A 105,838-nucleotide genomic window follows, 5' to 3' on the forward strand; every position below is an offset into this window, starting at 1 on the left:
GATTGGGTCGATTGCGATAACCGAACCACCGGTGAACACCTGTGGCATTACGGTGCCTTCTGGGGCAGGAAGACGGCCATTCCATTCACGCTGAGCGGTCACAACGTTGTATTCGCCGCCAGTGATCGTTGGATTTGGTGCTTCTTCCGGAACGTAAGCCGAGCAGCCTTCTGCCGAGGTGACATAGAGCAGCTTGGTGCCTGGGTTGTAGGCAGCTGGCTGCCAGTTCTTGCCGCCGCCGAGTGTCGGGCAGTAGATGCCGACGTCGCCAGCGCGCGAACCAACGGTGCCGGCGATGTACTTCTGCAGACGGGCTGCTGGATCGTACTCGTTTGGCTTGCCGGTTTCGAGGTTGATGCCGGTGGTCCAGGACACGTCTTCAACATACTGCTCGGCATAGGCCAGCTTGCCGTCGATGCGGTCGAAGCCGTACATGAAGCCGTTACGGGCAGCACGGACGACCATCTTGCTGGTTTCGCCGTTTGCGCCGGGCACGTCGATCAGCTGGTTGTCGCCGACTTCGTCATAGTCATAGGGGTCGTTTGGCGTGAACTGGTAGTGCCAGTCGATCGCGCCGTCCTTGGCACTGATGGCCACGATGCTCGATGCATAGAGGTTGTCGCCAGGACGATATTCGGCGTCGATCTGCGGAGCAGGGTTACCCGTGCCCCAATACATCATGCCGGTTTCTGGATCGTAGCTGCCGGTCTGCCAGATGGAAGCACCACCTGTTTCCCAATCGCGGCCGTCCCAGGTTTCAAAGCCTGGTTCGCCGGGGCCGGGGATGAGATGCGTGCGCCATACGGGCTCACCGGTCTTGAGGTCGAGAGCTTCGAGCCAGCCGCGGATACCATACTCACCGCCAGCAGGGCCATAAACGGCCGTGTCGCCAACGATCAGTGGTGCGCCGGTGAAGCTTTCAGCACGGTCCTGGTCAGCGCGCTGGACTTCCCAGTTCACTTCGCCAGTGTCCTTGCTCAGCGAGAAGACGCGACCGTCCATGGTCAGGCCAATAACGTCGCCATTCCAGAGGCCGATACCGCGGTTTTCAGCGCCGCAGCAGGTGGCGTCCGAGATCCATTCACGATCGACTTCAGGATCGTACTTCCAGATGATCTTGCCGACATTGCCGTCGCGAACGTCGACCTTGTAGACGACTGACCAACCGGACTGGACGTACATGAAGCCGTCTTCGACCAGTGGCGTGCCTTCGTTACGAGCACTTGCATAACGACCACCGCGCGATGCGTTGTCGAATGTGGTGACGAAAGCCAGCGACAGGTCCTTGACGTTGTCGTTGTTGATTTCCGTCAGTGGGCTGAAGCGATGGCTGTCATAGGTCCGGTGGACCATGAGCCAGTTCGCGTCTTCGGCCTCGGCACCAGCACCGAGCAGACGCTCGGCGGTGGTATCGGCGGCCATTGGCGCGCCAATCGCCAATGCCATCATCAATGCAACCAGACTTGATTGCAGTATTGCAGTTTTCTTCACAGTATTACCTCCCGCTATGAAATGCGATTACATGGTTTCGTCGCCGCCGATCCGCGAGTCGAACACGGAGGCGACAATAATTTTACCGTCTTTGATTTCGAGGCCGAGCTGAGGAAGCTTGCGCCCCGCTGGTCCGAACAAAACGGCGCCGTTATTCTTGGGATCGAAATGCGAGCCGTGGCATGGGCACTCGAGGGTCTTTTCTTCGCGTAGCCAGCCGGTCACTTCGCAACCGGCATGGGTGCAGATGGCCGAGTAAACCAGTACGCCTTCAACAGCGCGGGTCTTTGCTTCGTCGGTCAGATCGGCATCATTGAACTTGATCGCGAGGAGCGTGTTCATGAACTCGCCGTTGCGGATCAGGCCGTCGGGCGAAACGGCATAGGCCGTCTTGGGGCTAACGCCGGGGCGAAGATCTTTGACTTCGAGCGGGCGGCCATCTTCACGAATGGTGATGAAGTCGCCTACCTGAGGCGGCAGTTCGTCGGCGGGCAAATCGTCCGCGGCCTGCGCAAACGCCTGGCCAGCCATGGCAATGCCACCAGCTGCAGCCATACCCTGAAGAACGGCACGTCGTCCGAAGTTCGCAGCCAGACGGCAGATGGGCTGCCCTTCACCAAATTCTTTGTCGTTAGTCTTCTCGCTGCTCAAAACTGGTGCTCCTCAACAACACACGTTTACGGAATGAAATAGATGCCCTGATCTCAGGGGCAGAGGTTCAGCTTCCCTTTTGGGCCAGCGCCCTCAAGAACCTTGATGTCGACCGACTTGAGATCCTGCTGCAGCGAGATGCGGAGCGTTCCGTTCTCGGCTGCTTCGTGACCGGCCTCGCACACGACATTTGCTTCCCAAACGGTCTTGCCATCTTCGACGGTTGGATCGCTCAGCTCGATAAAGGTGCAGGTCGCCTCATCATTGATGGCCTTGTCGGCACCGAGTGCCCTGACTTTGCCGTCAGGGATCGAGCGCTCGCCGTTGATGATGGCGCAGCCGGCGTCGGTGCCATAGGTACCGGCTATATCAAGCTGGTTGGCAAGCAGTGCTGGCGTGAAAGCCAAAAACAGGGACGTGGCAAGCAGAGATCGAACTTTGGATTGGGGCATTGTCGCAATACCGTCCTTTCAAAAGCGTCTCAATAACAGCAGGCGAAGTACGCAAATGAGCGGGGCTGCAAGTAATGAGGCGTGCAATAAGAGTTTTGAGAATAATTGGTTGGTCGGAGCGCCTTGCTGATTGGGGCGGTTATATGGGTCTTCGATAGTTGCTGAGTTGTGCGCGACAAGACCTAACGACTACCTCAAAGCCCTCCTCGAATAAGGACTACTTGATGCTGAGCGCGTAAGCCGCTCTTGCGCATGTTGTGTCCGAAACAAATTCAGACCCGTCCAAGCGCTATCCGCTTGCACCGCGATCTTGCCAATTGGCCATGGCATGTTGTTGGAGGCTAAGCATTTTGTCGCAGCGATGCTCCAATTGGTAATATTGCTATTCCCAATGAGGTGCGTGTTTGAGCTTGCTGGCGATGTGAGGCTGGGAAGGGGCCCGGGCCGGCCATTGGGCTGCTTGGCAACCGGAAGGCTTGGCGGCGTCAGAGCCAGAAAAGTCCACTGAAATCGCTTACGGCGCGGTGTGGGCTATTGGTCGGCGGTCTAAGTCGGGGCGCCTGGTAGAGCACCCCGCTGGAAGGCTTTTTTTACTGGTATTCGAGTTCGGGTTCGCGCAGCGTTACGAGGAGATTTTCCATGCGCTCGGCTTCGTCGCCGCGATACTGGCCGCGCCGGAAATTGCTGACGATTTCAACAATACGCATGCGGCGCTGGTTGTAGCGGTCGAGGCTTTCCCCATCGAAGCGGGGGCAGCGGATTTGAGGCCATTCGTCCAATTTGCGCACTCTACAGTCGCAGGGAATCCTGCCGGTAACTGCTTGGATAATAGAGAACGTCGGTGAGGTGAAATTGAGCGCTTGGTTAGAATTTGGATAGAATCGGTCACTGCCTCGTCATCATGTAGCCCACTCCACGAATAGTCTGGATCAGTGAAGGAGCGTCGGCCGAGTCGATCTTTTTGCGCAGATAGCGGATGTAGACGTCGACGATCTTGGTGCCCGGATCATAGCCATAGTCCCAGACGCTGCTGAGCAGGCGCTGGCGACTGACCACCTTGTCGGCATTGACCATGAGATAGGCGAGGAGTTCGAACTCTTTCAGCGTCAACTGGAGGGGAGTGCCTGCTTTACTCACGCGATGGGCCGCCGCATCGAGCACAATGTCGCCAGCGCGCAGCAGTTTGGGCTGTTCGGTGCCACCGCGGCGGCGCAGGGCAACAATGCGAGCCAGCAGTTCGTCGAAGGCGAAGGGTTTGCTGATATAGTCATCGGCGCCGCCCTTGAGCCCTTCGATCTTGTCCTGCAGGCTATCCTTGGCGGTGAGCATGAGGATCAGGGTTGGCAGGTTTTCTTCGCGAATGACGCGGCAAACCTCCATGCCGTCGATATAGGGCAGCATGCGGTCGAGAATCACCAGATCGAAACTGTCAGCCCGGATGCGCTCCAGCCCGTCGCGCCCATCGCGCTCGACGCTGACGTGGTAGCCCTCTGCAGCAAGGCCACGCTCAAGGAAGGAGGCGATGCGGCGGTCATCTTCGACCACAAGAATATTCATTGGGTCGCTCCGTCCCACTTCGGCAATACGATGGTCAATACAGCGCCACCTCCGGCGTGGTTGGTGAGTGTGATCGTGCCTAAGTGTTGATCCACAATGCTCTTTGCAATGGCTAGCCCGATGCCGAGGCCAAATGACGACGCCCGCCCGTCGCGCCCGCGATAGAAGCGATCAAATACGTGAGGCTGGTCCTGTTCGGTGATGCCGGGGCCCTGATCCTGGATTTGCACTTCCGCCCCGGCCTGCGTCACGGCCAGCGAGCCGGTTATCGTAGTGCCCGGCGGGGAGTGATTGATGGCATTGTCCAAACCAATGAGCAGGGCCTGCTTGAGGCGGCGCATGTCGGCGTTCACCCAGACCGTGCCTTCGGGCAACTTGAGATCGAGCGCCACTTCTCGTGGCTCGGCGAGGGCTTCTGCCTCCTGCATGCTGGCAGCGAGCAGGTCATCGAGCATGATGGGTGCGAGTTGTAGCGGCTGCTCTTCGCCAGAGCGGGCGAAGGAAATCAGATCGTCGAGCAGTTGGCCCATGTCTGCGGCCTGTTCCTGGATGCGTTCCAGTGATTGGCGTTGTTCGCCAGCTGCCGCATTGGGCAAAAGGGCAACATCGGCTTCGCCGCGAAGAATGGTGAGGGGAGTGCGCAGTTCGTGGCTGACATCGGCCAGAAATTGGGAGCGCTTGGCGTCGGTCTCGCGCAGGCGGCGGTTGGTTTCGCGCAGCTCTTCGGCGCTTTTTTCGAGCGCCTGGGTCAGTGGATGGGAGGCGCGATCGGTTGGGCGTAGGAGGGTTCTCGTGGTCAGCAGCCACATGACGATGGAGGCCAGCGCCGCGATGCCCCAGACGATCAGGATCTGTTCGCGTTTGGAGTGGTTTTCGGCGCGGGCGGCGTCGATCCTCGCATAGATGTCGCTTTCGGCATCATCGAGCAGGGCTTCAAACTCTCGCGACAATCGGAAGTCGACTTCGCGCTCATAGACCTGGTGTGCTTCGACGGTGCGCTGGTCGCGGTTGAGTACGATGGCGCGCGAGGCCGACAGATCGATGGAGTGATAGAGCTCAAGCATTCGGCGGGCGTTTTCGATGTCCTTGATGGAGTCGCGGGTCTGGCTGTTGCTCGATGCGGCGACAGCCTGCGCCCGGGCGGTGGCCGATAGGCGGATGAAGGCGCGTTCTACGGCGAGCCGTGCGGCGCGCAGATCGTTTTGCTGCTCGCGACCGAGCATGAGGACTTGCGCGAGTTCTGAGCCATATTGGCCAGTGGCCTGACCGAGCACCAAGGTGCTTTCAAGCTGCGCCTGTAGCCGTAGAATCTGCGCCTGATTTTGATCGTCGGAATAGAGCACCCAGACCGAGGCTCCCATCAGGGCGAAGAGGCAAATCAGGTTCGCCAGAATAAGCGAAATCTTACTCCAGCTCACGAACTCGGGCCCCCGCAGTTTTGGTCATGTGGCTTCTTTGTCTCCAATGTGGAGACAAACTTCATAGCGGGAGGATGCGGGACCAGACCGGGTTCATGCAAGCGAAGTCTGGGCGTTAGTCACGTTTTACCCGACGAATGGCGCCGGCCAGCGGATTGTAGCCGTGGGTGGCTAGAACGAAGGCGACGACGGTGACGCCGACCACGACGGCGAGGCTGGTCCAGTTCACCTGCCCGTAGGCCGCAAACCGCATCAACTCGACGGCGTGGGTGAAGGGATTGGCCAAAGAGGCGTAGTAGATGATCTCGGCGCCAGCCTCGCGGAGCTTCCAGAGCGGATAAAGCGCCGAGGACAGGAAAAACATCGGAAAGACCACGAAGTTCATCATGCCGGCGAAGTTTTCGATCTTGGGCGTATATACCGATACCAGCAGGCCGATGGCGCCCAGCATTAAACCCGAGAGGATGATGGCGGGCAGCACGTAGAGTTCGCCCCATGGCGGGAAGTGGTAGCCAAACAGGCGGGCGAGCAGCAGGAAGGCATAAACCTGCAGGACCGACAGGATCGTGGCGCCCATGATCTTGGCAAAGAGCAGATAGCCGCGGGGCAGGGGCGACACCAGCATCACGCGCATGACGCCAGCCTCACGATCATAGACCATCGAGAGTGCCGATTGCATGCACTGGAACAGCACGACGATGCCGGCGAGGCCCGGCAGGATGTATTCCTGATATGGGGTGTATGTGCGATAGGGCGCAATGATCGACACACCCAGCAGGTCGTGCAGGCCAGTGGCGAAAACCAGTAGCCATAGAGCCGGGCGCACGAGCGCTGAGAGCAGGCGCTCGGTTTGCCGAAGGAACTTCGCCACCTCTCGCCATGCAATCGCAGTCAGGCCCAGCCAGAGGTGGTGTAGCGTTATTGGCATTGATGCTCGGGTTGGTCAGTGCCCAGAGTGTCAAGTGTCGTCGACTGGTGCAGGAAGCCCGGGAGCGGCGCTTCGGCGATGACGGCGTTGTGCGTGGCGAGCACAATCGGCATGCGCATCTGGCCATCCCACTCGCGGAAATTGAGCTGAACCCCCTTGGAGCCGTCGATCTTGAGGCGGCTGCCACGGAGATATTCGGCGATCTTGGCCGGGTCTTCCGAACGGGCCTTGGCATAGGCGGTGACGATGGATTTTGCGGCAATCCAAGTCGCCCAGTCCTGACCGGTCATGCGGCGGCCGTCGGTCAGGTCTTCAAAGCGAACTGTGACCTGCGTCGATCCGTCCCGATCCCATGCCCACTGCCATTCGCTGGCGACGAGACCTGTGGAACCGACGATGGGGCGCGCCAGCTGGGTGTCGTATGGCAGGTAGCGGCTGTACTCGCCCTCGCTGTCGGCGACATAGATGATATCGTAATCGACGCCACCGGTGATGAGCTGGGTATTGTTGGCCTCGCGGTTCGCCGGGTCGGTCGAGAGCGTGAACTGGCGTTCATCGACGATGTTCAGTCGGAGGCGTTCTGCGGAGGCGCGGAAGGACGTGGCAAGTGCGCTGTCGCGCTCGTGCGGGCCGACTAGCATGAGGACTTTGGTCCAGTTGCGGGTGCGCAGGAGCTGGACCAGAGCGTCGGAGTTCATGCGGTCTGACGCTGCGGTGTGGAGCAGGTTGGGATAGCAGCGCGTGCGCAGATAATCCTCGGGTGCCGTGGCATTGACCAGCGTGACCGGGAGCGCCGTCGTGGCGGCGGCCACCTGATCGACGAGGTCGGCCGGGAGGTCGAGAATGATGAAGTTCTCGCCAGCGCCGACCATTGCCTCGATCTTGGCGATGAGGGCCGGCGCGTCGGCTGCTTCCTGATGGTGGAGCGAGACTTCTTGCCCGACGGCATCGGACACGACGCGCAAATCCTCAACGCCCATGGTGGCGCCGTCGATCGGATTGCCGCCGGGGGCGATCTCGATGCGGGTGTAGACGACATCGGGGTGGTAGCGGACGTCATTGGTCAGGCCGAGATAGCCGACCGTCACCGGAGCGGCGGCAACGCTGCTGGTGAGCAGCGTTACCGTCAAAGTTGCAAGAGCCCAGCGGCTAGTCATCGATCACCACCGAATGGGGCACGCGGCCAACCGGAATGGACTGAAGGGCTGACATGCTGGCCATATCGACGACCGTAATATCGTCCGATAGTCCGTTGGCTACGAAGGCAAGGCTTTCGTCGCTGGACAGTGCAACGGACCAAGCGCGCCGACCGACCAGCACATATTTGAGCACTTCGCGGCTCGCGGCGTCGATGATGGCGATGTGGTTTGCCCGGCCCAGGCTCAGCAGCACCTTGCTGCCATCCTTGGTGATGGCCATGCCAACGGGGGTGACGTCTTCTTCGCGGAAACCGGGTGGCACGAAGATTAGGCTGTCGCCCTTGATCTCGTTGGTGGCGGTGTCGATGACGTAGATTTCGCTGGAGAGTTCGCAGCTGACCCAGAGTTCGGAGCCATCTGGGGTGAGGATGAACCGGCGCGGACGGGTGCCGACCAGAATGTTTTTGGTGACGGTGCCGGTGGCCACGTCAACCACGTGAACCATGTCGGCGACTTCCGATGTGACATAGGCGGTCTTGCCGTCTGGCATGACCAAAACGCCTTCCGGCTCGGCACCGGTCGGGATGTCTGCAATTGAGGTGCGGGTCGCAGCATCGATAATTTCGAGGCGCGAGTCTTCTTCGTTGGACACGAAGATCTGCGATTCATCGGGCGAGAAGGCAAAGACTTCCGGGCTCGGGCCCGTCGGAATGCTGTCCACCACTTCGAGCGTATCGACGTCGATGATGTCGATGACGTCATCGTCGCCGCAAGCGACGTAGAGCAGGGTTCGGTCAGCGTTGAAATGCATATCGCGCGGGCGGCGCGACGTCTCGATGCGCTTGACGATCTGGTAGTCCTTATCGAGCACCACCACCTCGTGGCTTTTCTCGTTGGACACGAAGATCAGGCCCGTCCCCGCAGCCATAGCTGCTGCTGCGGATACACCGAGCATAACGGTTGCCAGGGCTGTGCGAAGAAGGGCCTTCATCATCTTCAGTTCACCACAAACTTGCCGGCCAGGCCGCGGTCTTCATAGCCTGCTGCCCAGAACTTGTATTCGCCCGGACGGATCGGCACGAACCAGATGTCGATGGTGCCTTCATCGTCGAACTCGACGCTGTAGAGGCCGAAAGGCTTTACTTCGAGATCGTTGATTACGACCTGATTGATCCACGAATTGCGGAACAGCTCTGGTGCCATGATCGCTAGTTCTTCGCCGCCGTCATGGACGATGCGGAAGCGGTAGTACTTGCCGGTCTCGAGTTCGAAGCTGGTTTCCGAAAAGGTGAGGTCTGCACTATTGATCATCAGATCGGGGAGGCGCGTCCCGTTGGAGGCAAGGTTACCTGCTGCCTGCACTGGCGCCGCAACGGCACCGATCAAAAGCACCGAGGCCAGAATGGCCTTCAATCCACGCATTAGAATTCTCCCCAAAAGTCCGGTTAAGTCCGGTTTAAAATTAAATGCAGACCCACCCTGGGGGTTTCGATTGTCTCCCGCAATCGTTCAGCCTCAATACGTTACATTGCCTTCCCCGATATCAAGGGGTGTTAGACGGCCCTGTTATTGAAACCAGTGCGCCACACATTCGTGCATGCGCTGCAGCCCCACTCAAGCATATAGTGCCGGGATTGGTATAGGCGTCATCGGGGGCACGAGAACAGCGTTGGAGCAGTCTGAAAACACCATTGCCCTCGAGAAGGTCAGTAAATTTTACGGCGACCAGCTGGCGCTTGATGGGGTGAACTTCTCCATAGGGCGCGGCGAGATCGTTGGCCTGCTCGGACCCAATGGCGCCGGGAAGTCCACTTTGTTCCAGATTGCGGCGGGGCTGTTTGCGCCAGACGATGGTTCGGTGCGGGTATTCGACATGGACTATCGCCGCAACAGCAGCGCTATCTTGCGTCAGCTGGGCGTGGTGTTCCAGGCGCGCTCGCTCGACCTGGACATGTCCGCGAGCGCCAATCTGCGGTTTCACGGGCAGCTTTTTGGTCTCTCGGGCAAACGGCTGAAGGAGCGGATCGAGGCTGTCGCGGGTTTTCTCGATATCGTCGACTTACTGGATCAGTTGGTGCGGACGCTGTCGGGAGGCAATCAGCGGCGGGTGGACATTGCGCGGGCTTTGCTCAATCAGCCGCGGTTGTTGTTGATGGATGAGCCCTCCGTGGGGCTGGATACAACGGCACGGAACGCGCTCGTACAGCACATGCAGCGCGAACGCGACGAACGTGGCACGGCCATTTTGTGGGCGACGCATCTTGTCGAGGAAGTGGCACAAGCGGATCGGATTATCCTGATCGCCAAGGGACGCGTCGTGATCGAGGGAACGCCCGCCGAAGTCGTCGCCGCTGCAGGTGTCACCACCTTGGCCGAGGCCTATGTGAGCCTGACGGGCGGAAGCCGCAGCGCGCCAAGTCCGGACGAGGCGGTGGTAGACAGTTAAGCGACCTGAACCAGCCACTTGTCGTTGACGGTCATTTCCGAGGCGTATTCGGTGCGGCAGAAATCGGCGATCTGGTTGTAGGTCTGGGCGTATGAACGCAAGGACATCAGGTGTTTCGGCATAGCCAGCACCATCTCATTGGTCATGCCATCGATCTGCACGAAGCGGACGATCTTGTGGATTGAGTCCGAGAGGTTTGGCAGTAGCGACATCGGGCAATGCGCGGTGGCGAGGCCAGCAGCGACCATGTCCAACGCCAAAGGGTAGGTGCTGGCAGAATAGGTCGGCGCGGCCTTTGGCAATTTGTGGCGATACCATTCAAGCGAGGCATTGCGCATCGGCATTTGCGGTTCGAGATCGACAAAATGCTGCATGGGAGCCGATACGTCGACCTGCCCACGGCCCGCCAGCGCCCGACGAACTTCGTCGCACGGTACCGACATTGGCACAGCCCAGGCGACGGGGTCATGGAACAGGCTGGTGATGGCGAAGGCGTTGCGGTGATCGACCAGCGAGTCGTTGCTGACGATGGCGCAATTGAGTTGGTGCAGCCGCAACATCTTGACGAGCTCGGTGCAAGTCTCGGCGTACTTGATTTCGAACTTGATGAAGCCAGGCTGGGTCGAGGTAATTCGCGCCGCTTCCGAGACGAGGCGGCCGCGCAGTGTGGGCGTGATTCCCATGCGTAGTGTCAGGCTGTTCTTAACGAACCGCTGGTCATGCTCGGCAAACACGGTTTTGAGCCGGTCGAGCAGTTCATTGCTGATCGCAAACCAATAATCGCCCGCAGGGGTGAGCAGCATGGCTTCACTCCGGTTGCGGACGATGAGTTGGCAGCCGAGTTTTTCTTCCAGTCTGGCGAGTTGTTGCGAAATCGAAGGCTGCGACAAGTCGATTCTTCTGGATGCCTTGGTGATCGATCCTGCCACGACCACGGCGTTGAAAATTTCCAGCTGTTTAAGCGTGATATCCTGCACTGCACTGCTCCCTGAGGGGCAGCATAGGACATATCAACGGAAAATCTACTGGTCGCAGTGGTTTGGGTCCAAAGTTTAATATTTCTCGGTTTGAGAATGTTTTGGCCGCCGACTGCGGAAAGCGGCCTGCACCATTTGACGGCCATTTAGGGTTGCGTTTGAGCCGATGATGGCCGAGTGAAACGCACAGATCAAAATCAGAAGACCGCTGCGTCGAACTACTCGCAGCTATTGCCGATTTCGACTTCGTAGGTGGTCTTGCCGACGCCCTGCGGTGGGACGGATTTTAGGTAGACGATGAGGTCGCATTCCTGGGTGCGGATTTCCCATTCCATGGCGCCGTCTGAGCGGGTGCCGGAATTGGTGATGGCGCCGATGGGCGCCTGCCGCAGGGCGTCGGCGACGTTGGCGTCGGCGAGAATGGTGCCGATCTGTTCGCCGCTGTCATAAAAGCCGGACAAAGCTGCGTGGGCAGGGGACGTGAGTATGATGAGGGCGATTGGCAGGTAAGCGAGCTTCATCTGGACTGACCTTGATGAGGGAGGGGAGGCGGTTCGCTTGCGGGCAGAACTAGCCCCAGACGTTATAGTCCTCGCCGGCATGGCCTTGTTCCCAGGCCTGGTCCCAATTGGCTTCGTCGTCGTTCTTCTTGCCGCGATGGGGATTGGTGCTCTTGTCCTGCTCGGAGGCGCCGGCGGTCCACCCGGCCAAGCGTACCTTTTCGTCGTGCTGTTTGTCGTTTGGCATTGGTCTCTCCTGGTTTTGGCGCGGCAGCATGGGGGATACAATTTGTTGCCAGAAGGCATGCCCAAGCGGCCAAGCGCAAGGGAAAATGGTGGGCGCGGAGGGACTTGAACCCCCAACCAGACCGTTATGAGCAAAGCGCTCTATGCGGAAACGCCCGCAACACCGTCAATCAAGCACTCCGCAATATGGCTTTGCGCCACTATGTTCATTTTGCGTTCCGCTGTACAGGTTCAACGAACCTGAGAGCACACCGTTTTGTCTCATCCTTCGCCCTTTGTTCCGACAAGGCGAGGTTTGCTGGTGAAATCTAGTATGTTGGCTTCCTCGCGCAAGTGCTCCGGTGCGAACCTGGCATAAACCCGCTCAGTCACCGCGGTAGATGTGTGACCAAGGTATTGGGCGATTCGGCTCATTGGCGTGCCCGCGACCGCGAGATGCACCGCCGCCGTGTGGCGCAATACGTGAGGCGAAACGCCGGTCAGTCCCGCGTCCTTCACCGCGGCATTGAACCCGGTCTTGATCGAGGCGACCTGTTCGCCAGCCCACTCCACAACATAGTCGGTCAGTGCGGCTTCCTTGGCGGCTGATAGCGCGGCCTTAAGCCCCGCGTTCATGGGCACGACCGCCCGACCTTTGCGCGGCCCCGTTGTGGATGCCCGAAGGTTGATGACGCCACTTTCAAAGTCCACCCGATCCCATGTCAGGTCGAGAACGGCACCAACGCGCGCCGCGGTCGAAAGCATCAGCAGGATTGCGAGCCGAATGTGTGGCGCCGCCTTGGCTTCCAAAAGCTTCCCTATCTCAGCGTCTGTCAGCCATCGGTCTTTCGCCGCGGGCTTTTGAGGCCGCTCGATGTCCGGCGCCTTCGCAATGAGGTGCTTTCGATTGGCCGCCCATACCATCACAGTTCGCAAATGGCCCAGCTCGGTCCAGATCGTGCCGTCGTGTACAGGCCGCGGCGGCGCATCCTTGCCCCTCGGCAACATGGTCGCTCGGCGCTTGGCGGTATAGGCCCTACAGATGTCGGTCGTGATTTGGTCGGGTCGCAGATGGCCAAAGTGGGGCCCGATGGCCTTCCACTCGAACTTCATCGCGGTCGCAACCCGGCGTTCCTTCTTTTCCTCGCGATACATGTCCCAGAGAATTTTCACCGTGACGGGCTCGGCGCTGACAACCTCCTGTCGGATTACGTCGATTGCTTCTCTCTCCGCATCCTTGGCCGTGAGTGCGTCAAGACGATAACGCTTTCGCTTGCCATCGACCCACCAGGAGACGACGAAACGTCCGTTGAGCCTTCCGATGCGATAGTCTGACATTGTTCAAATTCCTCCACCGCGGCGGCGGGTATCCTAATAAGGCGGGGGCCAAGTCGGAAGGCCTTCAATTCTCCGCGGCGAACGAGGTTGCGGATGTGATTCGGGGAGCATCCCCAAACATCTGCCAGCGTCTCCGGCGTATGTGGTCTGGCTACCATCCCCAAACCTCCCAAGCCCAATACCCAATGCCATAGATAGCCCCTACTGCTAGGACGATCCCAAACCCCTTGTGCTTCCAGTTCGTTCTCATGGGGTGGGCTCCTTGGCGGCTAGCTCGTCGGCCTCAGTAGGCGTGTGACCAGCCAGTCGGTAAGACTGGTTCCAGCCCCGCTGATAGAGCCAAGGCTTCTCGCGGCGCTTCGCTTCGTCATAGCAAAGGTCAACCTGGCAATGGTATTTTGAGGTCGGGTTGTTGCCGGCGAATGCCGAGAGCCAGCACATGTCAGAGCACTCGGCGACAAAGGCTTCGTCGGTAAGATTGACCAGCTTCGTTGCGTAGTCTGAACGTTCGACTGCGGTGAGCTTACCCATCCTGCTTCTCCTTGGTGAGGGCAGTGCGACCGGCAGGGGTGGAGCGAACGTGCATCTGGTAGTCGCCATCCTCCCATTCGTAGATATACCGTGCCGCCAGCAGCGCGGCATAATCTCGCTTTGATCCCGGCATCCGCCCCTCGTCTTCGTGGTCGATGAAGCGCAGCAACTCGCGTTGGTCTGGTGTCAGCTTCGCCATTTATTCAGCCTCCGGGGGTGAGGGGAGAGGGGTATAGACCGGCTGAGAGAAAACCGACTTCTGCCAATCCTCGGTACGGGCGGCAGCGTCGATAAAGAACGGCTCCACTGCTGCGGGATGCGCAGGCTTCAGGTATCCGACCAGTTTCCACCCTCCCGTTGGTGGGGAGAGCGAGGAGAGGGCTTGGACCTGCGCAATTGCACCGGGCCACATACTGGTGATGTCGAGCCAGTGCGACACGCCGAGAGCAAAGCCCGCGTCATAGTCATCCCAACCCGCTTCCATGAAAGATATGTCCCACGTCCCGACCTTGTCGCAGTACGTGAGTATGGTCTGCTCGCCGCGAAACTCGTCGCGTACCGGCAGGCCATCCGTGATCGGTGTCATCTTCAGTTCGATCACTGTTGGACGGGAGAAAGAGAGGGCGCGGGTGTTCCATGCGGTTATGGCCTCGGCATGGCCCGGCTGATCGTACTGGCTGACGCCACAACCGTTGCACATGAACTGTGTGTAGCAAGGGCCAGCCGTGTTGATGTCAGTGCCCCCACAGAACGGGCACGGCTTCAGCGCATCTAGCTTGGCTGTTTCAGTCATGGGTCCGGTCATTTTGGGTCACTCCCAGCAAGGGCGGCGACAGGTGGGTAGTGTTTGAGAACATCGAGGCGTTCTGCGTCTGAGGTGCCGTTGCCTTCCTTCACCCACGTCCAGCGGTGAACAAACTCCGCAAGCGCGGCAAGACTGGCTTCGGCGGTTTCGGCGCGGGTGGTGAGGGCCGACCAGCCTTCGGCCATGCGGCTGTTGCTGTCCTGCATTTGCTTGATGCGCGCCAGAGCGGCGTCACGCTGGCCCTTGAGCTTGGCGTTCTCGTTGCGCGCGGCCCATGCCTCATCCCTTTCCCGTTCCACAGCCTGGAGCTGGGACAGGGGGACGAGCGGGCTAGAGGTGAACCCCATAAGCTTGGGCACATCGCCCTTTGAGAAAATCGTCTCTGTGGCGCTCTCGTGCATTGTGGCCACGACCCGGTTATCCCCGCCTGGGGTGGGGGCTACCGGCTCAGCAACCGAATAGCCTTCGCCATTGTAGCGGAACTCCACGCTGGCCTGTTCAGCATGAACGAGGGCGGCGGTGAGGATCGACGTAACGGTTTTGATTGTCTCATCGATCGTTCGTCGCGTCGCGGGGCCGTCGCCGGGGAGGGGCGTGAAGCCCCGGCTGAAAAGCGCTGGATAAATTATCAGGCACCCGGCCAGAACCATCTCATCGCTTACCGTCACAGATCGGCGCTGCTGGAGCTCGGTGAGGGCTTTTTCGTAGTCAGCGGTGTAGATGGTGGCAAGCTTCGCGCTGCCGTGGTTCCGAACACCCGCCAGCATCTCCGCCAGCCGTTCGTCAGATACTCGATCAGAGGTCATGACCGTGCATCCCGTTGCTGCTCGGCCCATCCGGCAAGCAATGAGGCGAAATAGCTGTAGTCCAGGTCGGCCAGTTCGCCGCCGCCTTCCACCCAGCTTTTCGCGCAATCTGCCAGGTACTCGCTGATATCAACCCGTTCCTCGTAGGTCTGGGTCAGGATGAGGTCTGCGATCTGGTCGTTTGTGGGACGTGGGTCGGTCATGAGCGCTCGCTCCAATGTATGATTTCGCGTGTGGCAGATCGTTGCTTGGGACGGGCAGGGAATCCCGCAGATTGGAAGCTGGGGCGCCGGTTGTTTGTGGCTTGGTCTAGTCCCAGATGCTTGGCGCGAATGCGGCGTGACTTGGCTCGGCTCGTCGCCTCGGCGCTGGTCTTTTCGACGTGGCACCAGTTGCAGAGCATCTGGAGATTGCTCTCCCGGTTCTCGCCTTCATCTGCCAGCGGCACTATGTGGTCGCAGTTCGCACGAACGCCGGGGCCGAACTTGCGGCCGCACTTGCAGGCATCACCTTGTTGGGCGCTTATACGGTCGCGGACCAATTGGCCGGGCATGCTGTCGTCGGTCTTGCCGATCCATTCGGGAACTGAGCGTGCCATCAGCTCGGCTCCCAGCCGATGACGACGCCGACGAAATACGCCGTCTCGTAGCGCTCGGTGAACCAAGCATGCATGTCAGCATAGTCCTTGAAGCCGTCCTGACGCGCGAACTCGTCGGCGCTTGGGAACAAGCTGGCGTTTCCGAAGGTGATGCCATCCGGGCGAAGGGCGATGTAGTGCGCCATCGTGCAAATGGGGTCTGGGTCCACGAGCTTCCGGCAAGCCTTCGTCCGCTGGCCCGTATAGAGCTGCAAGCGGTCGCCTACCTTGGCGCGCGCGGATCGGCGTATAGTCTGGCGCTTGGCCCCGCTCTCGATTGCGGCTGCGAACTGCGGCTGGAAATTGAACGCGACCATTATGCCGCCACCCGATCATCTTGGAACTGAACGCCATGCTCGGCGCCGAACTTGAACATCAGCTCGATCAGACCCGTCATTTCGTCCTTGGTCAGATCGGATGACGACTGGCCCCATGGCACGAAGGTGCGGCCATCTAGGCTTGGGAGAAGCTGGATTTCCTGCCCGAGTGCATGAAGGAAGATGACCTTCCACTGATCGGGCGCGAACTGTTTGCCGCCAAGGGTTGCCTGCTGGGAAAGATCGGTGAGCATGGCCCACATGCGATCATTCTGGGGCAGGGTGCGCTTGACCTCTTTGAACTCGACGCGAGTGCCGGCCGGAACGCCCATGGCCCAGCGGCAGACCTTTTCGCGGTCGCTCTTACCGTTGAGGATCACTGTTGCGCGGCTCATGCTCCGAACCCCGTCACAGCCTGCGCCGCTTCGGCATAGGCAAAGTGCAAGTCCTGCTGAGCCTCGTCGGGCAGCAACCCAAAGCGGGCGCTATCCATCAGGCGAGCAGCTGCCGACAGGTCGCGGGTGAGCTTGCTGTCCTTTGCCACACGGCAGGCGCGTTGGACTTCAGTCATGAAGTCGGCGCTTTCAGCTATGGTGGTCATCGAAAAAATCGGCGGTTGCCTTGTCAGCACTTGCACCTCTCGGCACAAGCCCGCCGTCCCTTGGGGGTGGAGTTACGCTGGCTCGCTCTCGCGGGCCATCTGATCGAATTGGGCATTTGGATCGACGCGAGATGTGCCAAGCGCAGCTTTGCGGGCGTCGTATTCCGCCTTGAGCTGCCTACGGCCCTCGTCATCCGTGAACTGCTTCCAGGCCTCGCCAAAGGCGGACTGGCATTCGTCGGTGTTTTGGGCGTCCCTGATCTTGTGGCGGGCAGAGACAAGCGCTGCCTGTTCTTCGGCTTCGACCGCTTCGGCAGCGGCCAAGTTCACATCGCCCATGTCGCTTGGTGGGAGCCCGAACTTGGCTTCCATCATCTTGGCCAGCTTCGCGAACTCCGTCTTTTTGATGCGCACGGATTTGCCCGCCGCCTCCAGATCGACCCACGTGTTGCCAAGGCTGTAGAGATATCGGCCAACGCCCCATTTGACGGCAGCGCGCTTTAAGGCATCAGAGATTGCGCCTTTCTCGGCCTCAACATCGCTGTCGCCAGCGCCATCGGCTTTCGTCACCCATTCTTCACCGATACGGATCGAGAGGTAGCAAACCGTGCGCTTGCCGTGGAACTCGTAGCGGTCCTGCCAATTGCCGACGCCGCACACTTCGTCCAGCCGCTCCATGACGTGACGGGCGGTGAGGTACGCGAGGGCGAGCCCACTGGACTTGTCGGCCTTGGTGCTGCCAACGCGCCATTCGATTTCATTAGGCGGGAACGGGGCGTGAAGGTTCTGGAGGTTCATTTCGTCCTCACTGTCAGGCCGGGTTCGCTGGTCTTGAGCGTGGCGCCGGGAACATCATCGCCCGCCTCAAGCTGGGCTTTGATCGCGGCCTTGTCGGGCTGGCGAACAATGGAGAAGGTGCCTTGGGGCAGGGCGTCCACATCGATCACCTCTACGCTCGAGCGGGGCTTCGTGACGCTGATGGTCGCCTCGGGCAGCACGAGCTTGGGAAGGTCGGCGACGCTCATGAGCGATAGCATCAAAGCCTTCACCCCGTCCGCGCCGCGCACCTGCCGCGCCTTCCGTTCGGAAAGGTCGCCAATGTAGGAGCCGAGCCCCTCGGCGTCAGCCAGCTTCTCGTTCCGAACTCGGACCAGCCGGGACATGATGCGGTTGAAGTCGGTTTCGCCCTCGAGCGTATCGAGGCGCAATTCTTCATCGTCTGCCAGCTCGGGAAAGACCACCAACATGTGGCGGATTTCGCTCTCGAGTTTCGCCGCGTCGAGTGTCAGGTAGTCAGCCATTATGCTGCGCTCCTGATCTGCTCGGCCACATCGGGGCACTGCAGCAACTCGGCCACGCGGGCTGTTGCGTTCCTCGCCTTTTCGATGTTGGCGGAATGGGCTTCGCTGCCCTCGGTCTGCTGTGATGCTGCATAGACGGCATCGATGAGGTCGCGGGCGTATCCGGTTGCCAGGATCATTTGCCCTTTGGTTGCAGTTGCGGACATTCACAGTCCTCCAATCAGAAATGAAAGGTCAGGCCAGCTTTCAAAGCGGGCGAAATAGGCGAGGGTGATTGAGGCGGGGAGGCTCAAGGCGATGACGCCCCAGAGCAGCGCGGCTTCGTGGAATTGCTCGCGGAAGGTGCGGGCAACGGGCTCTTGTGCTAGGCTGTCATTGCCGTGGAGGAAGCGATGACAGACATTGTGGACCGACTGCTTGAGGCTGCTGACGAGCCTGCCGAAATGACCCGAAGCGAGCTGCAGGTGCTTTTGCGCCAAGCCGCCATCGACATTCGAACGCTCAGGGAACTCGTGGGCATTCGAGACGAGGTTTGGCTTGAGGACGTGGAGCCGGAAGGGAACGGGTAGGGTCACAGCGTTCCCCCGGCGTTAGCGACGGCGGTGCGCTCGATCTCGCGCAGCGCCTTCTCCAGTTCCTCTATTCGGGAGGCTTGGGCATAGACCTCGGGGAACAAAGCCTGCTGTAGCGCACTACGCGTCTGGGCGTTCTCGGGCTTCTCAAGCTCGATTGCGATGTGGTCCCACTGCGTCTGGTGCGGGCGCATGTGCTCGGCCATAGCCGCCAGCACGGCAGATTGCTCGTCAGACGCCATCGAAGCGAATATCTGCCCGAAAGCATCGGCGTCGGCTTCGATGAAAACCGGGAAGCGGCTTTCGATGCGAACGGTGATTTGGTTCTTCTCAGCCATGAATGCCTCCTACCGAGCGATTTGGCTTCGGTGTTTGCGAGAGACAGCTTAGGAGCGCCGTTAGAGGCCCAATCTCGAAAGCTGACGGGGATGATGAACTGGGGGCGGCCTGAGCCGATGAGGGTGGTCATGGATCATGACGCCCTTCGCCGCGGCACTTCGAACACTCGGAGTTGCTGGTCCATGGACCGGCTTGCATCGTGATCCGACCGTGGCCGTTGCACTCTCGGCAAGTCACTTTTGCCTTCTCGCGACGAACGGCCTTGAGCAGATCTTCCTTTTCGCGGTCGCGATAGGCAGAGAGGTTTGACGATGCCACGTCATCACCGCTGGCCATGCCGTAGTTTTCGTGACCGCCGCGAACCGAAGACGCTAGGCAATCAAGCTGCGCAGTGGTCAGAAGAAGCCCGCAGTCATCAGCAGCGATTGAGATGCACTCCTGCCAATATTCGTCCTGCCAGTTAGCCATTGCCCTTACTCCGCTGCGACCTGATAGCCAGCAGCCGTGATAGCCGCCTCGCACCAGTCCCGAATTGCAACGAGGTCGGCCAGTTCCAGGCCGCGAGAAGCCGACAGACCATGAGCCTCAAGGCTGATTTCGTACTTGTCGCGCGGGCCAAAGCTCAGCGAGCGATACTTGACTTCGCGGAGGTCCATCGACGGCATCTGGCCATCGTTGATGGTGAGCGTTTCAATGCGGGCCATTATGCTGCCTCGTGCTGTTTGGTTGCGGCAGCGGCGCGCTCGGCCAGTTCTGCCAGTGAATAGGTTTTGATGGCGGCGTACTGCGCGTTGAGCATCGGCTTGATCGAACGGTTGATCCGGTTCATCTCGACGCGAATACGTTCAGCCTCGGCGGAGCGACCCATGCGCATTTCTGCGTTCATGCGAGCCTCAACAGCGCCGTAAGCTGGCCAATAGGTCTTGTGGTCGGTGATCGCCGCAAAGGCAGTCAGCAGGGCGTCGGTTTCAGCAACGCGCTCAGCAGATGGCTCGCCGTATCCCGGTGGCGTCACTGTCTCTGTCAGGTCGTAAACTGGCACATTAGCCTCCTATGCGGGCATGGCTTTCTCTGCTGCCGACCGGGTGAGGGATCGGCAGGGGGCAAAGTCAGGCGGCTTGGGAAAGGATCTTGATCACGAGCGCGGGTTGCCAATGGCACTGCGAGCGGAGGTAGTCGCGGACGGCGGCTGGCGTCTGGTTGGCTCGCTCTGCCAGTTGGGCCAGACGATCAAGTGTCACGGCGCCGAACAGAGCGAGAGCCTCGGCTTTCAGAGCTGCGCGCTCGACTGCCGCTTGCTTCCGGCGCGCCTTGGCATCCTTGGCAACCTGCGCCTTGTAGCTGTCGATCTGGGCGTCGATGTTGCCGCGCTTGTTGAGTGGGACATTCAGCGCGCCGTGATCCAGTGCCATTCCCCGTCATCCTTCATCTGGGCCGTAGCCGTTTCGATGAGGATGAATGTAACCAATGCCTACGGTATCGTCAATAACAAAAGTAGGCAGTAGTTACGTCCGGTGGTCGAGGGTAATTTCCCGCTCGACTCTCTCTGTTTTCTGAGTCGTTAATGCGGGTCAGAACATAAGGAGAACAAAATGCGTGACGTGACACGCTTCACCGTTGTCTTTCCGACAAGGCTCATGGCTGCAAGCTATGACGAGAAGAAAGCGATCATGGACGCGCTAAGGCGCGAGTATCCGCACTATGAATTCGACGCCTTGGAGGCGTTCGAAGGCGGAATGGCGGATGACGACGACTTCAGCATCATCCCGGTAATTGGTACGGCAGAGGAGGGGGATGATATCGATGCAGTTACAATGCATCGGCTGCTGGATCCGCTAATTGTGCCTGACTTGCTTCAAGCAGTGGGCAGAGCCGAGCAAGAGATGGAACAGCTTTACTGAAATGAAAGTTCCATCCGATCCGTCTAGCAGGCGTTGGCTGTCTGGCCTGGCGATAATCCTTACAACGTTGGTCTCGCTCTTTGGCTTTTGGCGGCTGTCGCCGTTGGTGACATTCCTGGTCGCTTGCCTTGCGCTCTTTGGCCTTCTTTCCGTGCTTTGGCTGTCTCGTCGGCGTTAGTCGATTGATGGAGAAAGCACCTCGATCACAGACCGTCCACCCTTCTTGGGCGTCCAGATGCCGCCGACCTTCTTTTCGTCCACTCTCAGCTTAATTTTCATCTGGATGCCGAACCTCAAGCGTTCACGCACATGGTCTTGCTCGAGTGCTTCAAGAAACCGAGGGTCTTTCATCGTGGCTGAGAATTCCGGCAATCCAGGGGCCTGAAAGCGCCATGCTCCAGCTCGTTTGGCCAGTGTGGGGCTGATGAGCGTGACATCGAGTACGGGCCAAACAGTCCGCTCCTCTTCCTCCTCTTCCAGAATTGCCCACACCCCGCCGAGTTCTGCGAAATCCGACTTCGGAATTATATGCAGTGGCTCGCTCTCGTGGTTCTCAGCAATGCCGACGCCTTCAATGGACGGGTCTCGTTCAACGGTTTGGAAAAACCGTTTGCGTTTTTCGCGCACTGGAGGTTTGTCGCTCGTCTCTCTGATCAGTGCATCCAGGCGAGACCGGTCTTCTTCGCTAAGTTCTAGCGTTGGAGGAAGGATATATGGCAACGCGGTTGGGACAACGACTGAGGGAACAAACACAGCGAGTGCAATGGCCAGGTTCTTGACGCGCCAATGAGCACCCTCTTTGCCTTCCAGCTTCTTAAGCTGATCTTCTGCCCAGTCGAGGATGGCATTGAGGCGCAAGCTCCCCTCAACGGCATCGACAATCTCAACACGGAATTTCGCCGTGGGCTCTATCTCGAGAGCGGCAGCCCGTAGTGCAGCAACCCAATCCAGCGCCGCTTGGGCGACGACTTCAAGGTCAGCTTTCTCCCCGGGGACCAGCTTAAAATAAAGGCTCAGCTCCCCGCTATAAGTCGTGTCTGCCAAAAAATGCCCCCCAGCATGCCCTCGTTAGCGTCGCCCGACGTATGCGGCCACCTTCCCTAGTATTCTCAGAGCGTCGACATCGACTTCTTGGGCCTCATAGGTCGGATTGTCGCTGATGATTTTGCACCGCGGCGGCACTGCAAACATGATCCGCTGCAGTCGCTTGATCTGCGGTTCTGAATATCCGTCGCTGATCAGGTAGACGCCATCAGCGCGCAGCTCGTGTTCGCTCAGGTCGATGATGACCTTATCGCCGGGCGCATAATTCGGGACCATGCTGTCGCCTTGGACGCCGAGAACGATCGCCTTGTCGGGGTTTGAAACTGCCTCTCGCAGATAGGCTGGAGGGATGCGCCACTCGTCCACGATCTTGTGCGCAGAGATGGTGCCATTCCCCACCGGAATAACCATGACCTCGCCAACTGCGCCTTCACCTGCGCCAGCCTTGGCGTCGAGTTCGGGTATGGCTCCTGGTATGGCCGGGACAAAATGATCCCTTTCGTAGCCTTCGCCGTCAGCGTCGGGCGAGGGCGCCCAAGGCGCCTCGTCATCAAGAGGCTGTACGCTAAGTTCTTTGATGTCGTCATCCGCTGGGGGCTTGCCGATGCCCTTGATCAGCCAGTCGCTGGTCGTTGAAAGCATGCGTGCCAGCTCGGGGATTTTGTCAGGCTCGGGTGAGTTCCCTCGCCCCTCCCACTGAGCCACGGAAACGCGATTGATACCAAAGTGCTTGGCCACGTCCTCTTGGGTGAGGCCGCGTAGCTTCCGCGCAAACTTAATCCGTGTGCCGATGGTGTCCATTTCACAAACGTAGCCAGAGCTTACGCCGTAATCACCTACGTAGGCAGTTGACATATTACGTAACTACTGCCTACTATTGTGCATGATCAAAATCGTTGAAGTTGCTGCTGAGAAATCTGGGGGGCTAGTCGCCCTCGCCACTGCGCTCGGGATCAAGCACCAAGCTTTGTACAGCTGGACGCGCGTTCCGGCCGAGCGCGTTTTGGACATGGAACGCATCACGGGCATCCCCCGTGAGCAGATCCGCCCCGACTTGGCGGCGATCTTCATCAACCCCTCTGACATTCCCCAGCCAGAGATGATGATCCAATGAGCAAGCCAGAGACGGTGCGCATCGTCACCTATCACAGCACCAATGCCGAAGCCCGCAAGTCCTGGCTGGCGTTCATTGTCGAAGCCAACGGCGCCTATCTGCCCGTTCGCTTCCAGAGCGACACCGAGGAAGCCGCGAAGGCCCTCGCGCAGGAAGAATGGGACCGGCACTCCGCCGAACGCGAGGCGAACCAAGCTCGCCGCGAAGAAGGGCGCCGCAAGGCTGCAGAAACGCTGGCGCGAAAAGCCAGTGTGAGCACTGCTCACAAAATTAATTCGGAGGAATAGATGGCCGTCGAGGACTCGGTAGCACAGGACCAATTGCGGGCGTTCATCGAACGCATTGAGCGCATGGAAGAGGAAAAGGCGGCCATCGGCGCCGACATCAAGGAGATTTACGCAGAGGCCAAGGGCAATGGCTTTGACTGCAAGGTGCTCAAGCGCATCGTCAACATTCGCAAGGACAAGCAGACCTACGACGAGCAAGAGGCGATCCTCGAACTCTATATGTCCGCGCTGGATATGGTCTGACCATGACCCGCGCCCGCCGTCTCTCAGTCGATACAGCGCCGGTTCTGTGGGCATTGGTTGTCGGGCTCGTCCTGGTGCTGATCGCTGGCGGCTTGCTGCACGTCCTCGGCGGGGTGCGGTAATGGCTTCTGCGCTTTCGCCCATCTATGGCCGCGCTTGGTCAGCCGCTTCCAGGGCATCCGCTGTTCAATCGGCGGCGGGGTCAAACCTTGCCGCCAATGATCATGCTCAAACGTGGACCGACACCGAGCGGGGGCATTCGCTCGCTTTGGGGACGTGTCGGCCCGCGCTTGGGCATGTCGCTCAAGTTGGGGTTCGAGTGAACCTCAAGGACAGGGCTGCGGCCTTGTCCAAATCTGTACTGACGTTCCTGTTGACTGGCCGGGGCTTTGGTCCCGGCACCCATTCCCATTCCCATCGGCTGTCCCTCCCAGCCGTAAGCGAGCGTTCCGAGGTTCGTATCCTCCTCCTCCCCGAGTTTCGGGGCGCTCGCTGCCTTTTCCGCGCGACCGGCGCCAACCGGACCCGCGCTCATATCCTGCCGCGCCAGCCACTCCTTAAGTGCATCGCTGACGTGGATCATTCTCTCAATCGCCTTTCGTCGTCTCACTCGTCTCGTTGGGTTCACCCTAACGAGAACGGATTGACGCATGCGCAAGGATTCTTTGCTCGCGGAGCAAAAGCCAATGACTGACATCTCTGTTGTTGATGAGGCCGCCACTTGGGCCGATCTGCTGGTTAGGCGCGAACATCGCGGCCCCGGCGATACGATTGATGCTGCCCGCTCACGCGCAGCCCGCAAGCACAAGCTTCCCGAGCAAGCCCTATGGGCACTCCGATATCGCAAACCCAAAGACATCGCAGGCAGCATCTACCGCAGCTTGTACCGCGCCTATCTCGCGGAAACCCAAACCATGGAGGCCAAGATTGCCGAGAACCTCAAACTTATTGAGGCGCTTCCGGCCGGTCCGGCTCGTGACCGGATGGTGGCTCAACTGGCGCGCTTCCAGGCTGATCGCACGAACGAAACGCAAGCAGCGGAAGCGAACCCGCGCAGGCGTTCAACAGACCGAACAGGAGGACTAAATGACCACTCGTAGCACAACTGCAGTTCCAGGCACCGAGGCGCAGCCGGCAAGGGACGCCAAAGTCGCCTCATACGTCAAAGGCTCCCACGCCGCCCGCGTCCGCGCAGAGCAGGATGAGCGCCGCGTCGATCTGCTGGCGCTGCATGACGTTCTGAGCGCCCAGCGCGACGGGCTCAATGACCAGCTCTCCGATATCGGGGAAGCGCTGGCCATGTTGTCAGCGCCGAACGTCGTTTCCCTCAAGGCAGCGGAGTAGGGGCGATGCGCTCGGAAGATGTTCTCGCTCGGCTATCGGCTCACAAGCCTGCCCGCAAGGGCGCATCCGAAGCCGAGATGGCCGCTGAAATCTCCAAGCGGCAGATGATCGCCAAGCTGGCGGCTGGCGTCAAGAAAACCGAAGAAGCGAAAGGACTGCGGGCATGACCCTTCACCAATGGGCCATAGCCGAGCTCGAAACCCGTCGCTGGGAACTCTCGACCCCTGACATGCACGTTGCGCGCCGCAAGCGCCGCCAAGCCATGGGTTTGAGCAAGCGGGAAGCTGACCAGCTTGTTGCCGACGCTGAAATTGACCGGAGGATAGCCGCGTGACCCCATCCCCCCACACAGAAGCAGGGAAGGGCGGATACATGCCCGAAGAACATTTCCTGCCGCACTTTCGAGCCGTCAACATGCTCGCCCCGGCTTCATGGCGGTTTATCCTGTCCCTGGTCGCGCTCAAGCATGGCGTCATGCAGCGCGACATTCTCGGGACGCACAGAGACAGAGCCCTCGTCGCTGCCAGGCATGAGGCGATGGCGGCCACCTATCGCCACACCCAGATGAGTATGCCCAATGTTGGCCGCCACTTTAACCGCGACCACACGACTGTCCTTCACGCGCTCAAGAAACTCGGCGCGCGAACAAAGCTTGTTGAGCGGCCGATCACAGTAAAACCGCAGGCTGCAGTCAGCCCATTCTCCCGGCCGAACGCCTACAGACGGCACGGTGCGAATGGTCGCTTCATGCCGAAGCCGAAGGCGACCACAGCGCTCCAACGGGCTGTGACGCGTGCTTATCAGCACAACATTCCGCCTTCGATCGTCGCCGAGGAATACGGCTGCAATCCGCTGTCAGTGAAGGTCATCGCCCATCATCTAGGCCTCAAGCGCTCAGATTATCGGCAAAAGTCAAAATACGGTCGAGAGGCGGCAGTGTTATGAGCCGTCCCTGGTATCGCCGGTTCCCGGATAACTTCATCGCTGGCACAGTAGGCCTCACGCTCGAAGAGAAGGGCGCCTACAGCCTTGTTCTCGATCTGATGTATGTGCGCGGCGGCCCAGTCCCAGACGAGCCACGGTACATCGCTGGCGTCTGCAATTGCTCTGTTCGGAAGTGGAATGCGATCCGGGAAAAGCTGATCGGCCTCGGCAAAATCCATGTCGTTGACGGATACCTCACGAACGAACGCGCCGAAAAAGAGATCGAAAACGCCGCGAAAGACGCTCAAGAACGCGCTGAAAACGGCTCGAAAGGCGGAAATAAAACCGCTGAAAATCGGACAAACACCAATAAATTCAATGGTACGCGTCCAGCGTCGGTGCAGCCTACGCGCGCCACTCAAAATCAACATCAAATAAAGAAAGAGGGAAATTTGGTTTTGGTAGGGGGTGAAGAAGCCCCGACCATTTTGCTCGACCGAATTCGAGACGAAGACCTCTTCAAAGCCTGCGAGGCCATCAACGGTAACGTGAAGGTTTACCTCCAGCGCTTCCCGTTCCCTCGCGAAGTCGTGGCACAGGCCAAGGCCGGTCTTGGGGAGCATGCGGCATGAGCCCGATCTGCAACGAGCATGGCGTCTATCAGGCCCAAGAGCGACTTGAGCTTCCACGCCCGGTCAAGGGCTGGAAGGGCGGCCCGATTGCCGAAATCGATCTGGCCTTCATCGGCCCGCACTGGATCTGGGCGACGGGCTTTCAGCTCTGGGGCGCTGACTGCTGGGGCGCGTGCTCGCCGCTTTGCGACCGTGACAGCTATCGGGCCAGCAGCCGCGAAGCTGCCATCGACGCTGCGTCGGCCTATCTGCGCCGGAAGGTCGGCCCACGCGCCGGGGAGTGTCGGGATGCAGCCGCCATCATTGGCTGGCTCGATACGCTTGTTCCTGACCAGCTCGACCTATTCGGGGCCGCCGCATGATCGTCCCTCTCTCCTCCCAGATTTCCTACATGGAGCGCCACCGGGACAAGGGCAGGGAACTCCTCAAGACCAAGCCAGAGACACAAGCCGCCGTCGATATAGCCGAGGGGATCATTCTGACCCTCACAGCGTACGCAGCATTTGAAACCGAGATCCGCCAGCAGGCGCAGGAAAGGAACACGAGATGAGCCATTGGATCACTGACAAGCTGCCATGGCGGGCCATTGTCCCTCAGCGTGGCTACTTTCGTGTTCGGCGCATTGCTGCTGCCTGCCCGGAAATTCGGGGAGAGCTTAATCGTGCTTCGTTCTGGCGTGGCGCAAGAGCATCACTGGCGGTCCCTGTTCTCATCCCGCTCGTGCCGGTTGCCATTCTGCACTTGGCTTTCGCTTGGCTGGCCCGCTGGACAGAGGACGGCATTGATTGGGCTCGGGACAAGTTGCCCGACTTCAGTGGTCGCATCGATGATGCTGTCTGCGCCGCCCACGCGAAGTTGTCCATCGAAGAAATTCGAGAGCGGATTGGCGAGCCAGTGGCGCGCATCCTCAGCAAGAAACCCTCCGTTCCCCACTCCCCAGCCAAGAAGGATAGGGCAGGAAGATGAGCAAGACATTCGCAATAGCCGATCTGCACGGTCGATTTGACCTGATGGAGAAGGCGCTCACTCGCATTGAGGAAAGCTATCACAGCGGCGGGAAGGTCGTGTTCCTCGGTGACTATGTGGATCGCGGCCCCGCCAGCAAGCAGGTTGTTGACCGCCTCATTGCAGGCCCTCCGCAGGGCTGGGAATGGGTGACGCTCAAGGGCAACCACGAAGACATGATGGTCGCCTGCCATAGCGGCCCTGACCGTGGTTGGTGGCTTAACAATGGCGGCGACGCGACACTGGAAAGCTACGGTGGGACAGTGCCAGCGGCGCACCTCGAATGGGCGCAGCGTCTTCCCATGATCCATGCTGACAAGCATCGGGTGTTTGTCCACGCGGCCATCGATCCAACCAAGCCGCTCGACGGCCAAAGCGAGACGATGTTGCTTTGGACCAGATACCCGGAGAACGCGGATATCACCTATCCCGGCTTGCATATCGTCCACGGCCACACGCCGCACAGGGGCGGGCCGGAACTCTACGCGGGGCGAACCAATCTCGATACCGGCGCCGTTTTCACAGGCCGCCTCGTCGTGGCTGTTTTCGATGATGACAGGGCAGGCGGCCCGGTCAGCTTCATCGATGTCACGGCCTAACCACCACCACCGACTAATACAGATAGACCAGAAGGGGCAGATAGATGGGCAAACGGGTTTACGAGGATGACGAGTATCACTGGTACGCGCTCGATGTGGTTCGCCAGAAGGAATACGTCGCCGGCCACATTCTCAACCGCATGGGCTGCGTGACCTTCATCCCGACCGAAAGCCGCTTCCGCAAGAAGACGCGCTACAGCAAGGGCAAGATGGAAGTGGCGCATGCCTCCATACCAGGAACGATCTTCGTGGGCTTTCCGGAGGCTCCAAACTGGTTCCGCGTCATGGCGCTGCATGTGGTCAACGGCGTCCTATCTGTCGACCATCGTCCGCGCCGCATCGACACGGCCAGCCGGGAATGGATCAAGTATCGAGGCTATCAGACAGACGGGCACCTGACGGTTGAGCGCCACAAGGTCATGGTGAAGGTCAATGGCGAGCAGGTCGAGGTGGAACGCTCCGTGCCGCTGATCTCAATGCAGGGCAGGGGCGTTATCCGGTCGAGCATGCTGCTCAAGAGCGAGGCATCTTCAAACCGCCCCATGGTCATCACTGTGTCGGGTGAGCGTGCCAAGAAATTGCAGGGTTTGCTCGATTGGTCGAATAAAGTGGGCATGAACCATGTGGAAGCCGCCTAATCTTCTTGCATTTCGACGCAAATCACGGCACGTTCATTGCAGGATGACCATGCGATCCGTCGCCAGCCATTGAGCCGAGGCGCGGCAGGCCCAGATACCAACTAGGTATCGTATGGTTTTTGCACCCAAAATTCAGAGGTCGCTATCGGGAACTCTCGATGGCAACGTGCGAGGCGCCTATCCTCGAAGTCGTCGGTTGCAAACGGCGCATGCCGGGAGGGTGACATCTATCCTGTCCCGGCCCAATTCCCCCAATAGGGGCATACAGTTTGAGGCGGCGGCTTCGGGCCGACACAAGCACCGGACGTGTGCGGTAAGTGGGGAATTCGTCGCCCGCCGGAAACCAGACCGGCCCGCCTCAATCTCTCCCAGCAGGTAAGTGCATTGGAGCGCAGCGTGTTCCGGGTCACAGAAGATTTCGCAGATCTTGACGACGTGTGGATAGAGGAAGGGACGCTGGCAGATCAGCTCCTGGATCGCGGCGGCAATGAGGACAGCGGGTTCTACAACCTGATCCGCGACGGCGCGGTCATTGCTGTCACTGACTATCCGCCGCCTGTTGAGCGATACGGCTCCCCCGGCCTGCTGTGACCATACCCAGTTTGAGGCTTCCAGCCACGCGCCCCTACACAGGATGTTGGCGGGTCGCCTCAATCCCCATCGAGCGCGGCGGTACACCATTCCCGGTCCCGTAGCAAATGATCGCCCGCTCGAAGCCATCCGCGAGGGTATGAATCGTTATGCCGAAAACGGGCAGGGAATCACCCGCAAAGCCCCGGAAATGCTGGGGTTTCAGGGTGTGAATCGTCTTAGAGGAAATCACCTGATGCAGGGTGCCAGTTTGGCCGTTTGAGCACCGCCTCAAGGTGTTGATTGCACAGCGAAAATTGGGCCTGAGTCAGCATTTCGGCACCACCCTTTCAGCCCCTCCCTAACCGTTGGGGCTTTTGCATTGGAGAGACAGCATGAAGCTCTGGCTATTGCTCGTTGCGTTCGGTGACATCGGCGCAACATGGGGGCCGCTACCTTACGACATGGCCGCTTGCCATAGCCGCGCCGCTGAGATGATCGCCGAGATCCATGCAGGAATGGCAGCAAATCCACATGTCCGGCTCGATGGCGCGGTCATCATGCCCGCAGACATCAACGCCTACTGCGTCGAAGCCGAAGATCGCCCCGAACTAGGCTCTGCATTCCAACCCTAACCCCATTCCCCAGCCCTTGGCATAACAGCCAGGGATAGGAGTTGTATGGCCGACAAGCGCAAGCCCCTCCGCACACTCAAGCCCCGTCTCTCAGCTATCGCGCCGAGACTGAAAAGCCCCCGAGAGATCAGGGACAAGCGCTACAGCCCAGATGCCACAGTACGAGGCTGGTACAAGTCAGCCAGGTGGCAGGCCCTACGCCAAGAGGTGTTGGCCCGCGATCTCTACACATGCCAGCAGACAGGCGTGATCCTGTTGGGCAGTACCAATACACCTGACAGCCCGGTGGTTGATCACATCAAGCAGCACCATGGCGATCCCGAGTTGTTTTGGGACGTCAACAATCTGCAGGCAGTCACCAAGGCTTGGCATGACAGCGAGAAGCAGAGGCAGGAGCGCCGGCAGCGGTAGCCACCAGCGCCAACTGTTGTTAGCGAACACCCCGGTAGGCGACAAAGCCTAATGAGGCACACAGTTCGCATGCATGGGTCGCCGCCGTATCCCAGCTAGGCAGGTAGGCGACAATGCGACCATCCTCGGCCACGTAATAGCGGGGCGCTTTACCTTCCGCCCGTATGCTTCCTATTTCGATCAGTTTCATCGTTTTGCCTTTCATCATTGACGAACGGGATAAACCTGCGCGCCGAATGGTTGGGACACCAAACGAGGGTCCGGGGGGGGTATCGGAAAGTCTGGAAAGGCCTCGCCGCCCGGACCCACGACGCCCCCACGTAGAGATTTTTTTGCTGGCTGCAAAATCGCCAGTGCGTACCAAGGCTAAAACCCCTCATGACCGACGCTAACAAGACCGTCGACTGGGCGGGGATTGAACGCGACTATTGCACCACAACCCGCAGTATCCGGGAGATTGCCGGCTGGTTCTCCATCTCAGAAGGCGCCATCCGCAAGCGGGCCAAGGCAAAGGGATGGGTACGCAGTAAATCGGTCAAAGGTACGCAGCAGAACGCGGGTGCGTACCACGGCGAAGTATTGCCGCCTGCGCGCACTGAAATCACGAAAGTCGAAGAGGTCATCGGGCGCGGTCGAAACCTCGCTGATCGGTTGCTCGATGAACTGGCCGCTGAGACGCTCCATCACGGCGAACTCGAAACGATCATCGAGATGTCCGAAGAGGACCCCGCACGCCAGCAGGCGCTGAAACAAGCTGTGAGCTTGCCGACCCGCGCCAAGACGCTGCAGACGATCGCGTTGGCGCTCAAGACGATGGGCGAGACGGCAAGCGAAGCGCCGAAGGGCAAAAAGGCGGCACAGAAGAGCGCGGCCGAGGCGTCGACGTCGCCGGGCGGCAAGTTTGCGCCGCGTCCGGGCCCGCCTCAACTATCGGTTGTAGGTAAATGACGCCGGAGTGGACGACAGCTTGTCCTGACTGGGAGAAACGGATTGTCGCCCAGCGGTCGCTGATCCCGTTTCGCCCTTTGTTTCAGTCCGAAGCCGACTATGCCCTAGGCGTGTTCAAGGCGCTCAAGGTGGTGGATCTGCCTGGGCAGCCGACATTCGGCGAAGTCAGCGACCAGTGGGTGTTCGATTTCGTCGCCGCGATCTTCGGCTCATACGACGCGGAGACCGGCAAGCAGCTTGTGACTGAGTTTTTCCTGCTGATCAGCAAGAAGAACACGAAGTCGACCATTGCGGCGGCCATCATGCTTACGGCGCTGATCGTCAACTGGCGACACAACGAAGAATTGCTGATCCTGGCGCCGACGATCGAGGTTGCGCAGAACAGTTACAAGCCAGCCGCCGCGATGGTGCGTGCCGATCCAGAGTTGGACGCGAACGCGGGTGAGGGCGGGTTCCTCACGGTGCAGGACCATATTCGGACCATCAAGCACCTGGGCAATGACGCCGTGCTCAAGGTCGTAGCGGCTGACACCGACACCGTGTCGGGCAAGAAGTCAGGTCGCATCCTGATTGACGAGCTTTGGGTGTTTGGGAAACGAGCCGGTGCCGATGCCATGCTGCGTGAAGCGACTGGCGGGCTGGTGTCGCGGCCGGAAGGCTTCATCATCTCGCTCTCGACGCAGAGCGATGAGCCGCCAGCTGGGGTGTTCAAGGCGAAACTGGACTATGCACGCCAGGTGCGGGACGGCCAGATCGTCAATCGCAAGTTTTTGCCGGTGCTCTACGAGTTCCCGGACAAGATGGTCGAGGCCAAGGCCTATGAGGAACCGGCCAACTTCTATGTGACCAACCCGAACATGGGGCGGTCCGTCAGCCAAGAGTGGCTGGAAGAGGAGATGATCAAGGAGCTTTCGGGCGACAAGACCACGCTCGCGACCTTCCTGGCCAAGCACCTCAATGTCGAAATCGGCATGAACCTGCGGTCAAACCGTTGGGCGGGTGCCGACCACTGGACAGAAGCCGAAGATACCGAGCTTGCCGGTCTACCTCACTACGAGGCCCTTGATCGACTGATCGAGCGCAGTGAAGTGGTTGTCGTGGGAATCGACGGCGGCGGCTTGGACGATTTGTTTGGCCTCAATATCCTCGGCCGAGAGCCGGGCGAAATCGAGGTTCGGGTCGAGATCGATGGCGTGCCCGTTACTCGAAAGATGAAGCGCTGGCTCTCGTGGTCCCATGCATGGTGCCACAAGGGTGTGCTGACACGTCGAGCGAAGATCGCCACGACCCTGCAGCGCATCCAGGTGGCGGGAGAACTGACCATCTTGGATGATCCGCTCGGCGACGTCGCAACGATCATCGAGCACATCAGCCGCATCCAGACCATGGGCTTGCTGGGCGGCGTGGCCGTCGACGCCTCCGGTCTCGGCGAAATGGAAGATGCACTCGATGAAATCGGGGTCACGCAAGAGGCCGGGCTTCTCGTCGCGGCACCGCAAGGCGGCTGGATGATGAGCAGCATCAAGGGTGCCGAGCGTCGGCTAGCCTCCGGTCTGCTGAAGCATTCCGGCGGCCCGCTGATGAACTGGTGCGTACCGAACTTGAAGATTGAGCCGACGGCGACCGGCATCCGGGCGACGAAACAAACTGCCGGCGATGCAAAGATTGATCCGGCAATGGCGATGTTTAATGCCGTGGCGCTGATGTCACGGAACCCGGCAGCGCAAGGCGCAGGCCTGAATGACTACCTGAAGAGCCTGACGGGGGCAGCATGAACCGATTTAAGGCTGCGCTGCTCACACTGATTAAGGGGCCGATCTCAATCCGAGATCCTGCGCACTGGCGCAACAGCGACAGCGACACGATTACCGGCGTGGCGATGACGGAGAGCGCTGTCCTTGGCCTCTCGACGGCCTGGGCTTGCGTAAATCTTCTCGTTGGCACGCAGGCATCCCTGCCGGTGATGGTCTATCGCACAGCAAACGATGGTTCCCGCGAGGTCGCCAAGGATCATCCGCTCTATCGGGTGCTGCATGACAGCCCGAACAGCCAGCAAACGGCCCTCGATTTCTGGGAGTTCGTCTGTGCCAGCCTTGAGCTGCGCGGCAATGGCTTTGCCCGCAAGGTCAAAAGCCAAGGCAAAGTGGTTGGGTTGGTGCCGATTTATCCCGACACCATGTCGGTTCGGCAGCTGTCCGGTGGCCGCATCGGCTATCGCTGGACGGTCGACGGCAAGTCTTGGGATGAAACCGACGAAACGGTGCTGCACATTCGCGGCTTCGGCGGCAACCCGCTCGGCGGACTGTCGACGCTGGAATATGGCCGCAAGACCTTTGACCTAGCCACTGGCATCAACGCGGCGGCCACCAAGACATTCAAAAATGGCATGCTCCCAAGCATTGTCATATCGTTCAAGGAATTCCTGACCGGCACGCAGCGCGCCGACGTCGAGCGAGCCCTTGAGGAGAAGTTCCTCGGTGCCATGAACGCCGGTCGACCCTTCATCGCCGAGGGCGGGCAGACCGTTTCGACGCTATCGCTCAACCCTGAAGACGCCCAAATGCTGGAATCTCGGGCGTTTTCGGTCGAGGAAATCTGCCGGCTGTTCGGCGTCCCGCCCCATATGGTTGGGCATACCGAAAAGTCGACCAGCTGGGGCACCGGCATCGAGCAGCAGACGCTCGGTTTCGTGAAATTCTCGCTCCGCCGCCGGCTGAAGCGCATCGAACAGGCGCTGATGAAGCAGTTGCTGACGCCTGACGATCTGGCGCGCGGTATCACCATTGAATTCAATCTGGAAGGCCTGTTGCGAGGTGACAGCGCGGGCTGGTCCAAGTTTTACGAATCCGGCCTTCGAAACGGCTGGATGACCATCAACGAAGTTCGTTCTCTCGAGAACATGCCGCCGGTTGATGGCGGCGAGGTGCCGCGTATGCAGATGCAGAACGTCCCGATCACCGAGGCTGGGCAACTGGAGGCAGAAAATGCTGTTTAAAGACGCTGGTTTCAGCAATCCTCACTCGGCGCCGGTCTTGGAGATCAAGGCGCTCAAGGACAACGGCGAGTTTGAGGGTTACGGTTCGACATTCGGCGGGGAGCCCGACAGTTATGGCGACGTCATTGCAGCTGGCGCCTTCGCCGAGAGCCTGACGGCCCACAAGGCGGCCGGCACGATGCCCAAGATGTTCTGGCAGCACAACCGGGACGAGCCGATTGGCAAGTGGACCGAGGCCGACGAGGACGCCAAGGGACTATTCCTGCGCGGGCGGCTCAACATGGACGTGCAGCGCGCCCGTGAAGCGCACGCGCTGCTCAAAAATGGCGATATCGACGGCCTCTCGATCGGCTATCGCATCAAGGAATACAAGGTCGACACTGACACCGGCGTCTGGACGCTGGAAAAGCTAGACCTGAAGGAAGTTTCGGTGGTCAGCATCGGCGCGAACGAAAACGCGACGATCACGAGCGTCAAGGCGCTCAAAGCTGCCCACCAGTTGACCGATAAGCTCAAGGCCGGGGACCGGCTGACTGAGCGCGAATTCGAGACCTGGCTCAAGGGTTTGGGCTTCTCGAATTCGGAGGCAGAGCGTGCCGCGCGCGTCTGTCTTAAGGGGCAGGGGGAACCTGCCGTGGCGGCTGACAACGGGACCGCATTCCTACGGGCTCTTTTGAGCGCCTAGCGCGGGCCAAATTCCCAACATAGCCAAACGGAGAACCCCTATGGCCGACGAAAAGACCGCCGAGCAACTTGCCGGCGAAGTGAAGAACGCATTCCAGCAGTCGCTGGACAAGGTGAAGGAAATCGCGGAGACCGCGCTTGGCGAAGCCAAGAAATCCGGCGAGATCAGCACCGCCATCAAGGATCAGGCCGACGAGGCGCTGATCAAGATGAACGGCCTGAACGAGCAGCTTTCTCAGCTCGAACAGCGTGTTGCTGAAGGTGCTGGTGGCGGCGTCGAACGTGCCAAGTCCTTCGGTGAGCAGTTCGCCGAAGACGAGAAGGTGAAGGCCTTCATGGCGCAGGCAAACCCGCGTGGTCGCATCGACTTCCAGGCCAAGGCAACGCTGACCAGCCTAACCACTGACGCGGCCGGCTCTGTTGGCGACGCCGTTCGTCCTACCCGTCTCGCTGGCATTCTGGAAATTCCCCAGCGCCGTATGACCGTGCGTGACCTCATCTCGCCCGGCCAGATGGACGGTAGCGCGCTGGAATACGTGCAGGAAACAGGCTTCACGAACAACGCGGGTATGGTTGCTGAAGGCGCCGCCAAGGCCGGTTCCGATATCAAGCTGGATCTGAAGTCGACCTCGGCCAAGGTTATCGCCCACTGGATGAAGGCTTCCCGCCAGGTCCTGAGCGATATTCCGCAGCTGCGCTCGATCATCGACCAGCGCCTTCTGTTCGGCCTCGCGTTCAAGGAAGAAGGCCAATTGCTCAACGGCGACGGCACCGGCCAGAACCTGCTGGGCATCATCCCGCAGGCAACCGCCTTCGCCGCTCCGATCACCTTGACCAGTCCGACCAGCATCGACCTGATGCGCTTGGCCATGCTGCAAGCCGCCCTGGCAGAATACCCCGCTACTGGCCACGTGATGAACCCAATCGATTGGGCATGGATCGAAACTCTGAAGGATGCCGGCGGCAACTACATCATCGGCAATCCGCAGGGTTCGATTGCACCGACGCTCTGGGGGCTGCCGGTGGTGACCACGCAGGCGATCGCAGTCGACAAGTTCCTGACCGGGGCGTTCAAGCTCGGCGCGCAGGTATTCGACCGCTGGCAGGCTCGCGTGGAAGTCGCCACCGAGAACGAGGACGACTTCATCAAGAACCTCGTCACCGTCCTCGCCGAAGAACGCCTCGCCCTGGCCGTGTACCGCCCGGAAGCGTTCATCTACGGCGATTTTGGCCGCGTAGCTTAATCGTTCGGTTGATCACGAAAGGCGGGGTTTTGGCTCCGCCTTTTCTATGAACCGAAGGAGGCCATCATGGCAGAGAAAGTCACTTTTAACGTGCTGCGCCGCCATGAAGGCGACCGGCTCTATGACGAGGGCGACACGCGCGAGGCGGTTCCCGCCGACGTTTCCCACCTCGTTACTGGTGGCGTCCTGAAGAAGGCCGAGGCCAAGACGGCCAACAAGGCTGAACCAGCCGTCGCCACCAAGTCGAAGAAGGGCTGAACCATGCGCAGCAAAGCAAGTCACCAGCGCAGTTATGCGGGCTTCCTCGGGGCTCAGGGCGGCCCGCCAGCGGCCCCGGCCAACACCGTAGCGCCGACGATTACCGGCACGGCAACGGTTGGCCAGACACTGACGGCGAACAACGGGACTTGGACCGGGCGTGAAGCTCCCGAGTTCAAATACCAATGGAAGGCCGGCGGGCTTGATATCGCCGGGGCGACCGCAAAGACCTGTCTGCTCAAGGCCGCCGAGGCGACTAAGACGATCACCGTCACTGTGACCGGCAAGAATTGGAAGGGCGAGGCTTCTGCCACCAGTGCCCCGACCGCAGCCGTGGCGGCAGCATAGCCATGGCAGATATTGTCATCCTCACGCTCGGCCCGCTCTGGACGCTGGCCGAAGTCAAAGCCGCCATCCATGTCGATCATGATGACGACGACGCGCTGATCGGGGCTTACATGGCCGCCGCCGAGCGCGCCATGCTTCGCTTTTGCAACATCAACCTGGTGCCGATGGGCCAAGAGGCCGTTTTCAAGGTCGCCGGTTTCCTAACTGTCGGCGCTTTCTATGACGGGCGCAGCGGCGAAAATGCCGATGGACTGCCCGTAGATGCCCGCAAACTCATCTGGCCCTATCGCTGGGTCGCAATCTAGGAGCCTGACCATGACCGAACGCACCGTTCCCCGCCTGAAGTTCAAGAAGGACTTCGATTTCAAGCCGTCCAGCCAGTCGACAGTTGCCTATAGGGCTGGCTGGGAAGGCCCTGTTACTCAGGCCTGCGCCGATGCTGCTGTTAAGGCTGGCGCTGCTGATCTGATCAACGTTGAGAAGTCGAAAGGGCGTAAGGATGGCGACGACGCTGCGGCTTAGCGCCGACGCCTCAGTTATCGAGCAATGGTTAGCGGCGCTTACCGAAGCTCTTGAGGCCTTTCCTGAATTTGGCCATTGCGGCGTCGGCCTTCTTGAAGCCGGAGATCCACTCTTTATTGTCGATATCGACAGTGCTGCCGCATCCGCCGCAGACCATTTTGTCGTGAGTTTTAAGCCAAGCGATGGTCTTGTCGGTCTTGTGACTGCATTTCGGGCAAGTCACCCCGACTTCGGTTTTTTCGAACATGCTCTTTCCTCCCTGAGCGAAGCGAGCATTGCTGAGCGCACGGATGGAGTCGAGTCGGATGGCTGAGAACTTCCGCCGGGCAGGGGCGCTGCGCGAGCGGCTGCATTGCCAGAAGCGCGGCCCTGGCGATGATGGCTGGGGCGGCGTGGTCGACAACGGCAAGGGGCCTTTCGAGAACGCGTTCGCATCGCCCATTTCAGCAGGAATGCGCCCTCGGACTGGTGGCGAGGAAGTAACTGCTGCCCGATTGAGCGGGCAGCAACCCTATATCGTGACAGTCCGGAATACCTCGCGGACGCGCCAGATCACGACCGGCTGGCAACTGGTCGATGCTCGTAACGCTGATCGCGTATTCGCCATCACCTCACCGCCAGCAGACCCTGATGGAAAGAACCAGTGGCTGGAATTCATCGCGGTTGAGGGCAAGGTGTCGTAGTGGCGAAAGTGATCGGGCTCGACCGCCTCAAGCGCAAGCTTGCAGCGCTGCCCAAGCTGGCTGAAGAAGAAATCTCCAAGGCCATGATCCAGAGCGCCGAGGAGATCGTCGCCATGGCGAAGTCTCTGGCGCCGCAGGATAGCGGCGATTTGATCAATTCGATCGGATGGACGTGGGGCGATGCGCCAAAGGGCGCAATGGTTCTCGGCAAGGTGAAATCGAGTGGTCGCGGCGCGGGCAATCTCCAGATCACTGTCTATGCCGGCGGCGGGGACGCGTTCTACGCGCGCTTTGTGGAATTTGGCACTTCGCCCCGCGTGAATGGCGGCCAGTTTGCAGGGTCAAGCCATCCGGGCACTTCCGCGCAGCCGTTCTTTTATCCCTCGTATCGAGCCACCCGGAAGCGGGCAAAAGGCCGCGTCACGCGCGCCATCACAAGATCTGCAAAGCGCGCAGCAGCCGGGGGCTGAAATGGACGCCAGTTTTGAACTGATCCTCGCGGCTATCAACCGGCTGCGGGCGACACCGGCTGTCACGAGCTTGGTTGGAACGCGCATTTACGACCGGGTGCCGGAGAAGACCGATGGCACGCCGAACGTGGCGTTCCCCTACATTTCCATGGGGCCGAGCACATCGATCCCCGATGACTTCGATTGTATGGACGGCGAGGAAATCACCATCCAGTTCGACGTCTGGTCGAGCGGTTCGGGCGAGGCCTTCGGGTCGGTGGAGTGCCGCAAGATCACCGGCGCGATGAAGCGCGCCCTGCACGATGTCGACCTGACGCTCACCACAAACGCTTTGGTCAGCCTGACCCATGAAATGACCCGCACGCTGCGCGATCCAAATCCCGCCATCACCCATGGCGTCATCCAGTTCACCGCCACGGTGGAAACACCCTGATTAACCCGGCCGGGATCGGCCAACCACAGGAGGGCCGCATGGCCAAGCCAATCACCACCAAGGGCGGTCTTATGCGCGTCCTTCTCGGCAATACCGCCGAGCCAGTCGTCTACACCGCGCCGTGCGGCCTCACCTCCAAGTCGCTGACCCTCAGCAAGGGCCTGGAAGAAGTGATGATCCCAGACTGCGACGATCCCACGGCAATCGACTGGGTCGGCCGCGATGCTGTCTCGCTCAGCATGTCGGTGTCTGGTGAGGGCGTTCTCGCCCAGTCCAGCGTCGAAGCATGGCTCGATGCTGTGGAAAGCCCGGACAGCGTTCCGGTCAAGGTCGAGCTTCAGTTCCCGACCACGACCTGGAGCTGGACCGGCTTCATGCACATCGAATCTGCCGAGCTTGGCGCCCCAAGCAACACCGGTCGTGTCACGGGCAACTTCTCGCTGCAGTCCGATGGCGAAATGGTCCGTACGTCTGCGGCCACCACGCCATAATGAGCAGGTCGGGAAAAACGCCGCCCCTTGATTGGGCGGATGGCACCTATGAGTTCGCCCTACGATGGGGCGAGCTGGCCGAACTGCAGGACGTCTGCAACGCAGGCCCATTCGTCATCGTGGCCCGTCTGGCATCCAGCCAGTGGCGCGTCGAAGACGTTTCCACGACAATCCGTCTTGGCTTGATCGGCAGCGGCGTCGAGCCTGCGAAGGCCCTGCAATTGGTCAAGACCTACGTAGAAGGCCGGCCGCAAGACTTGGTGCTGAACGCGTCGTTCGCCCGCGGCATCCTCGAAACGTCGATCATGGGGGCGCCCGATGAGCCCGCGGGGGAGCATCAAGCGGCCCCGGGGACGGTGAGCGGCTAGACGATCTGCCGAATGGCAGATTTCGCATGTCGCGCATCTACGCCGCCGGAGCCGCTATGGGCTGGACCGCTGAGCAGGTCGACCGAACGTCTATGTGGAAGTTCTGGGCGTCGTGGCATGGCTACGTCAAGGCCAACACCCCAGCCCAGCCGGGCAAGCTCAGCGAAGCCGATAAAGACCGTATCTGGGAACAGATGCAGGAAATGGACGGGCCTGAAGGCGAAGCGCACACTCAGACTTATCTCTGGGATGGAACCTTTGTCCCGCAGAACGAGGCGCTCGCTTAGTCGTCTTGCCCTTCGAAGTGTTTGCGCATCAGATAGATCTCACGCGCCACGGCTAGGAGGCCAGCCAAAATAAACGCACTGGCGCCAAAAACGGCGGCGGTGGTTTCTGTCATGGCTGATTTTCCCACAAGTGCGAAAAATAGCGCTGCAGCGACGAGCACACAGATGCCAAGAACGCCGCCGGCGAATGGTTTGTAGTAGGTGGCGAGGGGCAGCGCGACAACCAACACAAGCGCAATGATAGCCAGAATGCTCAACGCGACATCTCCTGTTCATTCCGCTTTGAGCGGACATTTTTGCGGGTCTCCATGGCTACCGATATCGAACGATTGATCGTCTCGCTAGAGGCGAGCACGAGCAAATATGAGCGTGCCCTAGCGAAAGCCAACGGTGAAACCGATAAGCGCGTTCGTGCGATGCAGTCGCGCTTCGACGGGCTCGGCTCAGGCATTGCCCGCACCGAGTCCAGACTAGCCGGGTCGCTCGGCAACGTCGGTCGTGCCTTCGGCGTGCTCGGCATTGCCCTCACGACGACGTCGATCATCGCCATGACCTCGGCCTGGACCGACCTGAATTCTCGAGTGAACAATGCGGCGGGCGGCGTAGAGCGGGGCGCTGCGGTGCTGGACCAGCTTTCGGTTATGGCTCGCCGCACCTATTCGTCGTTGCAGCAGACGGCCGAGGGATACTTGCAAAACAGCCAGGCGCTGACCGCGCTGGGCTACAGCACGCAGCAGCAACTCGATCTGGTCGAGGCGCTGAACAACTCTTTGGTGATTTCCGCCACGCGCGGGCAGGCCGTTCAGTCGGTGATGTCGGCATGGTCCAAGGCTATGGCCGAAGGAAAACTGTCGGGCGACAACCTAAACACCATCATCCAGTCGGGCGGCCGTCTCTCGAAGGCGCTAGCTGACAGCATGGGCGTCTCGGTCAACGAGCTTCGCCGCCTCGGCTCCGAAGGAAAGATCACCACCGACATCATGTATGGCGTTACCAGCCAGTTGGCGACGCTGCGCGAAGAAGCCGAACGGATGCCGGCGACGGTTTCGGACGGCTTCGTGCTTCTGAACAACGCCGTGTTCAAATTCATTGGTCAGGCTGATGAGGCGATCGGTTCGAGCAACGAGCTGGCCACAGCGCTCATTGGCATTGCTGACGCAATTGACCGGGCGCCAGACGAGCCATGGTTCGACAGGATATTCGGCGATCTTGGCGACGAAGTTGCTAGCACCGTCAACGCCACATATCGCGAGCTTGTGGCCATCGGTACGGCCCTCGACTACATCGCAAACACCAGCCCCGGCAAAGCGCTGGACGATATCGCGGCATTTGGCGAAGGCGATTCCACCAAAGGCATCCGTGACTTCGAACTCGCTTTGGGCGACGCCGAACAGGCTGTGGCGAGCCTAGCATTGAACACAAAGGGCAGCTTCGAAACAGTCATAGCCGAAACCGAAAACGGCGTTGTGACCTTGGGCGACGCCGTACAAGACCTGTTCCAGCAGGCACTTGAAGGTAAGGGTTCTGCGGAGGCCGCCCAAGCAGCCATTGAGGCCTTGGGATCGGTCGGTGATCCGGAGTTCGCGGCGCTGCAAGGTGTGATCTCCTCTGTCATCGCCAATCTTTACGCCATGCGTGATGCAGCAAATGCTGCGAACGCGGCTGCTGCGAACACAACGAACGATCTGGGCAACTTCCCGAGTCGGCGCCAGTTCAACAAGGACTTTGGTCCAGACCTATCCAACGACGGGGTGCCGGGCGGGCCGATCAGGCCGCCCAGTGCGGGTGGTGGGCGCGGAGGTGGCAAGTCACCCAGCGCCAAGTTTCAGGACGATCTCGACGGCTACGCCCGCAAGATCGAAATGCTGAAGCAGGAAACAGCGCTGACGGCGGCTTTGAACCCGCTGCTCAATGATTACGGGTTCGCCAAGGCACAGCTTACTGCCCAGCAGGAGCTTGAAAACGCTGCCACCAAGGCCGGCATAGAGCTTGGCCCGCAACAGCGAGAGAAAATCGCTGAGCTGGCCGCCGGGTATGCGACCGCAACTGCGGAAGCAGCGCGGCTGGCGGAGACGCAAGGTCTTCTCAAGATGTCGGCTGATGAACTGTCGCAGGCTAGCAGGCAGATGCTGGACACGATCATTGACGGGTTCCTCGAAGGAAAAGACGCCGGCGAGATTTTCAACTCGATGTTGAAGGATCTGGGAAAGAACCTTCTCAACATCGGGCTGAACTTGATCGGTGGCGGTATGCAGACTGGCGGCTTCAATTTCATGAAGCTGTTCGGGTTCGCCAAGGGCGGCATTGCCGCCAATGGCCGCCCGCAGCCGCTGCGGCAGTTCGCCAAGGGCGGCGTGTCCCGCACTGCGGCAATCTTTGGTGAGGCAGGGCCAGAGGCAGCAGTGCCGTTGCCAGATGGTCGACGTATCCCGGTGGACTTGCGTATGCCAGCCATCCCGCAAGCGCGCGGCGGAGAGCAGAAGATGGCCGTTCATATCGTGCTCGACAACGAACTCCTCACCGCTGTTGTGCGGGATGAGGCTGGTCGCGTTGTTGCGACGGCTGCCCCAACCATTGTTGGAGCTTCGGTGAACCAGGCCAACAAATCCGCCCCCAGTGCTCTGGCCAGGTACCAGCAGCAGCGTGGTGGTGGGGAATACAGGACGTGACAATGCCGGACATTATCCACTGGCCGGCTGGTCTTCTGACTCCGCAATCCTCGCCCTTTGATCCTCGGCCGTTCTCGCGCTCCGGCGGGCGTTCTCTTGGTGGCATCAGCCGATCTGCTCGGAGCGATCGCGGTTTTTGGCAAGGCTCCCTGAAGAACATTGTGTTCCGCAGGGCCACGCAGTTCGATCAAGCAAGGACGTGGAATGCGATCCGAACCGCTCTGGCTGGAACAAGTGGGCTGGTTGCTGTGCCGGTCTGCGCATCGCGAGTTTGGGCTGCCGATGGGTTTAAGGACTTCGCTCCGCGGATGACGACCCACGACGACGGTACGCCGTTCGATGATGGCACGCACTACTCGCAAGGCAACATCGATATCGAGATGGCGAGTTTCGCGGCGCTGGGCTCCACGGTGATCAACCTGCGGCTTAATCATGCGCCAACAGCATCGGGTATTCGCTTCAGCTACCAGCACGCAATGTATGAAACTGGTCGGATACTTGGTCAGTTGGCTGAGAGTGTTTTCCAGGTCGAAATCTCGACCGCCATTCGCGCGCCGATCCCCGCAAGCGCACAGCTTGAGGCCGACCGACCGACCATTCTTTGCCACCTAGCGAGCGATACGGAGATGGATATCGAATTTCCAGGCGCAGGCATGCCACGCCCTTCGGTCGCTTTCGTCGAAGCCGTCGACTATTGGAATGATCTGGCAATGGGGCTGGTGGACTAAAAGCCCGCACATACCTTGCTAATCGAGCGAAGGGCAAGAATGTGGAATAGGCGGCTTAGCATGGCCGCGAAAAAGGCCGCGCACGCCTGTACAAACAGCTTTAGCCAATCGAGATTGATAGGGTCGGAAATATCCCCGCCTGTTGCGCCGACCACAAACGGCAAAGCGCCAAGCGCCATCGTCGCAATGGCGAGGCCATTCCAATAGTTCGCAGCAAGTTTGGCGCGTTCCTGGTCGTAGTCCAGTTTCTGGCTCACTCTGCATCCCCTCTAAGCTTTGGATCATCACCCATGGACATTGGCTTCATCGCTATCGCGATTCTTATTGGCGTGGCACTTCTTCTGACGGGACATGTCCTGCCTAGCGCGCTGATGCTTGCCGCGGTTCCTGTGATTGTCTTCACGATCGTAGTCCGGCGCGCCCTTCCATGACCATCAAGTCCATTCGCGTGCTGGTGCGCTTCGACTTCCCGACCAAGACCATGAGGCTATGGGACGGCTCTGGCCCGTATATGGACGCCGACGGCGAGATCTGGTCCGGTGCCACGCTCAATGATGGGCTTGACCAGATAGAGAGCGCCCTGAATGCAGAAGCATCGACGCTCACACTGTCGTTGTCGGGCATCGCGCCCGAGATTGCCGACCTCGCCTACTTCGACCTGCAGGCGGGTAATGTCATCGACAGCCCGGTGCAAATCCTGATCCAGCCGTGTGACCAATGGGATCAGCCGATTGGACCTGCAGAGGTGCGCTTTACCGGCGCGATCGACAACATGCCGATGGACGACACCGTGTCTGGCGATCAGATCGTCTCGACGGTGATGCTGGAAGTCCGCAACCGCTTCGACCTCCGCACACTGACCAGTGGTTCGGTTCTGTCCGACGTCGACCAGAGAGCCCGCTCGGCCGTGCTCAATCCTGGCGCGCCATCCGACCGCTTCGCTGAACGCATCCCCGGCCTGGCCGACAAGTCCATCGTCTGGCCCCGATACTCCTGAGGTAACCGTGAACCGCGAAACTCTGAACTGGGCCGTGTTCGTCGCGGTCCTCGCGCCCCTGTTTCTGCGCATGCCCGCCGATCCGATGTGGATGTCGACCTTGCACGTAACCCTTTGCCTGGCGCTGGTGTCCATTGCCGATCGCATTGAGCGGCGCGGCTAGTCCATGAACTGGACAAGACACGACACCCGCGACTTGATCGAGGCGGCGGAAGAGCGCCCCGTCATGTCGATGTGGACGGTACGGGCGATCCGGCGACACCACGGCGAAGAAGGTCTGATCGAGCGACTGTCCCGCTTGGAAGATTTTGTTCTGACCCGCCGACCGTACGTCTGGGGGCAGTCAGACTGCTCGATGTCGATTGCCGATTGGGTCGCGCTCAATGGTCATCCTGATCCTGGCGCCGACTGGCGTGGCACCTATGACGATGAAGATAGCTGCGCGGCCCTTCTGGAGCGCCGTGGCGGGCTCGCTGCACATATCGCTGACTGTGCCGCCAGTGTCGGACTACAACCGATCCACGAGCCCGAGCTTGGCTGCATCGCGGTCATTGGCTCGGCACACGACCAGAAGCGGCAATGGTCGGCCATCTGGAACGGCTTCCGTTGGCTGGTGAAGTGGGGCGGCGGCGACGGCTGGGTGCCCTTCGCGGCCAAGCCAATAGCGATGTGGCGCGTCTAGCGCATCTAGGAAACCGACATGCCACAACTGCTTGCGACGGCCTTGGTGCCGTGGATTTCCAACGCGCTGATCGGACTCGGACTGTCGGGGCTGGCGTTCGGCGCTACGGTGGGCGCGATCGCTCTCGGCGCGTCTTACCTGCTGCTGGCTGGTGGCGCATACCTGCTGTCGGCCGCCTTCGCCCCGAGTACGTCCGCGCCAAAGCCCGAGGATGGAAAATACAACCTCAAGCAGTCCGTCCCCTCTCTGGCCTATGTCTTGGGTCGGAACAAGAAGGCCGGAGATTATGCGTTTCTAGAGGAGAAGAAAGGAACTGCTCACCACGTCATTGTCTGGGCGGCGCATCACGTTCGGGGCTTCACCACGCACTATCTGCACGATGAGAAGGTGACGCTGACCGGCACCTCGGTGACCGCCCCAAAGCACTTTGTGCTGAACGAAAATAGCAAGGTCCGCATTGATACGCGTCTCGGCAACAATGCCAGCACAGCCTATGCGGCACTTGTCTCAGCCTTTCCTTCGATCTGGACGGCGAACCATAGAGGGGATGGCCTTGCGTCCATCTATTTGCGTGTGGCGAGCGTCAAGGCCGAAGACCTGCAGAAGGTGTTTCCCAATCACATGCCTCTCCATTCGGTCATTGGGGAGGGACACGACCGGCTGATTGACCCGCGCACAGGCGTAGCAGGCTACAGTGAAAACCTCGCGGTGTTTCGATACTGGCATATGACGCACCCGGTTGGCGCGAAGCTCAAGCGCAGCGACATGCATGATCCCGACTGGGCTCGCGCGGCCGCAGTCGCCGATCAGATCGTGCTCAATCGCGAAGACAAGCCCGAACCCCGCTATCATGGTGGTTTCTGGTTCCGGGCGAATAACGATCCAGTGCAGGTTGGCCGACTGATGGATCAGGCGGCCGAGTTGGTGGTTTACGAGCGGGCCGATGGCAAAGTCGGCGTGCATGCTGGCGAATATGTCGAGCCCGATATTCGCTTGACCGCGAACGATCTGATCTCTGTCGGCTTCGATCCGAACCGTCGTCGCAACTCGAATGTGCTGGCAGTGCGTGGGCATTACACCGACCCCGACAAAGGCTTTAACACTACCGATGCGGCGATCTACGGCGTGCCGTATCCTACCGATGACGAGCGCACGAAGACTGTCGAGAACCAGGCCGTGCAGCGGCACAACCACATCTCCCGCATGCAGAAGCTCGCCTACATCCGAGCCAATGCGCCAAGGGTTAGAATCCTTGCCCACTATGAACCAGCCAGAAATGTCCCGTATCGCCGGTTTGTGCGTATCCACTATCCACCTCGGCTGACGGAGACCGTCATCGAGATCATTGGTCGGCCGACGCTTTCCTTGCGTAATCTGACTTACGAGTTCGAAGGTATCGTCGTGCCTGCGAACCTCTACGCGTTCAATGCGGCGACCGAAGAAGGCGCACCTGGTGCCAACGTGCTGCCGGTGGAACGTGAAGACGTTCCGGCGCCAGATGGGTTTGATGTCACCATTCGCCAAGAGGATGTCGGCGGCGGATCAACGGCGGCCTTTGCCGAGGCGTCGTTCGCCTTTCAGGATGAAACCTTCCAGTACGAACTGGAGTGGCAGAAGGTGTCCGGCGGTGAGGTGCAAACACGTCTCGGCGTTGGTGGGGAACTCACCGTCCGAAGCATGTATCTGGCCGATGGCGTGGCCTATCGGTTTAGCGCACGCACATGGTCAAGCGGCACCGCCTCGGAAAGAACCCCGGACATCATTCGGACCGCTACCGCTGATCCCGTGCCGCCCGGTGTCGTAACCGGCGTATCTGCGATTGGCGCGGCGGGGCAGGTGACGTTCCACTGGACCGCGCCGAATAGCGCCAATTATGTCGGCGCCCGCCTATACCTGAACGTTACCGATAGCATGGCTGGCGCAACTCTCGTCGCTGTCGAGTATGGTCCACCAAACGTGGTGGACGACCGCACTGTGTCTGCAGGCGCCGGCACTCTCTACGGCTTTGTCGTCGCTATCAATGGCTCGGGTACTGCCGCAGCTCCCGTGCCGACAGGCGCGATCACCGTCACATAGCGAAGCCGCACCCTAAAAATCAACACTCAACGGCTGCCCATCGGGCGGCCTTTTTCTTTTATGAAAGGGTTCTGTCGTGCCCCAAACGATCGATCAGGTATGGCGAGATTACGATGTGGATGGCGTCCCTGCCTCCGGCAATCATAATCCAAAAAAGTCCGAAATTCGCACGCTGCTGAAAGGGATTCAGGGCGGCACTGATTCCGTTGCGGTTGCCGTGACCGCCGAGCGCGACCGCGCCCATGCGGCCGAAACGGCGATCGGCATCCGCATTAACGATGTCGAAGCTCTGGCGGCGACGGGTGTCAGGTCACCCAAGGCCTCAGTCCGGTTGCTGGTCACCGTCAATGTCAATATCGCCAATGCGCTCGAAGCTGGCGATACGGTCGACGGCATCGTTCTGGTGGTCGGAGACCGGGTGGCACTGACCGGGCAGACTGTGGCGTCGCAAAACGGTGTCTATATCGTGCAGGCATCGGGGGCGGCTGTTCGGGCTACTGATATGGATACAGCGGCCGAGCTGGTGGGCGCCTTCTTCTCCATCGACGCTGGCACCCATGCCGGCGAGACTTGGGCCCTGACCAACACCGGGACCATCACGGTCGGCACCACGGCGCTGACATTCATCAAGTCGGCCTCGACGCAGCCGGTTGTGTCCGAAGTGGCGACAGCGCGCGGCGGGCAGGCATCGCTCTCGGCCAAGCTGGGTACGATGGAAGCGAGCACTGCTGTGGCAAAGGCGCTGACACAGACAGATGAATATGCTTGGAAGGATTACCCGCCTTTCATCAAGCGCGTGTTGACCGCTGCGGGTAAGTCGGCGGTTGTCGAGGCCACGACCGCTTATGGCGCCTACATCACCAGCGACAGTTCGGCGGTTTCACCCATACCCACATCCTGGATGCTGGTCTGGGTGGTGCTTTCGCAGTCCAACGGGCAGGGCTTTGCGGTCGGGGCGCCCACGACTATCCCGCCCACCGGAACGGCCTATATGTGGAACGGCTCGGCATTGGTGGCGATAGCTGACCCAACCGCGTTCCAAGGTCAGGCAACCAGCAACAACGGCGGCGCATGGCAGGCCCTGGCAAACCACTTGCTGCGCGAGCACGGCATTGGCACCATTCTGGTCAATGCAGCAGTCGGGGCGACTGCGACGGCCGACGAATGGTCCGAGACTGGTGACTTAAGAGCACCATCCGCAGCTGCATATGCAGCTGCGAAAGGAGCTGCACATGTTCTTGGGCTGCACATTATTGGGGAAGTAGCGATCTCGGCTATCGGCGAAAGCGATGCCGGCCGGATCGATTCAGGAACATTTGTGATCGCTGATGTGAAGGCAGCATCTTTGGATGCATATGAGTGGATCGGCACGACTATGGGCCTGGGCGACAAAGCGCCGATCCTGCTTTGGGAATTGGGCGTGCGCGCCAATGGCGACTCTGCCGGCCGCGAGCAGGTCAGGCAGATGCAGCATGAGCTTGTTGCAGAGTTGCCTAATGTCTTCTTCGGTTGGACTGGCGGCCGCTACGCGCCAGAGCAGGGCGGCCTGCGGCAAGTCGGTAACGCAAGCGAGACGCACTACAATCGCAAGTTTCAGGACCAGGCGGGCGAAAGCTGCGCCCGGATCGCCATCGTTCGTGGCCTCGGCCAGGTCGGAGTTCTCGTCCCATGATCATCACTACGCTTCCCGGTTCGGCAAAACTCACCGACGCGCTGCTCTTTGCAGATGCCTTCCCTGAGCTTATCGATCCCGCAATCGTGACGGCCCGCGACGACTTCACCCAGGCGGCCGGCGTACTCAACGGCAAGCGTTCGCTGGCGGTCAACGGCAACGCGGCGAAGGTTTGGAGCAGCGGCACCACGCCATCCAATGTCAGCGTTCAGGCAGACGGCGACATCATGTCCAATTCTACCTCGACCCGGGTGAGCCTAGTCGACGTGGGCTACAACAATGCCCGCGCCATGGTGCATGTGAGGATCGGTGACTTGCTCGGGCTCGCCGGTCCAGCCATCGCTGGGGATGCGCCGACCTCCAACACCAATATCCTGAATGCCTATATCAGCGGTGATGGCACGCTCCAGATCAGGCGCCGCGTTGCCACCTCAATTGTCACCATGGCGACCACCGACCCGATGGACCTGGCCGTCAACGACATCGTGGCAGTCTGCATCGAGAAGGTGGGCAGCGCTCTCACCGCCTGGGCGCGGAACTATCGCACTGGCGTGCTGCTGCGAGCGACGGCAGCCACGACGCTGCAAGCCACCAGCACCTATGCCGGTATCGTTCTGGCTTCCGATGCCCATCGCATTCGCAGCTTCTATTGCGGGCCGGCCAGTTGAGACAGGCCCCTTGCCTCATCTCAAATATCAGCGGCGCACAGGGCCGTATCGCCTTCCGCGCCGCGGGAAGGCTGAAAAAGCCCGAATAAGCGACGGGCGGCCGAGGCGGGGCGCTAAAACAGCCGCCACACAGCCCAGGCCACTAGCCCGATGACCGCCCACAAGGCCGCCACCATGGCCCCGACCGCGACTATCCAGGGTATCGCGATGCGATTGTCCTCACGGATCACCGCACCGATCCGCTCGCGCTGTACCGGAGAGACCAGAGCCCGCAATTCGACCAGGGTTACTTGGATGCTGTCGATAGCCGCCAGGGCCGTCTCGGCGGTGTCGGATCGCGGCTGCGGCTGTCGCGGCGATGGCTGGAAATGGCACGGCTACAGCGGTTGATGAAGCCGTCGATTTGCTTGGAGGATAGATTAGCCCAGGGCAACGGGCGGGAAGGCATGGCTAGACCTTCGCCTTGCGCCAGCCTGCGGCGCGAGCCTCTTCCTCCGAACAGAACCAGCGTTCGCTGTGCGAGGCGCTGATGCGGATCTCGTCGTAATATTTCTGTCCGGGCACATGATAGATGCGCTTGCCCAGCGCGGCGACGGTAATGAGAATCGCATGTCTTAAATCCCTCCTGGGCAAAATTTGCGCATACCTCCCCCGGGCAGCAAGAGCGTCGATCACCCACGACATTCTTCAGGCCCCCGCTTCGGCGGGTTTTTCTTTGCCCACATCATAGGAGGACATCATGGCCATAAGGATTACCGGACACTAAAAGACTGGAAGAGCTGCTGTCCTACTCGCCGGTCGTTAGCGCGAGCAAAGCGTAGCCATTCAAATCGATTTCCGCTGCGATGATTGGCCTTGAAGGGTAGAGCAGTTTGTCATCGAGGCTGCTCGATACCAGCGGACGCCAAGTCTTGTCTTGCAGTGCGATTGGCACGAGTGGATCTTCGGTAAATGGCAGGATGAGCAACTCTCTGGTCGGTTGAGAGAATAGAACCGAAATTTTCATTTTCCCCTCGCTGCTCTGTTGTTGATCGCGCGTCCCCGTCCAGCAAGAACTATACAGCCTCCATTGAACACCATTTCTATTTCAATTTAAACTCAGGGGTCACCATGGCCAAACTCAACGAGGAGCAAGCGTCCGCCAAAACAGGACGCACGAAAAAGCCCCACTCCTAAGAGTGGGGCTCAACGCTGTAACGAGAGTGCAATTCGTTAGAAGCGGAAGTTCACGCCAGCCTTGACGGTGTGGAAGCTAAGCGCCTGGTTTAGGTTGCCGCCGCCGATTGCCAAAATGCTTTCGTCACGGAAGCCGGTGTAAGAATACTCAGTCTGCAGAGAAATGTTTTCAGAGACCTGATATTCGAAGCCGGCGCCAACGACATAGCCAACGCGGTCGGGATTGGTAAGGCCGAGAGCCGCATCGACACCGTTCACCGTTGCCGTCGTTTCGGTATGGCCATAAGCCAAACCGCCGTGGACATAAGCGAGGACGTCGTCAAAGGCATAACCGGCACGAGCGCGGACCGTGCCAAGGTAAGTAAGGCGAGTCTCAATGTCGGCTGTGTTGGGGCCGCTGGTCAACGAAGCCCCAGCCCTATGGTTGCTGACTGCGATATCAGCGACCAAGCCAAGGACAAACTGGTTCAACTGAACGTCATAGCCGATCTGCGCGCCGCCAACTGCGCCACCACCCTGAACCGTAACGTCCAGAACGGATGGGCCTGCAGGCGGAACTAGGCTGAAGTCAAATGGGCCGCTCGTAACGCCGCCGAAGATACCAGCATAGAAGCCGGTCCAATCAGTGGCGGGGGCGATGTATCCCGCAGGAGCAGGTTGCAACACTACTCCAAAATCTGCCGCAAATGCGGTGCTTGAAAGAGCAGACGCAGCAATAACGGTGATCAATAGTTTTTTCATGTCAGTCCTCCAGATGAAGGAATTATTGTGTCTGCAATGTGGTTAAGTAAATAGGATTCCGCAGGAATTGGGCAGGGCGTCTCTACTTGTCGGGTGAGTGTTACCGACGAGCAACATCATTCAAATGAATGATAGAGTTATTTAATGCGAACCTGACTGCGCGGGGTTTCCCGAATTTCGCTGTAAAAACAATGTTCCACGTTAAAGGGGAGGCCATCATGGCCAAGACCAACTTCGCCCAGGCTCTGGGTGAGGTGCTCAAGCACGAGGGTGGATGGGCAGATCATCCCAAAGATCCGGGCGGCGCCACGATGAAGGGCGTCACGCTGGCCACCTATCGGCGGTATCGGCCCGGCGCGACAAAAGCCCAGCTTCGGGCAATCACTGACGCTGAACTGCAGCGCATTTATCGCGAGGGCTATTGGGACGCGGTGCGCGGTGACGATCTGCCCGCCGGTCTCGATCTGGCGGTGTTCGACTTCGCCGTGAATAGCGGGCCGGGCAGGGCAGCGATTTATCTGCAGAACATCATTGGCGTAGCGCCAGATGGCAAGATTGGCCCCATCACCCTCAAGGCCGTTGAGAAGCACTCGGTGGCCTCGCTGATCAATGAGCTTTGCTCGCACCGTCTGGCGTTCCTTGAGCGGCTTTCGACGTGGCCAACCTTCGGCAAGGGCTGGTCGCGCCGCGTGGCAGACGTGCGCGCCAAGTCGCTCTCGATGGCCTCAGCAATGCCGCCCCTTATCCCCGGCAGTCCGTCGCTGCCCGAGCCCGCTAAGGGCAAATCCCCGCCGTGGGGCATCATCATCGCCGTTCTCGTCATCGCCGCCATCTTGGGCGGCTTTTTTGTGAGGTTCTGACCATGCTGACTTCGATCATTCAATCCGCTGCCGCTGGCTGGCTCTGGCGCCGCGCCCAAGAGTTTGGCTCACTCGCGGCCATCCTGATCCCGATCTACCTGGCAATGCCGCCAGCAATGCAGAGCGACGTTCAGGCGATCTTCACCGGGCAGGGTGGCGGACTGACCGTCTCTGCCGCAGCTGGTCTCGTCTGGTATCTCTGGGCACAGCTGCAGTCCTACCGCGCCACGACCAAAGCCCAGGTGGTGACCACCGATGGCACCAAGATCGCGCTGCCGAAGTCAGGCACAGGCGTTTCCACCACCCGCAAGGTCGAGGCACTGGCGGAAGCTGCAAAGCCACCTCGCACCCTCTGGGAACGCCTAACCGGCAAATAACCACCGGGCGCGCTCCGGTGCGCCTGCAATTCTCTCAGGCTCGGGGTAAGCCGTGGCAGATAACACCGATATCCTGCTCAAGATGGTGGAGCAGATCAGGGATGACTTTCGCGATGAGCGCGAGGCGTCCCGACAAAGCCGCGCCACTCTGCACGAGCGCATGGACGCGGTTGCGGATGACGTCGGCACAATCAAGGGCGATATCCGTATCCTCGGGGAAGTCGACGGGCAGGTAAGGGGCGAGCTACAAACGCTCAGCGCCACAGTCGCCGCGAACCAAGCCGCCATTCAGCCAACCATGGATGATTGGAAGCGCATCCGCAGCGTTGGGCTGGGGGTTGTGGGTCTGCTGGCCATTGGTGGCATATCGCTCGGCGCTGCCGCTGCATGGGCCGGGGAGGGGCTTATCGGGGCGATAAGAGGGTGGCTTCGCATTCCGTGAATTGACTCCCGGTCGCCATGTTCTCTAAATGTTCCACTTCTGATCGAGGTGGAAATGCCGTCGCCGAAAACACTCATGGAAGCCCTTAATGGCGGGCACACACTCATCGCAACGTGCCGACACTCTGCCTGCCGGTTTCGACGTGAGGCGGATATTGAGCGTTTAAGCACAAGATTGAGCGGCAGAACCAACCTTCTTGCAAGACCCGGCGAAGTTCACTTCACCGACCTGATGCGCTGCCCTTCGTGCAGGCGGATGGGCATGGATTTGTGGCTGGAGTTCAGAGAAGCGCCGGTCGAGAGAAACGCCAATCCCAACTACACGATCATGGATTGCGGATCGACCTATCCCTACAGCCTGAAAACCACAGTCGCGACCGCTAATAATCTGTTCATTGGGCGGGCCGCCTACATTGCCACGGCTCTGTTTTACAAAGAGCGGCGCATCACCCTTCAGCAAGGCACTTTCGTGCTGCAGGACAGCAAGCGCGAACCGATACCGTCGCAGATGACGCCGGAGGACTTCCAGAGCATGCGCGATGGGGAGATGGCATTGGCCGGGATGCCGGTGAAAAAGGACAAGCCTAAAGCGAGTTGATCAGCGGCTTCTTGGTGTCTGTCCCCTCGTACCGGCTGCTGTTCACTTCGCGGCTGACCCGGTGAAACTCTAGTTGGCTGTCGATCTGGCTACCGAGCAAGAGGGCCTTGGCATCCGAGCCCTGAATGCCCGTATCGAGCCACGCGCCATACGTCTCGGGGCTTAGGATCACCGGCATACGGGTGTGAATGTGCTCGATCTCAGGAACGGCCGGCGCGGTGATGATCGTGCAGCTCGTTACGCCGAGGTTGTCGTTGTGCGCCCAGATACCGGCGAAGCTGAAACCGGCGCCGCCTGGCATCTGTAGCAGCCACGGGTCTTTCTTGCCGTCCACCTCGCTGGTGGTCCATTCGAAATAGCCATCGGCAGGGATGAGGCAGCGGCGCGACTTGAAGCCCTCGCGGAACGCGCCTGACGTATCGATCGTTTCGATGCGGGCGTTGAACATTGCCGCCTTGGGCAGTTCTTTGGCGAAGAAGGGCACCAGCCACCAGCGTCCTTGGTTCAGCTCAAGGTTCCCGGCCTTGTCGAGATGGGCGAACTGGACCGTTTGTGTCGGCGCGATGTTAAAGCGCGGCTGCATGTTGGAGGACGGAGGAGGCGCGTCGTGGATCGAATAGAGCGCGTGGATCTCCGCCCAGGTCATCTCATTGGTAAAACGTCCGCACATCAGTCAAAGCCCTCTGTCTCGCGCAAATCGCCCCATTCCCGCTGCCATAACCCGCGATCCTGAATGGCGATAACAATGCGATTGAACGCCCAAAGGTCGCGAAGGGTTTCGGCGCGCGCAAGCGCCTCGGGAACGGTATACGGCCCTTCAAGGGCGGCTTTGATCATATCGCCTTGGGTGATCCAGTCAGGCCAGTAAATCGAGGCTGTTACCGGCCCGTAGTAGATGCCAGCGGCGGTGAATGCCTTCTCGTCACTGGCAATGCCAATGATGATCGCGTCTAGGGCGACTTCATCATCATCGGTGGACCAAGCATAGGGTGACATCAATATGGCTGGCGTTCCGTTGGGCCATGCAAGAAACGATCGTTCAAATCCAGGCGGTCTTCAATTGTGATGATGTGGTCGCCAACGACAGCGATTGTGCCCCGGTCTTCAATGCGGGTTTTGTCGTGCGAGAACGAGCCTCGCCACAGGATGACGGAACCTTCGGCCTTCAGCTGCTCAAGGATTTTCCCCTTTGGGCGCTCGTCCCAAACGATAAGTATCCTGCCGCCTCGGGCATAGTCGGCTTTACGCTCGGGAGTGATTTTGACTTCGTACCAGCTCATGCACCGAACCTATCCCGACTCGTCGGGGATATGGAATAGGCAGGCCTGTCATCTGTCTCTTCCTATCGTGAAGGGGATGGGGAAAGGGTGACATGGCAGCCCGCTCGCTTAAGGAGTTCCTTTGCCTCCGCCATATAGCCTTCAAAGTGCCCGGTGTAGCCGGGATCGTCGTAGTCTGGTGCAACGCCGCGCTCGCTGTCGAACGCCTCGACCTTCCCGTCGATCGACGCCCACGCGCGCGCAAAGCGCTCAACGATCACTTCGCTGAATTCAATCTCTGCCATCTTGCTTCCTTACCCATGAGGAACAGGGCGAACCTGTTCGAGCCGTGAATCGGGCGCGCTTAGGTTCAATGAACCCGAACACTGTCCGGTGAATTGGCGGTAAGTGATTGAAAAGATTGGTGGGCGCGGAGGGACTTGAACCCCCAACCAGACCGTTATGAGCGGTCGGCTCTAACCATTGAGCTACACGCCCCCCGACACGCCTCATAGCAGGGTGGATTGCGGTGTCAAAGGGGGGCGGGGAATTTTGGGTGGGTTGTTTGCCCGCTGCCCTAATGCTGCCAGACGACGAAGCCGGCGGCGGTGGCCATCATGACGCCAGCGGTCTTGTTGAGACGGCCCAGAGCCTTTGCGCTCTTGAACATCTCGCGGGCAGCAGAGGCCAGCCAAGCATAGCCGCAGCCGATGATCAGCAGCACGACGACCACGATGAAAGTCAGCTCGGTGAAGGCCAGCAGGTTCATCTGATCGAGCGGAATGACCGTCGGCAGGATGGCCAGATAGAAGACGATAGTCTTTGGATTGCCCATGGTGAGCGAGAAGCCGGCAAGGAAGGTGCGCCACGCGTCTTCGTTCTTGGGCTTCATCTGCTCGGAGCCGGGGCGGGCGGTCCAGAACTTGTAGGCGATATAGAGCAGGTAGGCCGCGCCGGCCCAGCGGACGACGACAAAGACCGGGCCGAAATAGGTGGCGATGGCTGCAAGGCCGAACACGGCGAAGACGAAATACATCAGATCGCCGGCCAGAATGCCCAGAACCATCGGGAACGCACCCTTGAAGCCACCGCCGAGAGCGCGGGCAACCACAGCCGCAACGCCGGGTCCGGGGACCAGAACGGCGATCGCATAGGCAATGGTGAAGGTGAGAAGGGTGAACGGTTCCATGGGGGCGGTCTCGGGTGGGGTGGGCGGACAATATGTCGGGGCGTGTGCGTTGCCAAGATGGATAGGGCGGCTTGGTGCCACGCCCTCGTGGTTCGAGGTTCGCGAAGGGCTGCTTGCGGCAGTGCGTTGTCGCAGACTTTATGGAATCAGGAGAGCGGCTGAAGATTCTTGGCGGATACCCCCACCTAGCCTCCCCCTGATAGGGGGAGGAATCTGGCCGGTGGGTTTGGCTTGATGGTGCCTCCCACTTTTCAGCGGGAGGTCAGGTGGGGGTATTGTTTCTTATGGCAGCCTGGCCAGGCGTTCGGTGAGGAGGGCGTAGAAGCCGTCGGCGTTGCCGTTGCGGAGGTAGTTGACGTTTTTCGGCTTGTCTGTGACGTGCCAGTAGTCGGTGACCGTCATGCCGACGGTGAGTTCACTGGCGGTTTCGATCGTGACGTTGCACTGGCGGCCTTCGAACAGGTCGGGGCGCAGCAGGTAGGCGATAACGGTGGGGTCGTGCAGGGGGGCGCCGGTCCAGCCGTATTTCTTGAGATCGAAGGTCTCGGAGAATGTCAGCATGTCGTGGACAGCTTTGCTCGAAGCATTGCCGATGCCGAGGATTTTGGCGAGGCGGTCCGGGGTCGACTGGATCTGGTGGGTGACGTCGAGCGGCAGCATGGTGATTGGCGCGCCGGAGCGCAGCACGATGTCGGCGGCTTCGGGGTCGACATAGACATTGAATTCGGCGGCAGGCGTGATGTTGCCGACCTCGAAATAGGCGCCGCCCATCATGACGATCTCGGCGATGCGCTCGACAATGGCGGGCTGCTTGATGATGGCCATGGCGATGTTGGTCAGCGGCCCGAGCGTGCAGAGCGTGATGGTGCGCGGTTCGGCTTCCATCAGGGTGTCGATGATGTAGTCGACGCCGTGCTGGGCCTGCAGCGGAATGGTGGGATCGGGCAGATCGGGGCCATCGAGGCCGGTTTCGCCGTGGACATATTCCGCCGTCACCAGGGCGCGACGAATGGGACGGGCGCAGCCGGCATAGACCGGCACTTCGCGGCGACCGGAGAGTTCGACCACCTTGCGGGCATTATTGGCGTTGTGATGGAGGCCCACATTGCCCGCGACTGCCACGACGCCAAGAACGTCGAATTCTTCCGGCGATGCGAGCGCCAGCAGAATGGCGACGGCATCGTCCTGGCCGGGATCGGTATCAATGATGATCTTGCGGGGCATTGGGCAACCTTGAGAAGTGTTCGAATCCGGCGGTTACACTAGCGATTGGCGTTGGCGTGGTCGACTGGTCGGCGCGCGTTTGGGCAAAGGAACGTTTACCTAGAGGGGGCGTTGTTGGTTCGCGAGGATCCAACCACGGAAAACACATGGCACGCGCTGTCCGCAGCCCTGCGGCACCCCAAGACCTGAACCAGAGTCAGTTTGAACGCGTCATAGGCAATGCCTCAAAAATTGCCATGGTGTTCATTGGCTTTTTTGCTCTGCTGGTGGCGCTCAAGGTGGGGCAGGTGTTTCTGGCGCCGGTGACACTGGCGATCGTCATCGGGCTGATGTTTGGCCCGGTGGCCGACCGTGTCGAGCGATTTGGCGTGCCGCCAGCATTGTCGGCCGGCATTGTGGTGCTGATGCTGATCGCCGTGATTGCCGGTGGGGTGACGCTTTTTGCGGTGCCGCTATCAGAATGGGTGGCGCGGGCGCCGTTGATCTGGGCCAAGCTGCAGCAGCAATTGGCAACGCTGCAGGGGCCGATGGAAGCGGTGACGGCGTTTCAGGCGCAGATTTCGTCGATCTTTGGCTCCAACAACGCCATGGCCGTGACCGTCGAAGATGGCGGGCAGGTGATCGGGGTGGCGCTTTTAGCGCCGGCAATTCTGGCGCAGGTGCTGATTTTCCTCGCCAGTCTCTATTTCTTTGTGGCGACGCGGGACCACATCCGGATTTCGGTGCTGTCGCTGTGTGTCAGCCGGCGGGTGCGGTGGCGGACGGCGCATATTTTCCGTGACGTCGAGGCCAAGGTCAGCCGGTTCCTGTTGTCGATCACCTTCATCAATGTCTGCGTTGGCTGCGCCGTGTCGCTGGCCATGTGGGCCATCGGCATGCCGTCGCCCATTCTGTGGGGCGCGATGGCGGCAGTGCTCAACTACATCCCCTATGTCGGGCAGGGCGTGATGGTGCTGGTGTTGCTGGCCATTGGGCTGGGCACGCAGACGGGGCTGGAAAACATCCTGCTCCCGGTCGGTTGCTATGTGGCGATCAACTTTGTCGAAGGGCAGATCGTAACGCCGCATTTCATCGGGCGGACGATGACGCTCAACCCGTTCATTATTTTCCTGTCGATCACCTTCTGGCTCTGGGCCTGGGGACCGGTGGGCGGGCTGGTGGCGGTGCCGACGCTGTTGATCGCGACGTCCATCCTGTCCCATGCGCTGCCCAGCAAACCGATGGTGCCGAGCCGTCCGGTGCGGCGGACGCGCAATATGAGTGCGCGCGAGGAACTGCTGGCCAACACGGCCAAGGCCATTCGCGAGCAGGCGGAGGAGGCCAAGGAGCCGGCTGGTAAACGCAAAGAAGAGCGGCTGCAGCCACCCGAAGGAACTGCGCCAAGCGGAATAGAGCCTGCCGCGTAGGGCAACTATGCTTGCAGACCGCTTGACGGCATCAATACAGAGCGAAAGAGTCTGCATCCAAGGTAAGCCCGGAGTCGGTTGTGGCAGTTGATGTAGTTGGGCATGCGGCAGAAGCCGCGGCGCATGGTGTGGATCTCGTGCCCGTCGTGGCGCTCCTGGGCGCGGCAGTTATTGCTGTGCCGTTGTTCAAGCGGCTGGGGCTGGGCTCCGTGCTGGGTTATCTGGCGGCGGGGCTGTTGCTCGGGCCATCGGGTATCGGGCTGATCAGCGATCCGGAATCGGTGCTCACCACCGCCGAGCTCGGCGTGGTGATGTTCCTCTTTATCATCGGCCTCGAAATGGAGCCCTCCAAGCTCTGGGCGCTGCGAAAGCAGATTTTCGGGCTGGGTGTGTTTCAGGTGGCCGGTAGCGGTGCCCTGCTGACGGGTGTTGGCGTTCTGCTCGGATTTCCGCCGGTGGTGGCGTTCATTTTCGGCATGGGCTTCGTTTTGACCTCGACAGCCATCGTCATGCAGATTTTGGGCGAGCGCGGCGAGCTATCGACCGATAGCGGGCAGAAAATGATTTCCATCCTGCTGCTGGAAGATTTGGCCATCGTGCCGCTTCTGGCGGTGGTGGCAATTCTGGCGCCTTCGGGCGGCGACGAGAGCCTGTTCGCCAGGTTGGCCGGTTTCGGCGGCGCGATCGGCGCTATCCTGCTGCTTATTTTCCTTGGCCGACGCATCATGAATCCGTTCTTTGCGGCGCTGGCGTCCACCAAGCTGCGCGAAGTGATGACGGCGGCGGCGCTGCTGGTGGTGCTTGGTGCAGCGCTGCTGTTCCAGGTCAGTGGGCTGTCGATGGCGATGGGTGCGTTCCTGGCTGGCGTGCTGCTATCGACCTCGACCTTCCGGCATCAGCTCGAAGCTGACGTCGAGCCGTTCCGTGGCATTCTGCTCGGGCTGTTTTTCCTTGCCGTTGGCATGTCGCTCGATCTGGGGATCGTTGGCGAAAACTGGCAGATCATTGCGATCAGCGTGGCGGCCTTCATGGTGGTCAAGGCATCGGCGATCTATGTGATCGCGCGGGTGATGAAGTCCAAGCATGGCGAGGCGCTGGAGCGCGCGGTGCTGATGGGGCAGGGCGGCGAATTTGCCTTCGTGCTTTATACCACGGCCGTGGCGGCCGGGATCATCGATGGCCCGACCAATGCGATCTTTACCGCGACGGTCATCGTTTCGATGGTGCTGACGCCGTTCTTTATCATCGGGCTGCGCTACGTCATGCCCAAGGCGACGGAACAGTCGTTCGATGGCGTCGAGAAAGCGCATGACCTGTCGGCCAAGGTGCTGTTGATTGGCTTTGGCCGCTTTGGCCAGATCGCCAGCCAGCCGCTTCTGGCCATGCACCACTCGGTGGCGATCATCGACAATGACACCGAGATGATCCGCGCTGCGGCGCAGATCGGGTTCAAGGTGTATTATGGTGACGGCACGCGGCTCGATATTCTCCATGCCGCTGGTGCGGCCACGGCCGACGTCATCCTGATCTGTACCGACAAGAAGGAACAGACGACGCGCATTGCCGAACTGCTGCGCGACGAGTTCCCGCTAGCCAAGGTGATGGCGCGTGCGTTCGACCGTGGCCATGCCATTGAGCTGGTTCGGGCTGGTGTCGAGTACCAGCTGCGCGAGGTGTTCGAATCAGCACTGATCTTCGGTGGTCAGGTGATCCGCGTGCTTGGGGCGACCGACGAGGAAACTGAAGAGGTCATCGAGGGCGTGCGGGAGCGCGATGCCCAACGATTCGACTTGCAGATGGTTGGCGGTGAACAAATGGCGGGGCGTCATCTATTGATCAGTAATGCCGCTGAACAAGCGCGCGAAGGCGGTGTCGAGGTTGCGCCAGACAAGGTGGAAGAGGAAATAAAGAAAGTCACGCAGCCATCTTAGCCTGCTTAACTATGCATGTCGTTTGGGGGCTTTCGCATGCCCAAATTAAGTGCAAGACTAAAGTCTCAAGAGGGGAATACATCGTTATGAAATCTGGATTGCGATATGCCGCAACAGCCGATCGTTTACGACGCCCCTACGCCCGAGCCGCGTGCCACAACCGTTGAGGCTATACAGGCCGAAATTCTTGAAAGACTGATCTATTCAGTCGGTAAAGACCCAATTGTTGCCCGGCCACACGATTGGCTGGAGGCTACTATTCTTGCGGTACGTGACCGAGTCATGGATCGCTGGATGGAGTCGTCCCGCGAGACTTGGCGGACGTCGCGCAAGCGCGTCTATTATTTGAGCCTTGAGTTCCTCATTGGCCGGCTGATGCGCGACGCTATGAGCAATGTCGGGCTGATGGAGCCTGTGCGCGATGCGCTCAAGAACCTCAATGTCGATCTGGGCGACCTGATCAACCTTGAGCCCGATGCTGCGCTGGGCAATGGCGGCCTGGGCCGACTGGCGGCGTGCTTCCTTGAATCCATGTCGTCGGTGAAAATCCCGGCCTATGGCTACGGCATTCGCTATGTGCATGGCCTGTTCCGGCAGGAAATGAGCGAAGGCTGGCAGGTTGAACTGCCGGAAGACTGGCTGGCGCACGGCAATCCATGGGAATTCGAGCGTCGCGAAAGCGCCTATGAAATCGGCTTTGGCGGCCATGTCGAGCCGGTGACCGATCCCGATGGGACGGTGCGTCAGGAATGGCGGCCGAACGATCATCTGCTGGCGGTGGCCTACGATACGCCAATTGTGGGCTGGCGCGGGGCGCGGGTGAACACTCTGCGTCTGTGGAGCGCGCAGCCGATCGATCCGATCCTGCTCGACAAGTTCAATTCGGGCGACCATATCGGCGCGCTGGAAGAGAGCTCCCGCGCTGAAGCGATTACGCGCGTGCTGTATCCGGCTGACTCGACCGCAGCAGGGCAGGAACTTCGCCTACGCCAGGAGTTCTTCTTCTCGTCGGCTTCGCTGCAGGACATCGTGCGTCGGCATCTGCAGCAATATGGCGATCTGGGCTCGCTGCCTGACAAGGTTGCCATCCAGCTCAATGACACTCATCCCGCGATTTCGATCTGTGAGATGATGCGTATTCTGGTCGACGACAATGGGCTGGAATGGGCTGAAGCCTGGCCGCTGTGTCGCGACGTGTTTGGCTATACCAACCACACGCTGCTGCCAGAGGCGCTGGAAAGCTGGCCGGTGGCTCTGCTGGAACGGCTGCTGCCGCGCCACATGCAGATCATCTATCAAATCAATGCCGAAGTGCTGCTCGACGCGCGCAATCGCGCCAAGTTCACCGACGCGCAGATCGCCAACGTGTCGCTGATCGACGAAAATGGCGGCCGCCGCGTTCGCATGGGTCAGCTGGCCTTTGTTGGCTCGCACTCGATCAATGGCGTTTCGGCGCTGCATACCGAGCTGATGAAGCAGACGGTGTTTTCGGACCTGCACAAGCTCTATCCCGACCGCATCAACAACAAGACCAATGGCATCACGCCACGGCGTTGGCTGATGCAGTGCAATCCGGGGCTGACCAAGCTAATTTCGGATACGATAGGACCGGAATTCCTCGACGATATCGAATTGCTGCGCGGTCTCGATGCGCATGCCGAAGATCCGACCTTCCAGGGGGAATTTGCGGCTGTAAAGCAAGCCAACAAGCAGGCGTTGGCGCATCTGATCAAGGATCGCCTTGGCGTCGTGGTTTCGCCGAACGCGATGTTTGACGTTCAGATCAAGCGCATCCACGAATACAAACGTCAGCTGCTCAACATTATCCAAGCCGTTGCGCTGTATGATGAAATTCGCGCGCATCCGGAACGGAACTTCGCTCCCCGCGTTAAGATCTTTGCAGGCAAGGCGGCTCCCGGATACTGGAACGCGAAGCTCATCATCAAACTGATCAACGACGTCGCCAAGGTCATCAACAATGACCCGGCTGTGCGTGGGCTTCTCAAGGTTGTCTTCTTGCCGAACTATAATGTGAGCCTGGCGGAGGTCATCGTGCCGGCTGCCGATCTCAGCGAGCAGATTTCGACAGCAGGCATGGAAGCGTCCGGAACCGGCAATATGAAGTTCATGGCCAATGGTGCGATCACCATCGGGACCATGGATGGCGCCAATGTGGAAATGCACAAGGAAGTCGGCGCGGACAATATCGTGATCTTTGGTCTGACGACCGATGAGGTCAACGCGAAGCGGGCCGAGGGCGAAACTCCACGGGCAGCGATCGACGTATCGCCGCGTCTCAAGGAAGCACTGGAGTCGATTTCGTCGGGCGTGTTCTCGCCTGACGATCCAAATCGTTACCGCGACCTGATCGGCGGTCTTTATGACCACGACTGGTTCATGGTGGCGCGTGACTTCGATGCCTATGCTGCGGCACAGGCGCAAGTGGACGAAATCTGGGCGGACAAGCATCGCTGGAACACGATGGCTATCCGCAACACAGCCCGAGTTGGGTTCTTCTCGTCGGACCGGACAATCCGGCAATATGCGAAGGACATCTGGGGCGTTTCGACAGCGGCGGAATGACAATGGCTATCGGACGAGAACTGGCGCTTAAGACCGGGATCGTCCGATTAATTTGGTGCAGGCAACACGGCAGGATGCCGTCAGTTGCTGTCGGGGGAGCGTGCGTGTGACCAAGGAAAACTGGCAAGCAGACTCAGCGGAGGTAGAGGCGATCGTTGCTGGTCGTCACCCCAATCCGTTCGCGTTTCTGGGCTTGCAGCAGGTCAATGGCGATTGGGTGTTGCGGGCATTTATCCCGCACGCCGATATGATTGAGGCGTTCACACTGGACGGCGTCGATCTGGGACACATGATCCCGCGCCATGCCGGGGGCTTTTTTGAAGCCAAGGTGTCGCTCGATAAGCGGCAGCCCATTCGCTATCACGCCAAAAATGCTGGCGGGGAATGGGACGTCTATGACCCCTATTCCTTCGGGCCGGTGCTGGGGCCGATGGACGATTATTATATGGGCGAAGGCAGCCATTTGCGGCTGTTCGATAAGCTCGGCGCCCATGAAATGGAATTTGAAGGCATCCACGGCACCCATTTTGCGGTGTGGGCACCCAATGCGCAGCGCGTGAGCGTGGTGGGGCCGTTCAACGAGTGGGACGGTCGACGCAATCCGATGCGCAACCGGTTCGAGAACGGCATCTGGGAAGTCTTCATTCCGGTGCTCGGCACGGGCACGCTCTACAAATACGAGATCGTTGGCCGCGATGGCGTAATCCAGCCGCTCAAGGCTGATCCGTTTGCACGCCAATCAGAACTGCGGCCGCGCACGGCGTCGATTGTGCCCGATCCCACCGAGTTCACCTGGACTGATGCCAAGTATATCGAGGAACGCGCTACCAAGGATTGGCGGCGTACGCCGATGTCGATCTATGAGGTGCATCTGGGCAGCTGGCGGCGTCGGCCGGATGGCGGTTTCCTGACTTATGATCAGTTGGCCGAGCAGTTGGTGCCCTATGCGGCGGACATGGGGTACACCCATATCGAGCTACTGCCGATCACCGAGCATCCGTTTGACCCGAGCTGGGGCTATCAGCCGACCGGCATGTATTCGCCGACAGCGCGGCATGGCGATCCAGCGTCGTTTGCACGGTTTGTCGATGCGGCGCATGAGGCAGGGCTGGGCATCATTCTCGACTGGGTGCCGGCGCACTTCCCGACGGACGCGCATGGCCTCGCCAATTTCGACGGCACGGCGCTTTATGAGCATGCCGATCCACGGCAGGGCTATCACCCTGACTGGAACACGGCGATCTACAATTTCGGCCGCAAGGAAGTGGTCGGGTTCCTCGTCAACAACGCGCTCTATTGGCTGGAAAAGTTCCATATCGATGGACTGCGCGTCGATGCTGTCGCTTCCATGCTTTACCTCGATTATTCGCGGCAGCACGGCGAGTGGGTGCCCAACAAGTTTGGCGGCAACCAGAACCTTGAAGCTGTCGAGTTCCTCAAGCGCGTGAATTCGGAAGCGTATCGTCTGCATCCCGGCACGTTCATGATCGCCGAAGAATCCACGTCCTGGCCCGGCGTCAGTGCGCCGGTGCATACGGGCGGGCTGGGCTTCGGGTTCAAGTGGAACATGGGGTTCATGAACGACACGCTGCGCTACATGAGCCGCGAGGCCGTGCATCGCAAGTATCACCACAACGACATGACGTTCGGCACCGTCTATGCGTTTTCCGAGAACTTCGTGCTGCCGCTGAGCCACGACGAAGTGGTGCATGGCAAGGGCTCGCTGCTCGAGAAAATGCCGGGCGACGACTGGCAGAAATTTGCCAATCTGCGAGCGTATCTCGCGTTCATGTGGGGGCATCCGGGCAAGAAGCTGTTGTTCATGGGCCAGGAGTTTGCGCAGCGCGAGGAATGGGCCGAGAGCAAGTCGCTCGACTGGTATCTGCTCGATGCGGGCATGCATGAGGGCATGCGCCGGCTCGTGGCCGATCTCAATCTGGCCTATCGCCAACTGCCCGCCTTGCACGAACGCGATTGCGAACCGGACGGGTTTGAGTGGGTGATCGGCAATGATCACGCCAATTCGGTTTTTGCCTGGCTGCGCAAGGCGCCGGGGAGCGATCCGATCCTGGTCGTTTCCAATTTCACGCCGGTGCCACGCAGCGGCTACAAAATTCCCATGCCGATTGCCGGCAAGTGGGTGGAGCGCATCAACACCGATGCGGGTTGGTACTCCGGTTCCAACACAGGCAACCAGGGCGCCGTGGTGGCTCATGCTGTTGAGGGGCAGCATTGGGCAGCGGAGGCAGAGCTTTATCTGCCGCCGTTATCGACGCTGTTTTTGAAATACGAGCCGGAGTGAGCCGGCTCGATTGAGATACGTCCCGGACACCGGGCAGTAGTGGAGGGTTAGAGAATGGCAGACTACAGAGTACCATCGCCGCTGGCCCGCGAGGCCATGGCCTATGTGCTGGCAGGCGGACGTGGCACGCGCCTCATGGAGTTGACCGACCGACGCGCCAAGCCGGCCGTCTATTTCGGCGGCAAGTCCCGCATCATCGACTTCGCCTTGTCTAACGCGATCAATTCGGGCATTCGCCGTATTTCGGTGGCGACCCAGTATCAGGCGCACAGCCTGATCCGCCATCTGTCGCGCGGCTGGAATTTCCTCCGCCCGGAACGTAACGAAAGCTTTGACGTGCTGCCCGCCAGCCAGCGTGTGGCCGAGGACATGTGGTATGCCGGCACGGCAGACGCCGTGTACCAGAACATGGATATCATCGAAGATTACGGCGCGCGCTATATCGTCATTCTGGCGGGCGACCACATCTACAAGATGGACTACGAAATCATGCTGCGCCAGCATGTGGACACCGGGGCCGATGTGACCATCGGGTGCCTCGAAGTGCCACGTCAGGAGGCCTCGGCCTTTGGCGTGATGCATGTCGACGGGCGCGACCGCGTGGTTGATTTCATCGAAAAGCCAAAAGATCCGCCGGGCATGCCAGACAAGCCGGACATGGCTCTGGCATCGATGGGCATCTATGTGTTCGAGACGCGCTTCCTGATGGAACAGCTGCGCCGCGACGCCGCGACCGAAGGCTCCAGCCGCGACTTCGGCAAGGACATCATCCCCTATATCGTCAAGAACGGTACGGCCTGGGCGCATCGCTTCACACGCTCCTGCGTGCGCTCGAGCAAGGAAGATGTCAGCTACTGGCGCGACGTCGGCACTATCGATGCTTATTGGAAGGCGTCGATCGATCTGACCGACATCCAGCCACAGCTCGATCTTTATGATCGCGACTGGCCGATCTGGACCTATGCCGAGATCACGCCACCAGCCAAGTTCGTGCATGATTTTGACGGTCGCCGTGGTTCGGCGGTGAACTCGCTGGTGTCGGGCGACTGCATCGTTTCGGGCGGTCATCTGCAGCGAACGCTGTTGTCCACCGGCTCGCGTGTTCACTCCTATTCCGTACTCGACGAGGCGGTCGTGCTGCCTTATTGCGACATCGGGCGGAATGCGCGCCTCAAAAAGGTGGTGATCGACCGCGGGGTGAACATCCCCGAAGGGTTGGTGGTTGGCGAGGACCCAGAGTTCGATGCCAAGTGGTTCCGCCGCACAGATGACGGCGTGACGCTCATCACCCAGGCTATGATCAACAAATATCTGGCAGGCAGATGATCGAAGTTCTCTCGGTTGCATCCGAGGTTTATCCGCTAATCAAAACTGGGGGGCTCGCCGATGTGGCGGGCGCCCTTCCGGCCGCTTTGGGGCCACATGGCGTGACCATGCGCACGCTGGTGCCGGGCTATCCGTCCGTAATGAGCAAGCTCAGTAGTGGCCGCGTGGTCAAGGAACTGGACGACCTGTTCGGTACGCCCGCCAAGCTGATCGCGGCCCGGATCGATGGCCTCGACGTTATCGTCATTGAAGCGCCCGCGCTTTATGACCGTCCGGGTAGCCCCTATGTGAGCCCCGATGGCTGGGACTGGCCCGATAACTGGAAGCGCTTTGCTGCGCTGAGTTGGGTCGCGGCCGAGCTCGCCATGGGCATGGTCGAGGGGTACAACCCGCAGGTGGTGCATTGCCATGACTGGCAGTCGGGCCTCGCGCCGGCCTATCTCAAATTTGGACCGACCGACCACGTCAAGACGATCATGACGATCCACAATATTGCTTTCAAGGGCTTTTTCGGGCCGGAAATTTTCGGCCAGTTACGGCTGCCGCCGCATGCCTTTGGCGTCGGTGGCGTCGAGTTTTATGGCGGCATTTCCTACCTCAAGGCAGGCATGGAATGTGCTGACTATGTAACGACCGTCAGCCCCAACTATGCCGATGAAATCCGCACGCCGGAGTTCGGCATGGGCCTTGAAGGTCTGCTGAACGGGCGCGCCGATACGGTAGTGGGCATACTCAACGGCATCGACACCGACGCCTGGGATCCGAGCAAGGATCAGGCGCTGGCGCAGACCTATTCGGCCAACACAATCCATATGCGGCAGGTGAACAAGCAGGCGGTCGTCGACAAATTCGGGCTCGATGGCGCCGATGGTCCGCTGTTCTGCGTCATCAGCCGACTGACCGACCAGAAGGGCATGGACCTGTTGCTGCAGGCCGTCGACGGTCTGGTTGATCTGGGCGGACGCCTTGTCGTGCTGGGGTCTGGCGACGCCTATCTTGAAGATAGCTTCCGCCACCAGGGCGCGCGACATCCGGGCAAGGTCAGTATCATCAATGGCTATAATGAGGGGCTGTCGCACCTCATGCAGGGCGGTTGTGACGCGATCGTCATTCCGTCGCGCTTTGAGCCCTGCGGGTTAACCCAGCTTTATGGGCTGCGCTATGGCTGCGTGCCGGTGGTGAGCCGCATTGGCGGGCTGGCTGATACGGTGATCGACGCCAATCCTGCCGCGATCTCGGCTGAGGTGGCGACGGGCGTGGTGTTTGACCCGGGCAGTTCGCATGCGCTGTACGAAGCGCTGCGCCGGACGGTGCGGCTTTATCACGACGACAAGCTTTGGAAGAAAATCCAACGGCGCGGCATGAAATCGGATGTCTCGTGGGAGACCAGCGCCGCGCGCTATGCCGATCTCTATGCCTCCATTACCGGGCTGAAAACCAATGACTATCCAGACAATTAAGACCACTCCCTATGCCGACCAGAAGCCGGGCACCTCGGGCCTGCGCAAGCGGGTGACGGTCTATCAGCAGCCCAACTATGTCGAGAACTACATCCAGGCGATCTTTGACAGCCTTGAGGGCTTTGAAGGCAAGACGCTGGTGATCGGCGGGGACGGGCGCTACTACAATGACGTCGCCATCCAGAAGGCGATCCGCGTTGCCTCGGCCAATGGTTTTGGCCGGGTGCTGGTGGGGCAGAACGGCATTTTGTCGACGCCTGCGGCCAGCCATGTCATCCGCCACTACAAGGCGTTTGGTGGGCTCGTGCTGTCGGCGAGCCACAATCCGGGCGGCCCTGACGGCGACTTCGGTATCAAGTACAATATCGGCAATGGCGGACCGGCTCCGGAGAAGATCACCGATGCGGTGTTTGAGCGGAGCAAGGTGATCGACAGCTACAAGACGGTCGATGCGCCGGATGTCGCATTGGGCCAGATCGGCACGCAGAAGTCGGGTGACATGGTGGTCGAGGTGATCGATCCGGTGGCCGATTATGCTGCGCTGATGGAGAGGCTGTTCGACTTTCCGGCGATCAAGGCCATGTTTGCCAACGGCTTCCGCATGACCTTCGACGCCATGTCGGCGGTGACCGGGCCCTATGCCCATGCAATTCTTGAGGACACATTGGGCGCGCCCAAGGGCACGGTGATCAACGGCACGCCGTCGCCATCGTTCGATAACGGGCATCCCGATCCGAACCTGGTCTATTGCAAGGACATGTATGACCTGCTGATGACCCCGGACGGGCCGGACTTCGGTGCGGCGTCGGATGGTGACGGTGATCGTAACCTGATCATCGGCAAGCACCGGTTTGTGACGCCATCGGATTCGCTGGCGCTTTTGGCGGCCAATGCGCATCTGGCGCCCGGCTATAAGGACGGCATTGCGGGCATTGCGCGCTCGATGCCCACCAGCGCGGCGGCGGACCGGGTGGCTGAAAAGCTCGGCATTGAAATGCATGAAACGCCAACGGGCTGGAAGTTCTTCGGCAATCTGCTCGACGCCGGTCGCGTGACGATCTGCGGCGAAGAGAGCGCCGGTACGGGCTCCGACCACGTGCGCGAAAAGGACGGTTTGTGGGCTATTCTGCTGTGGCTCAACATTATTGCGGTGCGCAAGCAGGGCGTCGACGAAATCGTGCGCGAGCATTGGGCCACCTATGGGCGCAACTACTATACGCGGCACGACTATGAAGAGGTCGATGCGGCCATCGCCGGAAAGCTGGTGGATGACCTGCGCGCGCAGCTGCCATCGCTGCCCGGCAAGACCTTCGGCGAGGACCTGCAGGTCGCCTATGCCGATGACTTTACCTACCACGATCCCATCGATGGCTCGACCAGCGCCAAGCAGGGGATTCGCATTGGGTTTACCGATGGATCGAGAATAGTGTTACGACTGTCGGGAACCGGCACAGTCGGCGCCACGTTGCGGCTCTACCTGGAGAGCTATGAGGCAGCCGATGGACGACACGATCTCGACACCCAACTTGCTCTCGAGCCCCTCATCGAATTGGCCGAACAACTCGCCGGGATCAAGCAGCGCACAGGTCGCGGCGAACCCAGCGTCATCACCTGATATCGGAAGACATATGAAACCCATGCTGGTCCCCAATGGGGGCAGTATCGAAAACCTCGGCGCGACACTGACCGAGGACGGCGTCAATTTCGCGGTCTACTCGGAGAGCGCCACCAAGATCTGGGTGTCGATTTTCGACGAGCAGGATCACGAGACCGATCGTTTTGAACTCGACGTGCATCAGGACAATATCCGCGCCGGCCTGATTTCTGGGCTGGGCGGTGGCACGCGCTATGGTTTGCGCGCCGATGGTCCTTACGATCCGGATCAGGGCTATTTCTTTGATCCGATGAAGCTGCTGGTCGATCCGTATGCCAAGCGGCTGGATCGGGTTTTCGTGCGGTCGCCCCGGCTCCGGCTGGATCGGGCGGAGGCGGTCGATACCGCGCCGCTGATCCCCAAGGCCATTGTTGGCGATATGGGCAATGAGAACATCCTGCCGCGCAAAAAGGCGCCGGGACTGTTCTATGAAATGAACGTGCGTGGTTACACCATGCGCCATCCCAGCGTGCAGGGACCGCTGCGCGGCACGATTGCGGCGCTAACGACGCAGCGGGTGATCGATCATCTCAAATTTATCGGCGTCGATACGCTGCAGCTGATGCCTACGGCTGCCTGGATCGATGAGGGGCATTTGCCCGTGCTCGGGCTGACCAATGCCTGGGGCTATAATCCGGTGGCCTATTCGGCGATTGATCCGCGTCTGGCGCCGCGTGGGCCGCAGGAATTGCGGATCATGACTGATCTCTACCGCAAGAATGGTATCTCGGTGATCCTTGACGTGGTCTATAACCACACCGGCGAAAGTGATGCCAACGGCCCTATGCTGAGCATGATGGGGCTCGACGCCAAGACCTATTACCGGTTCGTCGAAGTCGACGGAAAGCAGCACCTCGTCAACGATACCGGTACTGGCAATACGCTGAAATGCGATCATCCGGCGGTGCAGCGACTGGTCATCGATAGCCTGCGTTACTGGGTCGAGGAGATGGGCGTTTCCGGTTTCCGCTTCGATCTGGCCACGGTGCTGGGACGTGATCCGGGGTTCGATCCCAATGCTGTCATGCTGCAAAAGATCAAGGCCGACCCAGTGCTGAGCCAGTGCATTCTGGTGGCAGAACCGTGGGATCCGGGTCCAGGCGGCTATGCTTTGGGCCAGTTTGGCAAGGAATTTAAAGAGCACAACGACACCTATCGCGACGAAGTGCGCGAGTTCTGGCGTGGCGAGGGCGGCAAGATCGGTGCGCTCGCCGGCAAGGTTGCGGGCTCTGCCGAGATTTTCGACCATGCGGGGCGCAAACCCAGCCACGGCGTCAACATGCTGGCGGTGCATGATGGTTTCACGCTGCGCGATCTGGTGAGCTACCAGAACAAGCATAACGAGGCCAATGGCGAGAACAACAATGACGGCCACAACCACAATGCGTCGTGGAACTGTGGCGTCGAAGGCGAAACCGACGATGAGGGTATCGTCGCGGCGCGCAAACGCGACGTCCGCGCCATGTTGGCAACGCTGTTCCTGTCACGCGGCGTGCCGCTATTGCAGCAGGGCGACGAAATGTTCCGCACGCAGCTGGGCAACAACAATGCCTATGCGCAGGACAATGAAATCACCTGGCTCGATTGGGAACATAGCGATGGCGACATGGTCGACTTCGTGGCCTCGATCAACAAGTTCCGCAAGGCCCACACGGCGCTGACGCATGACCATTTCCTGACGGGTCAGGACAAGAATGGCGTGCGCGATGTGGTGTGGCTGCATCCCGATGGGCGCGAGATGAACGAAGGCGATTGGGGCGACTCTGGCGCCTCGGTGCTCGGCATGCATCTGCGCAACAAGGACGATGAAGTGCTGGTCTGGTTCAACCGCCGCACGGAGCCTGTCGTAGCGCGGTTGCCGGACGGCGATTGGTCGGTCGGTACGCAGTCGGACAATCTGGCGACCGTTGCGGTATCTGATGGCACGGCGACGCTGACGCCACGCTCGGTGGTTGCGCTGGTGCGGAGCGGCACGGAAGCGGCGGGTTGAGGTTTTAGACCTCAACCATGCCAAGCCGCGCATAAAGGCGGCGCGCCGGTTGTTCTTCGGTCTCAACCTTGAGATCGACATGGGACGAACCGCGCGCCGCAAACAGACCAAAGACGTGCAGCATCAGCGCTGCCCCCAGGCCCTTGCCCCGAAACTGAGGGGCGACGGCGAGGTCTTTGATGAAATCCCCAGTCCAGCATTGAACGAAACCCGCAACCTGGCCGTCCTCGGTTATGGCCGGGACACAGAGGGCCGGATCGAACTCGGAGTCTGTCGTCAGATTGCCGTACCAGTCTTCGCGCGCCGCGACCAAGCCGGGGAAGGCAGCCTCCAGCACAGCATGGATCCGGCTTGGCTCGACGGCATCAAAGCGTTCGGGGGTGATCCCCGGTGGCCAGACGGGCGCGGGAATGGGCGTATCGAGACGCTTGCGCAGCCGCAGGTGAGGGCGGACCGTCGTGCTCACTCGGCCGCCTGCGTATCGACGAAACCGCCAGCGCGCTCGATATAGGCGATGATCTGGTCGAGGCTTTCGCGGCGCAGTAGGTCGGTGAAAATATAGGGCCGGCCTTGGCGCACTTTTTGCGTGTCGCTTTCCATCACTTCGAGGCTCGCACCCACATAGGGGGCGAGATCGGTGTGGGTGATGACCAGAAGGTCAGAGCGGGAAATCGCGGGGCCACCTTTGCGCGGAATCTTTTCGCCCTGCGCCACCGAGATCACGTAGATGGTGAGGTCCGCCAGGTCTGGCGAGAAGGTGGCCGCGAGGTTGTCGCCGCCGCTTTCGATCAGGATGATGTCGAGATCGGGGAATTTGCGGTTGAGGTCGTCGATAGCTGCCAGATTGAGCGAGGCGTCTTCGCGAATGGCGGTGTGGGGGCAGCCTCCGGTTTCGACGCCAACGATGCGGTCTTCGGAGATGGCCTGCACACGGGCGAGGATCAGGGCGTCTTCGCGGGTGTAAATGTCATTGGTGACGACGGCCATCGAGTAGCTGTCGCGCATCGCCTTGAGCAGCATTTCGCAGAGGGTCGTCTTGCCCGACCCAACGGGACCGCCGATGCCAATCCTGAGTGGTCCGTTTAGTGACTTCACAGCAACCTCATAATGGCGAGTGCGACAAAGCCTGCGCCGATGAACAGGCAGACGGGCGAGTATACACGGCGGTCATTGAGCCGGAAATTGGGCTCGGGCGTCTGCGCAGCCCACCATGGCGTATAGCCAACAATGCCGCGCGCCAGAAACACCAGGCCGAAGCCAAAGCCGATAATGGTCAGCAACTGCCCACCGCCATCATGATCGGCCAGCGCCAGTGCCAACACGCCGGCAGCAAGGGTGAAGGCCGCGATAGCGAATGAGGCGAGCTTTGGCGGCATGCGCTCGACGCCAGCAGTGCCAACGACGGTTTGCGCGAGCAGCCTTTCGCTGCGGATCGGCCAGGTGCGCCCGATGGACCACAGCAGATGTGCGGTGGCTACGGCCAGCAAGGCGATGAACATGAAAGCGGCAATCAGCATGCTCATGAGCGGAATATTCTCGTCGTCAGTGTTTCGTGGGTCATTTGGGCAATATCGGCGGCGTAGGCCACCGAGCCAATATCGTCCAGTGTGGCATGCTGGCACAGCGCGGCCATTTTCGCCACCACCGGTTCAAGGTCGGCCATGATCGCGAGGCCATCTGACTGGCCGATGGGGACAAGCCGCACGGCAACCGAGACCTGGCTGTGAATCGTGGCGGTCAAAAAAGCGAGCAGCGCGTCGGCGAGGTCGATCTGGTGCCCGGCGGCGATTGCACCGACCGCAATAGGGTAGGGGCAAGGCTGGGGCAGGTTGGCGAGCACTGGGGTGGGCCACGCTTTGGCGGCACTGGCAAAGGCTGCGCCGGTTATGGTGGTTTCGTCGTGACGTTCGCGCGCTGGTGTTAGAGCAAGGCAGAGGTCGGCGAGGTCGCGGAGTGCGGTCGGGTCGTTCGCGGCGCGGTGGGCGTGGGCGAAGAGGATCGCGTCTGTGCGGAGGCTCCCGTGTTCAAGGACGCCGCCGATCCAGTCCTGCGTCGTGGCGCGGTCATGGACGGTGCCGGCGACGATGGCTGTTTCGAGGCCCGCCGACCAGGCAAAGGCGCCGACCGGGAAGGCGGGCGATAGCCAGGTCAGGAGTTTTTGGAGTGTCGCGGGTTCGGTCATCGTGCGAGCAGGGCGTGTCCGCTATCGCCATGGCTGTGATAGGCACCATGCTCGGCAAAAAATGGTTCGGTGACATTGCTGACGGTGGCACCGAGACCTTCAAGCATGGTCTTGAGCACGTGGTCTCGCTTGATCAGGATGCGGCCGGCTTCTAGCTGCGCCGAGGTGTGGCGATTGCCGATGTGCCAGGCAAGGCGCACCAGATGGGCCGTGTCGCGGCCGCGCACGTCGTAGAGCAGCTCTTCCGCCGCGACGATCGCTGCGAAGCGTCCGTCTTCGAGTTCGAGAGCGCTGCCGGGTTCGAGCGTTATGGTCTGCGGGAAATCCACCATGACCTCATCGCCACCGGCGAGGCGCAACAGCTTGCGGCGCAGGCGGCGCTCGGAATGATCGAGAGTGATGGTGTCGTAAGGCTGGCCGCGGCCATGGTCAGGCGGAAAAAGGGCGACGCAACGCAGCATTAGGCCTCAGCAGTGTCTGTGGTCCGATCAGATGACCGTATAGAAAAACCGGCTGATCAAATAGGCCTGATAGCCGATATGCACGAAGACCGCGCCGATATGGATGCGCCTGTTGGTGCTGGATATGGCGAGGGCGCAAAGCAGCAGGCCGAACGGCACCTGAATGAAATAATCGAGCCCGAACTTGTCCCAGTAAGCGCCACCCTTGATGAGGGTGTCGATGGCGTCGAGCACGAAAGTCGCGGCAAACAGGCCGAAGAACCATTTGCGGCGCTTGATGAAGAAGTCCTCATAGCCATCGTATTCGCCCACATTGTCGGGCGACAGCATGGCAGCAATCAGGAACAGGGTGATCGCGTAGACGATCAGGAACAGCGTGATGCCAAAGCTCCACTGTTCCAGCCGGAACAGCGCGAATTCCCACCACCAGAACAGCACCAGCTCCACCAGGATAGAGAATATCCACAGCAGGTGCAGGACCGAAATCTTATAGCGATTGGGGTGCTGGATCATTCCGGCGACGGTCATCAGCAACCGGGTCATGCCCAGACCGATGATCATGCCCATAACGATGCGGACATGGGGGAAAAGTTCGGCCGGACCTAGTTCGTGCATTGATGGCTTTGGAACGCGTTGATGATCTTGCCCTAAGTAAGCACGGCAGCAGGGTTTTCTCCAAGCGTTCTGCTAGGAGAAAATCGTGAAATATCGGCCCATTAGAAAGAGTTGGTAAGCGAAGTGTGTGCCGACGATGGCCAGATGCACGCCTCGGTTGGAGCTGGTGAAGCCGATCAGGCAGACGATGAGGCCGGCCGGGGACTGCAGGATATAGCCCGGGCCCATCAATGCCAGATGGTCGGAGCCCTTCATTACCGTATCGATGACATCGAGCACTGCGACCACGGCGAAGAGGCCGAAGAACCACTTGCGACGCTTGAGAAAGAAATCCTCGTAGCCTTCGTAGTCCGAGACACTGTCGGGCGAGAGCACGGCGGCGAGCAGGAACAGGCAGATGGCGTAGGTTATCAGGAAGAAGGTGGTCGCAAACGTCCAGACCTGGAGGTGATAGAGGGCGAACTCCCACCACCAGAACAGGACCAGTTCGATCACAAGCGAGACGACCCACAGTAGATGCAGGACCGAAATCTTGGCGCGTGTCGGATGCTGAATGATGCCGGCAACGGTCATCAGCAATCTGGCCATACCGAGCCCGATGATGGTGCCGAGAAGGATCCTGACATGCGGGAAGATTTCGGCCGGGCTGATATGATCCATGGACGCTATGGAGTGTTGATAATCTCCGAGCAGGTAAGCACAGGTTCTGCGTCTTCGCCAAGCGTGGCGTCATAGAGGCCGGATTCTATTCCTGCATTCCACCAGATCCACTTGCCGGATGCATAGCGCGCGCCAGACGCTGAGATCACCGAGGCAAACAGCAGCGGCTCGGCTTCTTCGAGCACTGGAACGATGGCGAGGAAATTGGGCGCCGCATTGATATAGGTGACGACTAGCGGTGCTTCTGCGCCGCATTCGTAGCTCACAATGTGGCGTTCCAGATCGCCTGAGCCGATCTGAAGTTGCAGCGATGATTCCACGGCATTGGCGGCGATTGGCGTCAGCAGCATGGCGGCCATGGCTGTCGCGATCATGGGGTATTTCATCATTAGCTCCTCAGATTTGCGCGTGTGGCACACCCTAGTGGCAATAGTGGTGATCGTACGGCGGGTGTCCAGATCGGTCAGGCAAGGCTCAACAGATAGAGTTCGCCGGGTATCGGCAGGTTACGCTCCTGGCGGATGGCGATGGCCTGTTGCTGGACGATATGCAGGCCATGTTGCGATGAGATGTCGGCCACATAGGCGGGCGGGTGGCCGAAGCGGCCGGATGAGCGCAACGCTAGGTCGTGGCCTTCGGCGGTTTCGACCGTGAACGCGAAGAGACCATTTGGGGAGAGGCGGCTGGCGACGGCGGCAAAGCTCGCGTCGAGCGCACCGACATAGATGAAGACGTCGGCGGCGGTGATGAGATCGTAGGGGCCGGCAAGTTCGGGATCGGCGGCCAGAACGGTGGTGACGTCGCCGGTGCGCAAGTGGCGGTAGATATTGCGGTCGCGGGCTTTGCGGACCATTTGGTGGGAGATGTCGATGCCGTCCATTTCGGGCACCAGATCGTGTAGGGCGGCGCCGACAAGGCCTGTGCCGCAGCCCAGATCGAGCAGGTTGCGGATCGGGTTTGTGGCGGCAGACTGGATGACGATTTCGCGGATGGTTTCGGGCACGTGATATTCGAGCGTGCCGGTCAGGTGTTCGTCGAACTGGTCCGCATAGGTGTCGAAGAGTTCGGGCACGTAGCTGGTCGAGGTCGCGGTGTTTTCGCCGGAAAGGGCGGCGATCATGTGGGCGGAATATTTGTCGTAGGGCAGGATGGAAAGGGTCTTGCGGAAGCTTTTGAGCGCTTCGGCGCGATTGCCCATATCGAGTTGCGCCTGGGCCAGGCCGCGAAACGCGGTGCCGTCTTTTGGCCGAATGGCGAGGGCCTGTTTGTAGGCGGAGACAGCCTCGGCGGGTTGCTTTCCGGCGTTGAGCGCGTCGCCAAGCTCGAGCAGCAATTCCATTGAACGTGGACCATTGGCGAGCGCATGCGACAGGGCGCCGATGGCGATGGTGGGTGTGCCCGTCTGCATGGCCAGCGAGGCCATCAGGCGCAGGGCGCCGACGTGGTTGGGCTCGGCCTGGACGATTGCCGCAACGCCCTGGGCCGCCTGATCGATATTGCCGGACTGACGCAGCATGCGCAGTTCTGCGAGCGCCTTGTCGATCTGGAGCATGCGGATCGGATCGGTGTTGGCGCTCGGTTTGGGCATCGAAAACTCCTCGCCGCCACGTTAGTTGCGGCGAGGCTGCGTCGCAACCGTGCCGGCTAGAACAGGAAGTAGCGCTGCGCCATGGGCAGGACCGTGGCCGGCTCGCAGGTCAGCAATTCGCCATCAGCGCGCACTTCGTAGGTTTCGGGGTCCACAGATATGTCGGGGGTGGCCGAATTGTGGATCATTGAGGCTTTGCCGATGCCGCTGCGGGTGTTTTTCACCGGCAGCATGTGCTTGTCGACGCCGAGCTTGTCGCGCAGGCAGTCGTCATAGGCGGCTTGGGACACGAAGGTGACTGACGAGGAGGTCAGCAGTTTGCCGAAGCTGGCGAACATGGGCCGGTAGTGCATGGGTTGGGGCGTCGGGATCGAGGCGTTGGGGTCGCCCATGGGCGCGGCGGCGATTGAGCCGCCGAGCAGAACCATTTCCGGCTTCACGCCGAAAAAGGCCGGATGCCAAAGGACCAGATCGGCGCGCTTACCGACTTCGATGGAGCCGATGTGCTGGCTCATGCCGTGAGCGATGGCGGGGTTGATGGTGTATTTGGCGATGTAGCGTTTGACGCGGAAATTGTCGTTGTCGCCGGTTTCCTGCGCAAGCTTGCCGCGCTGCTTCTTCATTTTGTCGGCCGTCTGCCAGCAGCGGATCAGCACCTCGCCGACGCGGCCCATGGCCTGGCTGTCGGACGAGATGACCGAGAGTGCGCCCATATCGTGGAGGATGTCCTCGGCGGCGATGGTTTCCTTACGGATGCGCGATTCAGCGAAGGCCACGTCTTCGGGGATCGAGGGCGAGAGGTGGTGGCAGACCATAAGCATATCGAGATGCTCGGCGATGGTGTTGACCGTGTAGGGGCGTGTCGGATTGGTCGAAGATGGGATGACGTTTGGCAGGCCCGCGACGCGCAGGATGTCGGGAGCGTGACCACCGCCGGCGCCTTCGGTATGGAAGGCGTGGATGGTGCGGCCCTTGAAGGCGCCGATGGTGTCTTCGACAAAGCCGGATTCATTGAGCGTGTCGGTGTGGATCATCACCTGCACGTCGTATTCGTCGGCAACCGATAGACAGTTGTCGATAGCGGCGGGTGTGGTGCCCCAGTCTTCGTGCAGCTTTAGGCACGACGCTCCGGCGAGGATCATTTCGGCTAGCGGGGCCGGGCGGGAGGCATTGCCCTTGCCGGCGAGCGCCAGGTTCATCGGGAAAGCATCGAAGCTTTCGATCATGCGCTGAATGTGCCAGGCGCCGGTGCAGGTGGTGGCGAGCGTGCCATGGGCGGGGCCGGAGCCGCCGCCAAGCATGGTGGTGACGCCGCTCATCAGCGCTTCTTCGATCTGCTGAGGCGCGATGAAATGGATGTGGGCATCCATGGCACCGGCGGTCAGGATGCGCCCCTCGCCCGCGATGGCTTCCGTCGAGGGGCCGATGATGATGTTGACGCCCGACTGCGTATCGGGATTACCGGCTTTGCCAATGGCGACGATCTTGCCATCCTTGAGGCCAACGTCAGCCTTGTAGATGCCGGTGACGTCGACGATCAGCGCATTGGTGATGACGGTATCAACCGCGCCTTCGGCACGCGTGCGCTGGGATTGGCCCATGCCATCGCGGATCACCTTGCCCCCGCCGAACTTGACCTCCTCGCCATAGGTGGTGAAGTCCTTTTCCACCTCGATGAAGAGTTCCGTATCGGCCAGACGGACGCGGTCGCCGGTCGTGGGGCCATACATGTCGGCATAGGTGGCGCGGGAGATTTGGGCGGGCATGGACTCTCCGGTTAGTTTACCGACGCCGTCTGCTGTTTGACGTAGTTGCGGTAGTTGACGAGGGTTTCTTCGATGATCTGATCGAGCAGGATGGCGCCGCCCTGGATGACGTCAACCTGGTTGCCTGTGGTGGCGAGCGAGACGGCAAGCGCGCGCAGGGCATAGGCATGCTTGGCTTTGTCCTGCTGCTGCATGGCATTGCCTTCGGCATCCATGTCCTTGAGCAGGCGGGCGACGTCGACAGGCTGCAGCTTGGCCTTGAAGGCGGTCCAGGTCGGCGCGTCGGTCAATTCGCGCAGTCGATTGGCGCCGCCGCCGAGCAGGAACATAGCTTCGCCGTCATTGGCGCCAGTGGTGCGCAGATTTTCGATGATGCTAACGAGCTGAGAACGCAGCGCGCTCTGGTTTTCGGTGGTCATGGGGCTTGCTCCAGTTGAACTTGGCCGCGCTTGTACTGCGGTTTTGTGCAATCGGACAGGGCTAGTCGAGCGCTCCCATGATCTGTTGGCGGAAGCCATAAACCGTGCGGTCGCCGCCGAATGGGATGAGCCGAACTTCGCGGGTTTGGCCGGGCTCGAAGCGCACGGCGGTGCCGGCGGCGATATCGAGTCGCATGCCGCGCGTCTTGGCGCGATCAAAGCTGAGCCCGGCATTGGCTTCAAAGAAATGATAGTGCGAGCCAACCTGAATCGGTCGGTCGCCGGTGTTCGCAACTTCAAGCACCAGCTGCGGCGCGCCGACATTAAGCTCGATGGAGCCAGCCTTGGGGATGATTTCGCCGGGGATCATGGGCGCCTCACGCGACTTTGGGCATGCAGCCAGATGGCTTGAACACGCGCTGGGTGGACGGGGGATTGTTGGCCAGCTTGTTTGCTGGTCGGATCGGGCGCGGGGCGAAATGGCCGCTGCAATTGGGGCATTTGCCGCCAAGCACGCCAGTCGCGCAATCGGCGCAGAAGGTGCATTCAAAGCTGCAGATCATGGCGTCTGCCGCGTCGGGCGGCAGGTTTCTGTCGCAGCACTCGCAGGAGGGGCGCAGTTCGAGCATGGCGCTACCGGATCGGTTCGTGGACGGTGACGAGCTTGGTACCGTCGGGGAAGGTGGCTTCGACCTGCACGTCGTGGATCATCTCGGCGATGCCTTCCATGACCTGAGCGCGGGTGACGACATGGGCGCCGGCCTCCATCAGTTCGGCGACGGGGCGGCCATCGCGGGCGCCCTCGACGACGAAATCGCTGATCAGCGCGATGGCCTCGGGGTGATTGAGCTTTACGCCGCGCTCAAGGCGCTTGCGGGCAACGATAGCCGCCATTGAAATCAGCAGTTTGTCTTTTTCGCGCGGAGTGAGGTTCATGGACGGTCCTAGAGATGCCAGAGGCGCGGCAGTGATCCGGCGCCGGTCAGTTCGGTTAGAATTGGAACGATCAGGCGGCGTAACGCAAGCCCGGTGTCGGCCAGAGCCCGAATGACCAAACGTTCGCTATTGGCGCTTGCGGCGATGCGACCATCTTGCGGAAGCAAGACGCGCAGGCGGGCCAGTTGGGCGGCGCAGCTATCGGCATCGGGAGCAATGTGGAGAATGGTGGCGAAGGCGCGTTTTCCGGCGAGCAGGGAGAGGCAGTTTCGTTCGGCGGCCGTGCCGGTCAGTTGCGTGGCTTCGGCATGGATCAGGCTGCCGTTGCGGCGGATGCGCCAGTTGTCGCGCAGCCTGGCGTCAGACGCGATTTCGCCCATGGCGTCGCGGCCGAGCAGGATAGCTTCGATGGCGGTGAGGCTGGCGCCCTGTGCAAGATCGATCTCTATTCTTCGGTCCAGCTTGCTTGAGGCGAAGAGAATTGTCTCCTGCGGCAGCCAGTCGAGATGTGCGTTTTTGCCGACGCTGAGTTTGGTTTCGACACGGACAGTGTCGCCCAGTGAGCGATAGATGCGCTCGCAGGCCTGCGTAGTGAGAACCAGCCGACCGGCAGGCGCAAGGTCGGCGGACCATTGCATATGATCGCCACCGGTGAGGCCGCCAGCGGTATTGATCAGCACGGCCTCAAGGGCGGGAGAGTGGGTATTTGGCAGGCGGATTTTGGCGCAACCGTCCTGATAGAGCGTCGACAGCCGCGTCGCGCCATCGCGCTGCTGGGTCACGATGCCGCCAATGCCGCGAGCGCGCTGCATGCCCGCTTCAACTGTGTTCTTCAAATTTTCAAGCTGATCGGCCGCAACGAAATTCATATTGGTGCGTTTTCTTGACGAGCAAGCGCTCTTTTTAAAGAGATTTTTAAAAGGCTAGAAAAATGAATATGAAATCCATTGCTTCTGCTATTGCCCTTACTGCTGCCATGACTTTCTCTGGCGCCGCTTTTGCCCAGACAACTTTCAACGGCGTTGAACTGTCTGCAGATGAACTGCCAAAGGTGCAGGAACGCTGCGATCAGCTGAACACCGCTGCGTCGACTGCTTCGGTGACGGAGAATTCCAGCTCGACAGACACGACTGCAGGCGGCGCTGATGTGGCCGTGGAAAATGCTCCGGCAGTCAATGAAATTGCCCAGGCGACCTCGACAGTCGACCTCGACACTGTGACGATCGAGCAGTGCAAGGCTGCCGGCCTGATCAGCTAATCGGTTCATACCGATACTCCTAAAAACGCTCAGCTTCGGCTGGGCGTTTCGCGTTTTAGACCATGAGATGGCGGCGGACTTCAGGCAGATCGAGATCACTTGCCGGGCCCGCGTGCTGAATTTCACCGCGATCCATGACGTAGATATCGTCGGCGATTTCGCGGCAAAAATCGAGGAACTGTTCGACCAGCAGAATGGTCATGCCCTTCTCGTCGCGCAGGAACTGCAGCGCGCGCCCGATATCCTTGATGATGGACGGCTGGATGCCTTCGGTGGGTTCATCGAGCACCAGGACCTTGGGTCGGGTGACCAGCGCACGGCCGATGGCCAATTGCTGTTGCTGGCCACCCGAGAGGTCACCGCCGCGCCGACCGAGCATCGACTTCAGCACGGGGAATAGCTCGAAAATGTAGGTAGGTATGTTCTTGTCGGCGCGCGCGAGCCCGGCATATCCGGTTTCGAGGTTTTCTTTGACCGTCAGCAGTGGGAAGATTTCGCGACCCTGCGGCACGTAGCCGATACCCATGCGGGCGCGCTTGTAGGGCGGCGATTTCTTGAGTGTATCTTCGCCGAAGGTGATGTCACCAGCAGAGATGTTATGGACGCCGGTGATGGCGCGAAGGGTCGAGGATTTGCCGACGCCATTGCGGCCGAGCACGGCGGTGATGCGGCCGGGTTGGCAAGTGATCGAGACAGATTTGAGTGCCTGCGCTGCGCCATAGTGCAGGTCAATGGCGTTGATGGTGAGGGCGGTGCTCATCGACCGAGATACCTTTCGATGACAACGGGATTGGCGCTGACCTGGTCGAGACTGCCTTCGGCGAGCACTGACCCTTCGGCTAGGCAGGTAACGCGGGAGCCCAGTTCGCGGACGAAGCTCATGTCGTGTTCGACGACGACGACCGAGCGGGTACGCGCGATTTCTCGCAGCAGCTTGGCGGTTTCGACGGTTTCGGCGTCGGTCATGCCGGCGACGGGTTCGTCGACGAGGAGAAGTTTTGGGTCCTGCGCCAGCAGCATGCCGATTTCGAGCCATTGCTTTTGGCCGTGGCTGAGATTGGCGGCGTAGTCGTCCTTGCGGCCGAGCAGGCGGACGGTTTCCAAAATCTCGCTGATACGGGCTATGTCCTCGTCGCTGGCGGTGTAAAACAGGGTGGCGAAGACGCCGCGCGGTTTTTTCAGCGCCATTTCGATATTGTCCCAGACGGTGTGGCTCTCGAACACGGTGGGCTTCTGAAATTTGCGGCCGATGCCGAGATTAGCAATGGCGGCTTCGTCGAGCTTGGTGAGGTCGGTGCGGCCATCGAACAGGACCTGGCCGTCATCGGGCCGGGTTTTGCCGGTAATGATATCCATCATCGTGGTCTTGCCGGCGCCGTTGGGACCAATGATGGCCAGCATTTCAGCGGGATGGACGATGATCGACAGGTTGTTGATGGCCTTGAAGCCGTCGAATGAAACCGAAACGCCGTCGAGATAGAGCATGGTGCCGTTCTTTTCGGTCATGGCTTACTCCGCCGGCTTGGGTTGAGGGTCGGCGCCGGCTTCGATCTGGGCAGGGGATGCCTCGTCGCGGTCATGCTGTTCGCGCTTGGTGGTGGCGGCGCGGTATTGGCCGATAAGGCCGACGATGCCCTTGGGCAGGAATAGCGTGGTAAAAACGAAGAGCGCGCCAAGGGCGAAGAGCCAATATTCTGGGAAGGCTCCGGTGAAGTAGGACTTTCCGACATTGACCAGGATGCCGCCGATGATGGGGCCGACGATGGTGCCGCGGCCGCCGACGGCAGTCCAGATGACGACCTCGATGGAGTTGGCGGGATCGAACTCGGATGGATTAATGATGCCGACCTGTGGCACGTAGAGCGCGCCTGCGATCCCGGCGATGACGGCAGAGACCACGAAGGCAAAAAGCTTCACATATTCAACGCGATAGCCGAGGAACCGCGTGCGGCTTTCGGCGTCGCGCACGGCGACCATGACCTTTCCAAGTTTGGAATTGACGACCATCGAGCAGGCGAGCACGGCCAGCGCCAAGGCGACTGCTGAGGCAGCGAACAGCGCTGCGCGGGTGGTCGTGGCCGAGATGGGCTGGCCCAGGATATCCTTGAAGTCGGTCAGGCCGTTATTGCCGCCAAAGCCCATGTCGTTGCGGAAGAAAGCGAGCAACAGGGCGTAGGTCATGGCCTGGGTGATGATGGAGAGATAGACGCCGGTAACGCGGCTACGGAAGGCGAGGAAGCCGAAGACGAAGGCCAGAAGCGCAGGGACGACCATGACCATCAGCATGGCAAACCAGAAATTGTCCATGCCGAGCCAATACCAGGGCAGTTCCTTCCAGTTCAGGAATACCATGAAATCGGGTAGGGTCGGATTGGCATAGACGCCCCGCGTACCGATCTGGCGCATGAGGTACATGCCCATGGCATAGCCGCCGATGGCGAAAAACGCGCCATGGCCGAGCGAGAGAATGCCGCAATAGCCCCAGACCAGATCAAGCGCTAAAGCGAGCATGGCATAGGTGAGGTATTTGCCGAACAGCGGCACGACATAGTTTGGCAGACGCAGTGGGTGTCCGTTTGGCAGCAGCAGGTTTGAGGCCGGCACGGCGATAGCGACCAGCAGCAGAATGGCGACGAGCCAGATGGCTTTCTTGTCGAGGGCGCGGAGTAGAGCTTGGGTGATCATGCTTCGATCGAGCGTCCCTTGAGCGCGAAGAGGCCGCGGGGACGGCGCTGGATGAAGAGGATGATGAGGACGAGGATAATTATCTTGCCGAGCACGGCGCCGGCATAGGGTTCGATGAACTTGTTGGCGATGCCCAGCGTCAGGGCGCCGACCAGCGTGCCCCACAGATTGCCGACGCCGCCAAAGACCACGACCATGAAGCTATCGATAATGTAGCCTTGGCCCAGATTGGGGGAGACGTTGCCGATCTGGCTGAGCGCCACACCGGCGAGACCGGCAATGCCCGAGCCGAGGCCGAAGGTCATGGCGTCAACCAGCGGGGTGCGGATGCCCATCGAGGAAGCCATGCGGCGGTTTTGGGTAACGGCCCGCATATGCAGGCCGATGGCGGTATATTTGAGCGCGCAAAGCAGAGCGAAGAACACCATCAGCGCGAAGATGACGATGTAGAAGCGGTTCCAGGTGATGGCGAGGCCGCCTAGTTCGAACGATCCGGACATCCAGCTTGGATTGCCCACTTCGCGGATATTGGCGGTAAAGATGCGCTGCACGCCTTGCTGGATGATGAGCGAGAGGCCCCAGGTGGCGAGCAGAGTTTCGAGCGGGCGGCCATAGAGGAAGCGGATGATGCCGCGTTCGATGGCAATGCCGATAAGGCCGGTGACGAGGAAGGCCAGCGGCAGGGCAATGGCGAGAGACCAGTCGAACAGGCCGGGGAAATTCTGGCGAATGACTTCCTGCACCACGAAGGTGGTGTAGGCGCCCAGCATCACCATTTCGCCATGCGCCATGTTGATGACGCCCATGACGCCAAAGGTTATGGCAAGGCCAATGGCTGCGAGCAGCAGGACCGAGCCAAGCGAAATGCCGAACCAGACGTTTTGCGCCACGTCCCACACGGCCCGGTCGCGGGCGAGGCCGGTGATGGCGGATTGAATGGCCGGCTGCAGTTCGGCGGGCGCTGTGGCGAGGGCGGTGGTCAGCGTGTTGAGCGCGTCGCGGCCACCGATGGCCTGAACCACTGGGACGGCGGCGGTTTTGTCTTCAAGCGATGCGTCGGGTGATTTGAGCAGGATGACGGCCCGAGCCTGTTCCATGACGCGCTTGATATTGGCGTCAGGTTCCTCGGCAATGGCGCTGTCGAGCAGTTCGAGATTGGCTGGATCGGCGTCGCGCAGGACCGACTGGGCGGCGGAGAGGCGCGTGCGGGGATCGTCGCTGAGCAGGGTCATCTGGCCGATAGCAGTGCGGAGGACGCGGCGCAGGCCGTTATTGACCTTTACCTTGTCCAGACCGTCTTCGGTCAAAGCTGGGAGCTCGGCGCCGGTGATCGGATCCGAGATAGCACCCTTGCCGCTCGGGGCCGCGGTGAAGACGACTTTGCCGGAGGTTTTGTCGAAGTAGAGTTCGCCGTTGAGCAGGACTTCGAGGATTGGCACCACGCGCGGGTCTTCGGTGGTGACGAGTGCGGCGATGGCGGTTTCGCGGTCTTTGAAATTGCCGGGAGCGAGGGCGTCGACGAGCGGGGTGAGTTCAACGTCAGGGAGCTGGGCATAGGCGGGGGGCGCGATGCTGCAAACAAGGACAAGGAAGAGTGCAATGCGCTGAAGAAACCGTTTTGCGTTCATCGTTGGCCTCGACGTTGGACGGGTAGATGACGAGGGCGATGCCGCCCCCGTCTGGTGCGTTATGTGATGATTACTGCGCGACCGCGACGTCGCCGCCGCAGGTTTTGGTTTCGGTGTTGTAGTTGCCGCAGTTGATCGGGGCGGTCCAATCGGCCTCGATCATCTTGGATTCGGGCAGGAAGTCGGACCAGGCATCGCCGGGGACGAGGTCGCTCTCGGACACAACTTCGAACTGGCCGTCGGCCTGGATTTCACCGATCAGCACTGGCTTGGTGATGTGGTGGTTCGGCAGCATGGTGGCGACGCCACCGGTCAGGTTTGGCGTTTCGAGACCAATGATGGCCTCGAGCACGGCATCGGTATCGGTGGTGCCAGCCTTTTCGACAGCCTGAACCCAAAGGTTGAAGCCGATGACAGTGGCTTCCATCGGATCGTTAGTGACCTTTTTGGGGTCGTTCATGAAGGTCTGCCAGGCGGCGATGAACTCCTCATTGACCGGGACATCGACGGACTGGAAGTAGTTCCAGGCAGCGAGGTGGCCGACCAGTGGGGTCGTGTCGAAACCAGCGAGCTCTTCTTCGCCGACCGAGAAGGCGACGACTGGAATGTCTTCGGCCTTGATGCCCTGATTGGCGAGCTCCTTGTAGAACGGCACGTTGGCGTCGCCGTTGATGGTCGAGACAACGGCGGTCTTTTTGCCGGTCGAGCCGAAGGTCTTGATGTCGGAGACGATGGTCTGCCAATCGGAATGACCGAAAGGCGTGTAGTTGATCATGATGTCTTCTTTGGCGACGCCATGATCGAGCAGGTACTGCTCAAGAATCTTGTTGGTGGTCTGGGGATAGACATAGTCGGTGCCGGCCAGCACCCAACGCTCGACGCCTTCGTTTTCCATCAGGTAGTCGACGGCGGGGATGGCCTGCTGGTTGGGAGCGGCACCGGTGTAGAACACGTTGCGCTGGCTCTCTTCGCCCTCGTATTGCACGGGGTAGAACAGGATCGAGTTCAGTTCTTCAAAAACTGGCAGAACCGACTTGCGCGAGGAGGATGTCCAGCAGCCGAACACGGCGGCGACGCCGTTGACTTCGATCAGCTCACGCGCCTTTTCTGCGAACAGGGGCCAGTCGGAGGCAGGGTCGACCACAACGGCTTCGAGCTGCTTGCCGAGCAAACCGCCCTTTTTATTTTGCTGATCGATCAGGAACAGCATGGTGTCCTTGAGCGTCGTTTCGGAGATGGCCATCGTGCCCGACAGCGAGTGGAGAACGCCGACCTTGATGGTCTCGTCCTGGGCGAATGCCGGAACGGCAATTGCGCCCATAGTCATAGCCACGCCCAGCCCCAGACCCGCAATGCCGCGGTTTACTACTGTCATGTTTGCCTCCAACAGATGTGTGTTTGCACCGCTGGGATAATTGCAAAGGTCGTGCCAGCCCTGAGCGTGGGACGCTAAGAGGTTGATCTGTTTCAATTTTACTGTGGAGGTGGTGGTTGCGTCGTGCGGAAGGCCGGATAACACGGCCCCGTGATGCTGGTTACGTAGGCATCAATTCTCACTTCTGCTTAACATTTCAGCAAATGAGGGGTTGGGGCTTTGCAGGCTGTGAATCTGGCGACGCTGCGGTCGATCACAGATTAATTCTAAGCGGAACCCTTGTTGGCTAGCGTCGTTATTCGACCGACCCCCGAGCAGCCAGATTGGCAAAAGGGGACCAGTCATGGTGTGCGGAGATAGCGCGCCATACGAGCGGCGGACTGCTGCAGAGGCTGACGCTCCTTTGTGGTGTCTCCGGTGGGGCGCGAAACTTCGGTTTCGCGCCCTTTTTGTATTCGGCTCGTAAAGTTTGAATAGTGTTCAGTTCAATCTAAACAATACGCGTTTTGACCTTGCTAATAGCGTTGTCTAGGAATCTGGTCCTGAAGCAACTCTTGGCTGCGTCATAACGTCTCTTCTCATGGACCAGGTGGTCTAGTGAAGGAGACGAAGAATGAAAATCTCTTACAGTGCCTTCTTTGCCTGTGTTTTGCTCGCAGGTACTGCTGTTCCGGCTCATGCCGGCGGCTTGCTCGGTATCATTGGTGGAGACGGCGATGATGCGCTTGTGACCATCGGCTCCGGCAACGCTTCCGATAGCGGCGTCGTCAATATCGGTCTTGGCTCGGGCGGTTCAGGCTCCGGCAATGTGGTCGATGTCGGCATCGGTCGTGGTTCGGACCCGGTCGTTGGGGCTGGTGTCAGCTCCGGCGGTGGTTCGGGTCGTGCGCTCGGCGTCGACGTCAATGTCGGCAAGGATCTCGCTAATGCCAATGTTGGTGTCGGCAACAAGGATTCCCTCGTCGATATCGGTGTTGATGTGCTCAAGGGCGGTGCGACCGTTGGCGCGGTCATTGGTGGCGGTGGTGGGCTGATCGATGTTGGCATCGGTATTGGCAACCCTGGCGGTCCCGGCGGTCCGGGTAATCCCGGTGGTCCAGGAGGCCCTGGTGGACCCGGAGGCCCTGGTGGCCCGGGAGGGCCTGGTGGCCCCGGCGGGCCCGGTGCGCCCGGCGGCCCCGGTGTTGTCATTGGCCATACCGGCGGTGGCAATGGTGGCGGTGCGACATGCTCGGGTGAATCGCCAAACAGCCTGGCCCGCCTGATCCGCTCGACCAGCATCGATGCCAGCTGGATGCGTGCATCCAATGTGTCGATCCAGCGCGTGGTGCTGTGCCCGGAAGTCCAGTCGTGGCTCGCCGCGCAGTTGCAGGGCTCGGGCCTCGGTTCGGCGCTGAGCAATGCGGTGCGGTCGGATCAGCTGATTTCGACCTCGCTGAGCCGCACCAGCTTTGGCCCTGAGCGCGTGTTCGCGGTGACCAAGCGCGGATCGCAGCTGAACGTCTTCGTCTACTAAGCGACAGTCCGGCCCGGAGATGATCCGGGCCGGTTTTTAGTTCGCCAGAGCGATGTCGGGCGAAACGTATTCATAGCCCTGCGCTGTGGCAACCGGTGAGCAGGTGATTTTCCCATTCCAGATATTGAGGCCGGCCCGCAGATGCTCGTCTGCTCGCAATGCGTCTTTCCAGCCTTGGTTGGCGAGACGGATGACGTGGGGCAGGGTGGCGTTGTTGAGGGCGTAGGTCGAGGTGCGGGCCACTCCTCCCGGCATATTGGCGACACAGTAATGCACGATGCCATCAACGACATAGGTCGGCTCGGCATGGGTGGTGGCGTGCGATGTTTCAAAGCAGCCACCCTGATCGATCGCTACGTCCACCAGCACAGCGCCCGGCTTCATCGTGCCCAACATCTCGCGGGTGACCAGCTTTGGCGCGGCGGCGCCGGGGATGAGGACGGCGCCGATAACGAGATCGGCGCTGGCGACTGCGTAGGCGATGGCGGCTTTGTTGGAATAGAGCACGCGGGCGCGGGCGCCAAAATGGGTTGCGAGCCGGTCGAGCGCCAATGCGCTCTTGTCGAGGATGGTCACATCGGCCTGCAGGCCCACTGCGTTTTCTGCGGCGTGAAAGCCGACGACGCCGCCGCCCAGAATCACGACCTTGCCGGGCTGCACGCCGGGCACACCGCCCAGTAGCACACCTCGTCCACCATGAGCCTTTTCAAGTGCCGTGGCGCCAGCCTGAATGGACATGCGGCCGGCAACCTGGCTCATCGGCTTGAGCAGCGGCAGTGCGCCGCTTGGATCGGTGACGGTTTCATAAGCGATGGCGACGACGCCGGAATTGAGCAGGTCTTTGGTTTGCTCGGGGTCGGGCGCGAGGTGGAGATAGGTGAACAGCACCTGATCGCGGCGCAGCATGGCGCGTTCGGCTGCCTGTGGTTCCTTGACCTTGACGACCATGTCGGCGGCGTCGAATACGACGCGGGCATCATTGGCGATTTCGCCGCCGGCGTCGCGATAGTCGTTGTCGGTGGCGCCAATGCCGGCGCCAGCCTGGGTCTCGATCATGACCCGGTGTCCGAGATGGGTCAGTTCCGCCACGCTTTCCGGCGTGAGGCCGACCCGATATTCATGGTTTTTGATTTCTTTCGGCACACCTATCAGCATTTCCGTTCCTCCAATGCCTTGTATCGTCACCAGATCAAGTCCGGCGCGCAATGTCCTTGCAATTGTTGTGCGGCTGAGGCTGAAATTCGAATGACATTCGATTGATGGCAGGAAGTGTGCAATGGCGTTGCAAATTGATGCGGTGGATCGCAAGCTGTTGCGAGCGCTGCAGCTCGACAGCCGAAAAAGCGTGCAGGTTTTGGGCGATACGGTGGGGCTTTCGGCCTCGGCCTGTCACCGGCGGCTGAAGGCGCTTGAGGATCATGGGCTGATCGAGGGCTATCGCGCGGTACTCAATGCGACTCGGCTTGGCTATGCCATGCAGTTTTTCATCGAGGTCGGTTTGACCAGCCAAAGCGAGGCGGCGCTTGAGGCGTTCGAGATCGCGGTGCAGGACATTCCCGAAGTGCTGGAGTGTCACCTGATGGCCGGGCAGTCGGATTATATCCTGCGCGTTGTCTGTCAGGATCACGAGGATTTCGAGCGCCTGCATCGGCGTCTCAGTGCGCGGCTGCCGGGGGTTGCGCGCATACACTCCAATATGAGCATTCGAACGGTGAAGGCACGGACGGGGTTGCCGATATAGTTTTTGAGCAGATTGCCCATTAAGTAATCACTGGTCATATATTGGCGTGTTTGTAGGCGATTTTTCTTGCCTGATGGAAAAGTCTGCGCTTGTCTTTGGGGATAACAATCCTTGGGGACGTCATTCATGCTCAATCGCAGACTGTTTTCTGCATCGCTCGCCGCCATCGCAATCGCGGGTTTCTCCGTTCTGCCCGCGGCCGCGCAGACGGCCGTAAAGCTGACGCTGGACTGGCGTTTTGAAGGGCCGGCGGCCGGTTTCCTACTGGCGCAGGACAATGGCTATTTCGCTGCCGAAGGGCTGGATGTGACCGTGGACACCGGCAACGGTTCGGTCGAGGCGATTCCACGCGTGGCGACGGGTGCCTACCAGTTTGGCTTTGGCGACATCAATTCGCTGATCAAGTTCCTCGATGAGGATCCGAGCCAGCCGGTCAAATCGATCATGATGGTCTATGACAAGCCGGTGTTTTCCATCATTGGCCGCAAGTCGCTCGGCGTGACGGATGATCCGAAGTCGCTCGAAGGCAAGAAGCTTGGCGCGCCGCCACCTGACGGCGCATTTGCGCAGTGGCAGGCCTTCATTCCGGCCGCAGGGCTCGACGCATCGACAATCACCATCGAAAGCATCGGCTTCCCGGTGCGCGAGCCGATGCTGGCATCGGGCGATGTCGATGGCGTGTTCGGCTTTGCCTTCTCGGTCATCCTCAACCTGATCGCCAATGGCGTGCCGGAAGACGATATTTCGACCATCCTGTTCGCCGACCACGGCCTCAACCTCTATGGCAACGCGATCCTCGTAAACGAGACATTTGCCGCCGAGAATCCGGAAGCGGTTAAGGGCTTCTTGCGCGCATTGGCCAAGGGCTTTGCCGATGCCGTCGTCGATCCGGCAGCAGGGGCCGCAGCTGTTTTGGCACGCAACGAGACGCTCAATCTCGATACCGAAATCGCGCGGCTTGAGATGGCCAACGCCATGAACATCAAGACGCCATACGTCATCGAGCATGGCTTTGGCGGTGTCGATGAAGCGCGGCTGGCGGCGTCGCTGGAAACGCTCAAGCTCTCGATGGGCCTCAAAGGCGCTGTGACGGCCGCCGATGTGTTTGACGCCCAGTATCTGCCGCCTGTTGAAGACCGCATGCTGCCATAGGCAGACCACCACACCGATCCTCCCCCTGAAAATCGGGGGAGGGCAGGGCGGTGATGACCGCTCGAATTTGCTCAAGCTGGAGTGCGGCCATGCCCCTCGTTTCAATTGAAAATGTCGATATGCGCTATGGCGGTCCGACGGGCACGCTGGCCGTCAGCGGGCTCAATCTGCGGATCGAGCGCGGCGAGTTCGTCGCCGTCGTCGGGCCCTCCGGATGCGGTAAATCCACTCTGATGAAGCTGACGACGGGGCTGCATATTCCCCAGACTGGCACGGTCATCGTGGGCAATCAGGAAGTGACGCGGCCGGTGTCGATTGTGGGCATGGCGTTTCAAAATCCCACCATGTTGCCGTGGCGGACGACGCTGGAAAACGTGCTGCTGCCGCTCGAAATTGTCGAGCGCCACCGCCATCGGTTGCGGGCGCACAAGAAGGAATATGTCGAGAAGGCCGAAGCGCTGCTTGAGACCGTGGGGCTCAAGGGGTTTGGCGACAAGTTTCCCTGGCAGCTATCGGGCGGCATGCAGCAGCGTGCTAATCTCTGCCGGGCGCTGATCCATGAACCGGAACTGCTGATGCTGGACGAGCCGTTCGGTGCGTTGGACGCCTTCACCCGAGAAGAACTCTGGTGCGTTATCCGCGATCTGCACGCCAGCCAGGACGTGACCATTGTGTTGGTGACGCATGACCTGCGCGAGAGTGTGTTCCTCGCCGACAAGGTGGTGGTGATGAGCGCTCGGCCGGGCCGCGTGCTGTCCGAGCATGTCGTGCCGTTCGAGCGGCCGCGCCAACTTGATCTGCTTTACGAGCCAGATTTCAACGCGATGGTGCAGGAACTGCACGGCGAGATTGCCAGCGCGAGGGCCGTCGCATGACCAATGTTGAAACCGTTACTGCGGTATCCGTCTTGCCGCCGAAGCCGGCGCTAAAGATCAACTGGATCCGGCTGGCGCCGCTGCTCTACACGATCGGGCTGTTCGTGATCTGGGAGATAGGCGTTCGCATTTCGGGGCTGCCGCATACCATTCTGCCGACGCCGAGCCGCATCTTTGAAGCGATCGTGCAGTATTGGTCCCCGATCTGGAAGAACTCGCTGCAGACGCTCTACACCACGGTGCTGGGCTTTATCATCGCGGTGGTCGCCGGGCTGGGGATTGGGCTTTTCATTGGCTGGTCAAAGACCATCTATGCCGGGCTCTATCCGATCATGATCGGGTTTAACGCCATTCCCAAAGTGGCGCTGGTGCCGATCCTGGTCATCTGGTTTGGCATTGGAACGGTGCCGGCCGTGCTGACGGCATTTCTGATTTCGTTCTTTCCCATCGTGGTCAATGTGGCGACGGGCCTCGCCACCATCGAGCCCGAAACCGAGGACGTGTTGCGGGCGCTAGGGGCCAAGAAACTCGACATCATGCTCAAGGTGGGTGTGCCGCGTTCGATGCCTTATTTCTTTGGATCGCTGAAGGTGGCGATCACGCTGGCATTCGTGGGCTCAGTGGTGAGCGAGACCGTCGCGTCCAATAATGGTCTGGGCAACATGATGGCGTCGGCGCAATCTAACTTCAATGTGCCGCTGGTGTTTGCCGGTCTGCTGATGCTCGCCGTCGAAGGCATCGCCATGTACGCTCTGATGGCGTGGCTGGAAAAGCGGATGACGGGCTGGGCGCATCGGTCGACGATGTCGAACTAGCCTCACGGCATTGTCAAAAGAGTTGATCGGCGTCCCGTGAACTTCGCACGGGGCGCCGGATTGTCCTTCCCATCAGACAAGAAGGACGAAGTCATGCCCCACATTGAAACACGCGATGGCACCAAGCTCTATGTCAAGGATTGGGGTGAAGGCCGCCCCGTTGTCCTGCTACATGGTTGGCCGTTGACGGCCGATAGCTGGGACGATGGCGCCGTTGCGCTGGCCGAGGCTGGCTATCGGGCAATTGCCTATGACCGCCGTGGCTTTGGTCGCTCCGATCAGCCGTGGAACGGCTATGACTATGACACGCTGACCGACGATCTGGCCGATGTGCTGGCCGCGACAGGCGCGCAGGATGCGGCGGTGATCGGGTTTTCAATGGGCGGTGGCGAGGTCGCGCGCTACATGTCGCGTCATGGCGGCAAGGGTGTCGTCAAGGCGGGGCTGATTTCCTCGGTCGTGCCCTATATGCCCAAGACCAGCGATAACCCTGACGGCACGCCGCAGGAGGTTTTCGATGGGATGACCGAGGGCATGAAGAAGGACCGGGCGCATTTCTTTGCCGGCTTCTTCAAGGATTTTTTTGGCGTCAGCATGCTCGACCATGCGGTGAGCCAGGAAGTGTTGAACTGGGCGTGGTTCCAGACCATGCATGCCGGGCTGCGCCCGACACTGGCCTGTGCGGCGGCATTTTCGAGCACTGACTTCCGGCCGGACCTGTCGGCGTTCAAGGTGCCAACGCTGATCGTGCATGGCACCGCCGACAAGACGGTGCCGATTGAGGCGGCTGGCCGCGCTGCGGCCAAGGGCATCGATCAGTCGCTGCTGATTGAATATGACGGCGCGCCGCACGGCCTGTTCGAGACGCACAAGCAGCGGTTGATCGACGATCTGCTGGTGTTTCTGCGCTAGACCCTAGAGCCCGATGGTCAGGTTCAGCCGATCCAGCACTGTACGGTCGGCTGGGTCGACCATACCCACAAGAAACCGGGTCACGATCTTGCGTGACTCAGGGGGGAGGGCCGCGATGGATGCCGTGATGCGGCTGGCCTGCGTTGCCGACAGGGTCGCGAAGAACTCTTTGCCCCTGGGTGTCGCGTGCAACAGGCGCTGGCGGCGATCAGAATGGCCGGTCTTTTGCTCGATGTAGCCATTGTCGATCAGCTGGCGCAGCACGCGCGCCAGGCTTTGCTTGGTGATCTTGAGGATATCGAGCAGATCGGCGACCGGCATACCGGGGCGCAGATTGACGAAATACAGCACCCGATGATGGGCGCGGCCGAAATCCTGCCGGCCGAGCAGGGCATCTGCATCGCCGGTGAAATCTCGATAGGCAAAGAAAAACAGTCCCATGATGTCGAGGGGCAGTTCGTCGCTGCCAGTTGGGGCGAAATTTATGTCAGCTATGTTGACATTTATTTGGTTCGCTGCCATTGTTTTCCCATCAGGACGCCGTTGATGTCTTATCCCCTAGCCTTTGTGGTTTGCCAAGGCCTTGAGCCTGGGGCATGATCGGCGCCAAACAGGTGACCGCGTAATCGCGGCATCGCAATTAGAGATGCGGGAGTGGACGATGGCAGGCGTGCCCATGGACCAGCGTGAAGGCTGGATCTGGTTTGACGGCGAATTCAAACCCTGGAAAGACGCAAAGATTCACGTGCTGACGCACGGGCTGCACTATGCCAGCTCGGTATTTGAAGGCGAACGCGCCTATGGCGGCGAAATCTTCAAGTCGCGCGAACACACCGAGCGGTTGATCCGTTCGGCCGCGACCCTGGACATGCCGTTCCCTTATTCGGTGGACGAGATCGAAGCAGCCAAGCGCCAGGTTCTGGAAAAGAACGGCCTCGTTGATGCCTATCTGCGTCCAGTCGCTTGGCGTGGCTCGGAAGAGCTGAGCGTTCCGGCGCGCAATAACAAGGTTCATGTGGCAATCGCTGCCTGGGTTTGGCCAAGCTATTTCTCGACCGAGGAAAAGCTCAAGGGCATCCGCCTTGAGTGGAGCCGCTGGAAGCGCCCGAGCCCGGAAACCATCCCGTCTTCGGCCAAGGCTGCCGGTCTTTACATGATCTGCACGCTGTCCAAGGACGCGGCGATGGCGAACGGTTATGCCGACGCGCTGATGCTGGACTATCGCGGCTATGTGGCGGAAGCCACCGGCGCGAACGTGTTCTTCATCAAGGGCAAGGACATCACGACGCCAACGCCGGATTGCTTCCTCAACGGCATCACACGGCAGACGCTGATCGAGCTGGCAAAGCGCAACGGTTACACAGTGACCGAGCGCCACATCATGCCAGAAGAACTCGGCCAGTTCGACGAGTGCTTCCTGACCGGTACCGCTGCTGAAGTGACGCCTGTCAGCGAGATCGGGGACTATAAATTCAAGCCGGCAGAGGGCTGCCGTACGCTAATCGATGCGTATAGCGCCGAAGTTCAGCCAAAGCGCGCTGCGGCTGAGTGAAGTTAAACTAGAGAATCAAGAAGCCGGGCAATGTGCCCGGCTTTTTTGTTTTTGGGGCACGTCATTTCTGCACAGCGTCACCACCCGACTTGTTCGGGTGGTCCATTCTTCCGCGCGATGGGAGAGGTGGATTGCCCGGACAAGCCGGGCAATGACGGCGGCGGAGAGATTGATTTCCATTTCTTGCCACCCTCGATCCACGAGGGCGTGCTTGGATCTATTCCCAACGCGCCTTGGCAACATCGTCCTCAGCTTTTGCCTCTACCCAATGGGTCCCCTTTGGTCCGGTTTCCTGTTTCCAGAACGGGGCGTCGGTTTTGAGGTAGTCGATCAGGAATTCGGCGCCCTTGAAGGCGGCGTCGCGGTGGGGGGAGAGTGTCATGACCTGAACGATAGGTTCGGCGGGGCCGAGCGTGCCGTAGCGGTGGATGACCGTGGCGGCGAGGAGGCCGAAACGGGCGGTGGCCTGCTCGACGATTGCCGTGAGCTGGTTGATGGCCAGTTCGGGATAGCATTCGAGCGTCAGCGCGGTGATCGGATCGTCGGGTTTGCTGCGGACGACGCCGGTGAAGGTCACGGCGGCGCCAGCGCCGTTGCTGGCGGCGAGGAAAGCGTTGGTTTCAGCGCCGGGATCGAACGGGTCTTTGGACACGCGAACGACCATCTTAGCCTCCGGTCATCGGGGGGAAGAATGCGACGACGCTGGCGCCGGTGATGGGCGTAGCGTGACTGACGAGCTTCGCGTCGACCGCCGATTTAATCAGGCTGCGCTTTTCGGTTGCGAGAGCGAAAGCTTCGTCGCGCGCGGATAGCCAGTCCATCAGGTCGGCGACTGTTACGATTTCAGATGGCGGCGACACGTCTTCTTCGCCGCGATTGAGGCGTTCGCGCAGCCAGGCGAAGTAGAGGATTTTCATTTTTGCTCTTGGACCAGATGTGGCCAGCTGGCGCGCAGATATTGCAGGCCTGTCCAGACCGTCAGGGCGCCCGCGACCCACAGCACGATGTCACTGACGAGACCCAGGCCGGGCACGATACGTTCCAGCAGCACGATGGCCAGAGCGACGAGCTGGAAGGTGGTCTTCCATTTGGCGAGCCAGGTGACGTTGAGCACGACCTTGGTATTGCCGAGGAATTCGCGCAGGCCGGAGATGAAGAATTCGCGGAACAGGATGGCGCAGACCGGGATCATGTCCCAACCGGAAAAGCTGCCGTCCCAGGCGAGGACTGCGATGAGGATGCCGACGAGGAGTTTGTCGGCGATTGGATCGAGCATGCGGCCGAGGGGCGAATACTGGTTCCAGGCACGAGCAAGATAGCCATCGAGCCAATCACTGGCAGCGGCGATGATGTAAATCGCCAGCGCTATGCCCCGGAGCACCAGATCGCCCTGCATCACCAGCCAGACAATGGGAATAATCGCGAGGATTCGGGCGATGGTGATCAGATTTGGAACGAGCAGGATCGGGTTCTTGGCCATGGGAGGACAGAACAGGAATGGCGGGGAGGGGTCAAGGGGAACGGCGAAGATGGGTCTTTGTTGGGATACCCCCACCTCGCCTCCCCCTGATAGGGGGAGGGATCAGATCGAGTTTGGGACTAGATTCGTACAGCCACCGGAGGGATTCCTCCCCCTTTTCAGGGGGAGGTTAGGTGGGGGTATTCTTACGCAACTTGCTGGTTGGTTGCCGCGCGGCGCTGGGTGACGGCTTCTGCCAGAGCTTCGAGTGCGGTGACCGTAGTGTCCCAACCGATGCAGCCATCAGTGATGGACTGGCCGTAGACCAGTTCTTCGCCCTCGATCAGGTCCTGGCGGCCGGCCACGAGGTTGGATTCGACCATGACACCGATGATGCGGCCGTCGCCGGCGGCCATCTGGGCGCCGATGTCAGCCAGAACGACTGGCTGGTTTTCCGGGTTCTTGGACGAGTTGGCGTGGCTGGCGTCGATCATGATGGTCGGCGCTATACCGGCCTTTTCGGCGGCCGCTGCGGCAGCCGCAACGCTGGCGGCGTCGAAGTTGGTGGTTTTGCCGCCGCGCAGGATGATGTGGCAATCTTCATTGCCGGTGGTGGCGGCAATGGCCGAGCGGCCGTCCTTGGTGACCGCGAGGAAATGGTGGGGCTGGCTGGCCGAGCTGACGGCGTCCAGAGCGATCTTGACGTTTCCGTCGGTGCCGTTCTTGAAGCCGACCGGGCAGGAGAGACCCGAGGCCAGTTCGCGGTGGATCTGGCTTTCGGTGGTGCGGGCGCCGATGGCGGCCCAACTGACGAGGTCCGCAATATATTGCGGGGTGGTCATGTCGAGGAATTCGCAGGCGGCGGGCAGGCCGAGATTATTGATGTCGAGCAGCAGGGCGCGGGCGGTGTGCAGACCCTCATCGATGGCGAAGCTGCCGTCGAGATTGGGGTCGTTGATCAGGCCCTTCCAGCCCACCGTGGTGCGTGGCTTTTCGAAGTAGACGCGCATGATGATTTCGAGCCGGTCGCCGAGCTTTTCGCGCAGCGGCGCAAGGCGCTTCGCGTAATCGATGGCAGCGATTGGATCGTGAATGGAGCAGGGGCCGACGACGACGGCTAGGCGGTCATCAGAGCCGGCAAGGATATTGTGGAAGTCGTGGCGGGCGCTGAGAACGGTGCGGGTGGCGGCGTCGGTGCGCGGATGTTGGCGCATCACTTCGATCGGGGTGGTGAGCGGTTTGATCTCGGTAATGCGAAGGTCGTCGGTCGATTTAAGCACTTTGGGGTCTCCTCGAAAATTCTGGAATTTCGGGAGGCGGCCAACAAAAAAGCCGCCTCGGGTGGGGGCGGCTGGCTTCGGGTTTGGTCGTATCTTGTGAGATCAGATCAAGCGCACGGTAGCCTCCGCGGGGAGCGGATAGCTAAACCAAAACGAAAAAGTGGCGACGGAACGGATCATGGGGGAATGTGTAACGCTGGTTTAAGCGGCTGTCGAGTCCGACTTTTGGGTGGGTGGAGAGACGGCACGCCCTCGTGGTTCGAGGGTCGCAGCGCTCCCGCCTCACCATGAGGGCTACCTCTACACCGCATCAAGAGCAGCCCTCATGGTAGGTGCGAGCTCTTTGCGAGCCTCGAACCACGAGGGCGTGGCTTTCAACCCGGCATACTGAAATTGTGCAACTGCTTGATGGCGATTTCGCCTTCCCATGCGGGCCAGTGCTGGCGGTGGAGGTCGGCGAAGCGTTCGGTCCAGGAGATGATTTCGGCTTCGGTGGGCAGGTCATAGATGGCGTAGCCGCCGACCATTTCCTTGGCTTCAGTGAAAGGGCCGTCGGTGATGAGCTGCTTGCCGCGCACCTTGACGGTTGCCGTGTCGGACATGCCGCCGGTTTCTACCATGCGCGCGCCAGCTTCCATGCCGAGTTGGACGATTGCCTCCATAAGGGCGGGCGGTGGTGCGCCGGCTTCTGCTGGATTTGTGGTGGTGACGAAGGTGATGAACTTCATGTGTGATCTCCTGGTTGTGCAGGCACGACGAATGGCATCGAGGTGTTTCGACACGGCGCTGGAGATTGTGGCACGACCTCGTCCTTCGACGGGCTCAGGATGAGGTCTACTGATGGATTTGGATAGAGCGCGCTGATTGGGGCTAGCTGCGGTTGAAGTGGTCGTAGACCAGTTGTGCCATCGCTTTGGAGATGGTGGGGACGGCTTCGAGGTCGGTGAGCGAGGCGCGGCCGACGGCTTTGGCAGAGCCGAAGTGGTTGAGCAAAGCGCGCTTGCGCGTGGGACCGATACCGTCGATTTCATCGAGCGGGTTTTTGATCTGGTCTTTCTTGCGCTTGGCGCGGTGGGTGCCGATGGCGAAGCGGTGGGCTTCGTCGCGCAGGCGCTGGACGTAGTAGAGCACCGGATCCCGATGGGGCAGCATGAAGGCGTCGCGGCCTTCCATGAAGAATTTTTCACGGCCCGCGTCGCGTTCCTCGCCCTTGGCAATGCCGATGAAGGTCACTTCCTTGGGCAGGTTCAACTCGGCAATAACGCCGCGTACGGCGCTCATCTGGCCGGCGCCGCCGTCGATGAAGACGACATCGGGCCAGTCGGGCATGCCGGAATTTTCGTCTTCGGCGTCATTTTCGCTCTCATTGGCGAGACGGGTGAAGCGACGGGTCAACACTTCGCGCATCATGCCGAAGTCGTCGCCTGCGACGATGTCGGACTTGATGTTGAAGGTGCGGTAGAACTTTTTGGCGAAGCCCTCTTCGCCAGCCACAACCATGGCGCCAACCATGTTGGTGCCCGAGATGTGGGAGTTGTCGTAGGTTTCGATGCGGCGTGGCACGTCTTCAAGGCCAAAGGTTTCGGCAACGCCTTCGAGCAGGGTGCGGTTGGTGGCGCCCTCGGCGAGCTGGCGGCCGAGCGCCTCGCGGGCATTGTTGAGGGCGTGGTTGACCAGGTCGCGCTTTTCGCCGCGCTTGGGCTGTTCGATATAGACCTTGCGACCTGCGCGAATGGAGAGGGCTTCCTCCATGACGTCGGGTTCGGCCAGTTCGTGGCTGATGAGGACGAGGCGGGCGGGCGTGCGATTTTCGTAGAACTGGCCGATGAAGGCTTCGAGCACTTCGGCATCGGACAGGCTGGCGTCGGCGCGCGGACGATAGGGGTAATTGCCCCAGTTCTGGAAGGCGCGGAAGAAGAAAACCTGCACGCAGAACTGGCCTCCCTCGTGATGGATGGCAAAGACGTCGGCTTCTTCGACGGATTTGGCGGTGGCGTCTCCCTGCGACTGGACGAGGGCCAGCGCCGAAAGGCGATCGCGGATGAGCGCTGCGCGTTCGAAGTCGAGCTGTTCGGCGGCCTGGTTCATGTCGCGCTGCAGGTGGTCGCGCACGCCCTGCGATTTGCCGGAGAGGAAAAGACGCGCGTCTTCGACGAGCTCGCCATAGCCTTCGAGGCTGATTTCGCGGGTGCAGGGGGCGGCGCAGCGCTTGATCTGGAATTGCAGGCAGGGCCGCGTGCGGGCGGCGTAGAAGCTATCCGAGCAATTGCGGAGCAAGAACGCCTTTTGCAGGCTGGCAATGGTGCGGCCGACGGCGGTGGCCGAGGCGAAGGGGCCGAAATAGTGGCCGGGGCGACGGCGGGTGCCGCGATGTTTGGTCAGCTCGGGCGCTTCGTGGTCGCCGGTGATCAGGATGTAGGGGAAGCTCTTGTCGTCGCGCAACAGCACGTTGAAGCGGGGCTTGAGCCGCTTGATCATGTTGGCTTCGAGCAGCAGCGCTTCGGACTCGGTCTCGGTACGCACGAATTCCATGCTGACCGTTGCGGCGATCATGCGCTGCAGGCGGACTTCGAGACCATCGGGGCGTGTGTAATTGGTGACGCGCGCTTTAAGGTTGCGGGCCTTACCGACATACATGACCTCGCCCTGCGCATCGAGCATACGATAGACGCCGGGCGCAGCGGGCAAGGTGCGGACGAAGGTGCGGATGACCTCGTGGCCGCTGGGTGGGGGCGATGTGTCGTCGGTCATGAGCGCGGCGTTGGTTTGCTCTTGGGCAGATATTCGAGATGCTCGCCACCATCGAGGGCCAGCATTTGGCCCGTCATGGATGGGGTGTTGAGCAACATTATGACGCCGTCCGCGATGGCATCGGGTCCGGCATTTCTCTGCAAGGGCAAGGCAGCGACAGAGCGGTCGAACTCGGCCTTGCTCTGGCGGCTATGGGGTAGCACCGGACCGGGGCCAATGGCATTGACGCGGATGGACGGGGCCAGCGATTGCGCCAATGTGCGGGTGGCAGACCAGAGGACCGACTTGGAGAGGCTGTAGCTGAAATAAGCGGGTGTCGGATGCAGCACGCGCTCATCGACCAGATTGATGATGTTGCCGTGGGCGCCTTCGGGAAGCTGGTTTGCGAAGTCGCGGGCGAGAAAGATTGGCGCCTCGGCGTGGACGGCAAAGTGCTGGTCCCAGAGCGTCTCATCGACATCGCGGGCACTGTCGGGGTCAAACATCGAAGCGTTGTTGATCAGCACAGTCAGTGGGCCGAAATGGCCGGCGGCTTTGGCGATCAATCCGGCGCGCTGGCTGCGCTTGGCGATATCCGCCTTGATGAGCTCGGCCTGGCCGCCATTGGCGCGAATATCATCGCGCACGGCGCGGGCGCCATCGGCGTTGGAGCGGTAGTGGATGATCACGGCGTGGCCAGCGCGCGACAGCGCATGGGCGATGGCCGCACCGATGCGGTCGCTGGCGCCCGTGACGAGCGCGACCGGGAGAGACTGAGATGAAACAGGACGATTCGGCATGATGAATATGTGTAACCTTGTGGCCGGACCATAGGCCGCTTTTGCCGGTTTCTTCAATGCTCTGAGGGCGCTGGAATTATTAGAGACCACTGACAGATTACGGCAGTAAGCAATGCCCTTTTGTTGTGCGAAATTCGGGCGTAGGCTCGCTGTGCCACCAAAGGGCTGGTGGCGATGCTGCATCCTTTAGGGGGACTCGCAATGGAAGTCATCGTGCCTCTTCTGGTTCAATTGATTGCCGGTGGTGCTGGCGGCAATGTGATCGGACAAATTGTTAAATCGCTCAATCTTGGACCGGCTGGAAACTCCATCGTCGGGGCGATCGGCGGCATTGCCGGAACGTGGCTGGCGAGCAAGGTTCCAGGTCTCGATGGCCTGGTGGGTGCTGCGGCCGGTGCCGCAGGGACAACCGGCGGCATCGACCTCGGTGCACTGGTTGGTCAGGGCGCCACGGGCCTAGTCAGCGGCGGCATTCTTACGGCCATTGCCGGGTTCATCAAGTCATCTATGGCCAAGGCCTGAGCTTTACGATAGCGCTTCGAACGCCTCGGTCGCATCCGGCCGGGGCGTTTTCATGCCTGATTGGTCTTTCTGCGTCATGCCTCCTTCATCCACCGATATCCGCACGGAAAATGTCAGCCGCGCGATCCTGCTGACGTTGATTACCATTGCGGTGTTTGGTGTGCAGGACGCGATGTCCAAAACGCTGGTGCAGACCTATTCGCCGTTTCAGGTGACGATGATGCGCTATTGGGGCTTTGCCCTGTTCGCGCTGTTTCTGGTGACGCGGCAGGCGCCCCTGCGCAAGGCGCTGAGTTCCAAAGTGCCACTGTGGCAGTTGCTGCGCGGTACGCTGTTGATTGTTGAAATCTGGTTTTTCGCGACGGCGTTGCAGAGTGTGCCGCTGGGCGAATTGCAGGCGATTTCGCTGGTCTATCCTTTGCTGGTGACGCTGTTTGCCATTCCCATTCTGGGCGAGAAGGTCGGCGTGTTCCGCATCGTGGCGGTTGGCGTTGGCTTTGCGGGGGCGATGATCATCGTGCGGCCGGGCGGATTGCCGCTCGATTGGGGCGTCTTCTTTGCCATCCTGTCGGCGGCGCTTTACGCGGTCTATATCGTCATCACGCGCAAGGTCAGCCAGTTCGATAGCGCGGCGACCAGCATGGCCTATACAGGCATTATCGGACTGGTGCTGTCGAGCGTGGTCGGCGTGTTCTTCTGGCAGCCGATGGCATGGAGCGACATGGCAATGGTGGCCGGGATCGCAGTGACCAGTTGCCTCGGGCATGGCGTGATGATCTTTGCCCTGTCGATGGCGCCAGCCAGCACGATCCAGCCGTTCAACTATTTTTCGCTGCCCTGGGCAATTGTCCTGAGCATCGTGTTGTTCGGCCACTGGATCGATGGCGTCTCGCTGATCGGCGCTGCCATCATCGTCGGCGCGGGCCTTGTGGTGATGGCCCGCGAACGGCTCAAGAAGGGACCGACAACGGTCACGCCGACGCTGCCCGGCACCGAGTAATCAGGCGAAAAACTTCGATATCCAGACGCCACCTGCCGCGCTGACCGCGGTGAGGGCGGTCCCCCATGCAATGTCGACGGCGGCAACGGCGGGGGTGAAACCGCGCATGGTCGAGAGATTGGTCAGATCGTAAGTGCCATAGGCCACAAAGCCGAGGACGGCGCCGAGGGCCAAGGCCTTGAGCACGTCGCCTTCAGCGGGGGCGGCGACGAGGATGACCACGCCGACAAGGTAGGCGAGGTAGAACAGGCCGGCGACGACGAAATTGGGATTGGGCAGCAGCAGGCTACCAAGCTCGCGCTGGTAGAAAGTTTTGCCCATGGTGCTGAGCCAGATGAAGTCGATGGGGAAGAAAACCACAGCGCAGGCTGCGTAAAGGATCAGGTATTTGGTCATGTTCGCAATCTCCGCGCCGGGGTGACACTACCATTACGCGCCACCCCGGGCATAAGATCACAAAACGACTTTGGCGTTTTCACCAATGACCGGCGAACCGCCCGTAAGGGCGGCGGCGAGCATGGAAATGCCGGTGACGACGCGGCCGGGGCTATCCCAGAGTTCAGCGTCCTGCGGGATCATCTTGATGACACGAATGGACGGGTCCTTGGGGCTATCCCACCAGGCCTTGGCAAAGGGCGACCACAGGTCTTTGATCTTTTCGCGGTCGTTATGCACCGTCGCCTTGCCCGATAGCGCGACGTACTTGCTGCGCTTGTGATCAGCAAAGCTGACGCTCACCGTTGGGTATTCAGCCAACTGTTCGTCCTTGTCGCCATGCACATCGATCAGGAAGTAAATCGCGCCCTCGTCCTTTTCGACGGTGGCGGCGAGTGGGCGGGCGCGCTGCTGCTTGCCGTCCCAGGTGACGAACATGGCGATACCGATCTTTTTGGCCAGATCCCAGATGCGCTCAACGTGTTCAGCGTGGACCTTGCCGGCTTTCTCGACCTTGACCGGTTTGACGGCGCGTTTGGAAACCTTGGTCGCCGTTGCCTTGGCTGCCGCTGGCTTGGCGGGCTTCGCCGACTTGGTGGTCGCGGCTTTGGCCTTGAGCGCTTTAGCGGCGCCAGCGTTGGTGGCGGCCTTTCCATTGGCGCTCTTTTTGGCTGCCGGCTTTTCTGCCATGGCCTTCGATGAGACGCGGCGGGCGGGTTTCTTCTCTGGAGTGGATGCGGCAGTAGCCATGACTAGGGTTCCTTCTGGTGAAGCTTGCCTAGACAACGATCCAAGGCGTTCGGAGTTGCTTCAGGCCAAAAGGAAGCCGCAATAGCAAAGCGCCGCCCCGAAGGGCGGCGCTCAAGAGAGTTAGTTGCCGACGCAGAAGTAGCCGTTTGGACCGTTAAAGCACACGCTGCCGTTGCTGTTGTCCGGGTATGGACGTGGTGGGCGCTGGCCACCCCAGTTTGGCGGACGGGTTGGGTATGGGTCCCACACGGGTGGGCGTGGTGGATTTGGGTTCCAGTGTGGAGGCCGTGGATTTGGATTCCATACTGGTGGGCGTGGTGGTGGGTTCCAGACCGGGGGGCGCGGAGGAGGCGCCGGATTCCAGACTGGAGGCCGTGGATCTGGCTGCCAACCGCCGCCAGCACGATCCAGATAATTGGCCGAGACCCAGCCATCAGGACCGTTCTTGATCACATAGCACCAGCTACCCTGGCACTGCTGCACATCGACCTGTTCGCCGCGGCGCAGTGTGTCGATGGCGGCATAACCTGTGCCGGGACCGGACCGCACATTGACGTTGCTTGTGGCATAGGCAGGGGCGGCCATTGCCGCTGCAGTCGTCGCTATGA

Annotated in this window: 145 protein-coding genes and 1 tRNA gene (2 of these 146 running past the window's edge); 66 read left to right on the top strand and 80 right to left on the bottom strand. The window is 60.3% G+C overall.

Features of this window, described 5'->3' with window-relative positions; all coding sequences use genetic code 11:
* The 10 genes from ABIE28_RS03225 to ABIE28_RS03270 all read right to left on the bottom strand — a co-directional run.
* Window positions 1–1,491 carry the 5' portion of a pyrroloquinoline quinone-dependent dehydrogenase gene (locus ABIE28_RS03225; RefSeq protein WP_354060073.1) on the bottom strand. The gene continues 312 nt to the left of window position 1, outside the view, so only the first 1,491 of its 1,803 coding nucleotides appear in the window; its start codon is at window positions 1,489–1,491; its stop codon lies beyond the left edge, outside the window.
* Window positions 1,492–1,518: 27 nt separating this feature from the next.
* On the bottom strand, window positions 1,519–2,142 hold the full coding sequence (locus ABIE28_RS03230) for a QcrA and Rieske domain-containing protein (protein WP_354060075.1): 624 nt from the start codon (window positions 2,140–2,142) through the stop codon (window positions 1,519–1,521).
* A 53-nt stretch (window positions 2,143–2,195) separates the two neighbouring features.
* Window positions 2,196–2,594 (bottom strand): hypothetical protein, encoded by a 399-nt coding sequence (locus tag ABIE28_RS03235; RefSeq protein WP_354060076.1) that lies wholly within the window; start codon window positions 2,592–2,594, stop codon window positions 2,196–2,198.
* Between the two features lie 590 nt (window positions 2,595–3,184).
* Window positions 3,185–3,373: a hypothetical protein gene (locus tag ABIE28_RS03240; protein WP_354060078.1), complete on the bottom strand. Its 189-nt coding sequence runs from the start codon at window positions 3,371–3,373 to the stop codon at window positions 3,185–3,187.
* Window positions 3,374–3,479: 106 nt separating this feature from the next.
* Window positions 3,480–4,151, bottom strand: coding sequence for a response regulator transcription factor (locus tag ABIE28_RS03245; protein WP_354060080.1), 672 nt, complete (start codon window positions 4,149–4,151; stop codon window positions 3,480–3,482).
* Window positions 4,148–5,569: a sensor histidine kinase gene (locus ABIE28_RS03250; RefSeq protein WP_354060082.1), complete on the bottom strand. Its 1,422-nt coding sequence runs from the start codon at window positions 5,567–5,569 to the stop codon at window positions 4,148–4,150. Before ABIE28_RS03250 ends, ABIE28_RS03245 begins: the two co-directional genes overlap by 4 nt.
* 115 nt (window positions 5,570–5,684) lie before the next feature.
* Window positions 5,685–6,497 carry a lanthanide ABC transporter permease protein PedC gene (locus ABIE28_RS03255; RefSeq protein WP_354060083.1) on the bottom strand — a complete coding sequence of 271 codons (813 nt, stop codon included), beginning with the start codon at window positions 6,495–6,497 and terminating at the stop codon, window positions 5,685–5,687.
* On the bottom strand, window positions 6,488–7,654 hold the full coding sequence (locus tag ABIE28_RS03260; RefSeq protein ID WP_354060085.1) for a type 1 periplasmic-binding domain-containing protein: 1,167 nt from the start codon (window positions 7,652–7,654) through the stop codon (window positions 6,488–6,490). The genes ABIE28_RS03255 and ABIE28_RS03260 overlap by 10 nt, the downstream gene beginning before the upstream one ends.
* Window positions 7,647–8,591, bottom strand: coding sequence for a PQQ-dependent catabolism-associated beta-propeller protein (locus tag ABIE28_RS03265; RefSeq protein ID WP_354060087.1), 945 nt, complete (start codon window positions 8,589–8,591; stop codon window positions 7,647–7,649). Before ABIE28_RS03265 ends, ABIE28_RS03260 begins: the two co-directional genes overlap by 8 nt.
* 41 nt (window positions 8,592–8,632) lie before the next feature.
* Window positions 8,633–9,058 carry a cupredoxin domain-containing protein gene (locus ABIE28_RS03270; protein ID WP_354060089.1) on the bottom strand — a complete coding sequence of 142 codons (426 nt, stop codon included), beginning with the start codon at window positions 9,056–9,058 and terminating at the stop codon, window positions 8,633–8,635.
* 247 nt (window positions 9,059–9,305) lie between these two features.
* On the opposite strand from ABIE28_RS03270, the gene ABIE28_RS03275 reads away from it, so the two are divergent.
* Window positions 9,306–10,082, top strand: a complete 777-nt coding sequence (locus tag ABIE28_RS03275) for an ABC transporter ATP-binding protein (RefSeq protein WP_354060091.1) — start codon at window positions 9,306–9,308, stop codon at window positions 10,080–10,082.
* Here the strand turns inward: ABIE28_RS03275 and ABIE28_RS03280 are convergent.
* From ABIE28_RS03280 to ABIE28_RS03390, 23 genes are all read right to left on the bottom strand, one after another.
* Complete coding sequence (locus ABIE28_RS03280; protein ID WP_354060093.1) at window positions 10,079–11,059, bottom strand: LysR family transcriptional regulator; 981 nt, start codon at window positions 11,057–11,059, stop codon at window positions 10,079–10,081. The genes ABIE28_RS03275 and ABIE28_RS03280 overlap by 4 nt on opposite strands.
* A 218-nt stretch (window positions 11,060–11,277) precedes the next feature.
* Complete coding sequence (locus tag ABIE28_RS03285; RefSeq protein WP_354060095.1) at window positions 11,278–11,580, bottom strand: hypothetical protein; 303 nt, start codon at window positions 11,578–11,580, stop codon at window positions 11,278–11,280.
* A 49-nt stretch (window positions 11,581–11,629) separates the two neighbouring features.
* Window positions 11,630–11,806 (bottom strand): hypothetical protein, encoded by a 177-nt coding sequence (locus ABIE28_RS03290; protein ID WP_354060097.1) that lies wholly within the window; start codon window positions 11,804–11,806, stop codon window positions 11,630–11,632.
* Between the two features lie 260 nt (window positions 11,807–12,066).
* Window positions 12,067–13,107 (bottom strand): tyrosine-type recombinase/integrase, encoded by a 1,041-nt coding sequence (locus tag ABIE28_RS03295; RefSeq protein WP_502913424.1) that lies wholly within the window; start codon window positions 13,105–13,107, stop codon window positions 12,067–12,069.
* Window positions 12,993–13,280, bottom strand: coding sequence for a helix-turn-helix domain-containing protein (locus tag ABIE28_RS21125; RefSeq protein WP_502913355.1), 288 nt, complete (start codon window positions 13,278–13,280; stop codon window positions 12,993–12,995). The genes ABIE28_RS03295 and ABIE28_RS21125 overlap by 115 nt, the downstream gene beginning before the upstream one ends.
* Window positions 13,281–13,368: 88 nt before the next feature.
* On the bottom strand, window positions 13,369–13,653 hold the full coding sequence (locus ABIE28_RS03305; protein WP_354060101.1) for a hypothetical protein: 285 nt from the start codon (window positions 13,651–13,653) through the stop codon (window positions 13,369–13,371).
* The gene (locus ABIE28_RS03310; RefSeq protein ID WP_354060103.1) at window positions 13,646–13,852 is read right to left on the bottom strand and encodes a hypothetical protein; all 207 of its coding nucleotides are present in this window, start codon (window positions 13,850–13,852) and stop codon (window positions 13,646–13,648) included. The genes ABIE28_RS03305 and ABIE28_RS03310 overlap by 8 nt, the downstream gene beginning before the upstream one ends.
* Window positions 13,853–14,446, bottom strand: coding sequence for a Lar family restriction alleviation protein (locus ABIE28_RS03315; RefSeq protein WP_354060105.1), 594 nt, complete (start codon window positions 14,444–14,446; stop codon window positions 13,853–13,855).
* Window positions 14,447–14,454: 8 nt separating this feature from the next.
* Window positions 14,455–15,264, bottom strand: coding sequence for a hypothetical protein (locus tag ABIE28_RS03320; RefSeq protein ID WP_354060107.1), 810 nt, complete (start codon window positions 15,262–15,264; stop codon window positions 14,455–14,457).
* A complete protein-coding gene (locus ABIE28_RS03325; protein WP_354060109.1) occupies window positions 15,261–15,467 on the bottom strand; it encodes a hypothetical protein in 207 nt (68 codons plus the stop codon). Before ABIE28_RS03325 ends, ABIE28_RS03320 begins: the two co-directional genes overlap by 4 nt.
* Window positions 15,464–15,862, bottom strand: a complete 399-nt coding sequence (locus ABIE28_RS03330; RefSeq protein WP_354060111.1) for an HNH endonuclease signature motif containing protein — start codon at window positions 15,860–15,862, stop codon at window positions 15,464–15,466. The genes ABIE28_RS03325 and ABIE28_RS03330 overlap by 4 nt, the downstream gene beginning before the upstream one ends.
* On the bottom strand, window positions 15,862–16,218 hold the full coding sequence (locus ABIE28_RS03335; protein ID WP_354060113.1) for an ASCH domain-containing protein: 357 nt from the start codon (window positions 16,216–16,218) through the stop codon (window positions 15,862–15,864). Before ABIE28_RS03335 ends, ABIE28_RS03330 begins: the two co-directional genes overlap by 1 nt.
* Entirely contained in the window at window positions 16,218–16,613 is a 396-nt protein-coding gene (locus ABIE28_RS03340) for a recombination protein NinB (RefSeq protein WP_354060114.1), read from the bottom strand. The genes ABIE28_RS03335 and ABIE28_RS03340 overlap by 1 nt, the downstream gene beginning before the upstream one ends.
* The gene (locus tag ABIE28_RS03345) at window positions 16,610–16,819 is read right to left on the bottom strand and encodes a hypothetical protein (RefSeq protein WP_354060116.1); all 210 of its coding nucleotides are present in this window, start codon (window positions 16,817–16,819) and stop codon (window positions 16,610–16,612) included. The genes ABIE28_RS03340 and ABIE28_RS03345 overlap by 4 nt, the downstream gene beginning before the upstream one ends.
* A gap of 72 nt (window positions 16,820–16,891) precedes the next feature.
* A complete protein-coding gene (locus tag ABIE28_RS03350; RefSeq protein WP_354060118.1) occupies window positions 16,892–17,617 on the bottom strand; it encodes a Rad52/Rad22 family DNA repair protein in 726 nt (241 codons plus the stop codon).
* Window positions 17,614–18,120: a siphovirus Gp157 family protein gene (locus ABIE28_RS03355; RefSeq protein ID WP_354060119.1), complete on the bottom strand. Its 507-nt coding sequence runs from the start codon at window positions 18,118–18,120 to the stop codon at window positions 17,614–17,616. Before ABIE28_RS03355 ends, ABIE28_RS03350 begins: the two co-directional genes overlap by 4 nt.
* On the bottom strand, window positions 18,120–18,326 hold the full coding sequence (locus ABIE28_RS03360; RefSeq protein ID WP_354060120.1) for a hypothetical protein: 207 nt from the start codon (window positions 18,324–18,326) through the stop codon (window positions 18,120–18,122). The genes ABIE28_RS03355 and ABIE28_RS03360 overlap by 1 nt, the downstream gene beginning before the upstream one ends.
* Window positions 18,327–18,695, bottom strand: a complete 369-nt coding sequence (locus tag ABIE28_RS03365) for a hypothetical protein (RefSeq protein WP_354060121.1) — start codon at window positions 18,693–18,695, stop codon at window positions 18,327–18,329.
* Window positions 18,692–19,030 (bottom strand): hypothetical protein, encoded by a 339-nt coding sequence (locus ABIE28_RS03370; RefSeq protein WP_354060122.1) that lies wholly within the window; start codon window positions 19,028–19,030, stop codon window positions 18,692–18,694. Before ABIE28_RS03370 ends, ABIE28_RS03365 begins: the two co-directional genes overlap by 4 nt.
* 127 nt (window positions 19,031–19,157) lie before the next feature.
* A complete protein-coding gene (locus tag ABIE28_RS03375) occupies window positions 19,158–19,499 on the bottom strand; it encodes a hypothetical protein (RefSeq protein WP_354060124.1) in 342 nt (113 codons plus the stop codon).
* A 5-nt stretch (window positions 19,500–19,504) separates the two neighbouring features.
* On the bottom strand, window positions 19,505–19,735 hold the full coding sequence (locus ABIE28_RS03380) for a hypothetical protein (RefSeq protein ID WP_354060126.1): 231 nt from the start codon (window positions 19,733–19,735) through the stop codon (window positions 19,505–19,507).
* Entirely contained in the window at window positions 19,735–20,073 is a 339-nt protein-coding gene (locus tag ABIE28_RS03385) for a hypothetical protein (protein ID WP_354060127.1), read from the bottom strand. Before ABIE28_RS03385 ends, ABIE28_RS03380 begins: the two co-directional genes overlap by 1 nt.
* Before the next feature lie 67 nt (window positions 20,074–20,140).
* A complete protein-coding gene (locus tag ABIE28_RS03390; protein WP_354060129.1) occupies window positions 20,141–20,443 on the bottom strand; it encodes a hypothetical protein in 303 nt (100 codons plus the stop codon).
* A gap of 180 nt (window positions 20,444–20,623) precedes the next feature.
* On the opposite strand from ABIE28_RS03390, the gene ABIE28_RS03395 reads away from it, so the two are divergent.
* Window positions 20,624–20,932, top strand: a complete 309-nt coding sequence (locus ABIE28_RS03395; protein ID WP_354060131.1) for a hypothetical protein — start codon at window positions 20,624–20,626, stop codon at window positions 20,930–20,932.
* Window positions 20,933–21,106: 174 nt separating this feature from the next.
* On the opposite strand, the gene ABIE28_RS03400 is transcribed toward ABIE28_RS03395, so the two are convergent.
* Both ABIE28_RS03400 and ABIE28_RS03405 read right to left on the bottom strand, forming a co-directional pair.
* The gene (locus ABIE28_RS03400; RefSeq protein WP_354060133.1) at window positions 21,107–21,976 is read right to left on the bottom strand and encodes a hypothetical protein; all 870 of its coding nucleotides are present in this window, start codon (window positions 21,974–21,976) and stop codon (window positions 21,107–21,109) included.
* A 24-nt stretch (window positions 21,977–22,000) separates the two neighbouring features.
* Window positions 22,001–22,777, bottom strand: a complete 777-nt coding sequence (locus tag ABIE28_RS03405) for an XRE family transcriptional regulator (protein ID WP_354060134.1) — start codon at window positions 22,775–22,777, stop codon at window positions 22,001–22,003.
* 82 nt (window positions 22,778–22,859) lie between these two features.
* Between ABIE28_RS03405 and ABIE28_RS03410 the strand changes: the two genes are divergently transcribed.
* From ABIE28_RS03410 to ABIE28_RS03570, 33 genes are all read left to right on the top strand, one after another.
* On the top strand, window positions 22,860–23,090 hold the full coding sequence (locus ABIE28_RS03410; RefSeq protein ID WP_354060136.1) for a transcriptional regulator: 231 nt from the start codon (window positions 22,860–22,862) through the stop codon (window positions 23,088–23,090).
* Window positions 23,087–23,377 carry a hypothetical protein gene (locus ABIE28_RS03415; protein WP_354060137.1) on the top strand — a complete coding sequence of 97 codons (291 nt, stop codon included), beginning with the start codon at window positions 23,087–23,089 and terminating at the stop codon, window positions 23,375–23,377. The genes ABIE28_RS03410 and ABIE28_RS03415 overlap by 4 nt, the downstream gene beginning before the upstream one ends.
* Entirely contained in the window at window positions 23,378–23,620 is a 243-nt protein-coding gene (locus ABIE28_RS03420; RefSeq protein ID WP_354060139.1) for a DUF2312 domain-containing protein, read from the top strand.
* Window positions 23,621–24,270: 650 nt separating this feature from the next.
* A complete protein-coding gene (locus ABIE28_RS03425; RefSeq protein ID WP_354060141.1) occupies window positions 24,271–24,720 on the top strand; it encodes a hypothetical protein in 450 nt (149 codons plus the stop codon).
* On the top strand, window positions 24,707–24,964 hold the full coding sequence (locus tag ABIE28_RS03430; RefSeq protein WP_354060143.1) for a hypothetical protein: 258 nt from the start codon (window positions 24,707–24,709) through the stop codon (window positions 24,962–24,964). Before ABIE28_RS03425 ends, ABIE28_RS03430 begins: the two co-directional genes overlap by 14 nt.
* Window positions 24,965–24,969: 5 nt before the next feature.
* Window positions 24,970–25,131 (top strand): hypothetical protein, encoded by a 162-nt coding sequence (locus tag ABIE28_RS03435; protein WP_354060145.1) that lies wholly within the window; start codon window positions 24,970–24,972, stop codon window positions 25,129–25,131.
* On the top strand, window positions 25,128–25,298 hold the full coding sequence (locus tag ABIE28_RS03440) for a hypothetical protein (RefSeq protein WP_354060147.1): 171 nt from the start codon (window positions 25,128–25,130) through the stop codon (window positions 25,296–25,298). Before ABIE28_RS03435 ends, ABIE28_RS03440 begins: the two co-directional genes overlap by 4 nt.
* Before the next feature lie 38 nt (window positions 25,299–25,336).
* Window positions 25,337–25,909, top strand: a complete 573-nt coding sequence (locus ABIE28_RS03445; protein ID WP_354060148.1) for a helix-turn-helix domain-containing protein — start codon at window positions 25,337–25,339, stop codon at window positions 25,907–25,909.
* Window positions 25,906–26,520 carry a YdaU family protein gene (locus tag ABIE28_RS03450; protein WP_354060150.1) on the top strand — a complete coding sequence of 205 codons (615 nt, stop codon included), beginning with the start codon at window positions 25,906–25,908 and terminating at the stop codon, window positions 26,518–26,520. The genes ABIE28_RS03445 and ABIE28_RS03450 overlap by 4 nt, the downstream gene beginning before the upstream one ends.
* Window positions 26,517–26,882 (top strand): hypothetical protein, encoded by a 366-nt coding sequence (locus tag ABIE28_RS03455; protein ID WP_354060152.1) that lies wholly within the window; start codon window positions 26,517–26,519, stop codon window positions 26,880–26,882. The genes ABIE28_RS03450 and ABIE28_RS03455 overlap by 4 nt, the downstream gene beginning before the upstream one ends.
* Window positions 26,879–27,070 carry a hypothetical protein gene (locus ABIE28_RS03460; protein ID WP_354060153.1) on the top strand — a complete coding sequence of 64 codons (192 nt, stop codon included), beginning with the start codon at window positions 26,879–26,881 and terminating at the stop codon, window positions 27,068–27,070. The genes ABIE28_RS03455 and ABIE28_RS03460 overlap by 4 nt, the downstream gene beginning before the upstream one ends.
* A complete protein-coding gene (locus tag ABIE28_RS03465; protein WP_354060155.1) occupies window positions 27,067–27,486 on the top strand; it encodes a hypothetical protein in 420 nt (139 codons plus the stop codon). The genes ABIE28_RS03460 and ABIE28_RS03465 overlap by 4 nt, the downstream gene beginning before the upstream one ends.
* The gene (locus ABIE28_RS03470; protein ID WP_354060156.1) at window positions 27,483–28,124 is read left to right on the top strand and encodes a metallophosphoesterase family protein; all 642 of its coding nucleotides are present in this window, start codon (window positions 27,483–27,485) and stop codon (window positions 28,122–28,124) included. The genes ABIE28_RS03465 and ABIE28_RS03470 overlap by 4 nt, the downstream gene beginning before the upstream one ends.
* A gap of 44 nt (window positions 28,125–28,168) precedes the next feature.
* Entirely contained in the window at window positions 28,169–28,762 is a 594-nt protein-coding gene (locus ABIE28_RS03475) for a transcription termination/antitermination NusG family protein (protein WP_354060158.1), read from the top strand.
* 396 nt (window positions 28,763–29,158) lie between these two features.
* The gene (locus tag ABIE28_RS03480; protein WP_354060160.1) at window positions 29,159–29,353 is read left to right on the top strand and encodes a hypothetical protein; all 195 of its coding nucleotides are present in this window, start codon (window positions 29,159–29,161) and stop codon (window positions 29,351–29,353) included.
* A gap of 374 nt (window positions 29,354–29,727) precedes the next feature.
* The gene (locus tag ABIE28_RS03485) at window positions 29,728–29,967 is read left to right on the top strand and encodes a hypothetical protein (RefSeq protein ID WP_354060162.1); all 240 of its coding nucleotides are present in this window, start codon (window positions 29,728–29,730) and stop codon (window positions 29,965–29,967) included.
* A 45-nt stretch (window positions 29,968–30,012) separates the two neighbouring features.
* Window positions 30,013–30,378 (top strand): HNH endonuclease, encoded by a 366-nt coding sequence (locus tag ABIE28_RS03490; RefSeq protein WP_354060164.1) that lies wholly within the window; start codon window positions 30,013–30,015, stop codon window positions 30,376–30,378.
* Between the two features lie 378 nt (window positions 30,379–30,756).
* The gene (locus ABIE28_RS03495) at window positions 30,757–31,326 is read left to right on the top strand and encodes a hypothetical protein (protein WP_354060166.1); all 570 of its coding nucleotides are present in this window, start codon (window positions 30,757–30,759) and stop codon (window positions 31,324–31,326) included.
* Window positions 31,323–33,101 (top strand): terminase large subunit, encoded by a 1,779-nt coding sequence (locus ABIE28_RS03500; protein WP_354060168.1) that lies wholly within the window; start codon window positions 31,323–31,325, stop codon window positions 33,099–33,101. The genes ABIE28_RS03495 and ABIE28_RS03500 overlap by 4 nt, the downstream gene beginning before the upstream one ends.
* Complete coding sequence (locus ABIE28_RS03505; protein WP_354060170.1) at window positions 33,098–34,321, top strand: phage portal protein; 1,224 nt, start codon at window positions 33,098–33,100, stop codon at window positions 34,319–34,321. The genes ABIE28_RS03500 and ABIE28_RS03505 overlap by 4 nt, the downstream gene beginning before the upstream one ends.
* Window positions 34,311–35,006 (top strand): HK97 family phage prohead protease, encoded by a 696-nt coding sequence (locus ABIE28_RS03510; RefSeq protein WP_354060171.1) that lies wholly within the window; start codon window positions 34,311–34,313, stop codon window positions 35,004–35,006. The genes ABIE28_RS03505 and ABIE28_RS03510 overlap by 11 nt, the downstream gene beginning before the upstream one ends.
* Window positions 35,007–35,046: 40 nt before the next feature.
* On the top strand, window positions 35,047–36,249 hold the full coding sequence (locus ABIE28_RS03515; protein ID WP_354060173.1) for a phage major capsid protein: 1,203 nt from the start codon (window positions 35,047–35,049) through the stop codon (window positions 36,247–36,249).
* Between the two features lie 66 nt (window positions 36,250–36,315).
* On the top strand, window positions 36,316–36,507 hold the full coding sequence (locus ABIE28_RS03520; protein WP_354060175.1) for a hypothetical protein: 192 nt from the start codon (window positions 36,316–36,318) through the stop codon (window positions 36,505–36,507).
* A gap of 3 nt (window positions 36,508–36,510) precedes the next feature.
* Window positions 36,511–36,855, top strand: coding sequence for a hypothetical protein (locus ABIE28_RS03525; protein WP_354060177.1), 345 nt, complete (start codon window positions 36,511–36,513; stop codon window positions 36,853–36,855).
* A 2-nt stretch (window positions 36,856–36,857) separates the two neighbouring features.
* A complete protein-coding gene (locus tag ABIE28_RS03530; RefSeq protein ID WP_354060179.1) occupies window positions 36,858–37,160 on the top strand; it encodes a head-tail connector protein in 303 nt (100 codons plus the stop codon).
* A 10-nt stretch (window positions 37,161–37,170) separates the two neighbouring features.
* Entirely contained in the window at window positions 37,171–37,377 is a 207-nt protein-coding gene (locus tag ABIE28_RS03535; RefSeq protein WP_354060181.1) for a hypothetical protein, read from the top strand.
* The gene (locus ABIE28_RS03540; protein WP_354060182.1) at window positions 37,355–37,690 is read left to right on the top strand and encodes a hypothetical protein; all 336 of its coding nucleotides are present in this window, start codon (window positions 37,355–37,357) and stop codon (window positions 37,688–37,690) included. Before ABIE28_RS03535 ends, ABIE28_RS03540 begins: the two co-directional genes overlap by 23 nt.
* Window positions 37,683–38,060 carry a head-tail adaptor protein gene (locus ABIE28_RS03545; RefSeq protein ID WP_354060184.1) on the top strand — a complete coding sequence of 126 codons (378 nt, stop codon included), beginning with the start codon at window positions 37,683–37,685 and terminating at the stop codon, window positions 38,058–38,060. The genes ABIE28_RS03540 and ABIE28_RS03545 overlap by 8 nt, the downstream gene beginning before the upstream one ends.
* Window positions 38,060–38,530, top strand: a complete 471-nt coding sequence (locus ABIE28_RS03550) for an HK97-gp10 family putative phage morphogenesis protein (protein WP_354060186.1) — start codon at window positions 38,060–38,062, stop codon at window positions 38,528–38,530. Before ABIE28_RS03545 ends, ABIE28_RS03550 begins: the two co-directional genes overlap by 1 nt.
* 1 nt (window position 38,531) lies before the next feature.
* On the top strand, window positions 38,532–38,963 hold the full coding sequence (locus ABIE28_RS03555) for a DUF3168 domain-containing protein (RefSeq protein ID WP_354060188.1): 432 nt from the start codon (window positions 38,532–38,534) through the stop codon (window positions 38,961–38,963).
* A 38-nt stretch (window positions 38,964–39,001) separates the two neighbouring features.
* Entirely contained in the window at window positions 39,002–39,454 is a 453-nt protein-coding gene (locus ABIE28_RS03560; RefSeq protein ID WP_354060190.1) for a phage tail tube protein, read from the top strand.
* Window positions 39,454–39,822 carry a gene transfer agent family protein gene (locus tag ABIE28_RS03565; protein ID WP_354060192.1) on the top strand — a complete coding sequence of 123 codons (369 nt, stop codon included), beginning with the start codon at window positions 39,454–39,456 and terminating at the stop codon, window positions 39,820–39,822. The genes ABIE28_RS03560 and ABIE28_RS03565 overlap by 1 nt, the downstream gene beginning before the upstream one ends.
* Window positions 39,823–39,848: 26 nt before the next feature.
* Window positions 39,849–40,109, top strand: a complete 261-nt coding sequence (locus ABIE28_RS03570; RefSeq protein ID WP_354060194.1) for a hypothetical protein — start codon at window positions 39,849–39,851, stop codon at window positions 40,107–40,109.
* Here ABIE28_RS03570 and ABIE28_RS03575 read toward each other — a convergent pair.
* Window positions 40,106–40,366: a hypothetical protein gene (locus ABIE28_RS03575; RefSeq protein WP_354060196.1), complete on the bottom strand. Its 261-nt coding sequence runs from the start codon at window positions 40,364–40,366 to the stop codon at window positions 40,106–40,108. The genes ABIE28_RS03570 and ABIE28_RS03575 overlap by 4 nt on opposite strands.
* A 51-nt stretch (window positions 40,367–40,417) precedes the next feature.
* Here ABIE28_RS03575 and ABIE28_RS03580 point away from each other — a divergent pair, with 51 nt between their 5' ends.
* Together ABIE28_RS03580 and ABIE28_RS03585 are read left to right on the top strand one after the other, a co-directional pair.
* The gene (locus tag ABIE28_RS03580; RefSeq protein ID WP_354060198.1) at window positions 40,418–42,778 is read left to right on the top strand and encodes a tape measure protein; all 2,361 of its coding nucleotides are present in this window, start codon (window positions 40,418–40,420) and stop codon (window positions 42,776–42,778) included.
* Between the two features lie 2 nt (window positions 42,779–42,780).
* Window positions 42,781–43,506 (top strand): hypothetical protein, encoded by a 726-nt coding sequence (locus ABIE28_RS03585; protein ID WP_354060200.1) that lies wholly within the window; start codon window positions 42,781–42,783, stop codon window positions 43,504–43,506.
* On the opposite strand, the gene ABIE28_RS03590 is transcribed toward ABIE28_RS03585, so the two are convergent.
* Complete coding sequence (locus ABIE28_RS03590; RefSeq protein WP_354060202.1) at window positions 43,503–43,763, bottom strand: hypothetical protein; 261 nt, start codon at window positions 43,761–43,763, stop codon at window positions 43,503–43,505. The two genes, ABIE28_RS03585 and ABIE28_RS03590, sit on opposite strands and share 4 nt — an antisense overlap.
* A 33-nt stretch (window positions 43,764–43,796) precedes the next feature.
* Between ABIE28_RS03590 and ABIE28_RS03595 the strand changes: the two genes are divergently transcribed.
* The 7 genes from ABIE28_RS03595 (at window position 43,797) to ABIE28_RS03625 (ending at window position 49,601) form a co-directional block, all read left to right on the top strand.
* The gene (locus tag ABIE28_RS03595) at window positions 43,797–43,937 is read left to right on the top strand and encodes a hypothetical protein (RefSeq protein ID WP_354060204.1); all 141 of its coding nucleotides are present in this window, start codon (window positions 43,797–43,799) and stop codon (window positions 43,935–43,937) included.
* Window positions 43,934–44,503 carry a hypothetical protein gene (locus tag ABIE28_RS03600; protein WP_354060206.1) on the top strand — a complete coding sequence of 190 codons (570 nt, stop codon included), beginning with the start codon at window positions 43,934–43,936 and terminating at the stop codon, window positions 44,501–44,503. The genes ABIE28_RS03595 and ABIE28_RS03600 overlap by 4 nt, the downstream gene beginning before the upstream one ends.
* 7 nt (window positions 44,504–44,510) lie before the next feature.
* Entirely contained in the window at window positions 44,511–44,666 is a 156-nt protein-coding gene (locus ABIE28_RS03605) for a hypothetical protein (RefSeq protein WP_354060208.1), read from the top strand.
* A 3-nt stretch (window positions 44,667–44,669) separates the two neighbouring features.
* On the top strand, window positions 44,670–45,185 hold the full coding sequence (locus ABIE28_RS03610; protein ID WP_354060210.1) for a DUF6950 family protein: 516 nt from the start codon (window positions 44,670–44,672) through the stop codon (window positions 45,183–45,185).
* Between the two features lie 18 nt (window positions 45,186–45,203).
* The gene (locus tag ABIE28_RS03615) at window positions 45,204–47,261 is read left to right on the top strand and encodes a hypothetical protein (RefSeq protein WP_354060212.1); all 2,058 of its coding nucleotides are present in this window, start codon (window positions 45,204–45,206) and stop codon (window positions 47,259–47,261) included.
* Window positions 47,262–47,337: 76 nt separating this feature from the next.
* Window positions 47,338–48,933 carry a hypothetical protein gene (locus ABIE28_RS03620; RefSeq protein WP_354060214.1) on the top strand — a complete coding sequence of 532 codons (1,596 nt, stop codon included), beginning with the start codon at window positions 47,338–47,340 and terminating at the stop codon, window positions 48,931–48,933.
* Window positions 48,930–49,601: a hypothetical protein gene (locus ABIE28_RS03625; protein ID WP_354060215.1), complete on the top strand. Its 672-nt coding sequence runs from the start codon at window positions 48,930–48,932 to the stop codon at window positions 49,599–49,601. Before ABIE28_RS03620 ends, ABIE28_RS03625 begins: the two co-directional genes overlap by 4 nt.
* Window positions 49,602–50,051: 450 nt before the next feature.
* Here ABIE28_RS03625 and ABIE28_RS03630 read toward each other — a convergent pair whose 3' ends face one another.
* The 3 genes from ABIE28_RS03630 to ABIE28_RS03640 all read right to left on the bottom strand — a co-directional run bounded on the left by ABIE28_RS03630 (window position 50,052) and on the right by ABIE28_RS03640 (window position 51,518).
* The gene (locus ABIE28_RS03630) at window positions 50,052–50,285 is read right to left on the bottom strand and encodes a sunset domain-containing protein (protein ID WP_354060217.1); all 234 of its coding nucleotides are present in this window, start codon (window positions 50,283–50,285) and stop codon (window positions 50,052–50,054) included.
* Window positions 50,286–50,388: 103 nt separating this feature from the next.
* Window positions 50,389–50,607 (bottom strand): hypothetical protein, encoded by a 219-nt coding sequence (locus ABIE28_RS03635; RefSeq protein WP_354060219.1) that lies wholly within the window; start codon window positions 50,605–50,607, stop codon window positions 50,389–50,391.
* Between the two features lie 206 nt (window positions 50,608–50,813).
* Complete coding sequence (locus tag ABIE28_RS03640) at window positions 50,814–51,518, bottom strand: outer membrane protein (protein ID WP_354060221.1); 705 nt, start codon at window positions 51,516–51,518, stop codon at window positions 50,814–50,816.
* A gap of 218 nt (window positions 51,519–51,736) precedes the next feature.
* Here ABIE28_RS03640 and ABIE28_RS03645 point away from each other — a divergent pair, with 218 nt between their 5' ends.
* Genes ABIE28_RS03645 through ABIE28_RS03660 form a run of 4 tightly spaced genes read left to right on the top strand, consistent with a single transcriptional unit; the run spans window position 51,737 to window position 53,794 of the window.
* Window positions 51,737–52,378 carry a glycoside hydrolase family 108 protein gene (locus ABIE28_RS03645; protein ID WP_354060223.1) on the top strand — a complete coding sequence of 214 codons (642 nt, stop codon included), beginning with the start codon at window positions 51,737–51,739 and terminating at the stop codon, window positions 52,376–52,378.
* Window positions 52,379–52,380: 2 nt separating this feature from the next.
* Complete coding sequence (locus tag ABIE28_RS03650) at window positions 52,381–52,755, top strand: hypothetical protein (protein ID WP_354060225.1); 375 nt, start codon at window positions 52,381–52,383, stop codon at window positions 52,753–52,755.
* Window positions 52,756–52,807: 52 nt separating this feature from the next.
* Complete coding sequence (locus tag ABIE28_RS03655) at window positions 52,808–53,197, top strand: DUF1515 family protein (RefSeq protein WP_354060227.1); 390 nt, start codon at window positions 52,808–52,810, stop codon at window positions 53,195–53,197.
* A 54-nt stretch (window positions 53,198–53,251) separates the two neighbouring features.
* Window positions 53,252–53,794: a hypothetical protein gene (locus ABIE28_RS03660; protein ID WP_354060229.1), complete on the top strand. Its 543-nt coding sequence runs from the start codon at window positions 53,252–53,254 to the stop codon at window positions 53,792–53,794.
* Here the strand turns inward: ABIE28_RS03660 and ABIE28_RS03665 are convergent.
* The 7 genes from ABIE28_RS03665 to ABIE28_RS03695 all read right to left on the bottom strand — a co-directional run bounded on the left by ABIE28_RS03665 (window position 53,781) and on the right by ABIE28_RS03695 (window position 57,466).
* On the bottom strand, window positions 53,781–54,464 hold the full coding sequence (locus tag ABIE28_RS03665; protein ID WP_354060230.1) for an SOS response-associated peptidase: 684 nt from the start codon (window positions 54,462–54,464) through the stop codon (window positions 53,781–53,783). The two genes, ABIE28_RS03660 and ABIE28_RS03665, sit on opposite strands and share 14 nt — an antisense overlap.
* Window positions 54,464–54,790 carry a hypothetical protein gene (locus ABIE28_RS03670; RefSeq protein ID WP_354060232.1) on the bottom strand — a complete coding sequence of 109 codons (327 nt, stop codon included), beginning with the start codon at window positions 54,788–54,790 and terminating at the stop codon, window positions 54,464–54,466. The genes ABIE28_RS03665 and ABIE28_RS03670 overlap by 1 nt, the downstream gene beginning before the upstream one ends.
* A complete protein-coding gene (locus ABIE28_RS03675; RefSeq protein WP_354060234.1) occupies window positions 54,790–55,074 on the bottom strand; it encodes a hypothetical protein in 285 nt (94 codons plus the stop codon). Before ABIE28_RS03675 ends, ABIE28_RS03670 begins: the two co-directional genes overlap by 1 nt.
* A gap of 62 nt (window positions 55,075–55,136) precedes the next feature.
* On the bottom strand, window positions 55,137–55,358 hold the full coding sequence (locus ABIE28_RS03680; RefSeq protein WP_354060236.1) for a hypothetical protein: 222 nt from the start codon (window positions 55,356–55,358) through the stop codon (window positions 55,137–55,139).
* 117 nt (window positions 55,359–55,475) lie between these two features.
* A tRNA-Ile gene (locus tag ABIE28_RS03685) sits at window positions 55,476–55,551 on the bottom strand.
* Window positions 55,552–55,630: 79 nt separating this feature from the next.
* Window positions 55,631–56,242, bottom strand: coding sequence for a LysE family translocator (locus tag ABIE28_RS03690; RefSeq protein ID WP_354060238.1), 612 nt, complete (start codon window positions 56,240–56,242; stop codon window positions 55,631–55,633).
* Between the two features lie 282 nt (window positions 56,243–56,524).
* Window positions 56,525–57,466 (bottom strand): nucleoside hydrolase, encoded by a 942-nt coding sequence (locus ABIE28_RS03695; RefSeq protein ID WP_354060239.1) that lies wholly within the window; start codon window positions 57,464–57,466, stop codon window positions 56,525–56,527.
* 146 nt (window positions 57,467–57,612) lie between these two features.
* Here ABIE28_RS03695 and ABIE28_RS03700 point away from each other — a divergent pair, with 146 nt between their 5' ends.
* The 8 genes from ABIE28_RS03700 to glgX all read left to right on the top strand — a co-directional run bounded on the left by ABIE28_RS03700 (window position 57,613) and on the right by glgX (window position 72,118).
* Window positions 57,613–58,872, top strand: coding sequence for an AI-2E family transporter (locus ABIE28_RS03700; protein ID WP_354060241.1), 1,260 nt, complete (start codon window positions 57,613–57,615; stop codon window positions 58,870–58,872).
* A gap of 80 nt (window positions 58,873–58,952) precedes the next feature.
* Window positions 58,953–60,803, top strand: coding sequence for a monovalent cation:proton antiporter-2 (CPA2) family protein (locus tag ABIE28_RS03705; protein ID WP_354060243.1), 1,851 nt, complete (start codon window positions 58,953–58,955; stop codon window positions 60,801–60,803).
* Window positions 60,804–60,908: 105 nt separating this feature from the next.
* Complete coding sequence (locus ABIE28_RS03710; protein ID WP_354060245.1) at window positions 60,909–63,386, top strand: glycogen/starch/alpha-glucan phosphorylase; 2,478 nt, start codon at window positions 60,909–60,911, stop codon at window positions 63,384–63,386.
* A gap of 100 nt (window positions 63,387–63,486) precedes the next feature.
* Entirely contained in the window at window positions 63,487–65,688 is a 2,202-nt protein-coding gene (gene glgB / locus ABIE28_RS03715) for a 1,4-alpha-glucan branching protein GlgB (RefSeq protein ID WP_502913356.1), read from the top strand.
* 54 nt (window positions 65,689–65,742) lie between these two features.
* A complete protein-coding gene (gene glgC, locus ABIE28_RS03720) occupies window positions 65,743–67,014 on the top strand; it encodes a glucose-1-phosphate adenylyltransferase (protein WP_354060249.1) in 1,272 nt (423 codons plus the stop codon).
* Window positions 67,014–68,474, top strand: coding sequence for a glycogen synthase GlgA (gene glgA / locus ABIE28_RS03725; RefSeq protein WP_354066394.1), 1,461 nt, complete (start codon window positions 67,014–67,016; stop codon window positions 68,472–68,474). The genes glgC and glgA overlap by 1 nt, the downstream gene beginning before the upstream one ends.
* The gene (locus ABIE28_RS03730; RefSeq protein ID WP_354060251.1) at window positions 68,455–70,089 is read left to right on the top strand and encodes an alpha-D-glucose phosphate-specific phosphoglucomutase; all 1,635 of its coding nucleotides are present in this window, start codon (window positions 68,455–68,457) and stop codon (window positions 70,087–70,089) included. Before glgA ends, ABIE28_RS03730 begins: the two co-directional genes overlap by 20 nt.
* A 13-nt stretch (window positions 70,090–70,102) precedes the next feature.
* Window positions 70,103–72,118 carry a glycogen debranching protein GlgX gene (gene glgX, locus ABIE28_RS03735; protein WP_354060253.1) on the top strand — a complete coding sequence of 672 codons (2,016 nt, stop codon included), beginning with the start codon at window positions 70,103–70,105 and terminating at the stop codon, window positions 72,116–72,118.
* Window positions 72,119–72,122: 4 nt separating this feature from the next.
* On the opposite strand, the gene ABIE28_RS03740 is transcribed toward glgX, so the two are convergent.
* From ABIE28_RS03740 to ABIE28_RS03810, 15 genes are all read right to left on the bottom strand, one after another.
* Window positions 72,123–72,584 carry a GNAT family N-acetyltransferase gene (locus ABIE28_RS03740; protein WP_354060255.1) on the bottom strand — a complete coding sequence of 154 codons (462 nt, stop codon included), beginning with the start codon at window positions 72,582–72,584 and terminating at the stop codon, window positions 72,123–72,125.
* The gene (gene ureG, locus ABIE28_RS03745) at window positions 72,581–73,213 is read right to left on the bottom strand and encodes an urease accessory protein UreG (RefSeq protein ID WP_354060257.1); all 633 of its coding nucleotides are present in this window, start codon (window positions 73,211–73,213) and stop codon (window positions 72,581–72,583) included. The genes ABIE28_RS03740 and ureG overlap by 4 nt, the downstream gene beginning before the upstream one ends.
* Complete coding sequence (locus ABIE28_RS03750) at window positions 73,210–73,641, bottom strand: DUF3995 domain-containing protein (protein ID WP_354060260.1); 432 nt, start codon at window positions 73,639–73,641, stop codon at window positions 73,210–73,212. The genes ureG and ABIE28_RS03750 overlap by 4 nt, the downstream gene beginning before the upstream one ends.
* Window positions 73,638–74,300: an urease accessory protein UreF gene (locus ABIE28_RS03755; RefSeq protein WP_354060262.1), complete on the bottom strand. Its 663-nt coding sequence runs from the start codon at window positions 74,298–74,300 to the stop codon at window positions 73,638–73,640. Before ABIE28_RS03755 ends, ABIE28_RS03750 begins: the two co-directional genes overlap by 4 nt.
* Window positions 74,297–74,761, bottom strand: coding sequence for an urease accessory protein UreE (locus tag ABIE28_RS03760; RefSeq protein WP_354060263.1), 465 nt, complete (start codon window positions 74,759–74,761; stop codon window positions 74,297–74,299). The genes ABIE28_RS03755 and ABIE28_RS03760 overlap by 4 nt, the downstream gene beginning before the upstream one ends.
* 27 nt (window positions 74,762–74,788) lie before the next feature.
* A complete protein-coding gene (locus tag ABIE28_RS03765; RefSeq protein ID WP_354060265.1) occupies window positions 74,789–75,376 on the bottom strand; it encodes a hypothetical protein in 588 nt (195 codons plus the stop codon).
* A 72-nt stretch (window positions 75,377–75,448) separates the two neighbouring features.
* Window positions 75,449–76,036, bottom strand: a complete 588-nt coding sequence (locus tag ABIE28_RS03770; protein ID WP_354060267.1) for a hypothetical protein — start codon at window positions 76,034–76,036, stop codon at window positions 75,449–75,451.
* A 5-nt stretch (window positions 76,037–76,041) separates the two neighbouring features.
* Window positions 76,042–76,422 carry an MliC family protein gene (locus ABIE28_RS03775; protein ID WP_354060269.1) on the bottom strand — a complete coding sequence of 127 codons (381 nt, stop codon included), beginning with the start codon at window positions 76,420–76,422 and terminating at the stop codon, window positions 76,042–76,044.
* 77 nt (window positions 76,423–76,499) lie between these two features.
* A complete protein-coding gene (locus ABIE28_RS03780) occupies window positions 76,500–77,624 on the bottom strand; it encodes a methyltransferase (protein ID WP_354060270.1) in 1,125 nt (374 codons plus the stop codon).
* Between the two features lie 56 nt (window positions 77,625–77,680).
* On the bottom strand, window positions 77,681–79,390 hold the full coding sequence (gene ureC, locus ABIE28_RS03785) for an urease subunit alpha (protein ID WP_354060272.1): 1,710 nt from the start codon (window positions 79,388–79,390) through the stop codon (window positions 77,681–77,683).
* A gap of 11 nt (window positions 79,391–79,401) precedes the next feature.
* Window positions 79,402–79,809 (bottom strand): hypothetical protein, encoded by a 408-nt coding sequence (locus tag ABIE28_RS03790; protein ID WP_354060274.1) that lies wholly within the window; start codon window positions 79,807–79,809, stop codon window positions 79,402–79,404.
* A 61-nt stretch (window positions 79,810–79,870) separates the two neighbouring features.
* The gene (locus ABIE28_RS03795; protein WP_354060276.1) at window positions 79,871–80,179 is read right to left on the bottom strand and encodes an urease subunit beta; all 309 of its coding nucleotides are present in this window, start codon (window positions 80,177–80,179) and stop codon (window positions 79,871–79,873) included.
* 7 nt (window positions 80,180–80,186) lie between these two features.
* The gene (locus ABIE28_RS03800; RefSeq protein WP_354060278.1) at window positions 80,187–80,438 is read right to left on the bottom strand and encodes a DUF1272 domain-containing protein; all 252 of its coding nucleotides are present in this window, start codon (window positions 80,436–80,438) and stop codon (window positions 80,187–80,189) included.
* A 4-nt stretch (window positions 80,439–80,442) separates the two neighbouring features.
* Window positions 80,443–80,745, bottom strand: a complete 303-nt coding sequence (locus ABIE28_RS03805; protein ID WP_354060280.1) for an urease subunit gamma — start codon at window positions 80,743–80,745, stop codon at window positions 80,443–80,445.
* Window positions 80,746–80,753: 8 nt separating this feature from the next.
* The gene (locus tag ABIE28_RS03810; RefSeq protein ID WP_354060282.1) at window positions 80,754–81,614 is read right to left on the bottom strand and encodes an urease accessory protein UreD; all 861 of its coding nucleotides are present in this window, start codon (window positions 81,612–81,614) and stop codon (window positions 80,754–80,756) included.
* A gap of 68 nt (window positions 81,615–81,682) precedes the next feature.
* Between ABIE28_RS03810 and ABIE28_RS03815 the strand changes: the two genes are divergently transcribed.
* Window positions 81,683–82,003, top strand: coding sequence for a hypothetical protein (locus ABIE28_RS03815; protein ID WP_354060284.1), 321 nt, complete (start codon window positions 81,683–81,685; stop codon window positions 82,001–82,003).
* 55 nt (window positions 82,004–82,058) lie between these two features.
* On the opposite strand, the gene urtE is transcribed toward ABIE28_RS03815, so the two are convergent.
* From urtE to urtA, 5 genes are all read right to left on the bottom strand, one after another.
* Window positions 82,059–82,763 (bottom strand): urea ABC transporter ATP-binding subunit UrtE, encoded by a 705-nt coding sequence (urtE, locus tag ABIE28_RS03820; RefSeq protein WP_354060286.1) that lies wholly within the window; start codon window positions 82,761–82,763, stop codon window positions 82,059–82,061.
* A complete protein-coding gene (gene urtD / locus ABIE28_RS03825) occupies window positions 82,760–83,509 on the bottom strand; it encodes an urea ABC transporter ATP-binding protein UrtD (RefSeq protein WP_354060288.1) in 750 nt (249 codons plus the stop codon). The genes urtE and urtD overlap by 4 nt, the downstream gene beginning before the upstream one ends.
* Window positions 83,510–83,512: 3 nt before the next feature.
* Entirely contained in the window at window positions 83,513–84,688 is a 1,176-nt protein-coding gene (gene urtC, locus ABIE28_RS03830; protein WP_354060290.1) for an urea ABC transporter permease subunit UrtC, read from the bottom strand.
* Window positions 84,685–86,316 carry an urea ABC transporter permease subunit UrtB gene (urtB, locus tag ABIE28_RS03835; RefSeq protein WP_354060292.1) on the bottom strand — a complete coding sequence of 544 codons (1,632 nt, stop codon included), beginning with the start codon at window positions 86,314–86,316 and terminating at the stop codon, window positions 84,685–84,687. Before urtB ends, urtC begins: the two co-directional genes overlap by 4 nt.
* A 70-nt stretch (window positions 86,317–86,386) precedes the next feature.
* Window positions 86,387–87,643 carry an urea ABC transporter substrate-binding protein gene (urtA, locus tag ABIE28_RS03840; RefSeq protein ID WP_354066395.1) on the bottom strand — a complete coding sequence of 419 codons (1,257 nt, stop codon included), beginning with the start codon at window positions 87,641–87,643 and terminating at the stop codon, window positions 86,387–86,389.
* A gap of 661 nt (window positions 87,644–88,304) precedes the next feature.
* On the opposite strand from urtA, the gene ABIE28_RS03845 reads away from it, so the two are divergent.
* Window positions 88,305–89,207: a hypothetical protein gene (locus ABIE28_RS03845; RefSeq protein WP_354060293.1), complete on the top strand. Its 903-nt coding sequence runs from the start codon at window positions 88,305–88,307 to the stop codon at window positions 89,205–89,207.
* A 36-nt stretch (window positions 89,208–89,243) separates the two neighbouring features.
* On the opposite strand, the gene ald is transcribed toward ABIE28_RS03845, so the two are convergent.
* Window positions 89,244–90,362 (bottom strand): alanine dehydrogenase, encoded by a 1,119-nt coding sequence (gene ald, locus ABIE28_RS03850; RefSeq protein WP_354060295.1) that lies wholly within the window; start codon window positions 90,360–90,362, stop codon window positions 89,244–89,246.
* A 121-nt stretch (window positions 90,363–90,483) separates the two neighbouring features.
* On the opposite strand from ald, the gene ABIE28_RS03855 reads away from it, so the two are divergent.
* The 5 genes from ABIE28_RS03855 (at window position 90,484) to ABIE28_RS03875 (ending at window position 94,702) form a co-directional block, all read left to right on the top strand.
* Window positions 90,484–90,948 (top strand): Lrp/AsnC family transcriptional regulator, encoded by a 465-nt coding sequence (locus tag ABIE28_RS03855; RefSeq protein ID WP_354060297.1) that lies wholly within the window; start codon window positions 90,484–90,486, stop codon window positions 90,946–90,948.
* Window positions 90,949–91,074: 126 nt separating this feature from the next.
* Window positions 91,075–92,100: an ABC transporter substrate-binding protein gene (locus tag ABIE28_RS03860; protein WP_354060299.1), complete on the top strand. Its 1,026-nt coding sequence runs from the start codon at window positions 91,075–91,077 to the stop codon at window positions 92,098–92,100.
* A gap of 119 nt (window positions 92,101–92,219) precedes the next feature.
* Entirely contained in the window at window positions 92,220–92,975 is a 756-nt protein-coding gene (locus ABIE28_RS03865) for an ABC transporter ATP-binding protein (protein WP_354066396.1), read from the top strand.
* The gene (locus ABIE28_RS03870; protein ID WP_354060301.1) at window positions 92,972–93,790 is read left to right on the top strand and encodes an ABC transporter permease; all 819 of its coding nucleotides are present in this window, start codon (window positions 92,972–92,974) and stop codon (window positions 93,788–93,790) included. The genes ABIE28_RS03865 and ABIE28_RS03870 overlap by 4 nt, the downstream gene beginning before the upstream one ends.
* A 93-nt stretch (window positions 93,791–93,883) precedes the next feature.
* Window positions 93,884–94,702 (top strand): alpha/beta fold hydrolase, encoded by an 819-nt coding sequence (locus ABIE28_RS03875; protein ID WP_354060303.1) that lies wholly within the window; start codon window positions 93,884–93,886, stop codon window positions 94,700–94,702.
* A 3-nt stretch (window positions 94,703–94,705) separates the two neighbouring features.
* Here the strand turns inward: ABIE28_RS03875 and ABIE28_RS03880 are convergent, their stop codons facing one another.
* Window positions 94,706–95,224 (bottom strand): MarR family winged helix-turn-helix transcriptional regulator, encoded by a 519-nt coding sequence (locus ABIE28_RS03880; RefSeq protein WP_354060305.1) that lies wholly within the window; start codon window positions 95,222–95,224, stop codon window positions 94,706–94,708.
* Between the two features lie 139 nt (window positions 95,225–95,363).
* Here ABIE28_RS03880 and ABIE28_RS03885 point away from each other — a divergent pair, with 139 nt between their 5' ends.
* Window positions 95,364–96,254, top strand: a complete 891-nt coding sequence (locus tag ABIE28_RS03885) for a branched-chain amino acid aminotransferase (protein ID WP_354060307.1) — start codon at window positions 95,364–95,366, stop codon at window positions 96,252–96,254.
* Between the two features lie 15 nt (window positions 96,255–96,269).
* On the opposite strand, the gene ABIE28_RS03890 is transcribed toward ABIE28_RS03885, so the two are convergent.
* The 8 genes from ABIE28_RS03890 to ABIE28_RS03925 form a co-directional block, all read right to left on the bottom strand.
* Entirely contained in the window at window positions 96,270–96,434 is a 165-nt protein-coding gene (locus tag ABIE28_RS03890) for a hypothetical protein (protein ID WP_354060309.1), read from the bottom strand.
* Between the two features lie 37 nt (window positions 96,435–96,471).
* Window positions 96,472–96,918, bottom strand: a complete 447-nt coding sequence (locus tag ABIE28_RS03895; RefSeq protein ID WP_354060311.1) for a molybdenum cofactor biosynthesis protein MoaE — start codon at window positions 96,916–96,918, stop codon at window positions 96,472–96,474.
* 1 nt (window position 96,919) lies between these two features.
* Window positions 96,920–97,171, bottom strand: coding sequence for a molybdopterin converting factor subunit 1 (moaD, locus tag ABIE28_RS03900; RefSeq protein WP_354060313.1), 252 nt, complete (start codon window positions 97,169–97,171; stop codon window positions 96,920–96,922).
* A complete protein-coding gene (gene pgsA / locus ABIE28_RS03905; protein WP_354060314.1) occupies window positions 97,168–97,734 on the bottom strand; it encodes a CDP-diacylglycerol--glycerol-3-phosphate 3-phosphatidyltransferase in 567 nt (188 codons plus the stop codon). Before pgsA ends, moaD begins: the two co-directional genes overlap by 4 nt.
* 185 nt (window positions 97,735–97,919) lie before the next feature.
* Window positions 97,920–98,993, bottom strand: coding sequence for a 3-deoxy-7-phosphoheptulonate synthase (locus ABIE28_RS03910; protein WP_354060316.1), 1,074 nt, complete (start codon window positions 98,991–98,993; stop codon window positions 97,920–97,922).
* Between the two features lie 374 nt (window positions 98,994–99,367).
* Entirely contained in the window at window positions 99,368–99,721 is a 354-nt protein-coding gene (locus ABIE28_RS03915) for a YciI family protein (protein ID WP_354060318.1), read from the bottom strand.
* A gap of 142 nt (window positions 99,722–99,863) precedes the next feature.
* Window positions 99,864–101,744, bottom strand: a complete 1,881-nt coding sequence (uvrC, locus tag ABIE28_RS03920; protein ID WP_354060319.1) for an excinuclease ABC subunit UvrC — start codon at window positions 101,742–101,744, stop codon at window positions 99,864–99,866.
* Window positions 101,741–102,523, bottom strand: coding sequence for an SDR family oxidoreductase (locus ABIE28_RS03925; protein WP_354060321.1), 783 nt, complete (start codon window positions 102,521–102,523; stop codon window positions 101,741–101,743). The genes uvrC and ABIE28_RS03925 overlap by 4 nt, the downstream gene beginning before the upstream one ends.
* Window positions 102,524–102,724: 201 nt before the next feature.
* Here ABIE28_RS03925 and ABIE28_RS03930 point away from each other — a divergent pair, with 201 nt between their 5' ends.
* A complete protein-coding gene (locus ABIE28_RS03930) occupies window positions 102,725–103,045 on the top strand; it encodes a hypothetical protein (RefSeq protein WP_354060323.1) in 321 nt (106 codons plus the stop codon).
* Between the two features lie 52 nt (window positions 103,046–103,097).
* Entirely contained in the window at window positions 103,098–104,045 is a 948-nt protein-coding gene (locus ABIE28_RS03935) for a DMT family transporter (protein ID WP_354060325.1), read from the top strand.
* Here ABIE28_RS03935 and ABIE28_RS03940 read toward each other — a convergent pair whose 3' ends face one another.
* From ABIE28_RS03940 to ABIE28_RS03950, 3 genes are all read right to left on the bottom strand, one after another.
* Window positions 104,046–104,441 (bottom strand): DUF2177 family protein, encoded by a 396-nt coding sequence (locus ABIE28_RS03940; RefSeq protein WP_354060327.1) that lies wholly within the window; start codon window positions 104,439–104,441, stop codon window positions 104,046–104,048.
* Between the two features lie 57 nt (window positions 104,442–104,498).
* On the bottom strand, window positions 104,499–105,230 hold the full coding sequence (locus ABIE28_RS21130; protein WP_502913357.1) for a pyridoxamine 5'-phosphate oxidase family protein: 732 nt from the start codon (window positions 105,228–105,230) through the stop codon (window positions 104,499–104,501).
* Window positions 105,231–105,350: 120 nt separating this feature from the next.
* Window positions 105,351–105,838, bottom strand: the 3' portion of a protein-coding gene (locus tag ABIE28_RS03950; RefSeq protein ID WP_354060329.1) for an SH3 domain-containing protein. Its footprint extends 49 nt past the window's final position; the window shows 488 of its 537 coding nt (coding positions 50–537); the start codon falls outside the window, past its right edge; its stop codon occupies window positions 105,351–105,353.

It is taken from the genome of Devosia sp. 2618, assembly GCF_040546815.1.
Taxonomy (GTDB): Bacteria; Pseudomonadota; Alphaproteobacteria; order Rhizobiales; family Devosiaceae; genus Devosia.

Coding starts and splice junctions, on each gene's coding strand:
- ABIE28_RS03515 (WP_354060173.1), top strand. CDS start 35,047: ATGGCCGACGAAAAGACCGCCGAGCAACTTGCCGGCGAAGTGAAGAAC.
- ABIE28_RS03615 (WP_354060212.1), top strand. CDS start 45,204: ATGCCACAACTGCTTGCGACGGCCTTGGTGCCGTGGATTTCCAACGCG.
- ABIE28_RS03405 (WP_354060134.1), bottom strand. CDS start 22,777: ATGGACACCATCGGCACACGGATTAAGTTTGCGCGGAAGCTACGCGGC.
- ABIE28_RS03260 (WP_354060085.1), bottom strand. CDS start 7,654: ATGACTAGCCGCTGGGCTCTTGCAACTTTGACGGTAACGCTGCTCACC.
- ABIE28_RS03360 (WP_354060120.1), bottom strand. CDS start 18,326: ATGTCCGCAACTGCAACCAAAGGGCAAATGATCCTGGCAACCGGATAC.
- ABIE28_RS03630 (WP_354060217.1), bottom strand. CDS start 50,285: ATGTCGTGGGTGATCGACGCTCTTGCTGCCCGGGGGAGGTATGCGCAA.
- ABIE28_RS03430 (WP_354060143.1), top strand. CDS start 24,707: ATGACCACTCGTAGCACAACTGCAGTTCCAGGCACCGAGGCGCAGCCG.
- ABIE28_RS03355 (WP_354060119.1), bottom strand. CDS start 18,120: ATGGCTGACTACCTGACACTCGACGCGGCGAAACTCGAGAGCGAAATC.
- ABIE28_RS03870 (WP_354060301.1), top strand. CDS start 92,972: ATGACCAATGTTGAAACCGTTACTGCGGTATCCGTCTTGCCGCCGAAG.
- ABIE28_RS03880 (WP_354060305.1), bottom strand. CDS start 95,224: ATGGCAGCGAACCAAATAAATGTCAACATAGCTGACATAAATTTCGCC.
- ABIE28_RS03760 (WP_354060263.1), bottom strand. CDS start 74,761: ATGCTGCGTTGCGTCGCCCTTTTTCCGCCTGACCATGGCCGCGGCCAG.
- ABIE28_RS03795 (WP_354060276.1), bottom strand. CDS start 80,179: ATGATCCCCGGCGAAATCATCCCCAAGGCTGGCTCCATCGAGCTTAAT.
- ABIE28_RS03885 (WP_354060307.1), top strand. CDS start 95,364: ATGGCAGGCGTGCCCATGGACCAGCGTGAAGGCTGGATCTGGTTTGAC.
- ABIE28_RS03690 (WP_354060238.1), bottom strand. CDS start 56,242: ATGGAACCGTTCACCCTTCTCACCTTCACCATTGCCTATGCGATCGCC.
- ABIE28_RS03540 (WP_354060182.1), top strand. CDS start 37,355: ATGGCGACGACGCTGCGGCTTAGCGCCGACGCCTCAGTTATCGAGCAA.
- ABIE28_RS03570 (WP_354060194.1), top strand. CDS start 39,849: ATGTCGCGCATCTACGCCGCCGGAGCCGCTATGGGCTGGACCGCTGAG.
- ABIE28_RS03535 (WP_354060181.1), top strand. CDS start 37,171: ATGACCGAACGCACCGTTCCCCGCCTGAAGTTCAAGAAGGACTTCGAT.
- ABIE28_RS03490 (WP_354060164.1), top strand. CDS start 30,013: ATGGCCGACAAGCGCAAGCCCCTCCGCACACTCAAGCCCCGTCTCTCA.
- ABIE28_RS03765 (WP_354060265.1), bottom strand. CDS start 75,376: ATGCACGAACTAGGTCCGGCCGAACTTTTCCCCCATGTCCGCATCGTT.
- ABIE28_RS03270 (WP_354060089.1), bottom strand. CDS start 9,058: ATGCGTGGATTGAAGGCCATTCTGGCCTCGGTGCTTTTGATCGGTGCC.
- ABIE28_RS03520 (WP_354060175.1), top strand. CDS start 36,316: ATGGCAGAGAAAGTCACTTTTAACGTGCTGCGCCGCCATGAAGGCGAC.
- ABIE28_RS03455 (WP_354060152.1), top strand. CDS start 26,517: ATGAGCCCGATCTGCAACGAGCATGGCGTCTATCAGGCCCAAGAGCGA.
- ABIE28_RS03695 (WP_354060239.1), bottom strand. CDS start 57,466: ATGCCCCGCAAGATCATCATTGATACCGATCCCGGCCAGGACGATGCC.
- ABIE28_RS03565 (WP_354060192.1), top strand. CDS start 39,454: ATGAGCAGGTCGGGAAAAACGCCGCCCCTTGATTGGGCGGATGGCACC.
- ABIE28_RS03415 (WP_354060137.1), top strand. CDS start 23,087: ATGAGCAAGCCAGAGACGGTGCGCATCGTCACCTATCACAGCACCAAT.
- ABIE28_RS03470 (WP_354060156.1), top strand. CDS start 27,483: ATGAGCAAGACATTCGCAATAGCCGATCTGCACGGTCGATTTGACCTG.
- ABIE28_RS03755 (WP_354060262.1), bottom strand. CDS start 74,300: ATGACCGAACCCGCGACACTCCAAAAACTCCTGACCTGGCTATCGCCC.
- ABIE28_RS03350 (WP_354060118.1), bottom strand. CDS start 17,617: ATGAACCTCCAGAACCTTCACGCCCCGTTCCCGCCTAATGAAATCGAA.
- urtC (WP_354060290.1), bottom strand. CDS start 84,688: ATGATCACCCAAGCTCTACTCCGCGCCCTCGACAAGAAAGCCATCTGG.
- ABIE28_RS03530 (WP_354060179.1), top strand. CDS start 36,858: ATGGCAGATATTGTCATCCTCACGCTCGGCCCGCTCTGGACGCTGGCC.
- ABIE28_RS03800 (WP_354060278.1), bottom strand. CDS start 80,438: ATGCTCGAACTGCGCCCCTCCTGCGAGTGCTGCGACAGAAACCTGCCG.
- ABIE28_RS03345 (WP_354060116.1), bottom strand. CDS start 16,819: ATGACCACCATAGCTGAAAGCGCCGACTTCATGACTGAAGTCCAACGC.
- ABIE28_RS03845 (WP_354060293.1), top strand. CDS start 88,305: ATGAAAATCTCTTACAGTGCCTTCTTTGCCTGTGTTTTGCTCGCAGGT.
- ABIE28_RS03890 (WP_354060309.1), bottom strand. CDS start 96,434: ATGGAAATCAATCTCTCCGCCGCCGTCATTGCCCGGCTTGTCCGGGCA.
- ABIE28_RS03420 (WP_354060139.1), top strand. CDS start 23,378: ATGGCCGTCGAGGACTCGGTAGCACAGGACCAATTGCGGGCGTTCATC.
- ABIE28_RS03395 (WP_354060131.1), top strand. CDS start 20,624: ATGCGTGACGTGACACGCTTCACCGTTGTCTTTCCGACAAGGCTCATG.
- ald (WP_354060295.1), bottom strand. CDS start 90,362: ATGCTGATAGGTGTGCCGAAAGAAATCAAAAACCATGAATATCGGGTC.
- ABIE28_RS03750 (WP_354060260.1), bottom strand. CDS start 73,641: ATGAGCATGCTGATTGCCGCTTTCATGTTCATCGCCTTGCTGGCCGTA.
- ABIE28_RS03595 (WP_354060204.1), top strand. CDS start 43,797: ATGGACATTGGCTTCATCGCTATCGCGATTCTTATTGGCGTGGCACTT.
- ABIE28_RS03600 (WP_354060206.1), top strand. CDS start 43,934: ATGACCATCAAGTCCATTCGCGTGCTGGTGCGCTTCGACTTCCCGACC.
- ABIE28_RS03915 (WP_354060318.1), bottom strand. CDS start 99,721: ATGAAGTTCATCACCTTCGTCACCACCACAAATCCAGCAGAAGCCGGC.
- ABIE28_RS03680 (WP_354060236.1), bottom strand. CDS start 55,358: ATGGCAGAGATTGAATTCAGCGAAGTGATCGTTGAGCGCTTTGCGCGC.
- ABIE28_RS03635 (WP_354060219.1), bottom strand. CDS start 50,607: ATGAAAATTTCGGTTCTATTCTCTCAACCGACCAGAGAGTTGCTCATC.
- ABIE28_RS03650 (WP_354060225.1), top strand. CDS start 52,381: ATGCTGACTTCGATCATTCAATCCGCTGCCGCTGGCTGGCTCTGGCGC.
- ABIE28_RS03780 (WP_354060270.1), bottom strand. CDS start 77,624: ATGCCCAAACCGAGCGCCAACACCGATCCGATCCGCATGCTCCAGATC.
- ABIE28_RS03875 (WP_354060303.1), top strand. CDS start 93,884: ATGCCCCACATTGAAACACGCGATGGCACCAAGCTCTATGTCAAGGAT.
- ureC (WP_354060272.1), bottom strand. CDS start 79,390: ATGCCCGCCCAAATCTCCCGCGCCACCTATGCCGACATGTATGGCCCC.
- ABIE28_RS03545 (WP_354060184.1), top strand. CDS start 37,683: ATGGCTGAGAACTTCCGCCGGGCAGGGGCGCTGCGCGAGCGGCTGCAT.
- ABIE28_RS03510 (WP_354060171.1), top strand. CDS start 34,311: ATGCTGTTTAAAGACGCTGGTTTCAGCAATCCTCACTCGGCGCCGGTC.
- ABIE28_RS03410 (WP_354060136.1), top strand. CDS start 22,860: ATGATCAAAATCGTTGAAGTTGCTGCTGAGAAATCTGGGGGGCTAGTC.
- ABIE28_RS03560 (WP_354060190.1), top strand. CDS start 39,002: ATGGCCAAGCCAATCACCACCAAGGGCGGTCTTATGCGCGTCCTTCTC.
- ABIE28_RS21130 (WP_502913357.1), bottom strand. CDS start 105,230: ATGGCTACTGCCGCATCCACTCCAGAGAAGAAACCCGCCCGCCGCGTC.
- ABIE28_RS03930 (WP_354060323.1), top strand. CDS start 102,725: ATGGAAGTCATCGTGCCTCTTCTGGTTCAATTGATTGCCGGTGGTGCT.
- urtE (WP_354060286.1), bottom strand. CDS start 82,763: ATGAGCACCGCCCTCACCATCAACGCCATTGACCTGCACTATGGCGCA.
- ABIE28_RS03290 (WP_354060097.1), bottom strand. CDS start 11,806: ATGCCAAACGACAAACAGCACGACGAAAAGGTACGCTTGGCCGGGTGG.
- ABIE28_RS03645 (WP_354060223.1), top strand. CDS start 51,737: ATGGCCAAGACCAACTTCGCCCAGGCTCTGGGTGAGGTGCTCAAGCAC.
- ABIE28_RS03460 (WP_354060153.1), top strand. CDS start 26,879: ATGATCGTCCCTCTCTCCTCCCAGATTTCCTACATGGAGCGCCACCGG.
- ABIE28_RS03855 (WP_354060297.1), top strand. CDS start 90,484: ATGGCGTTGCAAATTGATGCGGTGGATCGCAAGCTGTTGCGAGCGCTG.
- ABIE28_RS03775 (WP_354060269.1), bottom strand. CDS start 76,422: ATGAAATACCCCATGATCGCGACAGCCATGGCCGCCATGCTGCTGACG.
- ABIE28_RS03640 (WP_354060221.1), bottom strand. CDS start 51,518: ATGAAAAAACTATTGATCACCGTTATTGCTGCGTCTGCTCTTTCAAGC.
- ABIE28_RS03610 (WP_354060210.1), top strand. CDS start 44,670: ATGAACTGGACAAGACACGACACCCGCGACTTGATCGAGGCGGCGGAA.
- ABIE28_RS03700 (WP_354060241.1), top strand. CDS start 57,613: ATGGCACGCGCTGTCCGCAGCCCTGCGGCACCCCAAGACCTGAACCAG.
- pgsA (WP_354060314.1), bottom strand. CDS start 97,734: ATGGCCAAGAACCCGATCCTGCTCGTTCCAAATCTGATCACCATCGCC.
- glgC (WP_354060249.1), top strand. CDS start 65,743: ATGGCAGACTACAGAGTACCATCGCCGCTGGCCCGCGAGGCCATGGCC.
- ABIE28_RS03440 (WP_354060147.1), top strand. CDS start 25,128: ATGACCCTTCACCAATGGGCCATAGCCGAGCTCGAAACCCGTCGCTGG.
- ABIE28_RS03865 (WP_354066396.1), top strand. CDS start 92,220: ATGCGCTATGGCGGTCCGACGGGCACGCTGGCCGTCAGCGGGCTCAAT.
- ABIE28_RS03445 (WP_354060148.1), top strand. CDS start 25,337: ATGCCCGAAGAACATTTCCTGCCGCACTTTCGAGCCGTCAACATGCTC.
- ABIE28_RS03805 (WP_354060280.1), bottom strand. CDS start 80,745: ATGAACCTCACTCCGCGCGAAAAAGACAAACTGCTGATTTCAATGGCG.
- ABIE28_RS03465 (WP_354060155.1), top strand. CDS start 27,067: ATGAGCCATTGGATCACTGACAAGCTGCCATGGCGGGCCATTGTCCCT.
- ABIE28_RS03265 (WP_354060087.1), bottom strand. CDS start 8,591: ATGCTCGGTGTATCCGCAGCAGCAGCTATGGCTGCGGGGACGGGCCTG.
- ABIE28_RS03370 (WP_354060122.1), bottom strand. CDS start 19,030: ATGGCTGAGAAGAACCAAATCACCGTTCGCATCGAAAGCCGCTTCCCG.
- ABIE28_RS03340 (WP_354060114.1), bottom strand. CDS start 16,613: ATGAGCCGCGCAACAGTGATCCTCAACGGTAAGAGCGACCGCGAAAAG.
- urtB (WP_354060292.1), bottom strand. CDS start 86,316: ATGAACGCAAAACGGTTTCTTCAGCGCATTGCACTCTTCCTTGTCCTT.
- ABIE28_RS03245 (WP_354060080.1), bottom strand. CDS start 4,151: ATGAATATTCTTGTGGTCGAAGATGACCGCCGCATCGCCTCCTTCCTT.
- ABIE28_RS03255 (WP_354060083.1), bottom strand. CDS start 6,497: ATGCCAATAACGCTACACCACCTCTGGCTGGGCCTGACTGCGATTGCA.
- ABIE28_RS03330 (WP_354060111.1), bottom strand. CDS start 15,862: ATGGCACGCTCAGTTCCCGAATGGATCGGCAAGACCGACGACAGCATG.
- ABIE28_RS03895 (WP_354060311.1), bottom strand. CDS start 96,918: ATGGTCGTTCGCGTGTCCAAAGACCCGTTCGATCCCGGCGCTGAAACC.
- ABIE28_RS03730 (WP_354060251.1), top strand. CDS start 68,455: ATGACTATCCAGACAATTAAGACCACTCCCTATGCCGACCAGAAGCCG.
- ABIE28_RS03390 (WP_354060129.1), bottom strand. CDS start 20,443: ATGGCACTGGATCACGGCGCGCTGAATGTCCCACTCAACAAGCGCGGC.
- ABIE28_RS03450 (WP_354060150.1), top strand. CDS start 25,906: ATGAGCCGTCCCTGGTATCGCCGGTTCCCGGATAACTTCATCGCTGGC.
- ABIE28_RS03665 (WP_354060230.1), bottom strand. CDS start 54,464: ATGTGCGGACGTTTTACCAATGAGATGACCTGGGCGGAGATCCACGCG.
- ABIE28_RS03375 (WP_354060124.1), bottom strand. CDS start 19,499: ATGGCTAACTGGCAGGACGAATATTGGCAGGAGTGCATCTCAATCGCT.
- ABIE28_RS03335 (WP_354060113.1), bottom strand. CDS start 16,218: ATGGTCGCGTTCAATTTCCAGCCGCAGTTCGCAGCCGCAATCGAGAGC.
- ABIE28_RS03625 (WP_354060215.1), top strand. CDS start 48,930: ATGATCATCACTACGCTTCCCGGTTCGGCAAAACTCACCGACGCGCTG.
- glgX (WP_354060253.1), top strand. CDS start 70,103: ATGAAACCCATGCTGGTCCCCAATGGGGGCAGTATCGAAAACCTCGGC.
- ABIE28_RS03435 (WP_354060145.1), top strand. CDS start 24,970: ATGCGCTCGGAAGATGTTCTCGCTCGGCTATCGGCTCACAAGCCTGCC.
- ABIE28_RS03585 (WP_354060200.1), top strand. CDS start 42,781: ATGCCGGACATTATCCACTGGCCGGCTGGTCTTCTGACTCCGCAATCC.
- ABIE28_RS03790 (WP_354060274.1), bottom strand. CDS start 79,809: ATGACCACCGAAAACCAGAGCGCGCTGCGTTCTCAGCTCGTTAGCATC.
- urtA (WP_354066395.1), bottom strand. CDS start 87,643: ATGACTATGGGCGCAATTGCCGTTCCGGCATTCGCCCAGGACGAGACC.
- ABIE28_RS03505 (WP_354060170.1), top strand. CDS start 33,098: ATGAACCGATTTAAGGCTGCGCTGCTCACACTGATTAAGGGGCCGATC.
- ABIE28_RS03475 (WP_354060158.1), top strand. CDS start 28,169: ATGGGCAAACGGGTTTACGAGGATGACGAGTATCACTGGTACGCGCTC.
- moaD (WP_354060313.1), bottom strand. CDS start 97,171: ATGAAAATCCTCTACTTCGCCTGGCTGCGCGAACGCCTCAATCGCGGC.
- ABIE28_RS03235 (WP_354060076.1), bottom strand. CDS start 2,594: ATGCCCCAATCCAAAGTTCGATCTCTGCTTGCCACGTCCCTGTTTTTG.
- ABIE28_RS03315 (WP_354060105.1), bottom strand. CDS start 14,446: ATGACTGAAACAGCCAAGCTAGATGCGCTGAAGCCGTGCCCGTTCTGT.
- ABIE28_RS03935 (WP_354060325.1), top strand. CDS start 103,098: ATGCCTGATTGGTCTTTCTGCGTCATGCCTCCTTCATCCACCGATATC.
- ABIE28_RS03305 (WP_354060101.1), bottom strand. CDS start 13,653: ATGGGTAAGCTCACCGCAGTCGAACGTTCAGACTACGCAACGAAGCTG.
- ABIE28_RS03925 (WP_354060321.1), bottom strand. CDS start 102,523: ATGCCGAATCGTCCTGTTTCATCTCAGTCTCTCCCGGTCGCGCTCGTC.
- ABIE28_RS03525 (WP_354060177.1), top strand. CDS start 36,511: ATGCGCAGCAAAGCAAGTCACCAGCGCAGTTATGCGGGCTTCCTCGGG.
- ABIE28_RS03380 (WP_354060126.1), bottom strand. CDS start 19,735: ATGGCCCGCATTGAAACGCTCACCATCAACGATGGCCAGATGCCGTCG.
- ABIE28_RS03555 (WP_354060188.1), top strand. CDS start 38,532: ATGGACGCCAGTTTTGAACTGATCCTCGCGGCTATCAACCGGCTGCGG.
- ABIE28_RS03425 (WP_354060141.1), top strand. CDS start 24,271: ATGCGCAAGGATTCTTTGCTCGCGGAGCAAAAGCCAATGACTGACATC.
- ABIE28_RS03310 (WP_354060103.1), bottom strand. CDS start 13,852: ATGGCGAAGCTGACACCAGACCAACGCGAGTTGCTGCGCTTCATCGAC.
- ABIE28_RS03860 (WP_354060299.1), top strand. CDS start 91,075: ATGCTCAATCGCAGACTGTTTTCTGCATCGCTCGCCGCCATCGCAATC.
- ABIE28_RS03320 (WP_354060107.1), bottom strand. CDS start 15,264: ATGACCTCTGATCGAGTATCTGACGAACGGCTGGCGGAGATGCTGGCG.
- ABIE28_RS03770 (WP_354060267.1), bottom strand. CDS start 76,036: ATGGATCATATCAGCCCGGCCGAAATCTTCCCGCATGTCAGGATCCTT.
- ABIE28_RS03500 (WP_354060168.1), top strand. CDS start 31,323: ATGACGCCGGAGTGGACGACAGCTTGTCCTGACTGGGAGAAACGGATT.
- ABIE28_RS03675 (WP_354060234.1), bottom strand. CDS start 55,074: ATGAGCTGGTACGAAGTCAAAATCACTCCCGAGCGTAAAGCCGACTAT.
- ABIE28_RS03660 (WP_354060229.1), top strand. CDS start 53,252: ATGCCGTCGCCGAAAACACTCATGGAAGCCCTTAATGGCGGGCACACA.
- ABIE28_RS03285 (WP_354060095.1), bottom strand. CDS start 11,580: ATGAAGCTCGCTTACCTGCCAATCGCCCTCATCATACTCACGTCCCCT.
- ABIE28_RS03485 (WP_354060162.1), top strand. CDS start 29,728: ATGAAGCTCTGGCTATTGCTCGTTGCGTTCGGTGACATCGGCGCAACA.
- ABIE28_RS21125 (WP_502913355.1), bottom strand. CDS start 13,280: ATGGTAGCCAGACCACATACGCCGGAGACGCTGGCAGATGTTTGGGGA.
- ABIE28_RS03670 (WP_354060232.1), bottom strand. CDS start 54,790: ATGTCACCCTATGCTTGGTCCACCGATGATGATGAAGTCGCCCTAGAC.
- urtD (WP_354060288.1), bottom strand. CDS start 83,509: ATGACCGAAAAGAACGGCACCATGCTCTATCTCGACGGCGTTTCGGTT.
- ABIE28_RS03940 (WP_354060327.1), bottom strand. CDS start 104,441: ATGACCAAATACCTGATCCTTTACGCAGCCTGCGCTGTGGTTTTCTTC.
- ABIE28_RS03580 (WP_354060198.1), top strand. CDS start 40,418: ATGGCTACCGATATCGAACGATTGATCGTCTCGCTAGAGGCGAGCACG.
- ABIE28_RS03815 (WP_354060284.1), top strand. CDS start 81,683: ATGAAATCCATTGCTTCTGCTATTGCCCTTACTGCTGCCATGACTTTC.
- ABIE28_RS03325 (WP_354060109.1), bottom strand. CDS start 15,467: ATGACCGACCCACGTCCCACAAACGACCAGATCGCAGACCTCATCCTG.
- ABIE28_RS03810 (WP_354060282.1), bottom strand. CDS start 81,614: ATGAATTTCGTTGCGGCCGATCAGCTTGAAAATTTGAAGAACACAGTT.
- uvrC (WP_354060319.1), bottom strand. CDS start 101,744: ATGACCGACGACACATCGCCCCCACCCAGCGGCCACGAGGTCATCCGC.
- ABIE28_RS03710 (WP_354060245.1), top strand. CDS start 60,909: ATGCCGCAACAGCCGATCGTTTACGACGCCCCTACGCCCGAGCCGCGT.
- ABIE28_RS03495 (WP_354060166.1), top strand. CDS start 30,757: ATGACCGACGCTAACAAGACCGTCGACTGGGCGGGGATTGAACGCGAC.